This is a genomic window from Streptomyces dioscori (genome assembly GCF_003024195.1).
In the GTDB taxonomy this organism is placed as follows: domain Bacteria; phylum Actinomycetota; class Actinomycetes; order Streptomycetales; family Streptomycetaceae; genus Streptomyces; species Streptomyces dioscori.
The window spans coordinates 1-115,343 of sequence record NZ_KZ679050.1 but is presented as its reverse complement, the minus strand read 5'-3'; the positions used below and the strand labels follow the sequence as shown (position 1 = coordinate 115,343).

Annotated in this window: 55 protein-coding genes, 2 tRNA genes and 1 pseudogene (1 of these 58 running past the window's edge); 35 read left to right on the top strand and 23 right to left on the bottom strand. The window is 71.9% G+C overall.

Annotated features, from left to right (window positions below; all coding sequences use genetic code 11):
* The 11 genes from C6Y14_RS29705 to C6Y14_RS29655 form a co-directional block, all read left to right on the top strand.
* On the top strand, nucleotides 1-1,062 hold the 3' portion of the coding sequence (locus C6Y14_RS29705; protein WP_225891349.1) for an MBL fold metallo-hydrolase. The gene continues 276 nt to the left of window position 1, outside the view; only the last 1,062 of its 1,338 coding nucleotides appear in the window; its start codon lies off the left edge, out of view; its stop codon occupies nucleotides 1,060-1,062.
* Nucleotides 1,063-1,381: 319 nt separating this feature from the next.
* A complete protein-coding gene (locus C6Y14_RS29700) occupies nucleotides 1,382-3,433 on the top strand; it encodes a sensor histidine kinase (protein WP_107019939.1) in 2,052 nt (683 codons plus the stop codon).
* Between the two features lie 95 nt (nucleotides 3,434-3,528).
* The gene (locus C6Y14_RS29695) at nucleotides 3,529-3,963 is read left to right on the top strand and encodes a roadblock/LC7 domain-containing protein (RefSeq protein ID WP_107019938.1); all 435 of its coding nucleotides are present in this window, start codon (nucleotides 3,529-3,531) and stop codon (nucleotides 3,961-3,963) included.
* Between the two features lie 2 nt (nucleotides 3,964-3,965).
* Nucleotides 3,966-4,337 carry a DUF742 domain-containing protein gene (locus tag C6Y14_RS29690; RefSeq protein WP_107019937.1) on the top strand — a complete coding sequence of 124 codons (372 nt, stop codon included), beginning with the start codon at nucleotides 3,966-3,968 and terminating at the stop codon, nucleotides 4,335-4,337.
* On the top strand, nucleotides 4,315-4,914 hold the full coding sequence (locus C6Y14_RS29685; protein ID WP_107019936.1) for a GTP-binding protein: 600 nt from the start codon (nucleotides 4,315-4,317) through the stop codon (nucleotides 4,912-4,914). Before C6Y14_RS29690 ends, C6Y14_RS29685 begins: the two co-directional genes overlap by 23 nt.
* Nucleotides 4,911-5,669, top strand: a complete 759-nt coding sequence (locus tag C6Y14_RS45265; RefSeq protein WP_107019935.1) for a GAF domain-containing protein — start codon at nucleotides 4,911-4,913, stop codon at nucleotides 5,667-5,669. Before C6Y14_RS29685 ends, C6Y14_RS45265 begins: the two co-directional genes overlap by 4 nt.
* A gap of 227 nt (nucleotides 5,670-5,896) precedes the next feature.
* Complete coding sequence (gene tdh / locus C6Y14_RS29675; RefSeq protein ID WP_107019934.1) at nucleotides 5,897-6,925, top strand: L-threonine 3-dehydrogenase; 1,029 nt, start codon at nucleotides 5,897-5,899, stop codon at nucleotides 6,923-6,925.
* Nucleotides 6,926-6,973: 48 nt separating this feature from the next.
* On the top strand, nucleotides 6,974-8,176 hold the full coding sequence (locus C6Y14_RS29670; RefSeq protein ID WP_107019933.1) for a glycine C-acetyltransferase: 1,203 nt from the start codon (nucleotides 6,974-6,976) through the stop codon (nucleotides 8,174-8,176).
* A gap of 31 nt (nucleotides 8,177-8,207) precedes the next feature.
* Nucleotides 8,208-9,134 carry a LysR family transcriptional regulator gene (locus tag C6Y14_RS29665; RefSeq protein ID WP_107019932.1) on the top strand — a complete coding sequence of 309 codons (927 nt, stop codon included), beginning with the start codon at nucleotides 8,208-8,210 and terminating at the stop codon, nucleotides 9,132-9,134.
* 115 nt (nucleotides 9,135-9,249) lie between these two features.
* On the top strand, nucleotides 9,250-9,813 hold the full coding sequence (locus tag C6Y14_RS29660) for a helix-turn-helix domain-containing protein (RefSeq protein WP_107019931.1): 564 nt from the start codon (nucleotides 9,250-9,252) through the stop codon (nucleotides 9,811-9,813).
* Nucleotides 9,810-10,355, top strand: coding sequence for a GNAT family N-acetyltransferase (locus C6Y14_RS29655; RefSeq protein ID WP_107019930.1), 546 nt, complete (start codon nucleotides 9,810-9,812; stop codon nucleotides 10,353-10,355). Before C6Y14_RS29660 ends, C6Y14_RS29655 begins: the two co-directional genes overlap by 4 nt.
* A 13-nt stretch (nucleotides 10,356-10,368) precedes the next feature.
* Here the strand turns inward: C6Y14_RS29655 and C6Y14_RS29650 are convergent, their stop codons facing one another.
* Nucleotides 10,369-11,673, bottom strand: coding sequence for a ricin-type beta-trefoil lectin domain protein (locus C6Y14_RS29650; RefSeq protein WP_107019929.1), 1,305 nt, complete (start codon nucleotides 11,671-11,673; stop codon nucleotides 10,369-10,371).
* Nucleotides 11,674-11,902: 229 nt separating this feature from the next.
* Here C6Y14_RS29650 and C6Y14_RS29645 point away from each other — a divergent pair, with 229 nt between their 5' ends.
* On the top strand, nucleotides 11,903-12,262 hold the full coding sequence (locus C6Y14_RS29645) for an MmcQ/YjbR family DNA-binding protein (RefSeq protein ID WP_107019928.1): 360 nt from the start codon (nucleotides 11,903-11,905) through the stop codon (nucleotides 12,260-12,262).
* 41 nt (nucleotides 12,263-12,303) lie between these two features.
* Here C6Y14_RS29645 and C6Y14_RS29640 read toward each other — a convergent pair whose 3' ends face one another.
* Both C6Y14_RS29640 and C6Y14_RS29635 read right to left on the bottom strand, forming a co-directional pair.
* Complete coding sequence (locus C6Y14_RS29640) at nucleotides 12,304-13,215, bottom strand: transketolase family protein (RefSeq protein WP_107019927.1); 912 nt, start codon at nucleotides 13,213-13,215, stop codon at nucleotides 12,304-12,306.
* Nucleotides 13,216-13,305: 90 nt separating this feature from the next.
* Complete coding sequence (locus C6Y14_RS29635) at nucleotides 13,306-14,037, bottom strand: thiamine pyrophosphate-dependent enzyme (RefSeq protein ID WP_107019926.1); 732 nt, start codon at nucleotides 14,035-14,037, stop codon at nucleotides 13,306-13,308.
* Between the two features lie 151 nt (nucleotides 14,038-14,188).
* Here C6Y14_RS29635 and C6Y14_RS29630 point away from each other — a divergent pair.
* Nucleotides 14,189-14,262, top strand: a tRNA-Pro gene (locus C6Y14_RS29630).
* Here the strand turns inward: C6Y14_RS29630 and C6Y14_RS29625 are convergent.
* The 3 genes from C6Y14_RS29625 to C6Y14_RS29615 form a co-directional block, all read right to left on the bottom strand.
* On the bottom strand, nucleotides 14,244-15,485 hold the full coding sequence (locus tag C6Y14_RS29625; RefSeq protein ID WP_107019925.1) for a M20 family metallopeptidase: 1,242 nt from the start codon (nucleotides 15,483-15,485) through the stop codon (nucleotides 14,244-14,246). The genes C6Y14_RS29630 and C6Y14_RS29625 overlap by 19 nt on opposite strands.
* The gene (locus C6Y14_RS29620; protein WP_107019924.1) at nucleotides 15,482-17,056 is read right to left on the bottom strand and encodes an aldehyde dehydrogenase family protein; all 1,575 of its coding nucleotides are present in this window, start codon (nucleotides 17,054-17,056) and stop codon (nucleotides 15,482-15,484) included. Before C6Y14_RS29620 ends, C6Y14_RS29625 begins: the two co-directional genes overlap by 4 nt.
* Before the next feature lie 69 nt (nucleotides 17,057-17,125).
* Nucleotides 17,126-18,691 (bottom strand): GMC family oxidoreductase, encoded by a 1,566-nt coding sequence (locus C6Y14_RS29615; RefSeq protein ID WP_107019923.1) that lies wholly within the window; start codon nucleotides 18,689-18,691, stop codon nucleotides 17,126-17,128.
* 172 nt (nucleotides 18,692-18,863) lie between these two features.
* Between C6Y14_RS29615 and C6Y14_RS29610 the strand changes: the two genes are divergently transcribed.
* Nucleotides 18,864-19,358, top strand: coding sequence for a GbsR/MarR family transcriptional regulator (locus tag C6Y14_RS29610; RefSeq protein ID WP_107019922.1), 495 nt, complete (start codon nucleotides 18,864-18,866; stop codon nucleotides 19,356-19,358).
* 108 nt (nucleotides 19,359-19,466) lie between these two features.
* On the opposite strand, the gene C6Y14_RS29605 is transcribed toward C6Y14_RS29610, so the two are convergent.
* From C6Y14_RS29605 to C6Y14_RS29585, 5 genes are all read right to left on the bottom strand, one after another.
* Nucleotides 19,467-19,994, bottom strand: a complete 528-nt coding sequence (locus C6Y14_RS29605; RefSeq protein ID WP_107020103.1) for an NUDIX hydrolase family protein — start codon at nucleotides 19,992-19,994, stop codon at nucleotides 19,467-19,469.
* Nucleotides 19,995-20,132: 138 nt separating this feature from the next.
* A complete protein-coding gene (locus C6Y14_RS29600; RefSeq protein ID WP_107019921.1) occupies nucleotides 20,133-21,200 on the bottom strand; it encodes an iron-siderophore ABC transporter substrate-binding protein in 1,068 nt (355 codons plus the stop codon).
* Nucleotides 21,200-23,182, bottom strand: a complete 1,983-nt coding sequence (locus tag C6Y14_RS29595) for an ABC transporter ATP-binding protein (protein WP_107019920.1) — start codon at nucleotides 23,180-23,182, stop codon at nucleotides 21,200-21,202. Before C6Y14_RS29595 ends, C6Y14_RS29600 begins: the two co-directional genes overlap by 1 nt.
* The gene (locus C6Y14_RS29590) at nucleotides 23,179-24,873 is read right to left on the bottom strand and encodes an ABC transporter ATP-binding protein (RefSeq protein ID WP_107019919.1); all 1,695 of its coding nucleotides are present in this window, start codon (nucleotides 24,871-24,873) and stop codon (nucleotides 23,179-23,181) included. Before C6Y14_RS29590 ends, C6Y14_RS29595 begins: the two co-directional genes overlap by 4 nt.
* A 194-nt stretch (nucleotides 24,874-25,067) precedes the next feature.
* Nucleotides 25,068-26,420 (bottom strand): lysine N(6)-hydroxylase/L-ornithine N(5)-oxygenase family protein, encoded by a 1,353-nt coding sequence (locus C6Y14_RS29585; protein ID WP_107019918.1) that lies wholly within the window; start codon nucleotides 26,418-26,420, stop codon nucleotides 25,068-25,070.
* Nucleotides 26,421-26,506: 86 nt separating this feature from the next.
* On the opposite strand from C6Y14_RS29585, the gene C6Y14_RS29580 reads away from it, so the two are divergent.
* Both C6Y14_RS29580 and argB read left to right on the top strand, forming a co-directional pair.
* Complete coding sequence (locus C6Y14_RS29580) at nucleotides 26,507-27,454, top strand: methionyl-tRNA formyltransferase (RefSeq protein ID WP_107019917.1); 948 nt, start codon at nucleotides 26,507-26,509, stop codon at nucleotides 27,452-27,454.
* Between the two features lie 140 nt (nucleotides 27,455-27,594).
* The gene (gene argB / locus C6Y14_RS29575) at nucleotides 27,595-28,530 is read left to right on the top strand and encodes an acetylglutamate kinase (RefSeq protein WP_263973109.1); all 936 of its coding nucleotides are present in this window, start codon (nucleotides 27,595-27,597) and stop codon (nucleotides 28,528-28,530) included.
* Nucleotides 28,531-28,677: 147 nt separating this feature from the next.
* On the opposite strand, the gene C6Y14_RS29570 is transcribed toward argB, so the two are convergent.
* The 4 genes from C6Y14_RS29570 to C6Y14_RS29555 all read right to left on the bottom strand — a co-directional run bounded on the left by C6Y14_RS29570 (nucleotide 28,678) and on the right by C6Y14_RS29555 (nucleotide 32,749).
* Nucleotides 28,678-29,538 carry a glycoside hydrolase family 16 protein gene (locus tag C6Y14_RS29570; protein ID WP_107019916.1) on the bottom strand — a complete coding sequence of 287 codons (861 nt, stop codon included), beginning with the start codon at nucleotides 29,536-29,538 and terminating at the stop codon, nucleotides 28,678-28,680.
* Nucleotides 29,539-29,734: 196 nt separating this feature from the next.
* Nucleotides 29,735-30,595, bottom strand: coding sequence for an ABC transporter ATP-binding protein (locus C6Y14_RS29565; protein WP_225891347.1), 861 nt, complete (start codon nucleotides 30,593-30,595; stop codon nucleotides 29,735-29,737).
* Nucleotides 30,596-30,599: 4 nt separating this feature from the next.
* Nucleotides 30,600-31,679, bottom strand: coding sequence for a FecCD family ABC transporter permease (locus tag C6Y14_RS29560; RefSeq protein ID WP_107020100.1), 1,080 nt, complete (start codon nucleotides 31,677-31,679; stop codon nucleotides 30,600-30,602).
* A 62-nt stretch (nucleotides 31,680-31,741) separates the two neighbouring features.
* Nucleotides 31,742-32,749, bottom strand: coding sequence for a FecCD family ABC transporter permease (locus tag C6Y14_RS29555; protein ID WP_225891346.1), 1,008 nt, complete (start codon nucleotides 32,747-32,749; stop codon nucleotides 31,742-31,744).
* Between the two features lie 203 nt (nucleotides 32,750-32,952).
* Between C6Y14_RS29555 and C6Y14_RS29550 the strand changes: the two genes are divergently transcribed.
* Genes C6Y14_RS29550 through C6Y14_RS29535 form a run of 4 tightly spaced genes read left to right on the top strand, consistent with a single transcriptional unit; the run spans nucleotide 32,953 to nucleotide 54,477 of the window.
* Nucleotides 32,953-52,383, top strand: a complete 19,431-nt coding sequence (locus C6Y14_RS29550; protein ID WP_107020099.1) for a non-ribosomal peptide synthetase — start codon at nucleotides 32,953-32,955, stop codon at nucleotides 52,381-52,383.
* A 57-nt stretch (nucleotides 52,384-52,440) separates the two neighbouring features.
* Nucleotides 52,441-52,665 (top strand): MbtH family protein, encoded by a 225-nt coding sequence (locus C6Y14_RS29545; protein ID WP_107019914.1) that lies wholly within the window; start codon nucleotides 52,441-52,443, stop codon nucleotides 52,663-52,665.
* A gap of 10 nt (nucleotides 52,666-52,675) precedes the next feature.
* Nucleotides 52,676-54,250 (top strand): amidohydrolase, encoded by a 1,575-nt coding sequence (locus tag C6Y14_RS29540; protein WP_107019913.1) that lies wholly within the window; start codon nucleotides 52,676-52,678, stop codon nucleotides 54,248-54,250.
* Nucleotides 54,247-54,477, top strand: coding sequence for a hypothetical protein (locus tag C6Y14_RS29535; RefSeq protein WP_107019912.1), 231 nt, complete (start codon nucleotides 54,247-54,249; stop codon nucleotides 54,475-54,477). Before C6Y14_RS29540 ends, C6Y14_RS29535 begins: the two co-directional genes overlap by 4 nt.
* Nucleotides 54,478-54,534: 57 nt before the next feature.
* Here the strand turns inward: C6Y14_RS29535 and C6Y14_RS29530 are convergent, their stop codons facing one another.
* Nucleotides 54,535-55,194 (bottom strand): isochorismatase family protein, encoded by a 660-nt coding sequence (locus C6Y14_RS29530; protein ID WP_199854901.1) that lies wholly within the window; start codon nucleotides 55,192-55,194, stop codon nucleotides 54,535-54,537.
* A 253-nt stretch (nucleotides 55,195-55,447) separates the two neighbouring features.
* Between C6Y14_RS29530 and C6Y14_RS29525 the strand changes: the two genes are divergently transcribed.
* Genes C6Y14_RS29525 through C6Y14_RS29495 form a run of 7 tightly spaced genes read left to right on the top strand, consistent with a single transcriptional unit; the run spans nucleotide 55,448 to nucleotide 62,480 of the window.
* On the top strand, nucleotides 55,448-56,104 hold the full coding sequence (locus C6Y14_RS29525; RefSeq protein WP_107019911.1) for a helix-turn-helix domain-containing protein: 657 nt from the start codon (nucleotides 55,448-55,450) through the stop codon (nucleotides 56,102-56,104).
* Nucleotides 56,105-56,151: 47 nt separating this feature from the next.
* On the top strand, nucleotides 56,152-57,492 hold the full coding sequence (locus tag C6Y14_RS29520; RefSeq protein ID WP_107020097.1) for a M24 family metallopeptidase: 1,341 nt from the start codon (nucleotides 56,152-56,154) through the stop codon (nucleotides 57,490-57,492).
* On the top strand, nucleotides 57,489-58,496 hold the full coding sequence (locus C6Y14_RS29515; protein WP_107019910.1) for a thiamine pyrophosphate-dependent dehydrogenase E1 component subunit alpha: 1,008 nt from the start codon (nucleotides 57,489-57,491) through the stop codon (nucleotides 58,494-58,496). Before C6Y14_RS29520 ends, C6Y14_RS29515 begins: the two co-directional genes overlap by 4 nt.
* Complete coding sequence (locus C6Y14_RS29510) at nucleotides 58,484-59,464, top strand: alpha-ketoacid dehydrogenase subunit beta (protein ID WP_107019909.1); 981 nt, start codon at nucleotides 58,484-58,486, stop codon at nucleotides 59,462-59,464. Before C6Y14_RS29515 ends, C6Y14_RS29510 begins: the two co-directional genes overlap by 13 nt.
* A 30-nt stretch (nucleotides 59,465-59,494) precedes the next feature.
* Nucleotides 59,495-60,856 carry an amidohydrolase family protein gene (locus tag C6Y14_RS29505; protein ID WP_107019908.1) on the top strand — a complete coding sequence of 454 codons (1,362 nt, stop codon included), beginning with the start codon at nucleotides 59,495-59,497 and terminating at the stop codon, nucleotides 60,854-60,856.
* Nucleotides 60,853-61,794 carry a cupin domain-containing protein gene (locus C6Y14_RS29500; RefSeq protein WP_107019907.1) on the top strand — a complete coding sequence of 314 codons (942 nt, stop codon included), beginning with the start codon at nucleotides 60,853-60,855 and terminating at the stop codon, nucleotides 61,792-61,794. The genes C6Y14_RS29505 and C6Y14_RS29500 overlap by 4 nt, the downstream gene beginning before the upstream one ends.
* The gene (locus C6Y14_RS29495) at nucleotides 61,791-62,480 is read left to right on the top strand and encodes an SDR family NAD(P)-dependent oxidoreductase (protein ID WP_107019906.1); all 690 of its coding nucleotides are present in this window, start codon (nucleotides 61,791-61,793) and stop codon (nucleotides 62,478-62,480) included. Before C6Y14_RS29500 ends, C6Y14_RS29495 begins: the two co-directional genes overlap by 4 nt.
* Nucleotides 62,481-62,585: 105 nt before the next feature.
* Here the strand turns inward: C6Y14_RS29495 and C6Y14_RS29490 are convergent, their stop codons facing one another.
* Both C6Y14_RS29490 and C6Y14_RS29485 read right to left on the bottom strand, forming a co-directional pair.
* Complete coding sequence (locus tag C6Y14_RS29490) at nucleotides 62,586-62,936, bottom strand: DUF3140 domain-containing protein (RefSeq protein WP_107019905.1); 351 nt, start codon at nucleotides 62,934-62,936, stop codon at nucleotides 62,586-62,588.
* Nucleotides 62,937-63,027: 91 nt separating this feature from the next.
* On the bottom strand, nucleotides 63,028-63,834 hold the full coding sequence (locus C6Y14_RS29485; protein ID WP_107019904.1) for an alpha/beta hydrolase: 807 nt from the start codon (nucleotides 63,832-63,834) through the stop codon (nucleotides 63,028-63,030).
* Nucleotides 63,835-64,028: 194 nt separating this feature from the next.
* On the opposite strand from C6Y14_RS29485, the gene C6Y14_RS29480 reads away from it, so the two are divergent.
* Together C6Y14_RS29480 and C6Y14_RS29475 are read left to right on the top strand one after the other, a co-directional pair.
* Nucleotides 64,029-64,811: a sulfite exporter TauE/SafE family protein gene (locus C6Y14_RS29480; RefSeq protein ID WP_107019903.1), complete on the top strand. Its 783-nt coding sequence runs from the start codon at nucleotides 64,029-64,031 to the stop codon at nucleotides 64,809-64,811.
* 254 nt (nucleotides 64,812-65,065) lie between these two features.
* A complete protein-coding gene (locus C6Y14_RS29475; RefSeq protein ID WP_107019902.1) occupies nucleotides 65,066-66,955 on the top strand; it encodes a glycoside hydrolase family 15 protein in 1,890 nt (629 codons plus the stop codon).
* A 151-nt stretch (nucleotides 66,956-67,106) separates the two neighbouring features.
* Here the strand turns inward: C6Y14_RS29475 and C6Y14_RS29470 are convergent, their stop codons facing one another.
* The 3 genes from C6Y14_RS29470 to C6Y14_RS29460 all read right to left on the bottom strand — a co-directional run bounded on the left by C6Y14_RS29470 (nucleotide 67,107) and on the right by C6Y14_RS29460 (nucleotide 70,701).
* Entirely contained in the window at nucleotides 67,107-69,221 is a 2,115-nt protein-coding gene (locus tag C6Y14_RS29470; RefSeq protein ID WP_107019901.1) for an MDR family MFS transporter, read from the bottom strand.
* An 87-nt stretch (nucleotides 69,222-69,308) separates the two neighbouring features.
* Nucleotides 69,309-70,106, bottom strand: a complete 798-nt coding sequence (gene cobF / locus C6Y14_RS29465; protein WP_107019900.1) for a precorrin-6A synthase (deacetylating) — start codon at nucleotides 70,104-70,106, stop codon at nucleotides 69,309-69,311.
* A 58-nt stretch (nucleotides 70,107-70,164) separates the two neighbouring features.
* Nucleotides 70,165-70,701 carry a DUF309 domain-containing protein gene (locus tag C6Y14_RS29460; RefSeq protein WP_107019899.1) on the bottom strand — a complete coding sequence of 179 codons (537 nt, stop codon included), beginning with the start codon at nucleotides 70,699-70,701 and terminating at the stop codon, nucleotides 70,165-70,167.
* Between the two features lie 118 nt (nucleotides 70,702-70,819).
* Between C6Y14_RS29460 and C6Y14_RS29455 the strand changes: the two genes are divergently transcribed.
* Together C6Y14_RS29455 and C6Y14_RS29450 are read left to right on the top strand one after the other, a co-directional pair.
* Nucleotides 70,820-70,893: transfer RNA gene (locus C6Y14_RS29455), tRNA-Pro, on the top strand.
* A 516-nt stretch (nucleotides 70,894-71,409) separates the two neighbouring features.
* A complete protein-coding gene (locus tag C6Y14_RS29450; RefSeq protein WP_107019898.1) occupies nucleotides 71,410-72,252 on the top strand; it encodes a 4'-phosphopantetheinyl transferase family protein in 843 nt (280 codons plus the stop codon).
* Here the strand turns inward: C6Y14_RS29450 and C6Y14_RS29445 are convergent.
* Complete coding sequence (locus C6Y14_RS29445; RefSeq protein WP_107019897.1) at nucleotides 72,206-73,234, bottom strand: LuxR C-terminal-related transcriptional regulator; 1,029 nt, start codon at nucleotides 73,232-73,234, stop codon at nucleotides 72,206-72,208. The genes C6Y14_RS29450 and C6Y14_RS29445 overlap by 47 nt on opposite strands.
* A 606-nt stretch (nucleotides 73,235-73,840) precedes the next feature.
* Nucleotides 73,841-76,501 (bottom strand): AAA family ATPase, encoded by a 2,661-nt coding sequence (locus C6Y14_RS29440; RefSeq protein ID WP_159074334.1) that lies wholly within the window; start codon nucleotides 76,499-76,501, stop codon nucleotides 73,841-73,843.
* A 340-nt stretch (nucleotides 76,502-76,841) separates the two neighbouring features.
* Between C6Y14_RS29440 and C6Y14_RS29435 the strand changes: the two genes are divergently transcribed.
* From C6Y14_RS29435 to C6Y14_RS29420, 4 genes and pseudogenes are all read left to right on the top strand, one after another.
* Nucleotides 76,842-92,978 (top strand): type I polyketide synthase, encoded by a 16,137-nt coding sequence (locus C6Y14_RS29435; RefSeq protein ID WP_107020096.1) that lies wholly within the window; start codon nucleotides 76,842-76,844, stop codon nucleotides 92,976-92,978.
* A gap of 6 nt (nucleotides 92,979-92,984) precedes the next feature.
* Nucleotides 92,985-109,946: a type I polyketide synthase gene (locus C6Y14_RS44650; RefSeq protein WP_107019895.1), complete on the top strand. Its 16,962-nt coding sequence runs from the start codon at nucleotides 92,985-92,987 to the stop codon at nucleotides 109,944-109,946.
* Between the two features lie 269 nt (nucleotides 109,947-110,215).
* Complete coding sequence (locus C6Y14_RS29425) at nucleotides 110,216-111,118, top strand: proline iminopeptidase-family hydrolase (protein ID WP_107019894.1); 903 nt, start codon at nucleotides 110,216-110,218, stop codon at nucleotides 111,116-111,118.
* A gap of 11 nt (nucleotides 111,119-111,129) precedes the next feature.
* A pseudogene (locus C6Y14_RS29420) lies at nucleotides 111,130-115,343 on the top strand (type I polyketide synthase); the annotation flags it as partial.

Below are 115,343 nucleotides of genomic sequence, written 5' to 3'. Positions count from 1 at the left end.
TCGGGGCTGCGGCTGACGTGGATGGGCCACTCCAGTGTGCTCGCGGAGATCGACGGGCACCGGGTGCTCTTCGACCCCGTCTGGGGCGAGAGGTGCTCCCCGTTCGCCTTCGCCGGGCCCAAGCGGCTGCATCCGGTGCCCGTGCCGCTGGCGGCGCTCGGCCCGGTCGACGTGGTCGTCATCTCCCACGACCACTACGACCACCTCGACCTGCCCACGATCAAGGCCCTGGCGGACACGGACACGCTGTTCGCGGTGCCTCTCGGTGTCGGCGCCCATCTGGAGCACTGGGGGGTCCCGGCGGACCGGCTGCGCGAGCTGGACTGGCACGAGACGACGAAGGTCGGCGGGATCTCCCTCACCGCCACCCCCGCCCGGCACTTCTGCGGCCGCGGTCTGCGCAACACGCAGCACACCCTCTGGGCCTCCTGGGTGGTGGCGGGAGACGAGCACCGGATCTACCACAGCGGTGACACCGGCTACTTCGAGGGCTTCAAGGACATCGGCAGCGAGTACGGCCCCTTCGACGCCACGATGATCCAGATCGGTGCTTACAGCGACTTCTGGCCTGACATCCATATGACGCCGGAGGAGGGCATGCGTGCCCACCTCGACCTCCAGGGCGACCGGCCCACCGGCGTGATGATGCCGATCCACTGGGCCACGTTCAATCTGGCGGGGCACCCGTGGGCCGAGCCGGGCGAGGGCACCGTCAGCGCCGCCCACGCGGTAGGCGCCCGGGTCGCGCTGCCCCGCCCGGGCGAGCCCTTCGAACCCACCGCGGAGACCGTTCCGTCCGAGCCCTGGTGGCGGGGCGTGGCCCTGGTGCCGAAGGGCGGCTGGCCCGCCGTCGAGAAGACGGGCACCGGGGAGACGGGCACAGGGAAGTCGGTCCGGGAGGGGACGGTCGTCGACCCGGCTCTCACCGAGACGGCCGTCGGCGAGAAGGCGGTCGTCGAGAAGGCGGTCGGCGACGAGGCAGTCGTCGAGAAGGCGGGCCGTGACACTCCGCGTGACAAGGCGGCGGACACCGGGGACCCGGAATCGGTGCCTGCCGGATGATCTGAGGCCGCCCGACGGCGGTCGGCGAGGGCCGAGGAGCGAACTGCTCCTCGGCCCTCGCTGTTTTTCGTTGACCACTTCTGACCAGGTCTGATCGGTCTGGTGAGGCGCAGGGGTGCGTGTTCGACGAGTTAATCGGTCTGTCGTACGAACGCTCATACCAGAGCGGGACGTCAGTCGTCGGACTTTGTCAACTGCCCACCGCACATGATGCGGTGACGACTACTGTGAGTGGCCGCTGAGCGACAGAGGGCCTATTTCTTCGGCTCTCTCGACCGGGGGACCCCCACAGCCCCGCCACACCAGTACGAGGACGTAGATGTCTCACCTTCGCGCACCGGCCGCACGCGCAGACCGCCGCGAGGGCGGGCGGCACGGGCGACCGGTCGCCCGCACCACCCCCACGCTGCCCGAGACCCACATACGCCCCCAACTGCTCCGCCTCGCGATCCTGCCGCCCCTCGCGGTGGCGCTCAGCGCGAGCGCCGCCGTGCTCTTCACCGTCCGCACGACCGGCGCACGCCCCGGCCTCACCCTGTGGATCGTGCTCTCCGGAGCCCTCGCGGTCGCTGTCGCGGGCATCGTGATCGCCACCGTGGCCGCCGACCGGGCCGCCCGGTCCGTGCGCGACCGCATCGGGACGCTGCGCCGCATCAGCGCCCGGGGCCAGGCCGATCTGCTCAGCCTCGTCGAGGCACTGCGCCGCGGTGACGGGCCGCCCGTCCGCAGGCCGCGTGCTCGGCCCGCCGCGGACGCCGACGACTTCGACCTGCTCGCCGAGGATCTGGCGTCCGCGCACGACGGCGCGATCGGCGCGGTCGTCCAGGCCTCCCAGCTGTCCAGCCACGCGGGCAGCGAGCAGAAGGTCGAGGTCTTCGTCAACCTGGCCCGGCGGCTCCAGTCGCTCGTCCACCGCGAGATCTCGATCCTCGACGAGCTGGAGAACGAGATCGAGGACCCGGACCTGCTCAAGGGCCTCTTCCACGTCGACCACCTCGCCACCCGCATCCGCCGGCACGCCGAGAACCTCGCGGTGCTCGGCGGTGCCGTCTCGCGCCGTCAGTGGAGCAACCCGGTCTCCATGACCGAGGTGCTGCGCTCCGCGACCGCGGAGGTCGAGCAGTACTCACGCGTCAAACTCGTACCGCCCATCGACGGGACCGTGCGCGGGCACGCCGTGGCCGACGTGATCCATCTGCTCGCCGAACTCGTCGAGAACGCCACGGTGTTCTCGGCGCCGCACACCCAGGTGCTGCTGCGGGCCAACGTGGTCACGTCCGGGCTCGCCGTCGAGGTCGAGGACCGCGGGCTCGGGATGCCGCTGGCCGAACAGCACAAGATGAACGCGCTGCTCGCCGACCCGGACCAGGTGAATGTGGCGAGTCTGCTCCAGGACGGCCGCATCGGCCTGTTCGTGGTCTCCCAACTCGCGCGCCGGCACGGGATCGCCGTCCGGCTGCAGACCAACATCTACGGCGGCGTACAGGCCGTGCTGGTGGTGCCGCAGGCGTTGCTGGGGGACGAGGAGGGGGCGCGGAGCGGGGCACGGGTGGTGGCGCCCGCCGGTGTGAACGAGTCCCCTGTCCGTGAGGTTGCGGCACATGGGGGTCCTGCACATGAGGGCTCTGCACATGGGGTCTCAACACATGCGACTCCGGCCCATGAGCGGTCCGCATATGGGACCCCGGCCCATGGGACGCCCACACACGGGACCCCGGCACATGGGATGCCGACACATGGGACCCCAGCACATGGAGGCCCTGCACATGGGACCCCAGCCCACGACGCCTGGACCGCCGTGCCCGTGCAGGCGTCCGCGCATGCCCAGTCGCGGCCGGACGGTACGCCCGGCGGGCTGACCGTCGTGAACGGTGGGGGCGAGGGCGGTCCCGCCCCCCTTCCGGTGCGCGGGGCCGAGTCCAGGGCCAACCCCGCGGAAGCCGTCCCCGGGATCCGGCCCGACGACAGGCAGGCGGTCGCCGAGAACACGGTCGCGCCGCCCACCCCGCGCAACGGTGTGGTGCGCGGCAGCATGAGCAGGCCCCAACTGCCCAGGCGGCGGGCCCAGGAGCACATCGTGCCCGAACTGCGTGGCGGGCCCGCGCCCCGGCAGGAATCAGAGTTCCTGGTGGGACACGATCCCGGCCTGATGGCGGCGTTCCAGCGTGGCATCGGACTCGCCGAGGCCCGGTGCAGGGAGATGGACTCCATGGGCCCGACCCACATGGGCCCGACCCACATGGGCCCGACCCACATGGGTCAGGCCCACGTGGAGCCGCCACCCATGGAGCCGCCACCTATGGAGCCCGCTCCCATTGAGGCCGCTCCCATGGAGTCCGCCCGGCACGACGGGAGCGCACCGGCCGGATGAAGCACGCAGCCCCCGCCCCCATGCGCACCCCCACGCACACCCCCACCCACACTTCCGCTCCCGAAGACCTTCGTATTTCAAGGAGTCGATCCCCCATGGCGAGCGATGCGCCGACCGGCCATGCATCCGATCTCGACTGGCTGATGAGCGGCCTCGTCCAGCGCGTACCGCACACCAGGAGCGCGGTGCTGCTCTCCTGCGACGGCCTCGTGAAGTCGGTGCACGGACTCGATCCCGACAGCGCCGACCACATGGCCGCCCTGGCCTCCGGGCTCTACTCGCTCGGGCGCAGCGCGGGCGTCCGCTTCGGCGACGGCGGCGACGTGCGCCAGGTCGTCGTCGAACTGGACTCCACGCTGCTGTTCGTGTCCACCGCGGGTTCCGGCACCTGTCTGGCCGTGCTGGCCGGGCGCGACGCGGACGCGGCCGTACTCGGTTACGAGATGGCGATGCTGGTCAAGAGCGTCCGCCCGTACCTGATGACCGCGCCGCGGCAGCACAGCGTCGAACCGCCGGCGATGAGGCCTTGAACGTGGCCGCGGCCGGCGACGGGCCCTGGCTCGACGGCGCGGCCGGCCGCCTGGTGCGGCCCTACCAGGTGAGCAACGGCAGGACCCGGCCGAGTACCGCGCTCGACCTCCTGTCCCAGGTGATGGCCACCGGCGTCACCCCCCTCGGTTACCTCGGCCCCGAGCACGCCCAGGCGCTCGAACTGTGCCGGGACCCCGTCTCGGTGGCCGAGGTCGCCGCGCATCTGAAGCTGCCGGCGGCAGTGACCAAGGTGTTGCTGTCCGACCTCGTCGACTGCGGGGCGCTGTCCATGAAGCCCCCGACGTTCCACCACAACCCCACTGACCGGTCTCTTCTGGAGGCAGTGCTCGATGGACTACGACGACAGCTCTGACCCGTTCCCCACCGCGTTGAAGATCCTGGTGGCGGGAGGCTTCGGGGTGGGCAAGACCACCTTCGTCGGCGCGGTGAGCGAGATCGCGCCGCTCAGCACGGAGGAACTGCTGACCACGGTCAGCGCCGCGACCGACAATCTCGACGGCATCGAGAACAAGGTCGAGACGACCGTCGCGATGGACTTCGGGCGCATCACCCTCGACGCGGAACACGTGCTGTATCTGTTCGGCACGCCCGGACAGGAACGGTTCTGGTTCATGTGGGACGAGCTCTCCGAAGGCGCGCTCGGCGCGGTCGTCCTCGCCGACACCCGCCGCCTGGAGGACTGCTTCGCCGCGGTCGACTTCTTCGAACAGCGCGGTCTCGGCTTCATCGTCGCCGTCAACGAGTTCGACGGCGGCTTCCGTTACGACCCGGAGGAGGTACGCGCGGCCATCGACCTCGACCCGGGCGTGCCGGTCGTCCGCTGCGACGCGCGGATCTCCAGTTCAGGAGTGCAGACCCTGCTGACGCTCGTCCGCCATCTGCTCGCCCACGCACCCACACGCGCCCCGAGCCACGGAGCACACACATGAGTTACGACCCGTCGCGCCCGGCCGGTCGGCTGCTGCTCACACCCGAGGACAAGGAGGCACCGGCCCGTACGTGCCGACTGCGGGTGCTGGGCCTGGGGGAGCGCGCGGAACCGGCCCTCGACGCGTTCGCGCGGCGGCTGGCCGAGCTGGCGGGGGCGCCGTACGCGATGGTCAACTTCGTCGGCGAGGAACGGCAGTTCTTCGCGGGCCTGCATGCCCAGCCCCGGCATGCCCAGCCCCCGCACTCCCGGGCCCCGCACGCCCGGCTCCCCGACACCCGGCACGACGCCCTGGACACCGGGATCGACATCAGCACCGGCATCAGCACCAACACCAGCAGCGACCGTGCCGGTGCCGGTGCCGGTGCCGGTGCCGGTGCCAGTGGCAGAGGCAGAGGCGGTGACACGATCCGCGGTGACGCCGACCTCAGCCGGCCGGCCCCGTCCTCCATCGGCCCCGGCCGCCATATGGCCCGCGACTATGGGTTCTGCCCCCATGTGGTGGTCCGCCGCAAGGCGCTGGTCCTGGAGGACGTCCGTGACTACCCCCGCTTCGCGGGCAATCCGGTGGTCGACGAGTACGGCATCCGCTCCTACCTCGGTGCCCCTCTCCTCGACCGTACGGGCATCGCGCTCGGCACGGTGTGCGTCACCGATGTCGAGCCCAGGCCGTGGGGGAGGTCCGGCCTGGACACCATCAAGGCGATGGCGGCGGAGCTGATCGGGCAGATCGAGTTGCGGGAGGGCGGGCTCTGACCGGGAACCGTGCCGCCCTCCGGGAAGGCGGCACGGTTACGGCCGGTGGGCGCCGGAAGATCACTGGAGGATCGGTGGTGTGAAGGAAAGCTGCGGCAGAGGTTAAGAAATCCTCGATGGACCCGGGGTGCCGATGTACGGCAGATTGCTGCTCGAATCCACTCCTCTCCCCGGTGCGGGCGTCCTTCGGCATGCCTGGATCCGGGACCTCACGCACAGGAGCCCCGTTGAAGGCGCTGGTCAAGGAGAAGGCGGAGCCCGGGCTGCGGCTCATGGACGTACCGGAGCCGGTCGTCGGCCCCGGCGATGTGCTGATCAAGGTCCTGCGGACCGGGATCTGCGGCACCGACCTGCACATCCGCAACTGGGACGGCTGGGCCCAGCAGACGATCAAGGCGCCGCTCGTGCTCGGCCACGAGTTCGTCGGCGAGGTCGTGGAGACGGGCCGTGACGTCGGCGAGATCGCGGTGGGCGACCGGGTCAGCGGCGAGGGGCACCTGGTCTGCGGGAAGTGCCGCAACTGCCAGGCCGGCCGGCGCCATCTGTGCCGTGCGACGGTGGGCCTCGGGGTCGGCCGCGACGGCGCGTTCGCCGAGTACGTGGTGCTGCCCGCGTCCAACGTCTGGGTGCACCGCGTCCCCGTCGACCTCGACATCGCCGCGATCTTCGACCCGTTCGGCAACGCCGTGCACACCGCGCTGTCGTTCCCGCTGGTCGGGGAGGACGTACTGATCACCGGGGCGGGCCCCATCGGTCTGATGGCCGCCGCAGTCGCCAAGCACGCGGGCGCCCGGCACGTCGTCGTCACCGACGTCAGCGAGGACCGTCTGGAGCTGGCCCGCAAGATCGGTGTCACCCTCGCGCTGAACGTCGCCGAGTCGGGCATCGCCGAAGGACAGCGCTCCCTCGGCCTGCGCGAGGGCTTCGACGTGGGCCTGGAGATGTCAGGCAACCCGGTCGCGATGCGGGACATGCTCGCCAACATGACGCACGGCGGAAAGATCGCCATGCTCGGGCTGCCGTCCGAGGAGTTCGCCGTCGACTGGTCCCGGATCGTCACCTCCATGATCACGATCAAGGGCATCTACGGCCGCGAGATGTTCGAGACCTGGTACGCGATGTCGGTCCTGCTGGAAGGCGGCCTCGACCTCGCGCCGGTCATCACCGGCCGTTACGGCCACCGCGACTTCGAGGCGGCCTTCGAGGACGCGGCGAGCGGCCGCGGCGGCAAGGTCATCCTCGACTGGACCCTCTGAGGGCTCCGGACCGCTTCCACCGTCTTCCGGACTCTGTAAGGACTGATGATGTTCGACTCCGTACGCGACGACCTCCGCACCACCCTCGACGAGATCCGCGCCGCGGGCCTGCACAAGCCCGAGCGCGTCATCGGCACGCCGCAGTCCGCGACGGTGACCGTCACCTCGGGCGGCCGTGCGGGTGAGGTCCTCAACTTCTGCGCCAACAACTACCTCGGCCTCGCCGACCACCCGGAGGTCGTCGCCGCCGCCCACGAGGCACTCGACCGCTGGGGCTACGGCATGGCGTCCGTGCGCTTCATCTGCGGTACGCAGGAGGTGCACAAGGAGCTGGAGGGGCGGCTGTCCGCGTTCCTCGGCCAGGAGGACACGATTCTCTACTCGTCGTGCTTCGACGCCAACGGCGGTGTCTTCGAGACGCTGCTCGGCGCCGAGGACGCGGTGATCTCCGACGCCCTCAACCACGCGTCGATCATCGACGGCATCCGGCTGTCCAAGGCCCGCAGGTTCCGCTATGCGAACCGCGACCTCGCCGATCTGGAGCAGCAGCTGAAGGAGGCCGCGGGCGCCCGCCGCAGGCTGATCGTCACCGACGGCGTCTTCTCCATGGACGGGTACGTGGCCCCGCTGCGCGAGATCTGCGACCTCGCCGACCGCTACGACGCGATGGTCATGGTCGACGACTCGCACGCCGTCGGCTTCGTCGGGCCCGGTGGCCGGGGCACCCCCGAACTGCACGGCGTGATGGACCGCGTCGACATCATCACGGGCACCCTCGGCAAGGCCCTCGGCGGCGCGTCGGGCGGTTACGTCGCCGCCCGCGCCGAGATCGTCGCGCTGCTGCGCCAGCGGTCGCGCCCGTACCTCTTCTCGAACACCCTGGCCCCGGTGATCGCCGCCGCCTCGCTCAAGGTTCTCGACCTGCTGGAGGCGGCCGACGACCTGCGCGAGCAACTCACCGCCAACACGGCGCTGTTCCGCTCCCGGATGACCGAGGAGGGCTTCGACATCCTTCCCGGCGACCACGCCATCGCCCCGGTGATGATCGGGGACGCGACCGTCGCCGGCCGGATGGCGGAGCTGCTGCTCGAACGCGGTGTGTACGTCATCGGCTTCTCGTACCCGGTGGTCCCGCAGGACAAGGCGCGCATCCGCGTCCAGCTGTCCGCCGCGCACTCCACACAGGACGTGAACCGCGCGGTGGACGCCTTCGTGGCGGCGCGCGCGGAGCTGGCGGAGGACGCCGCCTGAATCTCCTCGAAGTCCTGAGAGAATCTGCCGCATGATCGAAGCGCGGCGGCTGCACATTCTCCGAGCGGTGGCGGACCACCGGACGGTGACGGCGGCTGCCGCCGCGCTCTACCTCACACCCTCCGCGGTGTCGCAGCAGCTGACCGCCCTGGAGCAGGAGACGGGACACCGGCTGGTGGAGCGCGGCGCCCGGGGCGTACGGCTGACTCCGGCCGGTGAGATCCTGCTCGGCCACACCAACGCCGTCCTCGCGCAGCTGGAGCGGGCCGAGGCGGAGCTGGCCGCGTACAGCTCGGGTTCGGCCGGTACGGTCAGCGTCGCCTCCTTCGCGACCGGCATCGGCCTCGTCGTCGCGCCCGCCCTGGCCCGCCTCGCCCGCACGGCGCCCGGCATCCTCCTGCGCGTCCAGGACGCCGAGGGCGACGCCAGCCTGCCGATGGTGCTCGACCGTCAGGTGGATGTCGCGGTCGCCGTCGAGTACCGGGGAGCCCCGGACGCCGACGACCCGCGTCTCGCGCACATCCCGCTGTACGCCGAACCGTTCGACGCCGTCGTGCCCCAGACCCACCGCCTCGCCGACCGTACGGAGGTGCCGCTCGCCGAGCTGGCCAAAGATCCGTGGATCGGCCCCTACCCGGGCAACCCCTGCCACGACGTGGTGGTCCTGGCCTGCGAGCACGCCGGTTTCCAGCCCCGCCTCGAACACTCCTCGGACGACTTCCGGGCGGTGGTCGCGCTGGCGTCGGCGGACGCGGGAGTCGCCCTCGTACCGCGCTCGGCGCTGCAGGGCATGGACCTCGCGGGAGTGGTCGTGCGCCCCGTCGACGGAGTCGCCCCCACCCGCCGGGTCTTCGCCGCGGTACGCCGGGGAGCCGAGGCCCACCCGCTGATCCTGCCGGTGCTGGAAGCGCTGGCGGAGGTGGCGGAAGCGGCACCCGGTGTCCCGCATCTGGGATAGCATCCCGAATGTGAGACGAGACGAAGGCGTGACCCCTGCGGACGCCACCGCAGCCGCCCGCCCGGGCCCCATAACTCCCGCGGCTCCCGTGGATCCCTTGCATCCCACGGACCCCATGGACCCCATGGACGTCAGGCTCGGTGCCCGGCTGGCCGAGCTGCGGGCCGAACGGGGCTGGTCCCTCGGCGAGTTGGCGGAACGCAGCGGGGTGAGCCGCTCGACCCTGTCACGCGCCGAGCGCGCCGAGATCAGCCCCACGGCCTCGCTCCTGAACCGCCTGTGCGCCGTCCACGGCCGCACCATGTCGCAGCTCCTCAGCGAGGTCGAGGCCGAGGCTGCGCCGGTCCCGCTGGTACGCGCCGCCGACCAGGCCGTGTGGGAGGACCGCGCCTCCGGTTTCGTACGCCGCTCGGTGTCACCGCCGCACGCGGGGCTGCGCGGCGAACTCGTCGAGGGCCGGCTCACCGCGGGCGCCGACATCGCCTACGACCGGCCGCCCGTACCCGGCCTCGAACAGCACATCTGGGTGCTCGACGGACGGCTGGACATCACGGCCCAGGACGCCGAGCACCAACTCGCCACCGGGGACTGTCTGCGGTTGCGGGTGTGGGGCCCCACGCGGTTCCGGTGCCCCGGCCCACGGGACGCGCGCTACGCGCTGGCGGTGGTGCTGCCGTGACCGCCAAGGCCGCCGCGACCTGCGTACAGCTGACGGCTGGTCAATTGTTGTCCGCCGCAGACGAGTTGGCGGAGCTGCTGACCGACACGGTCGACGGCGGCGCGTCGATCGGCTTCCTCGCACCGCTCGACCGCGCCACGGCCGCCGACTGGTGGCGAGCGCGGGCGGATGCGCTCACGGACGGCTCCCTCGCCGTGTGGGCCGCGTACCTGGACGGCAGGATCGCGGGCACGGTGAGCCTCGTCCTCCCGGACAAGCCCAACAGCCGCCACCGCGCCGAGGTGGCGAAACTGATGGTGCACCGGGAGGGGCGAGGGCGCGGCCTCGGACGCTCGCTGCTCGCCACGGCCGAACGCGCGGCCGCCGAGGCCGGTTTGACCCTGCTCAACCTGGACACCGAGACCGACAGCCCGGCCGAGTCGCTGTACCGGTCGGCCGGGTGGACCAGGGCGGGCGTCATCCCCGACTACGCGAGGACGCCGGCGGGCGAGTTGCACCCGACCACGATCTACTACAAGTACGTGTCGGCCGCCGGCGCATGAGCCCTGGGGCCCCTCAGGAACGGGTGAAGACCCACTCGTGGTTGTTCTGGCCCTCCGGGGCGCAGGGCCAGATGATCAGGCTGCGCGTGGAGTCGTTGTTGGCGTAGGAGTCCAGGCACTGGTTGTTGCTGGCGGCGTTGCGTATCCAGAACCTGCCGTCGGACTGCTTGTCCAGCCACCACAACTGGTTGTCGTTCGTGGTGCCGTTGCACGGGAACTCCGTGACCTTGGTGGCACCTCCGACGCCCTGGTAGCCGGGCAGGTCCAGGCACATGCTGTCCATGACGTTGCGGATCTGGAAGAGCGGTGCCCCGCCGGGCCCGGCCTTGTCGTAGCGCTTCTCGACGTTCCACAGCTGGTTGTCGTCGGTGTTGCTGTTGCACGTCGCGTGCGTCACCGGCCCGTCCGCCCTGCCACTGCTGAAGCCGGGGACGTCCACGCAGGTGCCGTTGGTGTTGTTCTTGATGAGCACCCTGGTCAAGACGGCCGGCAGCGTGCTCGCGGCCTTCTTCGTCGCGGTCTTCTTCTTCTTTTTGCTCGGTGAGGGGCTGGGCTTCGGGGCGGGTGCGGCGGCCTCCTCCGCGACCGGCGGCGCGGCCACGGCGTCCGCCTTCTTCGTGGCGGCCTTCTTCTTCGGCTCGGACGCGGAGGGCGAGGGAGTCTGCGTCTCGAAGACGCCGGCCGGGCCGCCGGCCTCGTTCAGGACGGTGTCGGAGGCCGCGTTGTCGACGTTCTTCTTCTCCTCGTCCTTGTCCGTCACCGTGATCAGCAGCGGTACGGCGACCAGGAGGGCGCCCGCCAGCGCGGCACCGGCGAGCACCGGCTTACGGGGCCTGCCGACCGCGCTCTGCGTGGAGACGGCCGTGTTCTTGCCGACGGCTGCGATCGCGACGGCCTCGTGCTGCTCCCGGGTGGCCGCGGCGGAGACTGCCTGCGCGCCGCTTCCGTTCGCTGCCTCGCCCTCGGAACTCCCGGCGGCGCCCTGCGCGTTCTCACCGGCTCCGGCTCCGGCTCCGGCCTCGGGTTCTGTTTCGGCTTCCGCCTCGGGCTTGCCGGCCTTGGTGGCCTTGGTGGCCTTGGTGGCAGGGTCGCTCCCGGCCTTCTCGGCGTCAGGGGCGGCGGAGGGGGCGGGGTCGGCGCCGGCCTCCGGCTCGCTCGCGGCGGCCTTTCCCGCGTCGGTGCCCTCGGACGTGGAGGCGGTCTGGGGCTTCCCGGTGCCGGAACCGGCGAGCTGGGCCGCGACGGCCTCGGCGTCGGGAGTGCCGGCTTCCGCTGCGGAGGCGGAGGACTCTCCCGGTGCCTTCTGCTGGTCGGACATGTACTTCCATACCTTTCCTCTGGGCCAACGGGGAAGAGAGGAAACTGTTGTGGGGCGGGGTACGACCCGGGATGCGGGGGGCGCGGGTCGTACGGCTGGGGCCAGAGTAGTTGGTGTGGTGTCGGCAGCTGTCGTCCAGGCGGTGAATTACGGGAGCTGAGGCCCACGTTGTGACGCCCGCGGGCCCAGGTCGGCGGTCTTGTCAGTGCCATTGGTTACGGTGCGTTCCATGCAGGATGCCGATGACGTACGCCGAATCTGTCTCTCTCTGCCGGACACCGTGGAGAAGATCGCCTGGAGCATGCCCACCTTCAGGGTGGCGGGGAAGATGTTTGTGACCCTGCCCGAGGCGGAGACCTCCATGGCCGTGCGCTGTCCGAAGGCGGAGCGCGACGAACTGGTCCTCGCCGAGCCCGAGAAGTTCTGGGTCGCCGATCACGAGGCCGGGTCCGCGTGGGTGCGGGTGCGGCTGGCGGCCGTCGAGGACGCGGACGAGTTGCGTGACATCCTCGCGGACTCCTGGCGGCAGGCGGCACCGACCCGGCTGCTGGACGCCTACCCGGAGTTGGGGGTCGTGGCGGACGGCTGAGGGCGGCGGCCCGGAAACCGGCGGACTCGGTCCGGCTCCGGTCAGGCTCGGACCCGTACCCCCAGGAACCCGTCGATCCGCTCCCGCAGGGACCTCGCGTCCAGCCCGTGTGCGGCCACGTGCTCCTCGACGAGGCCGTAGCGGCGCAGCTCCCGTCGGCCCACGCCGAGGCCGAGCACGCGGTGCGGGAGGTCCACGAGGGCGTCGTTCACGGTGGAGACCGACGTACCGGCCAGATACGGCTCGACCAGGACCACGTCGGGGCTCGCCGCTTCCGTGGCATGGCGCAGCGTGACAGCGTCGAAGGGCCGCACGGTCGCCGCGTACAGCACGGTGACGTCGAGTCCTTCGGTCGCGTCGAGCACCGGGTCGAGCAGCGGACCGACCGCGACGACCACACCGGCCCGCCCTTCGCGAACGGTGTGGAACCGGGTGCCGTCGACGGGGAGAGCCCGGTCGTTCGACTGCGTGGACAGTCGTACGTACACCTTGTCGTCGTCCGCCGCGACGGCGTGCCGCAGCAGCGTCTCGGCCTCGTCCGGATGCCCCGGCACGTGTACGGTCCAGCCGTCCAGGGTGTCGAGGAGGGCGACGTCGCCGGGGGACATGTGGGTGTAGCCGCCCGCGGGCCAGTCGAAGGACGCGGCCGCGCTGACCAGCACCGCGCCCACGTCCTGGTGGCCGAGATCCAGTTTGATCTGCTCGAAGGGCCGCTCCACGAGGAAGCTGGCGAAGGTGTGCACCACGGGCCGCAGACCGGTCAGTGCCAGGCCCGCGCCCGCGCCGACCAGCAGCTGCTCGCGGATGCCGACGTTGATCACCCGGTCCGGATGCCGGCGCCGGGCCTCGGCGAAGTCGGCCAGGCCGATCTCGGCGAGGACGACGGCGACGCGCGGATCCTCGTCGAGCAGCCGAGACACGACGGGGGCGAACCGATCACGCATGGTGTCCATGAAAAACCTCTCGGAACAGCAGAAGGGCAGAAGGGCAGAAGGGGAAAGGGGGGAGGGGGAGGGGGAGGGGCCGTGAGCCGGTCTCCGGTCTCAGCCGTCCTTCGGTTCGACCTGGGCAACGACCACGCGGGGGCGCCCCGGGTGTGATGCCGTGAACGCGGCGTACAGCGCCTCGTGGTCCCGCCCGTCGACGGTCGCGGCGGACCAGCCCGCGGCCTCGAACCGTGCCGCGATCCCGCCGGGCCTGGCCCAGCTGGCGGAGGAGTTGTCGATCACGAGCGTGTGCAGGCGGTCGAGTCCGGCGGGGCCCGCGTAGGCGATGGCCTCGTGGTTGCTGCCCTCGTCCAGTTCGGCGTCCCCGACGAGCACCCACACGTGCGGGTCGTGGAGGCCCTGGGCCCGCAGTCCCAGCGCCGTGCCGACCGCGATCGGCAGCCCGTGCCCGAGCGAACCACTGCCGATCTCCGCGCCCGGCACGAGCACGCGGTCCGGGTGGTGGCCGAGCGGCGAGTCGTACGAGCCGAAGCCCGGAAGCCGGTCCACCGGGACGAATCCCTTGGCGGCGAGCACCGCGTAGTAGGCCATCGGTCCGTGCCCCTTGGACAGCAGGAACCTGTCCCGTCCGGGGTCGTCCGCCCGGTCGGGGCCGACTCGCAGCACCCGGTCGTAGAGGACCCAGAGCGCGTCGAGCGTGGACGTCGCCGCCGGTCCGTGCTTCTCGTCCCCGCTCATCAGCTCCATCAGGCCGGTCAGCGCCTCGTACCGGTCGTACCGGTCCCCGTGGCCGTACTCCTGCCGGTGTTCCGCCGTTGTCGTCGTCATACGGACGATCGTGCAACCTCAAGCAAAGTTGAGGTCAAGGGTTGTCGCATGCGGCTGCGGTGGGACAAAAGGAGTGCGCGACCACCGACCCGAGTGCGGTAGAGTTTCGATGTCCGTTCAGCCAGGGGAAACCCCAGGTCACGACGGGCATCGGGACGTGGCGCAGCTTGGTAGCGCACTTGACTGGGGGTCAAGGGGTCGCAGGTTCAAATCCTGTCGTCCCGACGGAAACGTCGCAGGTAGGGGCCATTTTCGGATGGCCCCTCCTTCGTGTTGCAGGACTTCGCGACTGCTTTCGCGGCCGCGGGGCCGCTGTAGGACCGCTGGGCCGCGAGGGCGACGTCGACGGCCGTCCAGGCCATACCGGTCGCCCCGTCCAGGACGGCCCGGTCCGCCGCCTGGGTGCGGCACGCCGCGGTGAACTCCGGCTGGTGGTTGACCGCGGGGCCGCAGTCCAGGCCGAGCATGGGGTGGATGGTGGGCACGACTTGGGAGACGTTCCCCATGTCGGTGGCGGCGCCCGTGACGCCGGCCGGCAGGTCGGGGAAGCGGCGGCCCAGTGCCGTCGCGTTGGCGACCCACAGGTCCAGCAGGTCCCGGTCCGGCCGCAGGTCGGCGTAGTCGGGGCCGACCGGCGTGGTGGACAGCTCGCAGCCGGTGGCCAGCGCGCCCGCCTCGAAGCAGCGGCGCACCCGCTCGGACAACGGCCGCAGCGTGTCCAGGCTGTCGCTGCGTACGATCCAGCGGCCCCGGCTGGCGTCGGGGACGATGTTCGCGGCGGAACCGGCCCGGGTGACGATGCCGTGGATACGGTCGGAGGCGGTGGTGTGCTGGCGCAGCAGCCCTACGGCGACCTGGGCGACGGTCATGGCGTCCGCCGCGTTGACGCCCAGTTCCGGATAGGCGCCGGCGTGTGCGGCCTTGCCCCGGTAGGCCACATCGAACTGGGTCACGGCCAGGCCGGGCATCGCCGCCATCTCGACCGCCGCCGGGTGGACCATCATGGCCGCGTGCACGCCGTCGAAGGCGCCCTGTTCCAGCATCAGCACCTTGCCACCGCCGCCTTCCTCGGCGGGGGTGCCGAGCACCCGTACGGTCAGGCCGAGTTCGTCCGCCAAGGGGGCGAGTGCGATTCCGGCGCCGACGGCCGCGGCGGCGATGACGTTGTGGCCGCAGGCGTGCCCGATGTCGGGCAGGGCGTCGTACTCCGCGCAGATCGCGATGTGGGTCGGCCCGCTGCCGACCGTCGCCTCCACGGCGGTCGGCAGCCCGCAGTAGCCGTGCTGGACGGCGAACCCCGCGTCGCCGAGGGCGTCGGCGACCCAGCGGCTGGCGCGGTGCTCCTCGAAGGCGAGCTCGGGGTGGGCGTGGATCCGGTGGGAGAGGGCGATCAGGTCGTCCGCCGCGGCACGGACGCGCAGTGCCGCGGCCTCCTTGGCGGTGGTCACCGGCCGGCCGCCGGAGAGGTGGCGGCTGCCGGGACGGTTGCGGCGATGTGTACGGTGGCGGGCCGGGTCGCCGCGTCGTAGGCGGCACGGGCCCCGGTGGCTCCCATACCGCTGTCGCGGGCGGGCTCGTACAGCCGCTCGGGGCCGCCGCCCTGCCACTGGTTGACCCAGACGACACCCACGGGCAGCAGGGCGGCCGCCGCGACGTGGTCGGGATCGTCGGTGTAGACGGTGGCGGCGAGACCGTAGCGGGAGGCGGCCGCGCGGATCAGGCCCTCCTCGAAGCTCGGCACGACGCTGACCGGCGCTACCGGGCCGAACGTCTCCTCGGTCATCACGAGCATGGTGTCGTCGACCCCGGTCAGCACGGTCGCCGGGTAGAAGTAGCCGGGCCGCTCCGGCACGGCTCCGCCCGCGCGGAGGGTCGCTCCCTTCTGGACGGCGTCCTCCACATGGCGGCGTACGGTGTCGCGCTGCTGTTCGTCCACCAGTGGGCCGAGCATCGTGGCGGGGTCGAGACCGTCGCCGACGGCGAAGGTCCCCGCGGCGGCCACGAGCGCCTCGACGAAGTCGTCCGCGATGCGCTCATGGACGTAGATCCGCTCCATGGAGGTGCAGATCTGGCCGGTGTTGATGAACGCGCCGAACGCGACGGCCTGTGCGGTGGCCACCGGATCGACTCCGGCGTCGATCACGACGGGGTCCTTGCCGCCGAGTTCGAGCACACTGCGGCTCAGGCGCCGGCCGGTCGCCGTTCCCACGGCGCGGCCCGCTCCGACCGAGCCGGTGAAGTGGACGAGCCGTACGTCCTCGTGTTCCGTCAGCGCCGCGCCGGTGCGGGCGTCGCCGAGGACCAGGTTCAGTACGCCCGGGGGCAGCCCGGTGGCGGCGGCCAGTTCGAACAGCCGGACCGTGGAGACCGGGGAACGCTCGGAGGGCTTGACCACGACCGTGTTCCCGGCGGCGAGCAGCGGGCCGAGTGCGCCGAGGACCATGACGACGGGGAAGTTCCACGGGGTGATCACGGCGGTGACGCCGAGCGGGTGGCGGACGATGTCGGTCCGCTCTCCCTGAGGACCGGCGTCCGTGACCGGGCGCGTACCCGTACCTGTACCCGAGCTCGTACCCGTACCCGTACCCGTACCTGGGCCCGTATCCGTATGCGCATCCGGCTTCGGGTCCGGACCTGTACCGGTCACCGTTTCGGTGAACGGGTACGTGAGTGCCTGGTCCGCGGCGGCCTTCAGTCCGGCCACGGCCCCCGCGATGAAGGACTGCCCGATGCCGACCGGCTTGCCCATCTCCCGGCACTCCAGTTCGGCCAGTTCCGCGGCGTGCGCGGCGATCGTGTCGGCCCAGGCGTGGATCAGTTCCACGCGCCGGGCCACGGTGAGCGCCGCCCACGCGGGCTGCGCCGCGCCCGCCCCGGCCACGGCGCGGCCGACGTCGTCGGCGTTGCCCGCGCGGAACTGCGCGAAGGCCTCCTCGGTGGCGGGGTTGACCACGGCGACGACGTCCTCGCCGACCGGCTCTGCCCACCGGCCGCCGATGTGGTTCTGGAGGGTTTCCATGAGTGTGGCCGTTTCTGTTCGGTACGTGTACGCGGGGCCCAGGTGTCTACGTGGTGAGGGGGAACCGGATCAGGCGTCGAGCCGGGCGGCCATGAGTTCGCCGGTCATGATGGCGGAGAGATTGGTGTTGGCCCGGGGCACGGAGGGGAAGACCGAGGCGTCCACGACCCGCAGGCCCCGGACCCCCTGCACCCGGCATGCCGGGTCGACGACCGTTTCGGCGGCCCCGGGAGCCCCCATCCGGCAGGTGCTCGTGCCGTGCTGGGCGTCGAGGACCGTGGACAGCAGGTGGTCGTCGAGGTCGCCGTCGTTCGCGAGTGCCTCGAACAGCGGCCGGTTCGCGTCCTCGACCGAACCGCCGAGGACCGCGGCCGTCTCGGCGCGGGCGCTCAGTTCGACGAGGGTGCGCACGCCCTCCCGCATCGGGGCGAGGCCACGCTCGTCGGAGAGCATCCGCTGGGCGACGTACGGGTGCGCCGAAGGGTCCGTGGAGACCAGGGTCAGTTCGCCGCGCGAGTGGGTGCGGTTCAGCCAGACACCGAAACCACCGGAGTGCGACTCGGCGTTCGCCGTGGCCATGGCCAGCACGTTCTGGTTGAGCGAGACGAACATGAGGTCGTCGGAGTGCGTGCCCGAGGCGCTGGACCAGCGCACGCAGACGTTGGTGTGCCGGTCGTGCGGCGACTTGATGGCGGCCTCGGCCCGCAGCGGCAGGGAGAGCACCGTCATGGCGTGGTCCTGCATTCCGAGACCGACCGGCAGATCCTGGCGGACCTCGATGCCCAGCGCCCGCAGCCGGGCGGCGGGGCCGATGCCCGAACGCAGCAGGATCGCCGGGGAGTGGATCACTCCGGCGCTGAGGATCACCTCGTCCGCGTACTCGGTGACGATCGCCCCGTCGATCACCACCCGGACGCCGATCGCGCGGTCGTTCTCGAAGACGACGGAGTCCACGAGCGCGTCGCCGCGGACGGTGAGACCGGGCAGTTCGCGTGCGGGTTCGAGGTAGCCGTCGTTGACGGTGACGCGGCGGGCGTCCCGGGAGTTGATCGGGTAGGGCGAGACGCCGGTGGCGCGGGGGGCGTTGACGTCGGGTGCCCAGCCGAAGCCCGCCGCCAGGGCGGAGTCGGCCAGGGCCCGGTCGACGCCTCCCCAGGCGTCCTTGGGCATCCGGTGGATCGGGGTCGGTCCGCCGCGGCCGTGGTAGGGCCGGTCCCCGAACTCCTCGTCGTCCTCCAGCATCGAGAAGTACGGCAGTACGTCCTCGGGCGCCCAGCCGGTACAGCCGAGCCCGGACCACTCCTCGAAGTCCTCCATCGGCGGCCGGATCGCGATCTGGCCGTTCACGGACGAACTGCCGCCCGTCCCACGGCCGCGCCAGTACGGGACCTGCTGCTGCTTCTCGGTGCGCGAGGAGTTCAGGCCCGTCCACACGAGATGTGCCGACGCCGCGGGGTCCATCAGGGCCACCACGGGATTGGGCGAGCGCCACGCTTCCGGCAGCTGCGCCGAGCGGTGGTCGGGGCCGGCCTCCAGCAGGAGGACCCGCCGGCCGCGGGCGGCGGCGCGGGCGGCGAGCACCGCACCGGCGGAACCCGCGCCGACGACGATCAGATCGCGATCATGTTCTGCCATCTGGACTCCTTGATACGGGAGCGTCTCGCGCCGATACGGGAGCGTCCCGCGCCGGTGACTCCTGCGTGGATGCTGGTAATCTGACGTATCAAGAAAGTTCAGTCAAGAATGAATTTTCATTTTTTTCCGTACGGGAGGATCGGTGTCGCCAGCCGCCGACGAGGGTTCAGCCATGCTCGCGGGGGATTCGGACCGGGAGGGCGAGAGCCCGGCCGGGGTGGACGAGCTGCTGGTCGAGGACTTCGGGCAGCGCATCGGGCGTGCGATGGGGTGGCCGCCGATGGCCGGACGGCTGGGGGGCGTGCTGATGCTCAGCCCGGACCCCATGACGATGACGGAGCTGCAGGAGGCACTGGGGGCCAGCAAGGGCTCGGTGTCGGAGATGACCCGCCTGCTCATCACGAACGGCACCGTCGAACGGGTCAAGGTGCCCGGAGTGCGCCAGGCCGGTTACGTATGGCGCGACGACGCGTGGAGCGGCTGTCTCCAGCATCAACTCGACCAGACCCAGCAGTTGTTCGAACTCGCGCAGGTCGTACGGGAGCGGGGAGCGGACATGCCGGAGACGCAGCAGGCGCGACTGCGCGACATGCACACCTACTACGCCTTCATGGTGCGGGAGTTGCGCCGCCTGCTCGGCGAATACCAGCGGCTGCACGCCGGATAGAGGCGGCCGACACGGCCCGGGGGGTGTACCCGCACCTCCGCACGCCGGCGTCCACTCCCACGGCCTGAGGGGACGCCGGGCTGGCGGACGGCGAACTCCGCACCCTTTTCAGGACAGGGCGCCCATGTGTGCGAGGGCCTGCTTGAGCAGCGCGCCGTGGCCGCCCGGCATCTCGTTGAGGACCATGGGGGACGAAGCCTCCTGCGGGCTGAACCAGACCAGGTCGAGGGCGTCCTGGCGCGGACGGCAGTCGCCGGTCACCGGCACGATGTAGGCGAGCGACACCGCGTGCTGGCGCGGGTCGTGGAACGGCGTGTCCCCCAGCGTCGGGAAGTACTCGGCGACGGTGAAGGGCTGCAGCGAGGCCGGGATCCGGGGCAGCGCGACCGGGCCGAGGTCCTTCTCCAGATGGCGCAGCAGGGCGTCCCTGACCCGTTCGTGGTGCAGCACCCGGCCGGAGACGAGCGCGCGGCTGACCGCTCCGCCCGACCCCATGCGCAGCAGCAGTCCGATGCTGGTCACTTCGCCGCTGTCGTCGACGCGTACCGGCACGGCCTCGACGTACAGGATCGGCATACGGGCGCGCGCCTGCTCCAGCTCGTCGTGGGGCAGCCAGCCGGGCGTGGTTTCGGTCATGTCAGACATTGGTTGATCATACTTTCAGCCTCTGGTGTCGCGAGCGTGTCGCCCGACACAGCGTGATCCGGGGCCACGGATCATCCGTGGCCCCGGACCTTCTGTCCGCTGGGCCCCGCGCCAATCGCGAGGTCACTCTCAAGAGGTCGGTTCGGTCACCTTCGTGGCGGTGTCGCCGTCGACGGCCGCGGCCAGCTGCGGCACCAGGCGCTCCAGCATGTAGGGCAGGCTCAGCACCGAGACGAAGGACACGGAGTTGCCGTAGTCGCTGGTCTCCTCGACGAAGACCTCGCGGCCCTGCTTCACCACGTCCAGGTCGCCGTAGAGGGCGTTCTTGTGGAGCTTTGCCTCGTCCTTCGCCCTGTCCCCGACGATCCAGACGGCGGTGTCGGTGTTCAGCAGGTCGGTGCGCTCCTTGCTGATGTTGGCACCGAACTTGTCACCGATGACCTTGTCGAGGTCGGTCGGCAGTTTGAAACCGAGGTCGGTCAGGACCCGCGAGCGAGAGTCCTGGCTGCCGAAGACGAAGATGCCCTCGTACGGGGTCGCCATCACGCCCGTGGACTCGGCGAACTCCGGATTGTCCTTGGCGGCGGTCGCGAAGTCGGACTCGACGCCCTTCACGAGGTCCTTCGCCGCGGACTCCTGGCCGAGCGCCTTGCCGATGATCTCGGTCTGCTGCTGCCACGGCACACCGAAGTCGTTGTACTCCTTCGGCTGGGCCACGACCGGGGCGAACTTCGAGAGAGTCGTGTACTGGTCCTTCGTGAGGCCGCCGTACACCGCGAGGATCAGATCGGGCTTCAGCGCGGCGATCTTCTCCGTCTGCGGACCCGTGCCGGTGTCCTTCAGCACGGTCGGGGTCTTCCCGCTGCCCAGTTTGTCGGCGGCCCAGGGGCCGATGGCGCCCTTGTAGCCGCCGAGCCACTCGGTGGTCCCGACGGGCACCTTGCCGAGGGCGAGGACTGCGTCCTGGTCGGTCAGCCCGACCGTGACGATCCGCTTCGGCTCGGACTTGACGGTGGTGTCGCCGTATTTGTGGGCCAGGGTCACCGGGAAGGCGCTGTTCGCGGACGCGGACTTGTCCGCGCCCGCCGCGTCCGAGCCGGAGTCGTCGTCGGAGCCGCAGGCCGCCGCGGTGCTGAACAGGAGGAGCGCGGAGGCGAGTGTCGCGACAAGGCGTGCGCCTCTGGAGGAGCCGGGCATCAGTGGTCCTTCACGGTGGTGGTGTCAGGGCTGGTGGTGACGTGGCTGGTGGTGCTGTGAGGGCTGGGGTGGTGCGTGGGGGTCCGGTCGGCCGTGGCGCGGGTGCCCGACCACGCCGCCCAGAGGGAGGCGTAGGGGCCGGCCGCGGCACACAGCTCGTCATGGGTGCCGTTCTCCACGATCCGGCCGCCGTCCATGACGACGATCCGGTCCGCGGTGGCGGCCTGGGTGAGGCGGTGCGCGACGATCAGCGCCGTGCGGCCCTCGACCGCCCGGTCAGCCGCCTGCTCCAGGAGCCGGGCGCCGGTGCTGCCCGCTTCGGCGGTCGCCTCGTCCAGGACGGCCACCGGGGGATCGGCCAGCACCAGCCGCGCCAGGGCGAGTTGCTGTACCTGGGCGGCGGTGAGGCGGTGCCCGCCGTCGCCGACGACCGTGTCCAGGCCCTCGGGCAGCGCCCCGGCCCAGTCGAGGGCGTCCACCGTGGCCAGGGCCGTACGCAGTTCGTCGTCGGTGGCGCCGGGCCGTGCGAGGCGCAGGTCGTCCGCGAGGGGTCCGGCGAAGACGTGCGTCTCCTGGGTGACCAGCGCGACGGGCAGGCCCTGGCGGGGCACGCCGTCGCCGGTCGTCACGCGCACCGAGCCGGACGTCGGACGGTGTACGCCCGCGATGAGTTTGGCCAGGGTGGTCTTCCCGGCGCCGCTCACGCCGACCAGGGCCACGCGCTCGCCCGCCCGGAGGGTGAGGTCCACACCGTGCAGGACGGGGCGGCCCGGCTCGTACGCGTGGTCGATGCCCGTCACGGTGACCGTGCCGTGCGCGGCCGTGACCCGCGACCCGGGCCCGGTGGACGGCCGCGGCCGATCGTCCGGCTGCGGCTGCGCCTGCTGCTGCGGCTCGGGGGAGGGCTGGTCGGCGACTCCGACCAGGCGGGCTAGCGCGGCGGTCGCCGACTGCGCGTCGTCGAGGAGGACGAGCGCCTGGTTGACCGGCGAGAACAGGCTGTGGAAGTAGAGGGCGGCGGCCGTGGCCGTACCGATGGACACCGATCCGCCGCGCACCAGCAGGAACCCCGTGACCAGGACCGCCGCGAGCCCGGCGTACTCCGCCACGTGCAGCCGGTTGTAGAAGTTCAGCACCAGCCGCACGCCGCGCAGGGTCAGCTCGACCGCGGCCGACGAACGCCGGGTCACCCGCGCGGTGTGCTCCTCCTCAAGACGGAACGCCCGTACGGTACTCGCGCCCGCGATGGTGTCCAGCAACTGCTGCTGCTGGGACCCGGTGGCGATCCGCTGCTCGGCGTAGAGCGGCACGGCGTTGCGTACGTACCAGCGGGCGGTGGAGGCCTGGACGGGCACCGCGATGAGGGCCGCGAGGAAGAACCGCCAGTCCAGGGCGGCCATCGCGGCCAGCGTCAGCACGATGGCCAGCAGCGAGCGGGCCAGTTCGGGCAGGGCCGAACGCACGGCCTCGCCCACCACCGAGACGTCCCGGGTGACCCGTGCGGTGAGGTCGCCCGCTCCCGCCTTCTCCACCTGCTCCAGGGGCAGCCGCAGGGCCTTCTCGACGAACCGCTCCCGCAGTTGTGCGAGGACGGTCTCGCCGAGCCGGGCCACGAGTGCCAGGCCCAGCACGGTGGCCGCGCCCTGGGCGAGGGCGACCAGCACCAGCAGGACTACCGGCTGGGTGATGCTCCCCGGCGGGCGGTGCTCGGCGACCAGGTCCACGATGCGGCCCAGCAGCGGCTGGACCAGCAGGCCGACGGCGGTGGCCACGACCATCATGGCGAACCCGCCGAGAGCCAGCCGGCGGTGCGGGCGTACGAGTTCGCGGACGGCGGCGCGGGTACGGGCCTGGGTCGCGGTGGGCAGCAACTCCCGGCCCGGGGTGGGCGGCGAATCCTGGCCCGGGGTGGACAGCAACTGGCCCTCCGCGGTGGTGGGTTCGCCCGTGTGGGCACCCGTGTCGGCAGCGGTGTCACTCATGCCAGAACCGCCGCTCGGTAGGTCTCATGACGGGCTATCAGGTCGGCGTGCGGGGCCGTGTCGGTGACCCGGCCGCCGTCGAGCAGCACCACCCGGTCGGTCACGGCGAGCAGTGCGGGGCTGGTGGTCACCAGGACCGTGGTGCGGCCCTTGCGGACCTCGCGCAGACCGGCCGCGATGCCCGCCTCGGTCACCGCGTCGACCGCCGTGGTCGGATCGTGGACCACCAGGACGGCCCGGTCGGCGGCCAACGCGCGGGCCAGCGCGACCCGTTGGCGCTGTCCGCCGGAGAGCGAGCGACCGCGTTCGCTGACCGCGGTGTCCTCGCCGTCGGGCAGGGTCTGCGCGACCTGGGCCACTCCGGCCGCGGTCATGGCCGGTTCGGAGTCGCCGGACGCGGGGGCGGAGGCCGTCACGTTGTCGCGGACGGTTCCTTCGAAGAGGTCCGCGTCGTGCTCGGCCACCAGCAGGGCCGTACGCATCTCGGCCGGATCCAGGTCCCGCAGGGACACGCCGTCCAGTTCCACCGTGCCCGAGTCGGGATCGGACCGCCGGGCCAGGCAGCGCAGCAGATCGGTCGCGTGGGCGGGGTCGGTGGCGACCACGCCGAGCAGTTCGCCGGGCGCGACGTCCAGGTCCACCTCGCGCAGTCCGCCGTGGCTGACGCCGGTCAGCCGCAGTGCGCCACGCACCTCCGACGGCAGGCTCAGCTCACCGGCGGTGACGCCGTGCGGGGTGGCCAGGACCTCCCCGACCCGGCCGGCCGAGGCGCGGCCCTGGGCGAGTTCGGCGTTGACCCAGGCGAGTGTTTCGAGGGGGCCGACGAGGAAGAGGGCGAGCCCGACCGCCGACACCAACTGGCCGAGGCTGATGCTGCCTTCGGCGGCCAGCCGTCCGCCGACCAGCGCGACGAGGGCGATCAGGCAGCCGGTCAGGGCGAGCACCATGCCGCTCTGGAACGCCTGTGCGCGGGCCGCCTTGAGCGTCGCCGCGAGGGAGTCGCGACTGGTGGTGCGGTAGCGGTCGATGGCCGCCGACTCGCCGCCGATGCCCTTGAGGACCCTGAGGCCCGCCACCAGGTCGGCGGCGACGGCGGAGGCGTGGGCCGCGCGCTCCTGCTCGGCCTCGCTGCGCGTCTCCAGCGGCTTGCTCAGCAGATGTCCGAGCCACAGCAGCACGGGGGTGCCGAGCAGGACCACCAGGCCGAGCAGGACCGACGTACGCAGCAGGACGAAGGCACAGGTGAGGATGCCGGCCAGGGACGCGATCCCGTACATCACGGCCGTGTTGACGCCGCCGACCCGCTTGGCGTCCTCGGTCGCGATGTTGGCGAGCGCTCCGGGCAGCCGGCCGTCCTCGGCGCCGCCGCCCGGGTGCAGTACGCGTCGTACGAGGGAGATGCGCAGGGAGTGTTCGGCCCGGACCGCGGAACGGTCGCCGGCCCAGGCGCCGAAGCGGAAGGACAGGGCCAGCCCGACATAGACCACGGCGAGGACGCCGAGCCACAGGAGGAGGGCGCCGGTGTCGGAGCCGGTGACGGCCCGGTCGATCACCACGCCGATCAGCACCGGGACCAGGGCTTCACCGACCTGGTGTCCGGAGGCGAGCAGTGCGCCGAGACCGACGTCCCGGCGTTGCTCCCTGACCGACTCCCGCAGGACGTCACGTCCTGACGGATATGTAGGACTCACCCGCAACCCCTCCGGGATCGGACGAAGAAAACTTAGGTGAGGCTACTCTAAGTTGCTGACCATGGCATTGCCCAGGGCGGGCACGTGTGCGAGAGCCCCCGCGGGGGCGTGGCGGCACGGGCCCGCCCGCGCGGACGGGGTGGTGCGGGGCCGCGCGGGTGTGGCGTGGTGTCACACCCGCACGGGGCGGGTGCTCAGGCCACCGGAACCGCCGCATCCGCCAAGTCGCCCGCGCGGTGGGCGATCAGGGACTCCAGGATCTCCCCGGACCGTACCGCCGTGGTGGACAGCAGGGTCGAGGTGAGGCCGTGCGTGTGCTCGGTCGCGCCCTGCAGATAGATGCCCGCCGTGACATCCGGAGTCAGCTCTACCCGGTGGTCGCGGCCGACGCGTACGGCGTCCTTGTCGTCCCGCAGGCAGAGTTTCGCGGTTCTGCCCAGCAGGGTGTCGAGGTCTCTGGGGCGGTAGCCGGTCGCGTGGACCAGCAGGTCCGCCGAGATCACCTCCCGTTCCCCGGTGGGGAGGTACTCGACGGTGACCTCCAGATGGTCGTCGAGGGTGCGGACGTCCCGGATGCGGGACACGTTGCGCAGTTGCAGGCGCTCACGGCCCTGGACCTTCTCGCGGTACATCGTCGCGTACAGCGACTCGATGAGGTCCATGTCGACCACCGAGTAGTTGGTGCTGCGGTGGTAGTCGACCAGGGACTGTTTCACCTCCGGCGTGGACCGGAAGTAGACGTCCACGGCCTCCGGGTCGAAGATCCGGTTGGCGAACGGGCTGTCGTCGGCGGGCGTGTACCCGTACTTGGCGAAGATCGCACAGATCTCCGCCTCGGGGAAGGAACGGTGCAGGTAGTCGAGCGCCTCGGCGCCGCTCTGGCCCGCGCCGAGCACCAGGACCCGGCCGACCGAGCCGCCGTCACCGGAGGCGTTCAGCTCCCGTACGCGCGGCACGAGTTCGCTGTTGTGCCAGATGCGGTCCGACAGGGCCGTCTCCGGGGGCAGGTGCGGCTCCAGGCCGACGGCCACCGAGATGTTCCGGGCCCGCCGGGTGACGGTCCGGCCCGGTTCGCCGGGCACCCGGCTGACGACGTCCAGCCAGCGGATCTCCCCGTCGGGGCCGGTCACCGGGTCCACGGAGACGACCTCGTCCGAGTAGTCGACGAGGTGCGCCACCCGGGCGGCGGCCCACTCGAAGTACTCGTGGAACTCGATCCGCAGGGGGAACAGCGTCTTCGCGTTGAGGAAGTCCACCATCCTGCCCCGCTCCCGCAGGAAACACAGGAAGCTGAAGTCGCTGGTCGGGTTGCGCATGGTGACCAGGTCCTTGAGAAAGGACACCTGCATCGTGGCGTCTTCGATGAGCATGCCCCGGTGCCAGCCGAACGACGGCTGGCGCTCCAGGAATCCCGCGCGGATCCGGTTCTCCGGAGCGGCTTGGGCGTTGTGTTCCTCAATCGCAATGGCCAGTGCGAGATTTGACGGCCCAAACCCTATACCGAGCACGTCAAGGACGGCGTCCGGTTCGTCGTGCAGTGCGTTCACCGCAACTTTTCCTTCCCCTAGGCGCCACTGATGTTAAATAAGGTTAGCCTTACCTTGCAATGGTGTGTCCTAGGAGAGGATCGACTATGCGGGTCGTCATGTTCGGCTACCAGACCTGGGGGCATCGCACCCTCCAGGCTCTGTTGGACTCCGACCACGAGGTGGTCCTGGCCGTGACCCACCCCAAGAGCGACCACGTGTACGAGAAGATCTGGGACGACTCGGTGGCCGATCTGGCCGAGAAGCACGGCGTACCGGTGCTGCTGCGCAACCGGCCCGACGACCCCGAACTCCTCGCCGCACTCAAGGACGCGGAGCCGGACCTGATCGTCGCCAACAACTGGCGCACCGTGCTGCCCCCGGAGGTCTTCGACCTGCCGCCCCACGGCACGCTCAACATCCACGACTCGCTGCTCCCGGCCTACGCGGGCTTCTCCCCGCTGATCTGGGCGCTGATCAACGGCGAGCGGGAGGTCGGTGTCACGGCGCACCGGATGAACGCCGAACTCGACGCCGGTGACGTGCTGCTGCAGCGGGCCGTCCCGGTCGGCGCGGCCGACACCGTCGCCGACCTGTTCCACCGCACGGTCGATCTGATCGGCCCGGTCGTCAACGAGTCGCTCGACCTGATCGCCTCGGGTCGCGCGCAGTGGATACCGCAGGACCGCAGCCGGGCCAGCTTCTTCCACAAGCGGTCCCTGGAGGACAGCCGGATCGACTGGACCTGGCCCGCGGAGGCCATCGAGCGGCTGGTACGGGCCCAGTGCGACCCGTACCCGAACGCGTTCACCCACCACCGCGGGCAGCGGATCCGGATCGTCGAGTCCGCGGTCTCGGAGGGCCGTTACGGCGGCACTCCCGGGCGCATCTTCATCCGCGAGGGCGACGGGATCGTCATCGTCGCCGGTACGGAGGCGAGGAACGGACGGCTGCGCGGGCTGGTCGTGAAGCGGGTCCGCACCGAGGACGGGGCGGAGCACGCGGCGACGGACTACTTCCGCACGATGGGCGGCTATCTCACGGGTCGCCCGTGAGCGCCACAGCTGTGAGTGCCACCGCGGCGAGCGGCGCGGCTGTGTCCGACGCGTCGGTGGACGGGGTCGTGGCGGACGGGGTCGTGGCGGACGCGGTGACCGAGGTCGCCGCGTCCGCCGGCGGCCCCGCCGACCGGCTCGTGGCGCTCGAATCCCTGCGTGGGCACACGGTCGTCGTCAAGTACGGCGGTCACGCGATGACCGACGACACGCTCCGGCGGGCCTTCGCGCAGGACGTCCTCGCCCTGTACCGGGCGGGCGTCCGGCCGGTCGTGGTGCACGGTGGCGGCCCGCAGATCGCCGCCCACCTGGACCGGCTCGGGCTCAGGTCCGACTTCCTCGACGGGCTGAGGGTCACCACACCCGAGACCATGGAGGTCGTACGGATGGTGCTGTCCGGCAAGGTCCAGAAGGACCTGGTCGGGCTGCTGAACGAGCACGGGCCGCACGCGGTGGGCCTCAGCGGCGAGGACGGGCACACCCTCACCGCCGTCAAGCGGTATGCCCGAGTGGGCGGTGAGAGCGTCGACATCGGCCTGGTCGGGGATGTGGCACGGGTGAACACCGCAGTCGTACGGCTGCTGCTGGAGGGCGGCCACATCCCGGTGGTCTCCTCCGTTGGCCGGGGCGAGGACGGGCAGGTCTACAACGTCAACGCGGACACGGCAGCCGGGGCGTTGGCCGCCGCGCTGGGGACACGGGTCCTCGTCGTCCTCACCGATGTGCCGGGACTGTACGCCGACTGGCCCGCGAGCGAGCGGATCGTCGACCGGATCGGGGCGGGGGAGTTGGAGCGGGCGCTGCCGGGGCTGGCAGGCGGGATGGGGCCGAAGATGGAGGCGTGTCTGCGGGCCGTGCGGGGCGGGGTGGGCGTGGCCCGGGTGCTCGACGGCCGCGCACCGCACGCCCTGCTCGACGGACTGGTCGGCGGCGCCGGGTCCGGCACGACGATCGTGCCGGACCCGAAGGCCGACGTGGCCGACGTGGCCGACGTGGCCGACGTGGCCGCCGTGTCCTCGGTGCCCTCCGTGGCCTCTGTGCCCTCTGCGGCGCGCCCAGCGGCTCCGGTGGCCTGACACGTACGCGCTGGCCTGACACACGCGTGGTGGTCCGGCACGCACATGGTGCCCGGCCGGGAGAGGCATTCCCGGCCGGGCACCACGTGTTCGGGTCTTGAACGCGTTCCGGCGGCCACGCTTCAGAGGGTGTCGCCGGCGCCTCCGTCAGCCGTCGCTGGTCGTCACCTTCACCTCGTCGACGACCAGTTGCTGCGGGAAGCTGGTCGAACCGTCGGGATCGCCGGGCCAGTAGCCGCCCACCGCGAGATTGAGGATCAGGAAGAACGGCTTGTCGAAGACCCAGGTGTTGCCGTTCAGGTCGGCCGGGGTGCGGGTCTGGTAGACGGTGCCGTCCACGGACCAGGTGATCTTGTTCGGCGACCAGTCGACCGCGAAGGTGTGGAAGGCGTCCGCGAACGCTTCGCCGTTGGGCAGCGAGTAGCCCGCGCCTATGCCGCCGGAGCCGGAGTAACCGGGGCCGTGCAGGGTGCCGTGCACGGTTCCTGGCTCGAAGCCGACGTTCTCCATGATGTCGATCTCGCCCGAGTTGGGCCAGCCGACCTGTCCGATGTCCTGGCCGAGCATCCAGAACGCGGGCCAGATGCCCTGACCGCGCGGGATCTTCATCCGGGCCTCGACGTGCCCGTACGTCGCGGTGAACTTGCCGGAGGTGTTGAGCCGCGACGAGGTGTACTCGCACGAGCCGTACCAGCACTGGTAGTTGTTCGGGTTCTCGCGGCGGGCCTCGATGACCAGGTGGCCCTGGCCGTCGAGCTTCGCGTTGTTGTTGCCCGCCGTGTAGTACTGGCGTTCGTGGTTGTTGACGTTGTCGCCGGTCTCGACCTGCCACTTGCCCTGGTCGACACCGGAGCCGGCGGCCCCGTCGAAGGTGTCGGAGAACGTCACGGCCTGGGCCGCCCGCGGAGTGGGGTCCGCGTGGGCGGCGGGGGCGACGGACGCGGCCGCGACGAGGGCGGCGGGCAGTGCGGCGAGAAGGCATTTGCGGAGCAGACGTGGGGAAGCCACGACTCTCCCTTCCGTAGGGCGTCCCTGTGCGGGGGCGCGCCCACTGAGGTGGGGGGAAATGCTTCGCCTCTCGTTCTAAGAAGTGAACGAGATCACTGTCAAGGCATAGGTACGGACCTTCCGTCCCTCCGGCCTCATCTGCCTCTTACGGTCACCGTTCGGTCATACGACACACACAAGTCCCGCCCGCGAGCCGCTAGTCGGCCGCCTGCACCGCCGCCGCCTCCAGGGACGGGCCTCCGTGGTGGCGGCCCATCGGGATGACCAGCGGGGTGTGGCTGACCGGGTCCATCGTGATGCGGCAGGTCAGGTCGAAGACGTGCTCGACCGTCTCGGCGGTGATGACCTCCGTCGGGCTGCCCTCGGCGACGATCTTCCCGGACTTCATGGCGACGACGTGATCGGCGTACCGGCAGGCCTGGTTGAGGTCGTGGAGCACCATCACGACCGTGCGGTTCTCCCGGCGGTTGAGGTCGGTGACCAGGTCCAGGACGTCGATCTGGTGCGCCAGGTCGAGGTACGTCGTCGGCTCGTCCAGGAGCAGCACGGGCGTGCCCTGGGCGACCGCCATGGCGATCCAGGCGCGCTGCCGCTGACCGCCGGAGAGTTCGTCGACGGGCCGGTCGGCGAGGTCCGTCATGTTGGTCGCGGCCAGCGCCCGGTGCACGGCCTGCTCGTCCGTCTTCGACCACTGCCGCCACCAGGTCTGATGCGGTGAACGGCCGCGGTTGACCAGGTCGATGACGGTCAGCCCCTCGGGCGCGACCGGGCTCTGCGGCAGGATGCCGAGCCGCTGCGCCAGCTCCCTGCTCGGGATGGACTGCAGCGCCCTGCCGTCGAGGTGGACGGCCCCCTCCTTGGGCGCGAGCAGCCGGGCGAGCGCCCGCAACAGGGTGGATTTGCCGCACGCGTTGGCGCCGACGATGGCCGTGATCCGGCCGGGCGGGACCGCCAGGTCGAGGCCGTCCACGACGAGGCGGTTGTCGTACGCCAGCCGCAGGCCGCTCGCCCGCAGGTCGGGGTCGGGGTCGGGGGTCGACAGGGGTTCAGCCGACATGGAATCAACCTCCTGAGCCCGCGCGGTTGGCGCGGACGAGCAGCCAGAGCAGGACCGGCGCGCCGAGCACACCGGTGACGATGCCGACCGGCAGTTCCGTGCCGGAGATGAGCGTACGGGCGATGAGGTCGCCGCCCAGGACCACCAGTGCCCCGGTCAGTCCCGAGGCGACGGTGGGCGGCCAGGCCGTGCCGGCCAGCCGTTGTGCGATCTGGGGGGCGGCGAGCGCCACGAACGCCACGGGCCCCGCGGAGGCGGTGGCGAAGGCGATCAGGCCGACCCCGGTGAGCAGGATGGCGAGGCGTACGGGCTGTACGCGCGTACCGAGGCCGGTGGCCACGTCGTCACCGAGCTGGAGCGTGCGCAGCAGCCGGCCGAGCAGCAGGGCCGTCGGCAGCAGCACGGCCAGTGCGACGGCGAGCGGGCCGACCTGCCCCCAGGTGCGGCCGTTGAGGTTGCCGACCAGCCAGCCCAGTGCGGCCTGCGCCTGGAAGCGTCCGCCCTTGGCCACGAGATAGTCGGTGGCGCTCGTGCAGATCCAGGCCACGCCGATACCGACCAGGATGATCCGGTAGCCGGTGGTGCCGCGCCGCCAGGCCAGCGCGTAGACGGTCAGGGCGGTGACCAGGGCGCCGAGCAGGCCGAGCGCCTGGGTGCCCAGGCCGCCGTCCCAGCCGAGCACGATGCCCGCGACGACCGCGGTGCCCGCGCCCTGGGTGAGGCCGATCATGTCGGGGCTGGCCAGCGGGTTGCGGGTCATGGTCTGGAAGAGCGCGCCGGAGACCCCGAAGGCGATCCCGGCGAGCAGCCCCACCAGGGCGCGGGGCAGCCGCAGTTCCTCCACGACGAGGACGGTGCCGGGGTCGCCGGAGCCCACCAGGGCCCGTACGACGTCGGTGAAGCCGATCGGGTAGTCGCCGGTCGTCAGGCCCCAGCAGAACAGGACGAAGGTGCCCGCGGCGAGCACCACGGACAGCGCCACGAGCCGGGGGCGGAACACACCGGAGACGGGCGGGAACACCAGCCGGTACGTGCGATGGTGGGCTGACCCGGCCGAACGGGGCGCGGCGGACGCGGACTTCAGCTCAGAACGGGCGGACTTGAGGTCGGAACGGGTCGTGAGGTCGGATTTCGGTTGCGGCACGGTCACACCTCCGCCAGGTTGCGCCGACGGACCATGGCGATGAAGAACGGACCGCCGATGAAGGCGACCAGCACCCCCGCCTGGATCTCGGTGGGCCGTGCCACGAGGCGTCCGAGGATGTCCGCGGCGAGCAGCAGGATGGGGGCGAGGACCGCCGACAGGGGCAGCAGCCAGCGCTGGTCGGGGCCGATGCCCGCCGCCTGGGCGAGCACCCGGGCCACATGGGGGACCACCAGGCCGAGGAAGACGACGGGCCCGATGACCGCGACCGCCGCCCCCGTCAGCAGGGTTATCGCCGCGACGCCCGCCAGCCGGACCAGGCCGAGGCGCCGGCCGAGCGAGGCCGCCACGTCGTCGCCGAGGGCCAGGCTGTTGAGGGCCGGGGCGCAGGCCAGCGCGAGTGCCGCGCCGATGACGAGGAAGGGCAGGACCCGCCACACCATGCCGTTGTCCGCCTCCGCGAGCGAACCCGCGGACCAGAAACGGTACTTGTTGAGCGCGTCCACGTCCGTGAGCACGATGGCCTGCGTGAACGACCACAGCATCGAGGTGACGGCGATGCCCGCGAGGGCCAGCTTCACCGGGGTCATCCCGGACCGCCCGAGGCCGCCGAGGAGATAGACCGCCACCGTGGCGATCAGCGCTCCGCCGAACGCGAACCACACATAGCCGTACAGCGAGTTGATGCCGAGCACGCCGACGGCGAGCACGATGGCGAAGGCGGCGCCCGCGCTGACCCCCAGGACCCCGGGGTCGGCGAGCGGGTTGCGGGTCAGCGCCTGCATCAGCGCTCCGGCCAGCCCGAGGGCCGCGCCCGCCGTGAGCCCGAGCGCGGTGCGCGGGATGCGCGCCGACCAGACGACGTTGTCCACGAACCGGCTCGGTGCGTCGCCGAACAGGGCCGAGATCACCTGGTCCGGCGGGATGTTGGCCGCGCCGAGCGCCAGTGACAGCAGACAGAGGACGGCCAGGACGGTACCCAGCAGTGTCACGAGAAGGACAGGGCGCACTCTCTTGCCCGTCACCTTGCGGTCTCCAACGGCCAGCTCCCTTAGGTTAGGCAGGCCTTAATCGTAGTGGGGATCACGTGGTCCGCCGAGACGGGGCCTTTTGGTTAGGTAATCCTTACCTTAGTATGACCTGCGGTCCTCCGGCTGAGCCGGTTCCGCACACTCTGGAGGCACGGTCAGCTGTGTCCGGTTTCGAATCGCGTGTGTCCGGTGTCGACGAGGTTGACGCGACGGCGTACTGGCGTCGACGGCTCGACCCCCTCCCTCAGGAGGCGGTCCTCCCCGTCGACTTCCCGTATCCGCTCAAGCCCGGCGGCGCGCCGCGCACGATCAGTCGCACCCTGGACGCGACGGCCGACGAGGTCACCCTCCTGTCCGCGTTCGTGGCGCTGCTGCACCGCTACGGCGGCGCGCGCGACCTCACCGTCGGGTACGGGGGCCTGCCGGTCAGGGTGGCTGTCGACGGCGGAACCGAGTTCGCCGAACTGGTCCGGCGCGTCCGTGCGGCGTGCGAGGAGGCCGAGACCCACCGCGTCGAACCGGGCGCGCTCGTCGCCCAGTTGCGGCCGGAGCCCACCCGGGGCGGCGGGCTGCTGTTCAACACGGCGTTCGGGACGGACACGGCGTTCGGGACGGACAAGGCTTCCGGAACGGCAGAGGGGGGTGACGCGGACTTCACCGGCGTTTACGAGGGTCTGCTCGACCTCGCGCTCGAAGTCCGCGCCGGTGACGTCCGGATCACGTACCGCCCGGACCTGTTCCGGGACGGGACCGCCCTGCGGACCGCGGGCCACTACGCCACCCTGCTGGCCGACGCGATCGCCCGCCCGTACACCCCGGTCGGCGAACTGGACCTGCTGGACGCCGAGGAACGGCACCGAGTCCTGGAGGAGTGGAACGACACCGACCACGACATACCCCTGCGGACCTGGCCGGAGATGTTCGCCGACCGGGTACGGGAGCGGCCCGACGAGATCGCGCTGGTCTTCGAGAACACCCGGCTCACCTACGCGGAACTGGACGAACGGGCCAACCGGCTGGCCCATGCCCTCGTCGCGCGCGGCGCCGGACCCGAGCGCGTGGTGGCCCTCGCTGTACCCCGCTCGGCCGAACTGATCGTCGCCGAGGTCGCCGTACTGAAGTCCGGCGCCGCCTATCTGCCGGTCGACACCGACTACCCGGCCGACCGCATCTCGTACATGCTGGCCGACGCCCGGCCCGCCTGCCTGCTCACCACCGCCGAGGTCGCGGCGGACATCCCGCCGTGCGACGGCATGGACGTCCTGGTGCTGGACGCCCTGGACACCGTAAGGGAATTGACGGAGCGTCAATCGAGCGACCCGGCCCGTTCCCTCTCCGTCGGGAACGCCGCCTACGTCATCTACACCTCCGGTTCCACCGGCCGGCCCAAGGGTGTGGTGCTCTCCCACGCGGGCGTCGCCAAGCTGGTCGCCACGCAGAGCGAGCGGTTCGGCATCGGACCGCACAGCCGCGTCCTGCAGTTCGCCTCGCCGAGCTTCGACGTGGCGTTCTGGGACCTGTGCCTCGGACTGCTCTCCGGCGGCCGACTCGTCGTCGTACCGGCCGAGTTGAGGGTGCCCGGCGCCCCGCTCGCCGACTACGCCCACGCCAACGGCATCACCTTCATGATCCTCCCGCCGGCCCTCCTCGCCGCGATGCCCGAGGACGTCGAACTGCCGCCCGCCACCCTGCTCGCGGGCACCGAACGGGTCTCGCCCGAACTCGTCGGCCGGTACGCGCGCGGCCGGATGATGTTCAACGCGTACGGCCCCACCGAGGCGACCACCAACTCCACCCTCGGCCTGTGCGACCCCGACACCCCCGCCGGCACGATCGTGCCCATCGGCGTCCCCGACCCCGGCACCCGCGCCTACGTGCTCGACGCCCGGCTCCGGCCCGTACCGGCCGGTGTCCCGGGAGAGCTCTACCTCGGCGGGGCCGGTCTCGCCCGCGGCTACCTCGGGCGCCCCGACCTGACGGCCGAGCGGTTCGTCGCCGACCCCTTCGGGCCGCCCGGCGAACGGCTGTACCGCACCGGTGACCTGGTGCGCTGGAAGGCCGACGGCCGGCTGGAGTTCCTGGGCCGCGCCGACGCGCAGGTGAAGATCCGCGGCTTCCGGATCGAACCCGGCGAGATCGAGTCCGTGCTGCGCGCCCACCCGGCCGTCGAGCAGGCAGCCGTCCTGGTCCGCGAGGACCGCCCCGGCGACCGCAGGCTCGCCGCCTACGTGGTGCCCTCGCTGGACGCCGACCGCGACTTCGGCGAACAGGTCCAGGAGTGGAAGGACCTGCACGAACTGCTGTACTCGGCGGCGGGATCCGAGGGCACACGGGACGGCTCGGCGGGACGGGGCGCCGGCGTGGCCGCGGGCTTCCGGGAGAACTTCGCCGGCTGGAACAGCATGTACGACGGACTGCCCATCCCCGTCGCGGAGATGCGCGAGTGGCGCGAGGCGACCCTCGCGCGTATCGAGGAGCTTTCACCGCGCCGCGTGCTGGAGATCGGCGTCGGCAGCGGCCTGATCCTCTCCAGGATCGCCCCCGGCTGCGAGGAGTACTGGGGCACCGACCTCTCCGAGGAGGCGGTACGGGCCCTGCGCGCCCAGGTCGACGCGGTGCCGGAACTGGCCGACCGGGTGCGCCTGAGCGCCCAACCCGCGCACGACACGTCCGGGCTGCCCCGGGCCCACTTCGACACGATCGTCCTCAACTCCGTCGCCCAGTACTTCCCCGGCGCCGACTACCTCACCGACGTCATCGGTGCCGCCGCCGAGCTGCTGGCCCCCGGGGGACGGCTGTTCGTCGGTGACGTACGCAACGCCCGGCTGCTACGCGTCCTGCGCGCCGCGGTGGAGACGCGCCGCGCGGCCGACCCGGGGGACAAGCAGGCACTGCGGGCCGCAGTGGAACGCTCGCTCGCCTGGGAGGGCGAACTCCTCCTGGACCCGGACTACTTCGCGACCCTCTGCAACTTCGACGCCGACATCCGACTCAAGCGAGGCCACCACCACAACGAGCTCACGCGGTACCGCTACGACGTAGTACTGACGCCGACGCGGGCCCCTGAGAGCCGCGGGGAACTACGCGACCGAGCTGAAGGCGAGGGTGCCGTTTCGACCGGCTTGGTCGTGGGTGCCGGAACCACCCCGTCCACTCCGCCGAGGGGTGACGATGGGCCCGCCCTTCAGGGGCGCGGGGAACTGCGCGACCGAGCTGAGAGCGACGGTGCCGTTTCGACCGGCTTGGTCGTGGGTGCCGGAACCGCCTCGTCCGCTCCGCCGAGGGGTGACGATGGGCCCGCCCTTCAGGGGCGCGGGGAACTGCGCTACCGAGCTGAGAGCGACGGTGCCCTTTCCACCGGCCCGGTCGTGGGTGCCGGAACCGCGTCGTCCACTCCGCCTACGGGTGACGAGATCACCTGGGCCGACGTGGCCGGCGGTGACGGCGACGCCCTCGACGCCCTGCTCGCCGCCCGCGTGGCGACGCCCGCGGAACACACACCCCCCTTCCGCGTCACCGGTCTGCCCAACGCCCGCCTCGCCGAGGACCTCGCCGCACTGTCCGCGCTCGACGACAGCAGCCGCGCCGCGTCCCCCGCCGACGCGCCGGACCCGGAGGACCTGCACGCCCTCGCCGCCGGGCACGGTCTGAAGGCCGTCGTCACCTGGAACGGGATCGCCGACGACGGCAGCCTCGACGTGGTCTTCGGCCACGGCGACAGCCTGCCCGCGACCCCGGACGGGCGGTACCGCCCGTCCGGAACCGCCCCGCACGCCAACCGCCCGGCCCCCTTCCGTGATGTGAACTCCCTGATGAAGGCGCTTCGTTCGTACGCGTCCGAGCAGCTGCCGGAGTACATGGTCCCGTCCGCCGTCGTCCCCCTGGACCGCCTCCCGGTCACCCCCAGCGGCAAGCTCGACGGCGCCGCGCTCCCGGTCCCGGACTACGGGGCCCTCAGCTCCGGCCGCCCGCCGCGCGACGCCCGCGAGGAAGTGCTGTGCGCGGCCTACGCCGAGGTGCTCGGCCTGCGGTCGGCGACCATCGACGACGACTTCTTCGCCCTCGGCGGCGACAGCATCACCGCCATCCAGCTGCTCATCCACGCCCGCAGGGCCGGACTGCGGCTCACCTCCCGCGATGTCTTCCGGCACCGGACGGTGGCGGCCCTCGCCGAGGCCGCAGGCCTGCGCGCCGACGTGCGCGCCGACGCGGCGACCGGCACGGGTGCCGCGGCCGAGGAGCCCCCGCTCGTACGGCTCACCGAAACCGAACTCGCGGAGATCCAGGGCGAGAACCCCGTAGCCGTGCAGGAGCTGCTGCCCCTGAGCCCCCTCCAGGAGGGTTTCTACTTCCACGCCCTCGTCGACGGCGCCGACCGCGACGCCTACGTGGTCCAGCAGGCCCTCGAACTGTCCGGCCCAGTCGACGCGGAGGCACTGCGCAAGGCCGCCCAGCACGTCCTGGACCGGCACGCCCCGCTGCGCGCCTGCTTCCGTCCGCTCGCCGACGGACGTCCCGTACAGATCATCGCCGAGGGCCTGGAACTGCCCTGGCACGAGGTGGACCTGTCGGCGCAGCCGCGCACAGCAGAAGCAGATACCGAAGCAGATACCGAAGCACAAGCCGACGCCGTCGCCGCCGAGGAGCGCGCCCGCCGCTTCGACCTCGCCCGCCCGCCCCTGCTGCGCTGCGCCTTCGTCAGGCTCGGCGAGGACCGCGCCCGGCTTCTGCTGACGTTCCATCACAGTGTCGCGGACGGCTGGTCGTTGCCCGTCCTGCACCGCGAACTGCTCGCCTCCTACGGCGAGAACCCGGTCCCGCTCCCCGAGGCCGCCCCGTACCGCACCTACCTGCGCACACTCGCCGCAGCCGACCGGGACGCCGCGCGCGGGACGTGGCGTGACGCGCTCGCCGGGATCGAGGAGCCCACGCGACTGGTCGAGACGCCCGCCGACGGCACGCCGATCACGCCCGCACAGGTCCGTGTGGAGCTGTCCGAGCAGGTCACGGCCCGTCTGTCGGCCCGCGCCCGGGAGCTGGGCGTCACCCTGGGAACGGTCGTCCAGAGCGCCTGGGGTCTGCTGATCGGACGGCTGACCGCCCGCCAGGACGTGGTGTTCGGCACCACCGTCTCCGGGCGCGACGCCGAGGTCGAGGGCATCGAGTCCATGGTCGGGCTGTTCATCAACACCCTGCCCACCCGCTTCCGCTGGGAGCCCTCGGACACCCTCGCCGGCCTCCTCGGCCGCCTCCAGGACGAGCAGGCCGCGCTCCTCGACCACCAGCACCTCGGCCTCGCCGAGATCCAGCGGGTCGCCGGGCTCGCGGGCAGCGGTGAACTGTTCGACACGCTCGTCGTCTTCGAGAACTATCCGGCCGCCACCGGCCTCGCCGACCCCTCCGGCCGCATCCGGGTCACGGGCCACGAGTTCCACGACGCCGTCCACTACCCGCTCGCCCTGATCGTGAAGCCGGGCCGCCGCCTGGACCTGCGCCTGAAGCACCACGCCCAGCGGCTCGACGCCGACGCCGTACGCCGTATCGCCGACCGCCTCACCCGGATCCTGCACGCCCTGGCGGCGGACCCCGGGCAGCCGGCCGCCGCCCTGGAACTGCTGTCGGCGGCGGAGCTGTCACAGGCCCACCCGGCCGGCGAACACCACGAAGTCCCCGGGACGACCCTCGCCGCCGCCTTCGAGGCGCAGGCCGCCCGCACCCCGGCCGCCACGGCGGTCGTGTGCGAGGACGAGACCCTGACGTACGCGGAACTCGACGCCCGAGCCGCGGAGTTGGCGCGCACACTCCGCACGGAGGGTGCCCGGCCCGGCACCGTCGTCGCGGTCGCCGTCCCCCGCTCCGCCGACCTCATGGTCGCCCTGCTCGGCGTGCTCAAGTCCGGGGCCGCCTACCTTCCGGTCGACGTGGACTACCCCGCGGACCGGGTGACCCACATGCTCACCGACTCCGGAGCGTCGACGGTCGTCACCACGTCCGGCACCGCCCACCGACTGCCCGAGGTCCCTGGCCTCACCCACCTCCTGGTGGACGCCCCGGCCGGTGAGCAGCCGCAAGCCACCGAGCAGCCGCAAGCCACCGAGCGGCCGGAAGCCGCCACCGCAGTCGAGGCAGGCCCGGACGACCCCGCCTACCTGATCTACACCTCCGGCTCCACCGGCCTGCCCAAGGGTGTCGTCGTCACCCATCGCGCGATCGTCAACCGGCTGGCCTGGATGCAGGGCCAGTACGGACTGGCCGCCGACGACCGGGTGCTGCAGAAGACCCCCGCCAGCTTCGACGTCAGCGTCTGGGAGTTCTTCTGGGCGCTGTGCGAGGGCGCCACGGTCGTACTCGCCCGCCCGGACGGCCACCGCGACCCCGCGTACCTCGCCGAGCTGATCCGTGAACAGGGCGTCACGACCCTGCACTTCGTACCGTCGATGCTCGAAGCGTTCCTGCAGTCCGAGGAGATCACCGCGGATCCCGCGTGGGCCACCTCCCTGCGGCGCGTCTTCAGCAGCGGCGAGGCACTGCCCGGCGCCGCGTCGGCCCGCTGGTCGGCCCTCACGGGAGTGCCGCTGCACAACCTGTACGGCCCCACCGAGGCCGCCGTCGACGTCACCCACCACACGTACGACGGCGCGCCCGGCACCACCGTGCCCATCGGCCGACCCGTATGGAACACCGGTCTGCGCGTCCTCGACACCTGCCTGCGCCCGACGCCCGAGGGCGTCCCGGGAGAGCTCTATCTGACGGGCGTCCAGCTCGCCCGCGGCTACCACGCGCGCCCCGGCCTGACCGCCGAGCGGTTCGTCGCCGACCCGTACGGCGGACCCGGCGAACGCATGTACCGCACCGGCGACCTCGTACGGCGCCGCGCCGAGGGAGTCGTGGAGTACCTGGGCCGCACCGACCGCCAGGTCAAGATCCGTGGGAATCGCGTCGAACTGGGCGAGATCGAGGCCGCGTTGGCCCGGCAGGCGTCCGTCGCCCAGGCCGCCGTCACCGTCACCGCCACCGGGAGCGGCGGCAGCGCGCTCGTCGCGTACGTGGTCCCGGCCCGCGACGCACACCCCGAGCCCGCCGAACTCCAGGCGGCCCTCGCCGATTCCCTGCCCGCCCCCATGGTCCCCGGCGCGTATGTCGTCCTGGACGCCCTCCCGCTCACCCCCAGCGGCAAGCTCGACCGCGCCGCGCTGCCCGCCCCGCAGGCGGAACGAGCCGAGGTGCGCGCACCCCGCGACGAGCGGGAGGCCGCGCTGACCGGGATCTTCGCCGCGGTGCTGAAGCTCGACGAGGTCGGCATCGACGACGACTTCTTCATGCTCGGCGGCGACAGCATCACCTCCATCGGTGTCTCCAGCCGCGCCCGCAGGGCGGGCCTGGACCTCAACCCCCGTGACGTGTTCGAGCACCGCACCCCGCTCGCTCTGGCCGCGGCGGCCACCCCGGTCGCCGAGACGCGCGCCCCGCGCTCCGACTTCGCCCTCACCGCCGAGGAGACCGAGCGCGTCCACCGGCTCAGCCCCGGCCCGGTGGACGACATCTGGCCGCTCGCCCCGCTCCAGGAAGGCCTGTTCTTCCACTCCACGTACGACGCCGGCACCCTGGACGTCTACACGGTCCACGAGTCGTTCGACATCGCCGTCCCGCTCGACACGGACCGCCTGCGCACCGCCGTACGAGTCCTGCTGGACCGCACCCCGAGCCTGCGCGCCGGGTTCACCAGCGAAGGACTGCGCCAGCCGGTGCAGTTCATCGTCCGCGACCCCGAGATCCCCCTCGAAGAGGTCGACCTCTCCGGTCTGCCGACCGCCGAACAGGACGCCCGGCTGCGGGAGTTGACGGACGCCGAACGCTCGCGCCGCTTCGACCTGACCCGCCCCCTGCTCTTCCGCATCCTGGTCGTCCGGCTCGGCGAGGAGCGCGGGGACCGCCTGGTCGTCGGCCGCCACCTCCTCCTGTGGGACGGCTGGTCCGCCTGGCTCTTCCTCGACCAGCTCTTCGCCCTGTACGAGTCGGACGGCGACCCGAGTGCTCTGGCCGCCCCCGGCTCGTACCGCGACTATCTGACCTGGCTTGAGGTCCAGGACACGGCCGTCGCCACCGCCGCCTGGCGCACCGCGCTGGCCGGGCTCGACGAGCCCACCCTGCTCGCCGCCGCCGACCAGGGCCTGGAGCCGGACATCCCGGAGAGCCTCGACGCCTTCGTCCCGGCCGAGGTGGGGACACGGCTGCGGGACATCGGCCGCCGCCACGGACTGACCCTCAACACCGTGCTCAACGCCGCCTGGGGGCTGACCCTGGCGAGTGCGACCGGCCGCGGTGACGTCGTCTTCGGCACCACCGTCGCGGGCCGGCCGAGCGAGGTGCCGGAGATCGAGAACGTCATCGGCATGTTCCTCAACACCGTCCCCGCCCGGATCGCCTACGACCCGGCCGAACCCGTGCTCGCCCTGCTGCGCCGCGTCCAGGACGAGCGGCTGGCCGTCATGCCGTACGAGTATCTGGGCCTCGGCGTGCTGCAGGCCGAGACCGGACACCGGCGGCTGTTCGACACCCTCTTCGTGCTGCGCAACAGCGACACCGAGGAGCGCCTCGCCGAACTGAGCGAGCGGCACGGGGCCACCGCCGTCGCCAACGTCGACGCCACGCACTATCCCGTCAACCTGGTCGTCACGCCGGGCCGCAGGATCCAGGTCACCCTGACCCACCGGGCCGACGTCATCGCCCGCCCCCAGGCGCAGGATCTGCTCGACCGGTTCACCCTGCTCCTGGCCCGGCTCACCGACGACCTCGAAGCCCCCGTCGGCCGACTCGACGCACAACTGCCCTCCGAGCAGCGGCAACTGGCACGCGAACGGGTCGAGGGGCGGGTGCCCGACCCCGAGGACACCATCGCCGACCTGCTGGCGGCCCAGGCCCTGGCCACACCCGACACCACCGCCCTCGTCTTCGGCGACCGGACCCTCACGTACGCCCAGCTCGACGCCCGGATCAACCGCATGGCCCGACTGCTGATCGACCGGGGCGCCGCGCCCGAGCGGATCGTCGCGCTCGGCCTGCCCCGCTCCCTCGACATGGTCGTCGCGCTCTTCGCCGTGCTGCGCACGGGCGCCGCGTACCTGCCCCTGGAACTGGACTACCCGGACGACCGGCTCGTCACGATGCTCCAGGACGCCCGGCCCACGCTGCTCCTGTCCAACGCCGCCGTCTCGGAGCGGCTGGCGGCGGCCGACACTCCCCGCGCTCTGCTCGACGACCCGGCGGTGACCGCCGAACTGGCGGCCCATCCGGCTGACCTGGAGCGGCGGCACTTCAGCCTGGAGCACCCGGCGTACGTCATCTACACCTCCGGGTCCACCGGCCGGCCCAAGGGTGTCGTCACGCCCTACCGCGGGCTGACCAACATGCAGCTCAACCACCAGCGGGAGATCTTCGAACCGGCGATCGCCTCGGCGGGCGGGCGCGGACTGCGGATCGCCCACACGGTGTCGTTCGCCTTCGACATGTCCTGGGAGGAGCTGCTGTGGCTCGTCGAGGGGCATGAGGTGCACATCTGCGACGAGGAGCTGCGGCGCGACGCCGAGGCCCTGGTCGCGTACTGCGAGACCCATCGCGTCGACGTCATCAACGTGACGCCCACCTACGCCCATCTCCTCATCGAACAGGGCCTGTTGGAGGGCCACCGCCCGCCGCTCGTGCTGCTCGGCGGCGAGGCGGTCTCCGAGACCGTGTGGAACCGGCTCCGCGACACCGAGGGCACCTACGGCTACAACCTCTACGGGCCGACCGAGTACACCATCAACACCCTCGGCGGCGGCACCCTCGACAGCGCCACCCCGACCGTCGGACGTCCGATCCGCGGAACCCGCGCCCACATCCTGGACGCCTGGCTGCGCCCGGTGCCCGAGGGCGTGCCCGGTGAGCTGTACATCGCGGGCATCGGTCTGGCCCGCGGCTATCTGGAACGGCCGGGGCTGACCGCCGAGCGGTTCGTCGCCGACCCCTTCGGCGAGCCCGGCGAGCGCATGTACCGCACCGGTGACCTCGTACGCCGCAATCCCGACGGCAACCTCGACTTCCTCGGCCGCACCGACGACCAGGTCAAGATCCGCGGCTACCGCGTGGAGCTGGGCGAGATCGAGACCGCGCTCTCCCGGCACCCCCAGGTCGCGCACGCCGCCGTGGTCGTCCGCGACGAACGGCTCGTCGGCTATGTCGTCCCGGCCCCCCTCACCGGCGACGACCGCGACGGCGCCGAACGCGAGCAGGTCGGCGAGTGGCAGGAGATCTACTCCGACGAGTACGAGGAGATCAGCACCGCCGTCTTCACCGAGGAGTACGCCGGCTGGGACTCCTCGTACGACGGACAGCCCATCCCCTTCGAGGAGATGCACGAGTGGCGCGAAGCCACCGTCGCCCGGATCCGCTCGCTGCGACCGCGCCGCGTCCTGGAGATCGGCGTCGGCTCCGGTCTGCTGCTGTCGAAGCTCGCACCGGAGGCCGAGGCCTACTGGGCGACCGACTTCGCGGCCCCCGTCATCCGCAAGATCGGCGAGGAGCTGGCGCAGGACCCGGAGCTGGCCGCACGCGTCACCCTGCGTGCCCAGCCCGCCGACGACCTGACCGGCCTGCCCGCCGACGGGTACTTCGACACGATCGTCATCAACTCCGTCATCCAGTACTTCCCGAGCATCGACTACCTGACCTCGGTCATCGAGGGAGCCATGCGGCTCCTGGCGCCGGGCGGCGCGCTGTTCGTCGGGGACGTCCGCAACCTGCGCCTCGCCCGGACCTTCCAGACGGAGATCCAACAGGCCAGGACAGAGGGGATCACGGGGGAGGGGCTTGAGCGCGCTGTCGAACGCGGGCTGCGCCTGGAGAAGGAACTCCTCGTCGACCCCGACTACTTCACCTCCCTCGGTCACCGCGTCGACCTGCGCACCAAGCGCGCCCGCCACCACAACGAGCTGACCCGCCACCGCTACGACGCCGTCCTGTACGCAGGTGAGGCCGACCTCGCCCTGGAGCGCGTGCCGTCGGTCGGCTACACCGAGGACCTCGACCTGACGGACCTCGTCCGTGCGGTCACCCCGCTGCGGTTCACCGGCGTGCCCGACGCCCGCGTGGGTGCCGCCGGGGGAGTGGACCCCGAGACACTGCACGACCTCGGCGCGCGGCTGGGCTGCCACGTCCTGACGACCTGGTCCCGCGAACCCGGCACGTACGACGCCGTGTTCGTCCCCGACACCGACTCCGGCGGCGATACCGGTACGTCTGCCGACGGTCCCGGGCGTACCGCCGGGCTCTACCTCCCCGGCGGCGGCGAGGCCCCGTACGCCAACGAACCCACCGCGGCACGCGGTGCGAACAGCCTGGTCCGGCGGCTGCGCGACGACCTCAAGCAGCAGCTGCCCGAGTACATGGTCCCGGCCGCGTTCGTGACCCTGGACCGGCTGCCCATGAACGACAACGGAAAACTGGACATCCGCGCCCTGCCCGACGCCGAGCCCGCGGTCGCCCTCGGCACCGGCCGCGGACCGCGCACCCCGCAGGAAGAGGTGCTCTGCCGCCTCTTCGCCGAGGTGCTCGGCCTGCCCGAGGTCGGCGCGGAGGACGGTTTCTTCGACCTGGGCGGCCACTCGCTGCTCGCCACCCGGCTGATCAGCCGGGCCCGTACCGAACTGGGCGCCGAGCTGGCGATCCGCGACCTCTTCGAGGCGCCGACACCCGAACTGCTCGCCGCACGGGCCGACTCCGGGCGCCCCGCCCGCCCGGCCGTCGCCCCCGCCGTACGCCCCGACCGCATCCCGCTCTCGCCGGCCCAGCGCCGGCTGTGGCTGATCGAACGCATCACCGGCAGCGGTGTGGCGTACAACTTCCCGCTGGTCTTCCGGCTGCGCGGCGAACTCGACCCCGACGCGCTGCGGTCCGCGCTGAGCGATGTGGCGGGGAGGCATGAAGCCCTCCGCACGGTGTTCCACGAGCAGGACGGGGAGCCGTACCAGGTCGTCGTCCCGGCCGCAGAGGCCGCACCCGGCTTCACCGTGACGGACTGCGCCGAGCGGGAGCTGGACGGGCTGATCGAGTCGGCGCAGCGCCGCCCCTTCGATCTGGCCCGCGAACTCCCGCTGCGCTGCGATGTGTTCAGGGTTGGGCCGGCCGACCACGTGGTGGCCGTCGTGCTGCACCACATCACCACCGACGAGTGGTCCGACCGGCCGTTCCTGGCCGACCTGAACACCGCGTACGCGGCGCGGGTCGCGGGTGAGGAGCCCGGCTGGGCCGCGCTGCCCGTGCAGTACGCCGACTACACGCTGTGGCAGGAACAGCTGCTCGCCCAGGTCGGCGACGAACAACTGGGCTACTGGACCGAGGCGTTGCGCGATCTTCCCGAGGAGCTGGCGCTGCCCCTGGACCGGCGGCGGCCCGCCGAGCCCACCGGACTCGGCGGCAAGGTCCGCCACGAGGTGCCCGCCGAGGTCGGCCGCACCCTGCGCGCGCTGTCCGGCGAGACCGGCACCAGCATGTTCATGCTTCTCCAGGCGGCCACGGCGACCCTGCTGCACCGGCTGGGCGCGGGCGACGACATTCCGCTCGGCGCGCCCATCGCGGGCCGCACGGACAGCGGCCTCGACGAACTGGTCGGCTTCTTCGTCAACACGCTGGTCCTTCGCACGGACCTGTCCGGCGACGACCTGACGTTCCGTCAATTGATTGGCAGGGTGCGTGAGTCGGCGCTCGCCGCCTTCGAGTACCAGGATCTGCCCTTCGACCGGGTGGTGGAGGCCGTCAATCCGCCGCGGGTGGCGGGCCGCAATCCGCTGTTCCAGGTGATGCTGGGCTACCACTACCGCCCCGACGGCGATCCCGACCTGCTGGGCCTGTCCACCGAGTGGTCCGACATGGACACCGGCCGGGCCAAGTTCGATCTGCACTTCACCTTCGTGGACGAGTCGGGCCGGCTGGTCCTGCTGCTCGACCACGCGTCCGACCTGTGTGACGGGACGACCGCGGACCGCCTCGCCGGACGCCTGGTCCGGCTGCTGGAACAGGTCGCCCACGCACCGGACCTGCCGGTACGTGACGTGGAGGTGCTGACGTCGGACGAGCGGGCGCTCGTCCTCACGGACTGGAACGACACGGCCCAGGTCACCGTCCCCACCACCCTCCCCGAGCTGTTCCGCGCCCAGGCCGCCCGCACGCCCGACGCGCTCGCGCTGGTCTCCGGCGAACAGCAGCTGACGTACGCCGAGCTGGACGCACGCGTGGAACACACCGCGCGGGTGCTGGCCGGACTGGGCGTGGGCCCCGAGCGCACGGTGGCCGTCGCGCTCCCGCGCTCGGCGGACCTCGTCGTCGCCCTCCTCGCGGTGCACCGCGCGGGCGGCGCCTATCTGCCGCTGGACGCCGACTACCCGCAGGAGCGCCTCACGTTCATGCTGGAGGACGCCCGCCCGGTGTGCGTGATCCGCGACAGCCTGCCCGAGGGGGCAGAGGGCGCGCTCCCTGACACGTACGACCCGTCGAGTCCCGCCTACGTCATCTACACCTCCGGTTCCACCGGGCGTCCGAAGGGCGTGGTCGTACCGCAGTCGGGCATCGTCAACCGCCTGCTGTGGATGCAGGACGCCTACGGGCTGACCGGTGCGGACCGGGTGCTCCAGAAGACCCCTTCCAGCTTCGACGTGTCCGTGTGGGAGTTCTTCTGGCCGCTGATCACGGGGGCCGCTCTGGTGGTCGCCAGGCCGGACGGGCACAAGGACCCCCGCTACCTCGCCGAGCTGATCCAGCGGCAGGACGTCACCGTCGCGCACTTCGTGCCCTCGATGCTCCAGCTGTTCCTGGAGGAACCGGCTGCCGCCGACTGCACGGGCCTGCGCCGCGTGATGTGCAGCGGCGAGGCCCTGCCCGTCCCGCTCGCGCACCGCTTCCACCGGACACTCGCCTCCACCGAACTGCACAACCTGTACGGGCCGACCGAGGCGTCCGTCGACGTCACCGCCGTCCAGGTGCACCCGGGCGCCACCTCGGTGCCCATCGGACGGCCGGTGTGGAACACCCGCGTGTACGTCCTGGACGCCGCGCTGCGGCCGGTCCCGCCGGGCGTGGCGGGGGAGCTGTACCTCGCAGGTGACCAGCTGGCCCGTGGCTATCTCGACCGCGCCGGTCTGACCGCCGAGCGGTTCGTCGCCGATCCGTACGGCGGCCCCGGCGAGCGCATGTACCGCACGGGCGACCTCGCCCGCTGGACGTCCGACGGCACGGTCGCCTACCTCGGCCGCACCGACGACCAGGTCAAGATCCGCGGCTTCCGCATCGAACTCGGCGAGATCGAGTCCGTACTCGCGCGGCACGACACCGTCGCCCAGGCCGTGGTCGTCCCGCACGGCCAGCGGCTCGTGGCGTACGTCGTCCCGGCCGCGGGGCGTGGCACAGACCTTGCCGTTGATGTCTCCGCAGCTCTGCGCCGGCACGCCGCCGCCGAGCTGCCCGAGCACATGGTCCCCGCGGCCTTCATGACCCTGGACGCCCTGCCGCTGACCCCCAACGGCAAGCTCGACCGCAGGGCGCTGCCCGCGCCCGACTTCGCCGCCGGAACCACCGAGTCCCTGCCCCGAACCCCGCGTGAGGAGATCCTCTGCGGTCTGTTCGCCGACGTCCTGGGCCTTGGCCGGGTCGGTGTGCACGACGACTTCTTCGCCCTCGGCGGCCACTCCCTCGTGGCCATGCGGCTCGCCGCCCGCGTCCGGGCGGTGCTGGGCGCCGAGGCGTCGCTGCGCACGGTCTTCGACGCCCCGACGCCCGCCCGCCTCGCCGAGGCACTCCGCGACGGGGCGAGCGACGGGGCGAGCGACGGAGCCCGCGCCGACCTGCCCGTCCTCGCCCCGGCGGACCGGCCGGACCGGCTGCCGCTCTCCTTCGCCCAGCAGCGGCTGTGGGTCCTGTACCGGGTGGAGGGCTCCAGTCCCACGTACAACATCCCGCTGGTCTGGCGGCTCTCCGGGGCGCTCGACGCCGACGCGCTGCGGCTCGCGGTCGACGACCTGGTGGCCCGCCACGAGCCGCTGCGCACCGTCTTCCCCGAGGAGGACGGGCGCGCGTACCAGCTGATCCTGGAGCCCGAGCGGGCCGGGATCGCCGTGCGGACCGCCTCCGCGGCCGGTGAGGAGGAGCTGGCGGAGCGGCTGGCGGCGGCCGTCGGGTACGGCTTCGAGCTGGACCGGGAAGCGCCCCTGCGCGTGCACCTCTTCCGCACCGGCGAGGACGAGCACGTCCTGCTGCTCCTGCTCCACCACATCGCGGGCGACGAGTGGTCGGACCGCCCCCTCACCCGCGACCTGGCCGCCGCCTACGCGGCACGCGCGGCGGGCCGTACGCCCGACTGGGCACCCCTGCCCGTCCAGTACGCCGACTACAGCCTGTGGCAGCGTGCGGTGCTCGGCGACGAGAAGGACCCGCAGAGCCTGGCGTCCCGCCAACTCGGCTTCTGGAAGCAGGCGTTGGAGGGGCTGCCCGAGGAGCTGTCGCTGCCCGTCGACCGGCCGCGCCCGCTGGAGGCCAGCTACCGCGGTGGCGCGGTCGGCATGGCCCTGGACCCGGAGCTGGCGGCGGGACTGCGCGAACTGGCCCGGTCCGGCAACGTCAGCATGTTCATGATCGTTCAGGCGGCCGTGGCAGCCCTGCTGACGAGGCTGGGCGCCGGTACGGACATCCCGCTCGGCAGCCCGATCGCCGGACGCTCCGAGGAGGCGCTGGAGGACCTGGTCGGGTTCTTCCTCAACACCCTGGTGCTGCGCACCGACACCTCCGGCGACCCGGCGTTCCGCGAACTGCTCGCCCGCGTCCGGGAGGCCGACCTGGCCGCCTTCGACCACCAGGACGTGCCGTTCGAGCGGGTGGTGGACGTGCTCAGCCCCGCGCGCTCGCTGTCCAGGCACCCGCTGTTCCAGGTCATGGTCGTGTACCTCGCGGCGGGAGGGGAGGGTGACTTCCTCACCGGCCTCGACGCCCGACGGGAGGAAGCCGGCGCGACCGGCGCCAAGTTCGACCTCTCCTTCGACTTCGTGGAGCGCGGCGGCGGTCATGACGTGGAGGGCGGCGGCGGTGTCGACGGCGTACTGGAATACAGCACCGACCTGTTCGACCACACGACCGCTCAGGCGATCGCCGAACGGCTCGTGCGGCTGCTGCGGGCCGTGGTCGCCGCCCCCGACACCCCGGTCAGCCGGATCGACATCCTCGGCGACGCGGAACGCCGGCGCATCCTCACCGAGTGGAACGACCGCCCCCTGCTCGCCGGACCGACCACCGTACCGGCCCTCTTCGAACGGCAGGCCGCGCTCTCACCGGACGCACCGGCCGTCGCGTCCGACGGCATCAAGCTGACGTTCGCCCAGCTCAACGCGAAGGCGAACCGCCTCGCCCGGCTCCTCGTCGCCCAGGGCGCCGGCCCGGAACGGCTCGTCGCACTGGCCCTGCCCCGCACCGCCCGCACCCTGCTGGCCATCCTCGCCGTGCACAAGGCGGGCGCCGCCTACCTGCCGCTCGACCCGGACGCCCCGACCGCCCACCTGACCGACACACTTGCCGACGCCCGCCCGGTCCTGACGCTCACCACACGACAGCTTGCACCGCTGCTCCCGGCGGACGGGCCGCCGGTACTGGAACTCGACGCCGAGGCGACCGCCGAACTCCTCGCCGCCCAGCCCGCGACCGACCTCACGGACACGGACCGCGTCGCGGCGCTGACCCCGCGCAGTCCGGCGTACGTCATCTACACCTCCGGCTCCACCGGCCGCCCCAAGGGTGTCGTCGTCACCCACGAGACCGTCGGCAACCTCTTCCACAGCCACTGCGAGACGCTGTACGAGCCCGCGAAGGCGCTCACCGGCCGACGGCATCTGCGCGCCGGACACGCCTGGGCGTTCTCCTTCGACGCCTCCTGGCAGCCGCAGCTGTGGCTCCTCGACGGTCACTGCGTCCACGTGGTCTCCGACGAGACCCGCCGCGACCCGGACCTGCTGGCCGCGGCCGTCGTCGAGCACGGCTTCGACTTCCTGGAGGTCACCCCGTCGTTCTTCGCGCAGATGGCCGAGACCGGACTCGTACGCGAGGACGGCAGCAGCCCCCTCGCGGTCGTCGGCGTCGGCGGCGAGGCCGTGCCGGGCGCCCTGTGGGAACGGCTCGGACGCCTGAACGGCACCGAGGCCTTCAACCTGTACGGGCCCACCGAGTCCACCGTCGACGCCCTCGTGGCCCGGGTGCGCGACAGCGACCGACCGCTCGTCGGCCGCCCTGTCGCGGGCACCAGCGCGTACGTCCTCGACGACCGTCTGCAGCCCGTACCGCCCGGTGTGACGGGCGAGCTGTACCTGGCCGGTGGCGGCCTCGCCCGCGGCTATCTCGGCCGGCCCGCCCTGACGGCCGAACGCTTCGTCGCCAACCCCTTCGGAGGCGACCCCGGCTCCCGTCTCTACCGCACCGGCGACCTCGCCCGCTGGACCGCCGACGGACACCTCGACTACCTGGGCCGCGCCGACGACCAGGTCAAGATCCGCGGCTTCCGCATCGAACCCGGCGAGATCGAGTCGGTGCTCACCGCCCATCCGGGCGTCACCCAAGCCGTGGTGACGGTCCGTCAGGAAGAAGCGCGCAAACTGCTCGTGGCGTACGTGGTCCCGGTCGCCGGGGTCCTGCCCGACCCCGGACGGCTGCGCGCCCATGTCGGCGGACACCTGCCCGACCACATGGTCCCGGCAGCCGTGGTCCTCCTGGACCGGCTGCCGAAGCTCGCCAACGGCAAGCTCGACCGGGCCGCCCTGCCCGCCCCGGACTTCTCCGCGCTCTCCACCGGGCGGGCGCCCGAGACCGAGCTGGAGAAGACCCTGTGCACGGTGTTCGCCGAGGTGCTCGGCCTGGCCGAGGTCGGCGTCGACGACGACTTCTTCACCCTCGGCGGCGACAGCATCATGGCGATGCAACTCGTCAGCAGGGCCCGCGCGGCCGACGTACGGATCACTCCGCGCCTGGTGCTCCGGCACCGTACGGTCGCCGGTCTCGCCGAGGTCGCGACCGCCACCGGAACCGCCGACGCCCGTCCCGCCGACGACGGCACCGGCACCGTGCCGCTCACCCCGGTCATGCACTGGCTGCGCGAACTCGGCGGCCCGTTCCAGGGCTACCACCAGTCGGCCCTGGTCCGCACACCCGCCACCCTGGACCGCCCGAAGCTCACGGCAGTCCTGCGAGCACTGTCCGACCGCCACGCGATGCTGCGCGGCACGCTGGTGCGTACCGCGCCCCTCAAGGGGCGCGGGGAACTGCGCGACCAGCCCCCACTGACCGTCAGCCGACCTACGACCGCGGGTGGGGGAGACGGTGACGCCGGCACCTGGAGCATCGCCGTCCCGCCGGCGGACTCCGTGGACCCCGCGTCCTGGATCGAGCGCGTCGACGTCGCGGGCCTGGACGCCGAAGCGCTGCGGACGGCGGTAGCGGAAGGCGCCCACACCGCCCGCGCGAACCTCGACCCCGACGCCGGCGCCATGGTGAAGGCGGTCTGGTTCGACGCCGGCGACGAGCCCGGCAGGCTGCTCCTGATGGCCCACCACCTCGTGACCGACGGCGTCTCCTGGCGCATCCTCCTGCCGGACATGGAGACCGCCTGGCGAGCGGTCGAGGCAGGACGCCCCGCCGGACTGGCGCCCGTCGACACCTCCTTCCGCACGTGGGCGCGCACGCTCGAAGAACTGGCCCAGGACCCGGCCAGGGAGTCGGAACTGCCGTTCTGGACAGGCGTGTTGGAGGGTGCCGCACCCCTGCCGCTGAAGAGCCCGCTGGACCCGGCCCGCGACACGACCGGCACCGTACGGCGGCTGGAGCTGCGGCTGCCCGCCGAGCACACGGCCCCGCTGCTGTCCGCGGTGCCCTCCGCCTTCGCCGCGAACGTCAACGACGTACTGCTCACCGGCCTCGGACTCGCCGTGGCCGACTGGCGGCGCCGGCACGACGGCGGCGCCGGGGGGCCGGTCCTCGTCGACCTGGAGAGCCACGGCCGCGACGAGGACGTGGCGGAGGACGTCGACCTGTCCCGTACGGTCGGCTGGTTCACCAGCATCTTCCCCGTCCTTCTGGACCCCGGCCCCGTCGACCTGGACGCGGCCCTGGAGGGCGGCCCGGCCGTCGAGGAGGCGCTCGACCGGACCCGCCGGCACCTCGCCTCGCTGCCCGCGAACGGCGTCGGCTACGGCATGCTCCGCCACCTCAACCCCCGTACGGCACCGGTGCTCGCCGGCTTCGAGGCGCCGCCGATCGAGTTCAACTACCTCGGCCGCTTCGGCATCCCCGAGGCGACGGACTGGTCGTACGCCCCCGAGGAGGACGTCTCGGACATCGGTCCCGAGCCCGGTATGCGGGAAGGGCACGCGCTGGGCATCAACGTGGTGACCGAGGACCGCGCCGACGGCCCTGTCCTGGCCGCCCACTGGTCCTGGCCGGAGGCGGTCCTGGACGAGGAGGCGGTCCGCGACCTGGCGGAGAGCTGGTTCCGGGCGCTCAGGGCGCTGGTCGCCCGCGCGGCGGACCGCGCAACAGGGATGGCCCGTGACTAGTTCCGTCCCCGCCATCCCCATCAACCCCAGCAAGAGCAATCGAGTCGGAGGACCCTCATGAGCACCAACCCGTTCGAGAATCCCGAAGGCACCTACTCCGTGCTCGTCAACGACGAGGGCCAGTACAGCCTGTGGCCCGACTTCGTCGACGTGCCGGCCGGCTGGACCGTCGCCCACGGCCCCGCTCCCCGGCAGGAGTGCCTGGACCACATCGAGGTCAACTGGACGGACATGCGCCCCAGGAGCCTCGTGGAGCGGACGGCGGCGGACCAGGCCCGCTGAGGTCCCGGCCGTGCTCTCCACGAGACTCACCAACGCCCGCATCCTCACCATGGACCCGGACCGTCCCGTCGCCCGCGAACTGGGCATCTGGCGGGACCGGATCGTGGGCCTGGACGAGGAGGTGGCCGACCTGCCCGCCCGCAGGGTGGTCGACCTCCAGGGCGCCACCGTGCTGCCCGGATTCATCGACAGCCATGTCCATCTGGCCTGGACCGGCTTCAAGGCCGGCACACCGAGCATCGCGCCGTGCCGGTCCGTCGAGGACGTACTGGCAGCGGTGGCCGAGGCGGTGGCACGCACACCGGAAGGGGGCTGGACCGACCTCGCGGGCTACGACCAGCGGGGCCTCGGCCGCCATCTGACCGCGACCGAACTCGACGCGGTCAGCGCCGGGCGCAAGGTGTTCCTGATGCACGACTCCGGACACGGCTGCATGGTCAACACCGCCGTTCTGGACCTGCTCCCCGCCGCACTCGCCGACGGGGACGGCTTTCTCGCGGAGGGAGCCATGGGAACCGCGCGGGCCCTGCGACTGCCCTACTCCCAGCAGGAGTTGGCCGACGCGATCGGGCACGCGGCCCGCGGCTGCCTGGCCGAGGGCATCACCGGATGCGCCGAGGCGGGCATCGGCGGCGCCCTGTTCGGGCACAGCCCCGTCGAGCTGGGCGCGTACCAACTGGCCCCGGAGCAGGGCAAACTGCCGCTGCGCGTACAGCTCATGGTCTCCGCGGACCGGCTGCGGCCCGTCGCCGCGCACCGGGACGACGGCATCCCCCGCGCCCTCGACCTCGGTCTGCGTACGGGGTTCGGCGGCGACCGGCTCTCCGTCGGCGCCCTGAAGATCTACACCGACGGCGGCATGATGGCCCGCACCGCCGCCCTCAGTCGCCCCTACGACGGGCTCGACCACGCGGGCCAGTTGCAGGAAGACGCCGGGTCGCTCGCGGACACGATCGTCGACGGACATCTCGCGGGCTGGCAGCTGGCCGTCCACGCCATCGGCGACCGGGCGGCCGACGTGGCACTCGACGCGCTGGAGCGGGCGCAGCGCCTGCGGCCGAGGCCGGGCGCCCGGCACCGCATCGAGCACGCGGGCCTCATCCGGCCCGACCAGCTGGACCGCCTCGCGGCGCTGGGTGTGGCGGCCGTGGTCCAGCCGAACTTCCTGCGGTACTTCGGCGACGACTACGCGGCCGTCATGGGCGAGGAGCGGGCACCCTGGCTGTACCGTGGACGGGGATTCCTCGACCACGGCATCACCCTGGTCGGCAGTTCGGACCGGCCCGTCGCGGACGGATCGCCGCTCAGGGCGATCCAGTTCATGGTCGAGCGGGCCTCCGCGTCGGGGCAGGTCATCGGCCCGGACGAGGGCATCACCGTCGACGAGGCACTGCGCGCCTACACCGTGGCCGGCGCCTTCGCCTGCCACTGGGAGGACCGCGCGGGCAGCCTCACGCCGGGCAGGAGCGCGGATCTGGTCGTCCTGGGCGACGACCCCACATGTGTCGAGGTCCCGCGCATCGGTGACATCGACGTGGTCGCGACATTCGTCGACGGCCAGGAGAGCGAAGGAGGCGCACTGTGAGTACACGCACCGACGGCGTGGAGACGTACGCCCACCTGTGGCAGGCACCCGCGTACCCGCGCAGGTGGGTGCTCTGGGACACCGCGGGGGACGTCCTCGTCTTCGACCGGGACACCAATGGTCTGGTCGACATCGACGAGGGGCCGCTGCGGGGCGAGGTCCTGCGCAGGATGCGCGAGGCGGGCGTACCGGAGAGCGACGAGTATCCGGGACGCCCCTGCGCGTGAGCCACTTGCTGCCGCGTTCGGACGGATGACGTGCCGTCACCTTTGGCCCGGAGCCCGTCACATGCTCCGTGCCGCCCTGCCGTGCAGCAGGTGACGGATCAGCTGGTCGGTGGTGCAGACGACACCGGTCCGCGCGATCCACCGCAGGGCCATGGAGTGGTCCTCGGCGGAGAAGTCGGCCACCGCGTCGGCCACCACGAACGGCTGGATGTCGTGCATGAACGCGTCCGCGGCCGTGAGCAGGATGCCGAGATGCGCCCGCACCCCGCAGAGGATCAGCTGATCGCGGCCCTCGGCGCGCAGCAGCCTGCCGAGATGGCTGCGGAGGAAGGCGTTGTGGCGGACGTTGACCATCAGGTGTTCGCCCGCCCGGGGCCTGAGCGGTGTCACGACCGCCGCGTCCCCGTCGGGCACCGGGCCGATGCCGGGTCCCCAGATGTCGCGCATCAGACCGCGCTGGCCGGGACGTTGCTCGGCCGGTTCGGCGCTGAAGACGATCGGCATGCCGAGGGTGCCCGCCAGTTCGCGCAGGGTGGCGATGTTGTCGATCAGTTCCACGACGGGTGAGCAGTCCGGCGGGAAGGCCTGGACGAAGTGGTTCTGCATGTCGTGGACGAGCAGCGCGGCCCGCGCCGGATCGATCGTCCAGGCCGGACCGGACGCGGGAACCGCGGAACGGTCGGGCATGGCATAGGAGTTGATGACGGGCAGGACCATGGGCGGACTCCTCCCTGGTGGCGTGGACACCCGAGCCCTCTTAGGGGAAGTTAGCTTAGCCTAAGCTAACTTGATGAGGAGTGGGGTGTCGGACACGCGATTGCGCCGTGGAACCACCCTCGCTCGGCTCATCGGGGAACCCGACGGCGACGGGGAGCGCCGTACTGTTCAATGGAGGTGAACATGGCCGCAACCGGGGGATCACCGCAGTCTGACGCCCCCGTGCGAGCCGTCGCTGCGAGAGGAGCCGCCCGTGTCCCCTGTCGTGGTGCCGCCGGTCGGCGCACGCATCCGCCGGGCGCGTACGGCACAGGGAATGAGCCTGCGCGCGCTCGCCCGGGAGGTCGGGGTGTCCGCGAGCCTCGTCTCGCAGATAGAGACCGGCAAGAGCCAGCCGTCGGTGAGCACCCTCTACGCGATCACCACCGCGCTCGCCATCCCGGTGGAGTCGCTCTTCGACACCGAGGACGAGCCCACCCCGGCCCCTGCCCCCGCCCCGGTGGGCGCACCGCCCGGCGAAGGCACCGTCCTGCACGCGCTCGCCGCCTTCGCCGCCGACCCCCGCCGCAGGATCGGCCCGCTGGTCAGCGGTGGTGAGCGGGAGGTGCTGGAGCTGGACTCGGGCGTCGTGTGGGAACGTCTCGGCCGGGTTCCCGGAACGGACGTCGACTTCCTGCTCGTGACCTACCGCCCCGGCGGAGCCTCCTCAGGCACGGGCGCTCTGATGCGGCACGCAGGGACCGAGTACGGCTACCTGACCTCCGGCGAACTGGTCCTCACCCTCGGCTTCGACGAGTACGTGATCCGGCCCGGTGACGCGGTCAGCTTCGAGTCGGCGACCCCGCACCGCTATCGCAACGACGGCGACGAACCGGCCGTGGGTGTCTGGTTCGTGTTCAGTATGCCTTGACACTTTCCCCGGACGGTCGTTCACTCCCGATGAGGGTGGTGGTCGTCATGGCAATCCGCACCTACGGACCGAACGCCGTCGACTGGGAACAGCGCATCGACCTCGACCGGCTCCGCACGGAACGCCTTCAGAGGCTCCACACGGCCCTGAACCAGAGCGAGTTGGGCGCCCTGCTGAGCTTCGACTTCGCCAACATCCGCTACATGTCGTCCACCCACATCGGCACCTGGGCGATGGACAAGCTGATCCGCTTCGCGCTCCTCGTCCGCGGCGGCGAACCGGTCGTCTGGGACTTCGGCTCCGCCGCCCGCCACCACCAGCTGTACAACCCGTGGCTCGACCACGGCGACGGCAAGGAGGGCGGCCCGCCCACCGGCGCCCGCGCGGGCATCTCCACCCTGCGCGGCGCCTTCCATCCGGACGCCGGGATCGGCGCCGACGTCGCGGCGAAGGTGGCCGCCGAACTGCGCGAACACGGCCTCGCGGGCGAACCGCTCGGCGTCGACCTCGCCGAGATGCCCGTCCTGCACGCCCTCAAGGAGCAGGGCATCGACGTCGTCGACGGCCAGCAGGTCTTCCTGGAGGCCCGCAGGGTCAAGACACCCGACGAGATCTCCCTGCTCACCCAGGCCTGCTCGATGGTCGACGCCGCCTACGAGGAGCTGTACGGCCACCTACGGCCGGGCGTGCGCGAGAACGAGTGCGTCGGACTGGTCAGCAAGGTCCTGTACGACCTGGGCAGCGAATACGTCGAAGGAGTCAACGCGATCTCCGGTGAACGCTGTTCACCGCATCCGCACGTCTACAGCGACCGGCTGATCCGCCCCGGCGACCCCGCCTTCTTCGACATCCTGCACAGCCACCTCGGCTACCGCACCTGCTACTACCGCACGTTCGCCGTCGGCAGCGCCTCACCCGCACAACGCGACGCGTACGTCCGCTGCCGTGCCTACATGGACGAGGCGATCGCGCTGGTCCGCCCCGGTGCCACGACCGCCGACATCGTCGAAGTCTGGCCGCGGGCCGAGGAGTTCGGCTTCCCCGACGAGACCGCGGCGTTCGCCCTGCAGTACGGGCACGGGGTGGGCCTGTCCATCTGGGAGAAGCCCGTCTTCAGCCGCCTGGTCTCGCTCGACCACCCCGAAGTCCTCGAAGAGGGCATGGTGTTCGCGCTGGAGACGTACTGGCCGGCGGCGGACGGCTGGTCGGCGGCCCGGATCGAGGAAGAGGTCGTCGTCACCGCCGACGGGTGCGAGGTGATCACCAAGTTCCCGGCGGAGGAACTTCTCGTCGCGGGCCGCAAGTACTGGACCGTCGGCGGCGAGCTGAACACCCGCCGCGAGTCCCAGTCCCATCTGAACACCCGCGAGGGCAGGGGCGGACGATGACCACCGCCCCACGGACCGCGGACGGCCCGGACACCGCCGAACTCCTCGCCCTCTACGAGGAGATGGCCGTCATCCGGCGCACGGAGAAGGCCGCCCACGACCTGTTCCTGTCCGGCCTCGTGAAAGGCACCACCCACCTCGCCGCCGGACACGAGGCCGTCGCGGTCGGCGCGAGCGCCGCCCTGCGCGACGACGACTACGTGTTCGCCACCTACCGCGGCCACCACCACGCCCTGGCCCGCGGCGCGACCCCCGAGGAATGCCTCGCCGAACTGATGAGCCGCGCGAGCGGCCTGTGCGGGGCCAAGGGCGGCTCGATGCACCTCACCAAGGCGTCGGGCCACATGCTCGGCTCGTACGCGATCGTCGGCGCCCACCTCCCCATGGCCGTCGGCGCCGCCTGGTCGGCCCGGCTGAGAGGGACCGGGCAGATCGCCGTGGCCTTCTTCGGCGACGGGGCCACCAACATCGGCGCCTTCCACGAGGCCCTCAACCTGGCCGCCGTATGGAAGCTGCCCGTGCTGTTCGTCTGCGAGAACAACCTCTACATGGAGTACACCCCGATCGCCGACGTGACCGCCGTGGCCCACCCCGCGGCCGACCGGGCGCCCGCCTACGGCATCCCCGGAGAGATCGTCGACGGCAACGACGTGGTCGCCGTACGGGAGGCGGTGGCCCGGCTGGCGGGCCGGGCCCGGGCGGGGGACGGGCCCGGCCTCCTGGAGGCGCAGACCTACCGGCACTACGGCCACAGCCGCGCGGACCCCGCCACCTACCGCCCGGCCGAGGAGGTGGAGCGCTGGCTCAAGCACGACCCGCTCGACGTGGCCCGCGGCAGGCTCGCCGAACTCGGGGTGCCGGCCGAGCGGGTCGCCGAAGCCGACGAGCGCGCAGCAGCCGTCGTACAGGCGGCGGTCGAGGCGGCGAAGAACGCGCCCGCGCCCGATCCCCGGGAGGCGCTGACCGACGTATGGGCCGACGGAGGCGCGCGATGGCGGACGTGATCACCTACCGGCAGGCCGTCGCCGAGGGCATCGCGCGGGAGATGCGGCGCGATCCGGCGGTGGTGTGCCTGGGGGAGGACATCGGCGCGGCGGGCGGGGTGTTCAAGACGACGGCCGGACTGCACGAGGAGTTCGGCTCCGGGCGGGTGTGGGACACACCCATCTCCGAACAGGCCATCGTCGGGGCGGCGATGGGCGCCGCGATGACCGGCATGCGACCCGTCGCGGAGATCATGTTCTCGGACTTCCTCGCCTGCTGCTGGGACTACCTCGCCAACGAGATCCCCAAAGTCCGCTACATGACGGGTGGTCAGGTGACCGTGCCGCTGGTGGTGCGCACGGCCAACGGCGGCGGCCTCGGCTTCGGCGCACAGCACTCCCAGGCCACCGAGAACTGGGCACTGACCGTCCCCGGACTGAAGATCGCGGCCCCGGCGACGCCCGCCGACGTGATCGGCCTGATGGCCGCCGCCGTCCGCAGCGACGACCCCGTGGTCTTCTTCGAGCACAAGGGACTCCTCGCCACCAAGGGGCCGCCCGCGCCGCCGGACCACGTCGTCGAACTGGGACAGGCGGCCGTCCTGCGCGAGGGCGACGACGTCACACTCGTGGCCCTCGCCTCGATGGTGCCCCTGGCCCTCACCGCCGCCGAGCGGCTGGCCGAGGAGGGCATCGACGCCGAAGTCATCGACCTGCGCTGCCTCGTACCGCTCGACGCGATGACCGTGCTCGGCTCCCTCGCGAAGACCTCACGGCTCGTGACCGTCGAGGAGAACCCCTACCAGGGCGGCTGGGGCGGCACGCTCGTGTCGATCGTCGCGGACGAGGGCTTCGGCCTCCTCGACGCACCCGTCCGCAGGGTCGCCGCCGCATGCGTGCCGCTGCCGTTCGCGGACGTGCTCGAAGCGGAGGTCATCCCGACCGTCGACAAGGTCGTGGCGACGGTCCGCGACCTCACCACGTACTGAAGCAGGCAATAGAGAGAGGCGAGTTGGGCCATGACCAACCGAATGCTGCTGCGCTCGGGCCACGTACTCTCGATGGACCCCGCCATCGGGGACCTGCCCGGCGGTGACGTCCTGATCGAGGACGGCAGGATCGCCGCGGTCGCACCCGGCATCGACGCGGACGCCGAAGTGCTCGACATGACGGGCCGCATCGTCCTGCCCGGCTTCGTCGACACCCACCGGCACACCTGGGAAGCCCCCATCCGCGGCTGTGCGCCGGACGCCACCCTCGACGACTACTTCGTCGAGGTCCTGGACACCTACGCGCCCGTCTACGGCCCCGAGGACGTGTACGCGGGCAACCTGGCGGGCTCGCTGGAGTGTCTGAACGCCGGCATCACCACCCTCGTCGACTGGTCCCACATCAACAACACACCCGAACACCCCGACGCGGCGGTCCAGGCCCTCACCGAGACCGGCATCCGCGCCCAGTACGCGTACGGCAGCGCCAACACCTCGCTCGCCGACTACTGGTACGAGAGCAAGATCGCGATACCCGGCGACGACGTACGGAGGGTGCGCGAACGCCATTTCTCCTCCGACGAGGGCCTGTTGACGATGGGCCTCGCCACCCGCGGCCCCGGCTTCTGCATCAACGACGTCGTCGAGGCCGAATGGCGCCTCGCCCGAGAACTGGGCATCCCCCTCACCGTGCACGCCGGCATGGGACGGCTCGCGGGCCGCTTCGGCATGGTCAAGCAGCTCCACGGACTCGGTCTCCTGGGCCCCGACACCACCTACGTCCACTGCTGCTACTTCAGCGAGGAGGAATGGCGGATGGTCGCCGACAGCGGCGGCACCGTCTCCGTGGCCCCGCAGGTCGAGACACAGATGGGGCACGGCTGGCCGCCCGTGATGAAGGCGATCGAGTACGGTCTGCGGCCCTCCCTGTCCATCGACGTCGTCACCACCGTGCCCGGCGACATGTTCACCCAGATCCGTGCGGCCTTCGGCGCCGAGCGGGCCCGCGTGAACGCCGCGTGCTGGCAGGCCGACAGCCCCATCCCCGACACCATGTTGACGGCACGTCAGATGCTGGAGATCGCGACCGTCAACGGCGCGCACGTCGCCGGACTCGAAGACCGGACCGGTTCGCTGACCCCGGGCAAGCGCGCCGACGTCGTGGCGATCGACGCGACGGCGCTCAACGTCGCGCCGCTCATCGACCCGGTGGCCGCCGTCACGCTGAGCGCGGACGTCTCCAACGTCGAGACCGTCATCGTCGACGGCGTCGTCCACAAGCGCGACGGCAAACTCCTCGCCGATGTCGGGCGGGCACGGCGCCTGGTCGAGGAGTCCCGCGACCGCCTCGCCGCGGCGGCCGAGGCACGTGGGAAGCGGCAGCAGGCATGACACACCACGTGGTCCGTCGGGCGGCGGACGCCGCATTCGCCGTCCCGACTCAACTGCCCTACCCCAGCCGGGGGTTCACGCGGTGGTCGATGGTGGGGGAGGAGGACGGCTCCGTACACACGGGCTTCGGAGTGTGTGAACTGACCCCGCACGGGACGGCCGGGGCCCACGTCCACTCGTACGAGGAGTCCTTCCACCTGCTCTCGGGGACCGTGGTCCTTGATACGCCCGAGGGCTCGTACCTCCTCGAAGAAGGTGACTACGGGCTGCTGCCGACCGGCGTCCCGCACGCCTGGCGCGGCGGCGGGGACACCGTCGCGCGCTGGGCGGACATGCTCGCGCCGGTACCGAGGGCACGCTACGGACACGACACCCAGGCGGTGCCCGACCTGCCCGTCCGTGAGCCGGTCCGGATCGACGTACGCGATCCGCGCACCCGCTCCTTCGGCCACTTCGAGTCCGTGCAGATGGACCCGGGAAAACAGTCCCAGGACCTCCTGTCGGTGTCGGCGAGCATGCGTACCGCGCTGCTCGTCTACAGCGGGATCACCGTGAAGATGATGGTGGACGCGGACCTGGGCGCGGTCGCCTCGACGATGTTCATGGTCCAGTACGCGGCCGACGGCGTCGCGGGCGCGCACGACCATCCCTTCGAGGAGACGTACTTGATCGTCGAGGGAGCCGTGGACGCCACCTTCGACGGGGAGCGCTACCGGCTGGGAGTGGGCGACGCCGCCTGGGCGGGCGCCGGTTGCGTCCACGGCTTCAGCAACGCCGGTACGGGGCCGGTGCGCTGGCTGGAGACACAGGCACCGCAGCCGCCGTCACGCCACTCCTACCGGTTCGCGCGCGACTGGGACCACCTGCGGGATGTACTGGGCGTACTGGGTGTACCGGAGGTACTGGGGGTGCCGGAGACGAGGGAGGCGGAGTCGTGAGTGCTGTTGTCGTCGTCGGGGGCACGGCCGGTATCGGTCTCGCGATCGCCCGCGCCCGCGCGGAACGCGGTGACGTCGTCGTCCTCACCGGACGCGACCCCCACCGGGCCGACACGCGGGCCAAGGAGATCGGCGCGCACGGGCTCGCCCTGGACCTCGCCAGGCCGCAGGAGATCGCGTCCGCGCTGGCCGGGGTCGAGCACGTCGACCATCTGGTGCTCGCCGGTATCTCGCGCGACCGGAACACCGTCACCGAGTACGACGTCGAGGCCGCGCTGCACCTCGTGACCCTCAAACTCGTCGGCTACACCGAGGTCGTCCACACGCTGCTGCCGCGCATGACCGAGGGGAGCGCCGTCGTGGTCTTCGGCGGGCAGGCCAAGGAACGGCCCTACCCCGGCGCCACGACGGTCGCGACGGTGAACGCGGGCGTCACCGGCCTCGTGCGCACACTCGCCCTGGAACTCGCCCCGATCCGCGTCAACGCCGTCCACCCGGGGATCGTCGGCGACAGCCCGTTCTGGGCGGACAAACCGGCCGGGGTGCTGGAGGACTACCGCGCGCAGACGCCCACGGGCCGGCTCGCACGCATGCGGGACGTCGTGGACGCGGTGGACTTCCTGCTCCGCAACACGGCGGTCAACGGCGTAGACCTCGCGGTGGACGGGGGATGGACCCTGCGCTGAAGCGGTGGATCCTGCGCTGAGGCGGGTGGAGCTTGCGCTGGGGCGGGTGGAGCTTGCGCTGAAGCGTGCTATTCCCGCGCTGACGGAACGCGCCGGCCGCACCGCTCACAGCTGTGGGCGGTGCGGGTCGTGGCCCAGGGTCATCAGCCGATGGCGGCGACGGGTCTCCTCTGCCTCGGACGCCTGCCCCGACCCGCGCTCCGGGCCGGTCTCGGCGGTGACGGTGTCCACGACCTCGTACATCACGTCGAGGTCGTCCTCGGTGAGATCGATGCGCCGTTTCTGCAGGATGGCCAGCACATGCTCACCGGTCGGCGCACCCGCGTGCTCGGGTGGCGCCACGGACTCCTCGGACGCGTCGTTCACCCGCAGCCAGGCGGCCAGCTCCTGTGAGGTCATGTTCACCACGCGGTGGAACTCGGCCCACAGCGCGTCGAGTTCGAGGGCGTCGGCCATCGGGTGTCCCTTTCGTTCGGAGGCTTCTCTGTCGGAGGCTTCTCGTTCGTAGGCTCTTCGTGTGTTGCCTGCCTGCCCGGCGGGAGGGATTTCACGCGAGCACGTCGTCCACGAAACGGGTGACATCGGCCAGGACCGTGTCCTTGACCGTCTCGTTGAACACCTCGTGCTGGGCGCCCGGGTACACGCGCTCGTCCCACTCGCTGCCGCGCAGCTCCTCGATGCCGGCCCGGCTGGCGGCCAGGGGTACGATCCGGTCGTCGTCCCCGTGCAGCCACAGCAGTGGGAGAGCCCCCACGTCACCGCTCTTGGAAATGGTGTCCAGGGTGCGGACGAAGGCCTCCAGCGTGGGCCGCTTGAACGGCCCGTGCCAGACCAGGGGGTCCGCCGCGTACGCCCGTCCGACCGCCGGATCGCGCGAGAGCGCCGTCGGGTCGATGGGGACCTCGGGCAGCGGATCGAGCGCGAGCAGCTGATGGAGCGGCCCCCAGCTCCCGATGACCGGCCCGGACAGGACGAGCGCGGCCAGCCCGTCCCCGTACCGCTGGGCGTACCGCGCCGCGACGAGGCCGCCCATCGAGTGGCCGATGAGGACGACCGGCACATCCGGGTACGTGTCCCGGGCCAGCAGCTCCACGGCGTGGACGTCGCCCACCACGTCCTCGAAGTCCTCGATCAGCACGCGCTCGCCGCCGGACTTCCCGTGCCCCAGGTGGTCGGGGCCGAACACCGCGGCGCCATGCCCGTGCAGCACGTCGGCGACGTACTCGTATCGGCCGATGTGCTCGCCGTACCCATGGATCAGCAGCGCCACGTACCGCGGCCGTTCCCGTGGCCACTCGCGTGCCGTGATGCTGCTCCGGGTGCCCGTGAGGGTGTGTTCGCGGGAGTCGGCCATGGGTCCTCCATCGACGGCGGCGAAGGTACGGGGACGATCAGGGACGGACGGGATGATCGGGGGCGATCTTTCCAGGGGGCGAGGAGGCGGTCCAGAGCGCGCGGCCGGTGGCGGCGGCAGGGGACACCTGTCGGGGTCACCTGTCGAGACGCCCCTGACAGGGCCGGATAGGTGGGCATAGCATCGGTTCCCGCATGAACACGATGACGCTCTGGAACATCACTCCCTGGGAGTTCGCCGCCCTGGCCGGCGCGGCTCTGCTCGTCGGCTTCTCCAAGACGGCCGTGAGCGGGGCCAACACCGTCAGCCTCGCCATCTTCGCGGCGGTCCTGCCGGCCAGGGCGTCCACGGGGGTGCTGCTGCCCATCCTGATCGTCGGGGACGTGCTCGCCGTACTCACCTACCGGCGGCACGCGCACTGGCCGACGCTGTGGAAACTGTTCCCGGCGGTCGCCGCGGGCGTGGTCGTCGGCACGGTGTTCCTGGTGTGGGCCGACGACGCGATGGTCCGTACGTCGATCGGCGCGATCCTGCTGTTCATGGCCGGCGTCACCGTGTGGCGCCGCCGGAAGGCCGAGACCACGGAAACGGACGAGGAGCCCGACTCGGTGGCCACGCGGACCGGCCGGATGAAGGCCCGCTCCTACGGGGTGATGGGCGGCTTCACCACGATGGTCGCCAACGCGGGCGGCCCGGTGATGTCGATGTATCTCCTCTCCGCGGGCTTCCGCAAGCTCGGCTTCCTGGGCACCTCGGCCTTCTTCTTCCTGATCGTCAACGTCTCCAAGGTCCCCTTCAGCGTCGGCCTCGGCCTGATCGACGGCCACAGCCTGCTCCTGGACGCGGCGCTCGTGGCGTTCGTCCTCCCGGGTGCCCTGATCGGCAAGTGGGCGGTGGACCGCATCAACCAGCGCCTGTTCGAACGCCTGGTGATCGGAGCGACGATTCTGGGCGGCCTGCAACTGCTGCTGCGCTGAGCAGCGCCGTGCGGTGGCGCCCCGGAGGGGCGCAGGGCCGTGACATTCTGCGGCTCCGCCGCGTGGGCGCCTGATCGGCCGCTCGTCGACTGCGGGCCGGTGGGGGCGGGCCGCGCAGTTCCCCGCGCCCCTTCAGGGCGACGAAGAACTGGGGCGCAGCCCCGTTCTTCAGGGGCGCGGGGAACTGCGCGACCAGTCACATCGGACCCGCAGAAAACCGACAATCCCCCCAGTGGAACGTCTACCCTGAGCCCATGTCCGAGGCATCCGCTCACCAGGACCCACCGACATCAGGCCACGGCCAAGACCACGGCCACTACCTGCCGATCGCCGACCACGGCCTCATCGGCGACCTCCGCAGCGTCGCCCTGGTAGGCATCAACGGCACCATCGACTGGTACTGCTGCCCCTCCTTCGACGCCCCCAGCGTCTTCGCCTCGATCCTCGACGCGGACAAGGGCGGCTCCTTCGAACTGGCCGCCGCCGTCCCGGCCAGGACCAAGCAGTTCTACTTCCCGGACACGAACGTCCTGCTCACCCGCTTCTTCACCGAGGACGGCGTCGGCGAGATCCAGGACTTCATGCCGGTCGAAGGCGACGGGGACGGCCACGGGGACGGTGACAGCGACGGCGGCGGAACCGAGGCGGACCGGCACCGGCTGATCCGCCGCGTGCTGTGCGTACGCGGCTCGGTCCCCTTCCACGCGCGCGTGGCACCCCGCTTCGACTACGCGGCGCAGCCGCACACCGCCCGCCTCCACGACGACATGGTGGTCTTCGAGTCGAAGAACCTGTCGCTCGCCCTGACCTCCACCGAGCCGCTCGCCTGCGACGGGCTCGACGCGACGGCGGACTTCAAACTCCACGAGGGCGAGTCGGCGGTGTTCGCCCTCGACCAGGTCAGCGGCGACATACAGCCCCGCTGCTGCCCGCGCGCCGAGGCGGAGGAGCTGTTCGGCGCCACCGTGGCGTTCTGGCGGAACTGGCTGACCGCCTCCCAGTACCGCGGCCGGTGGCGCGAGATGGTGCACCGCTCCGCGCTGACCCTCAAGCTGCTCACCTACGCGCCGACCGGCGCGATCGTGGCCGCCGCGACGACCAGCCTGCCCGAGCAGATCGGCGGCGAACGGAACTGGGACTACCGGTACGTGTGGGTGCGCGACGCGGCGTTCTGCGTGTACGCCCTCCTGCGCCTGGGGTTCACCAGCGAGGCCAAGTCGTTCATGGCGTTCACGGCCCGGCACATCAGCCCGGGGGACGGCCGCCCCGCGGGCCCGCTGCAGATCATGTACGGCATCGACGGGCGCACCGACCTGCACGAGGAGGAGCTCGGCCACCTGGAGGGGTACCAGGGCTCCGCCCCCGTCCGGATCGGCAACGCGGCCGCCGACCAGCTCCAGCTCGACATCTACGGCGCCCTCATCGACTCGGTCTACCTCTACGACAAGTGGGCCCAGCCGATCTCCAGCGACCAGTGGGACGACATCTGCGCACTGGTCGAGTGGGTCTGCGACCACTGGGACCAGCCCGACGAAGGTGTCTGGGAGACCCGCGGCGGCCGTAAGAACTTCCTCTACTCCCGGCTCATGTGCTGGGTGGCGATCGAGCGGGCGATCAGACTGGCCAACCGCCGGGGCCTGCCCGCGGACCTCCCGCGCTGGCGTGGCGCCCGGGACACGATCTACCGGCGGATCATGGACCGCTGCTGGTCACCGGCGCGCAAGGCCTTCGTCCAGCACGAGGACGACGACGTGCTGGACGCCGCGGTGCTGATGATGCCGCTGGCCAAGTTCATCTCGCCGACCGACCCGAAGTGGCTCTCCACGCTCGACGCGCTCACCGAGGACCTGGTCTCCGACTCGCTGGTCTACCGCTACGACCCGAAGGTGAGCCCCGACGGGCTGCGCGGCGAGGAGGGCACCTTCTCGATCTGCTCCTTCTGGTACGTCGAGGCGCTGACCCGGGCCGGCCGGCTCGACGAGGCACGCCTGGCCTTCGAGAAGATGCTCACCTATGCCAACCATCTCGGCCTGTACGCCGAGGAGATCGGCCACACCGGCGAACAACAGGGCAACTTTCCCCAGGCCTTCACCCACCTGGCCCTGATCAGCGCGGCCTTCAACTTGGACAAAGCCCTGGGGTGAGCCCCGTAGGGGGTGAGCCCCGTAAGGGGCGCGGGGAACTGCGCGGCCAGCCACGACGCACCTGCAGTGGGCATGCGCGGTGAAGGGGCAGGTCCGGCCCGGTTCTCGACTGCGGCTGAGTGGGGGCGGGCCGCGCAGTTCCCCGCGCCCCTTACGGGGCCGGGACCGACGCCCCGTCCGTCAGGTCCTCCACCAGCAGCCGCTTCGCGATGCTGTCGACGGCGACCCGAAGCTCCGCCCCCGAGGGACGGCCGAGGTCCTGCTCGACGCGGTCGGAGAGCCAGCGCCCCCACGCCGCGCCGATGACCCGCGCTTCGCGCGCCCCCGCCTCGGTGTGGGAGAAGAGGTTGCCCTCACGCGTCAGGTACCCCTCGTCCACCATCCGCTGGAAGACCGGCACCAGCACCTCCGGCGGCACCCGCCGACGCGCGGCGATCAGCGACAGGTTCGCATGACCGACCATCCGGGTGAACATCTCGACCTGCATCACGGCCCAGGCCCCCGCGAGGTCCAGCCGGGTGTCCGCCGCGACGACGATCCGGCGCATGGTGTCGGTCCCGGTACCGCCGAGGATCTTCCCGACCGTGGCTTCCAGCCGTTGCCGGTTGTCGGCCGCCGACGGCGTCGCGAACCCCTCGCCCATGTCGGTCGACCCCATCCGCGCGCTGTCGCGCAGCTGCACCTGCTTGAGGAACAGGGAGACCAGGAAACCGAGCGCCGCCACGGGCACGGTCCACAGGAAGACGGTCTGCAGCGTCTCCGCGTACGCCTTGACGAGCGGCGCGGCGGTCGCCGACGGCAGATCGTGCAGCCCCTCCGGGCTGGTCGCCGCCTTGGCGAGCGTCCCGGGATCGGTCCCGCTCGTCCGGGCCGCCTCGGCGACCCCGTCCGCCAGGTTCGGCTTCAGCGTGTTGGCGTAGATCGTGCCGAAGACCGCGGTCCCGAAGGAACTGCCGAGCGTACGGAAGAAGGTGACGCCGGACGTCGCGGTGCCGAGGTCGGTGTATTCGACGGTGTTCTGCACGGCGATGGTGAGGACCTGCATGCACAGCCCGATCCCCGCCCCGAGCACGAACATGTACAGCGAGGAGAGCCAGGTGCTGGTGCCGCTGTTCATCAGGGAGAGCAGATAGAGCCCGACGCCCATCACCAGCGAGCCGACGATGGGGAAGACCCGGTAGTGGCCGGTCTTGCTGATCACGTTGCCGCTGAAGACCGACGCGATGAGTAGCCCGACGACCATGGGCAGCGTACGTACGCCGGAGATCGTCGCGGAGTCGCCGTCCACGTACTGCAGATACGTCGGCAGGAACGTCATCGCGCCGAGCATCGCGAAGCCCACGATGAAGCTGAGGATCGAGCAGACCGTGAAGACCGGGTTGCCGAACAGGCGCATCGGCAGCATGGGTTCGGCGGCGCGGGTCTCCACCCAGCAGAAGCCGGCGAGGGCGACGACACCGCCCGCGAAGAGGCCGATGATGGTGGGCGAGCCCCAGGCGTACTCGTTGCCGCCCCAGCTCGTCGCCAGGATCAGGGCGCTGGCGCCGATCGCCACCAGGGCGATGCCCAGATAGTCGATGACCGGCCGGGAGGGCGACTTCACCACCGGGATGGTGCGGGCCGCGGCCACCACGACGAGGATCGCGATGGGCACGTTGACGTAGAACGCCCAGCGCCAGGTGAGGTGGTCCGTGAAGAGGCCGCCGAGCAGCGGTCCGATCACGGTGGCGACACCGAACACCGCGCCGATCGCACCCTGGTACTTGCCGCGCTCGCGCAGTGGGATGACGTCGGCGATCAGGGCCATCGCGGTGACCATCAGACCGCCCGCGCCGATGCCCTGCATGGCCCGCCAGGAGATCAGCAGGAGCATGTTCGAGGAGAGGCCGCACAGGAACGAGCCGGTGATGAAGATGATCGCCGACGCCTGGAAGACGAGCTTGCGGCCGAACAGGTCACCGAACTTGCCGACGAGCACCGTGGCGACGGTCTCCGCCAGCAGATAGCTGGTGACCACCCACGACATGTGCTCCGCGCCGCCGAGGTCCGACACGATCGTGGGCAGGGCGGTCCCCACGATCGTCTGGTCCAGCGCGGCCAGCAGCATGCCGAGCATGATCGTCACGAAGACGACGTTGCGGCGCCGCTTGTCCAGCACGGGCGGCTGCGTGGCGGGCGCTTCGGCGGCGGGCGGTCCGGCGGGGGCTCCGGCGGTGTCGATGGTCGTCACACCGGTCAGCTTCACACCGGCCCGTGGGGTGTGCATGCGGGGCGGTCCGCACGGGGTGCCGACGTGTGCGGGGCGGTCCGCGCCCGGTGCGGGGCGCTGTCGTGGGACGGCGGGGGCCCTGGATCAGCCCGGCCCGGAAGCGCCCTCGTCCCGGGGGCGCCTGCGCAGCAGATACGTGTCCATGATCCAGCCCTTGTGCTCGCGGGCCTGCGCGCGGACCTCGATGATGTGCGGCGCCGTCTCGGCGAGGGGCCCCGAGACGAGAATCTCGTCCGGGGTGCCCAGATAGGCGCCCCAGTAGATGTCGATGTCCTCGCCCGTGTCGGCGTACCGCTGGAACGTCTGGTGGGCGTCCAGCATGACGACCACGTCGTCGACGCCCTCGGGCAGGCCCTCGGCGAGCCGGCGGCCCGTGGTGATCTGTACGGGACGCGCCACCCGGTTGAGGCCGGTGCGGTGACGGGCGGCGAGGGACGAGACGCTGCTGATGCCCGGCACGACGTCGTACTCGAAGGCCACGGCACCCCGCTCCAGGACCTCCTCCAGGACGCCCAGCGTGCTGTCGTACAGCGAGGGGTCGCCCCAGACGAGGAACGCCCCGGTCCCGTCCTCGCCCAGTTCCCCGGCGATCAGCCGTTCGAAGACGCCGGCCCGGGCGCTGCGCCAGTCCCCGACGGCGGGGGAGTAGCCGGCGCCCTCCGCCGTACGGTCGCGCTCGGGGTCACGCGCCTCCACCGTCCGGTACGTCCCCTGCGGCAGATGCGTGCCGAGAATGTCGCGGCGCAGCCGCACGAGGTCCGCCTTCACCTCGCCCTTGTCCAGGATGAAGAACACCTCGGTGTCCCTCAGCGCCTTGACCGCCTGGAGGGTCAGTTGGTCGGGGTCGCCCGCGCCGATGCCGATGACATGAATCTTTCGCACATCCCGAGTCTGCCGTACGGCGGCACCGCCCCGGTCGGCACGCCCGCCCGCAGGTGTCCTACGAGTCGCCGCCGCGCAACCGCGGCGCCCACGCCGACGCGTCCACGGCGGCTTCGTCCCGCTCCACGACATCTGCCAACTCACGTGCCCAGGAGGCGAGTTCGGTCAGCCCGATACCGTACGGACGCGGGCTGCCGGCAGCCGTGCCCCACTCCTCGACCGCGCCGGCCCCCCGCCGCAGCAGCCGTGCTCCGCCCGTCACGTTCCCCCGGGCCGCGTGCGTGAGCCCGACCGCGAGCTGGGCGAGCCCCCGCCACAGGGCGCGCTCCTCGTCGGGGCCCGACTTCCAGGCGTCCTCGAAGACCTCGTGCGCGTGGAACGGCTTTCCCGCCGCCAGCAGAGCCTGGGCCTCGGTGACGGTGTCCTCGGGGGCGCGCACCACCCCCTCGGGCTGCCGCTCCACGCCGTCCACCCCGTACGGCAGGGGCCGCCCGAGCCCGTCCCGGGGCCGGGCGTTGCGTGCCCGGCCCTCCGTGTCCCGGTCCCGCCGGTCGCCGGAGGAGTCGCCAGAAGTGTCACCAGAGGTGTTGCTCATGCACCGATTGTCTCCCCCTTCTCGCCCCGCTCGCCCTACTCGCCGTCTTCGAGGCACCCCTCCGTGTGCGGTAAGGTTCTGTTCGCGCGATCACGCGGTTCACCGCGGCGATACGCATCGGGACGTGGCGCAGCTTGGTAGCGCACTTGACTGGGGGTCAAGGGGTCGCAGGTTCAAATCCTGTCGTCCCGACGATGCGAAGGGTCTTCGCAGGCGAGAGCCTGCGGGGCCCTTTTCGCGTATCCGCATTCCGGATCGAACCGTCGATTGCACCGTCGAGTGCGCTGTTCACGGCCGGGATGTCCGTGTTCCTGGCCACAACTTGCACGGCATTAAGTGCGGTGTTGTGCCGCCCTCGTGGCCGAACGGGCCCGTGCTTCACTGATCAGTGCTCCGATGCTCCGCAGATCGATTCAATGGTTGAGCGATTTCCGGGGAGACGGGGAGACGGGGAGACGGCAGGAACGGCAGTGGGCGCTGGTTCGTGGAATCGGCAATTCGACCGGTCGCGGAGGATCCTCTTCTTGTGCCGCAGGGGTGTCGACTGGTCTCATAAGGGCTTTGACGTACGTGCGGGCTTCGTAGCGTGGGCGGTGTCCTCGTTGTCCGGAGAGGGCGCCCTGTCGTGAGGCGGGAGACGGCGTTGGGCAGGCACTCGCGTTCGGTACGGGGCGGCTGTACGGGCTGGGTGTGTTCCTGGGACGCGTTATGACGCTTCCGGGGGACTCGACCGTGGGTCCCCCGCTCCGTGAACCCGTCGAGGTCCTGGACCGGGACGACGGCTGGGAGCGGGTCGTCCAGGATCTCCGGCAGTGCGGGACCGCCCTGGTGCACACACGGCTGGCCGACTGGTGCCCCCAGCCGGAGGACGTTCCGGAGATGCGCCGCCTGCTGGGCCGGGACTGGTCCCGCCATCTCGACCTCGCCCGCCCCGAGACCCGGGTCCGGCACGTCGCCGGACGCCTGCTGCTGAAGCACGCGGCGGGCGTGATGCCGTGCGGTGACCCCGAGAACCTGGAACTCGGCTACGGGCCGGCCGGACGCCCGTATCTGCGCGGCTGCGACCAGGTGGACATCAGTCTGAGTCACGCCGAGGACCGGCTGCTGGTGGGACTCACCACCACCGGTCTGATCGGCGTGGACTCGGAGCGCGCCGACCGGGAGCTGTCAGGACCGGGTGTGAGCAGGCACGTGTGCACGCCGTACGAGCTGATCTCGCTCGCCAATCTGCCGGAGGCGGAGCGCAATCCGACGCTGGTGCGGCTGCGAACACTCAAGGAGGCCTACGGCAAGGCCATCGGGGCCGAGCGGCGACTCCGGTTCACGGAGTTCGGGTTCGGCCCCGACGGCAAGCCCATGGAGGTGCACAGGCCCGACGGAACGCCCGGCACCGGTGCCGAGTGGGCGTTCCGTACCTTCCTGCTGCCCAACGGCCACTGCGTGGGCGCCGCCGTGTACGACGCGGGTTTCGACGGTACGCGGGCGGCTCTCGCCCGCGAGGGGGCTAGTTCTCCGAAGTGGGCTGGACCAGCCCGGACAGCGTGGCGTTGACCCCGGCCTGGAAGCGGCTGGTGGCCTTCAGCTCCTCGGTGATCTCGGCGATGTGCCGACGACAGGTGCGGACGGACATACCGAGCCGCCGCGCCACCATCTCGTCCTTGTAGCCGTTGGCCATGAGCCGCAGGATCGATGCCTTGACCTCGTCGGCGAGCGGCTCGGGGGCGCTGGTGCCGGGCTCGAAGGGGAGAGCGCCCTGCCACATGTGATCGAACACCGAGCACATGAAGGCGACCAGATTGGGCTCTCTTATGATCACCGCGCCGCGCCCCGGGTCGGGCAGGTTCTGCTCGGGCAGGAAGGCGACTTCGCGGTCGTAGATGATCAGTCTGTCGATGAGTTCGTCGGTGGTGCGTATCTCGGCGCCTTTGGCGGTGACTTCGGAGACATAGGCGCTGGTGACCAGATCGCTGCGTGCCGTGTGCTGGTAGAGGGTGCGCATTCGGACACCCCGGTCCAGCGCGGCGACATTTGAATTCCGGACGGTGTCGAGGACTTCGGGTGGGCGGGCTCCTCCAGGTTGAACAGTCAACATTTCGGCGCGCGCGCGGAGCAGATGCTCGTCGAGGAGCGCGCGAATGGTGTCGACGTCCGTGATGAGGTCGAAGGCTTCCATCTGATTGCGCTGGCGGCGACCCTCGAAATAGGTCGGCATCAGGGAAAGCATCCGGCTGCGGACTTCGCTGACCGCCTGTTGCAGTTCGCGTATCTGCCACTCGGAGGAGCCCAGCAGCTCCGCGGCGGCGGCGTCCGGACTCACGGGGGCCAGCCGGTCAGGGGCGCCGGGCAGCGGCCGCAGCAGCCGCAGATGGCGCAGTACACCCTCGATCCGGGACACTTCCGTGCTGGACACCTGTAATTCATCGGCTATTTCTTCTCGCACGAACTGACCGCGCCGAATTGCATGTCGATAGGCGTTGGCGCTTGAGTGGTCCAGTTCGGCGAACTCCGGCGTGGAGCCGTTGATTCCTCCCATGCAGTCCTTCTCCCCCGTGCTGACTTCAGTTGTTGCCATGCAACTTTACGCCAGCGGAGCTGACTTGGGGGGAGCGCCGGAGTCGGGCATCCTGGATCTCGTCACTCGAAGGGGGGGTGGGAAGCGATGACGACGCACGACGCTTCTCTGCTGCAGAAACCAAATCGTCACCAATGGGGGATGCATGGGGCTCTTCGTGATGAGAAGCATCATTTCGGGCGAACTGTCGGCGGGATCCGCTCCCGCGGCAGTGGGTCCGGAGAGGCGGAGCGTGGGCGCGGAGGATAGCGTCCGCGGCCCGTCCGACGACAACGGCTGGCCGCGCGCACGTAGTTGACGTAAGTGACAGTGGCCCCTCCCCTTCGCGGGGAGGGGCCACTGCCGTGTCCGGCCGGGGTGGGCGGACGCGGCGTGGGCGGCGTCCGGAACCAGGGCGCCGCCCCGCACGTGAAACGTTCCTCGACTATTGCGACAGTAATTAGTGACCGGGTGCAAAAAGCCTGCGCGCTGGGCCGACATGAATGACGAACTCGATTGTCACCCGTGCCAAGGCAAAGAATCGGTGGAAAACCGCGGCCGGCCTCCCGCCCCGGGTGGACGCGGTTCTCAGGACCCCTGTGCGGAAGCCAGTTGGAGATCCACGGGAAGATCCTGCCGCCGGGTGATCTTGAGTTTCCGGTAGACCTTGGTGAGATGCTGCTCCACCGTGCTCACGGTGATGTAGAGCCGCAGCGAGATCTCACGATTCGTATAGCCCTGTGCCGCGAGCGCGGCGACCCGCTGCTCCGAGCCGCTGAGCTTCGAGTCGACCGCGGTGGTCGCCGGGATCAGGGTCCGCTCACGCGTGAGGTCCCGGGACGCCCTGCCGGGAATCGTCTCCTCGCACAGCGGCCTGGCCCCGCAGATGTGCGCGAGGTTCCAGGCGCGCCGGGTCATCGTGTTGGCCCGGGTGGCCTCGCCGACCGACTGCAGGGCCCTGCCGAGGTCGCCGAGCGCCTGGGCCAGTTCGACCCGGTCCCCGGACCGCCGCAGCTCCTCGACGGCCTGACCGAGCAGCGCGGGGCGCTCCTCCTGGGGCACGGTCCTCGCATGCGTGCGCAAAGAGATTCCGCGTACCCACGGATGGCGGGCGTCGGGAGAGGCGAGCTGGCGCTGTATGAGCCGCTCCGCCTGCTGCACCTCACCGAGCCGCAGCAGAGCCTCGGCCGCGTCCGTGCGCCAGGGCAGCACGACGGGCCGGTCCAGATGCCAGCGCTTCAGCAGCCGGCCGGCCTCGATGAAGTCGCCCAGAGCCAGATGGAACTGATCGGTGGCCAGGTGGTACAGCCCCCGGGCACGCAGATGGCCGGGCCCGTGGATGCTGTCGAACAGCTGGTCGTCGGCGGGCCGGTTCAGCCGGTCCGCCGCGGCGGCGAACTGCCCGGTCCTGGTGTGCGCCCGGATGAGCACCGCGGTCGGCGCCGAGGCGAAGGCGCCCGACGTCGGTTCCGGCAGGACGTCCAGGGCGGCGGCGGCCTGCAGTTCGGCCCCCCGCAGATCACCGAGCCGCAGCAGCACCTCCGCGTGGAGGGTGGTGAACAGGGCCTGCCACCCCGGAGCCGCACGGCGCTCGGCCTCCTCGGCCAGGCTCTGGCTCCAGTGGGCGGCCCGCTCGGGCTGCGCGGAATGGGCGAGGGCACGGACCGCCTGTTGGAGCGCGTGCAGGGTCGTGTCGGTGAGGACCGACTGCTCCAGCACCCGCTCCGCCGCCGTCCCCGCGCTGCGGTCCGCGGCGTCCGGCACGTCCCAGTACGAGGTGAGCACCCGGCTGCCCGGCAGCTCCGGGAGCTGCAGACTCGTGTCACCCGTCCTGTTCGCCGACTCGGCGATCCGGTCGTTGATCCCGGCGGCCTCGGCCACCCGGCCCTGGCAGGCCAGCACATGGGCGACCGACCCCAGCTGCGGGCCGGTCGGCGCGCCGCCCTCCGCGATGTCGAGAGAGGAGGAGAGGAGGCCCTCGGCCCTCCTCGGATCGAAACGCCACAGCACCGTGGACAGCCGGGTGGTGATGTCGATCCGGATCCGCTCGTCGGAGCACGCCTCGTACGCCAGTCGCAGCGCCGCCGCCGCCTGCCTCGGCTCGTCCCGGGCGAGCAGCCGCTCGGCGTGATCGCGCAGCATGTCCGTCGCCCACGGCGTCTCGGACCAGGGGATGTCGGCCTGCGCCGAGGCGAGCAGATGCCCTGTCACGGCCGTCGAGTGCGGCTCCGTGTCGTGCAGCAGCCGGGCGACCCTGCGGTGCAGCCCGGCCTGTTCCGCCGAGGTGAAGTCGTCGAGGACGGCCGCACGGGCCGCCGGATGCCGGAAACCGCATCCGTCGAGGATGCCGGCGGAGGTGAGCGCCGCTATGCCGCGCGCCGCCGCCGAGACACTGATGCCGAGCAGTTCCGCGGACCGCTCGGGGGTCCCGAGACCCCCCAGGACGGTGAAGGCGGCGGCCACCTCGCGGGCGGCGCGACCGCTACGGCGCAGACAGGTGTCCACGGCGTGCGCGAACAGCCCCCCGGTCACCGGCCGCAGCGCTCGCGGCTCGGCGGTGTCGGGCCACGCGGCGCGGCAGTCCTCCAGCAGGGCGCGCACCAGCAGCGGATTGCCGCCGCTGATGTTGTGCAGATCCTCCACCAGGCCGTGCTGCCGGGACAGTTCCGGATCGGCGTCGAGCATCTTGGCGACACCCAGCCGGCTGAGTCTGCGCAGCCTCACGTACCGGGAGGCGGGACTGCGCAGCAGTTCGGACTGCAGTGACGAGTCGGCGCTCCCGTGCTGCGGTGTGGCGGCCGCCACGAGAAGGATGCGCGCGGAGCGCACATGACGGATGAAGTACCGCAGGTACTGCAGTGACAGCTCGTCGGCGTGGTGCAGATCGTCGATGGAGCACACGACCGGGCCGGCCGCGGCGAAGCCGTGCAGCCACGTGCAGAACTCCCGCATCGACTCGGGGCGTGGCGGCCCCGCGTCCGGGTCGGGCAGCTGAGGCCGCCCGTCGGCCGGAACGTCGTCCAGCAGTTGACGCAGCAGCCCCATCGGCTGGCCGCTCTCCGATTCCGTGCCCTCCGCGTGCAGGACGACGGCCCGATCGGCGGCGCGTTCGGCGACGGCGGCGAGCAGCGAGCTCTTGCCGCAGCCCGCCGCGCCCTCGATGAGCACGGTCCGGGTCCGCCCGGACAACGCCTCGGCACGCGCCGAGTCCAGCACAGCCAGTTCCTTGGTGCGATCTATCAGCCTCACAGCGGCCCCGTTCCGTGTGAACTGTATGAACAAATGTTCCTCTTGCCCGGCGTGAGTCTATGGACGGGGCAGGGCCGGGAAGCGGCGAGTCCGCTGGCCGAAAGTTGCACTGCATGAAGTCGCGGCCCCGGTGCCATGGAGATCTTCGCCGCCGGACCCGCGACCGCGGGGCGCGCGCGGGGAACAGGGGTCCGCGCGGAAGGCCGGGGCGGCGCAGGGGTAGGGGCGGGTAAGGGTGGTGAGCCCCTGCGGCTGCTCGCTAGCGTCCATTTTGATTGCCGTTCGAGTGCGGATCCATTGTGGACGCCAAAGCTGGTCGATTAAGCGCGGGGTGGCCGAGATGAGCACAGAGGAAAAACTCCTCGACTATCTCAAGCGGACGACTACGGATTTGCGCGAAGCGCGACGCCGTATCACCGAGTTCGAGGAGCGGGAGCGCGAACCCGTGGCGATCGTGGGGATGGCGTGCCGCTTTCCAGGCGGCGTCGCCTCGCCCGAGGAACTGTGGGATCTGGTCGCGGCGGAACGGGACGGACTCTCCGGCCTGCCCCGGGACCGCGGCTGGGACGTGGCGAACCTCTTCGATCCCGAACCGGGCCGCCCGGGCAAGAGCTACGTCGACCGGGGCGGCTTCCTGCACGAGGCGGGGGACTTCGACCCGGCCTTCTTCGGCATCGGGCCGAACGAGGCGCTGACGATGGACCCCCAGCAGCGGCTGCTCCTGGAGATCTCGTGGGAGGCGTTCGAACGGGCGGGCATCGACCCGTCCGTCTACCGCGGAAGCCGCACCGGCGTCTTCGCCGGCGTCAACTACCACGACTACGCGTTCAACAGCAGTACCGGAGCGATCGCGTCGGGACGCATCTCCTACACCCTGGGCCTGGAGGGGCCGGCGGTGACGGTGGACACGGCGTGCTCGTCGTCTCTGGTGGCGCTGCACTGGGCGATGCGCTCCCTGCGGTCGGGGGAGTGCTCCCTGGCGCTGGCCGGTGGCGTCACCGTGATGGCTACCCCCGAGACGTTCATCGAGTTCAGCCGCCAGCGCGGACTCGCCCCCGACGGCCGCGTCAAGGCGTTCGCGTCCGCGGCGGACGGCACCGGGTGGGGCGAGGGCGCCGGGATGCTGCTGGTCGAGCGGCTCTCGGACGCACGCTCCAACGGCCACCCTGTCCTGGCGGTGGTACGCGGCTCGGCGGTGAACCAGGACGGCGCCTCCAACGGGCTGACCGCGCCGAACGGCCCGTCGCAGCGGCGGGTGATCGAACAGGCCCTGGCCGGCGCCGGACTGAGCACCCACGACGTGGACCTCGTGGAGGCGCACGGCACCGGAACCGTGCTGGGCGACCCGATCGAGGCCCAGGCGCTGCTGGCCACCTACGGCCGGGACCGCGCCGCGGAACGGCCCCTGTGGCTGGGCTCCGTCAAGTCGAACATCGGGCACGCGCAGGCCGCCGCGGGCGTCGCGGGGATCATCAAGACCGTCCAGGCGCTGCGCCACGGTGTGATGCCCAGGACACTGCACGTGGACGAGCCGACACCCCATGTGGACTGGTCACCGGGCGGAGTCCGGCTGCTCACCGAGAAGCGGGAGTGGCCGCCGACGGACCGTCCGCGCCGGGCGGGCGTCTCCTCGTTCGGGATCAGCGGCACCAACGCCCACGTCATCCTTGAGCAGGCACCGGCCCCGGACACCGGTGAGCCGACGGCCGTCCCGGACACCGGTGGACCGCTCTTTGCCCCCCGTGCCGGTGAGCGGTTGCCGCACCGGCCCCCTGCCGTCGCCCTGACGCTCTCGGCGCGCGACGACACCGCGCTGCGCGGCCAGGCCGCCCGACTGCGCACCCATCTGCGTACGCACCCCGAACCGGACGTCCACGACGTGGCGTACTCGCTGGCGACCGGCCGTGCCGCGCTGGAGCACCGGAGCGTGGTCGTCGGACGGAACCGCGCCGAACTGCTCGCCGGACTGGACGAGCTGGCCGACCCGGCCGGTGAACCGCTCGACGGGCGGGGGCGCGTACTGCGCGGCGTCGCCGCGACGGGGGAGCCGACCGCGTTCCTGTTCAGCGGCCAGGGCTCGCAGCGGGCCGGCATGGGACAGGAACTGCACGCCGCGTTCCCCGTGTTCGCGGACGCCTTCGACGCCGTCTGCGCCGAGTTCGTCCCCTACCTCGACCGGCCGCTGGCGCAGGTCGTCCGGTCCGGATCCGGGCTGCTGGACCGCACGTCCTACACCCAGGCCGGTCTCTTCGCGGTCGAGGTGGCACTGTTCCGCCTCCTGGAAGCGGCAGGCGTCGTTCCCGACCACGTCGCGGGCCACTCGATCGGCGAACTGGCCGCCGCCCACGTGGCCGGAGTGTTCTCCCTGGCGGACGCGGCCAGGCTCGTCGCCGCCCGCGGACGGCTGATGCAGGCGCTCCCGGCGGGCGGCGCGATGGCCGCCGTCCAGGCCGCCGAGGACGAGGTCGCCGCACAACTCGGCGCCGACACCGGCATCGCGGCGGTCAACGGACCCGACTCGGTGGTCGTCTCCGGCTCCGAAGAAGCGGTGCACCGCATCACCGGGCATTTCGAGGAACTCGGACGGAAAACCAGCCGACTGCGGGTGTCGCACGCTTTCCACTCGCCCCTCATGGAACCGATGCTCGCCGAATTCCAGGAGATCGCGGCGGGGCTCTCCTATTTCCCTCCGACGATCCCCGTCATTTCGAACGTCACCGGCCGGGCGGCCGAAGAACTGGACTCGCCGGAATACTGGACCCGCCATATCCGCCGGACCGTCCGATTCCAGGACGGTATACGGACGCTGCGTGCGGCGGGTGTCGGCCGCTTCGTCGAACTGGGCCCGGACGGCGTCCTCACCGCCCTGACCCGCGCCTGCCTCGACGCCGCCGGGGACACCGCGCTCACCGTCCCGACCCTGCGCCGGGACAGGCCCGAGGCCACCGAACTGCTCACCGCAATCGGCCATCTGCACGTGCACGGCCTCGCCGTCGACTGGCAGCCTCTGCTGGGCACCGCCTCCCGCGTCGACCTGCCGACCTACGCGTTCCAGCGCCGCCGCTACTGGCTGGAGAGCACCGGCACCACCGGGGACGTCACCTCCGTGGGCCTCCAGCCCGTCGAACACCCGCTGCTGGGAGCCGCGGTGACCCTGCCGGACGGGGGCGGAGCCGTCCTCACGGGACGTGTGTCCCCGGGCACCCAGCCGTGGCTCGCCGACCACAAGGTCGCAGGAGCCGTGCTGTTCCCCGGGACCGCGTTCGTCGAACTGGCCGTCCGGGCGGGCGACCGCGTCGGCTGCGGAACGGTCGAGGAACTGACCCTCCACGCACCGCTCGTCCTGCCCGACCACGACGGCGTCACCGTCCAGGTCGTGGTGGAGGGCGCGGACGACACCGGCCGGCGCCCGGTCGGGATCTACTCCCGGTCGGGCGGCACGGCAGGCGACGAGGTGTGGGTCCGGCACGCCGGCGGCACGCTCACCCCCGGCACGGCCGCACCGGCCTTCGACCTCACCGCCTGGCCGCCGCCCGGCGCGACCGCCGTCCCGGTGGACGACGCGTACGAACGGCTCGCCGCGACCGGCTACGGCTACGGGCGCCTGTTCCAGGGGCTGCGCGCCGTGTGGCGGCGCGGCGACGACCTCTTCGCCGAAGCAGCCCTGCCCGAGGACGCCTGGGACGACGCCGCCCGCTTCGGTCTGCATCCGGCGCTGCTGGACGCCGTCCTGCACACGAGCGCGGTCTCCGGGGACGCGGGCGACGACCTCGTCCTGCCCTTCGCGTGGAACGGGGTGCGGCTGTTCGCGGCGGGGGCGCCGGTGGTCCGCGCCCGGCTGAGCCCGGCAGGACCGGACGGTGTGGCGCTGCGGATCGCCGACGGCGCGGGGCGGCCCGTCGCGTCGGTCGACTCCCTGGTGTCCCGCCCCGTGTCGCCCGAGCGGCTCGCGGTCACCGCGCCGGCCCCCACGGACTTCCTGTACCGGCTGGAGTGGTCTCCCGCGGCGGCGCTCCCCACGGCTCCCGGCGATCCGAGCCGGCCCGGCGGTCCGAGCTGGGCCGCGTGGGACGAGGTCGGTGACTCGGTTCCCGACGTCGTCGTCCTGCCGGTCCTGGCCGGCGGGGTCCGATCGGGAGGGACACGGGCTTCTGGGACACGGGCCGACGAGATACGGACCTCCAGGACACGGGCCGACGGGATACGGGCTTCCGGGACACGAGCCGGCGAGATACGAGCCGTCACCCACGAAGTGCTCGCGGCGCTGCAGACGTGGACGGCGGGCGAGCGGTACGCGGCATCCCGGCTGCTGATCGTCACCTCGGGCGCGGTGTCGGTGGCCGGCGAGGACGTCACCGATCCCGCGGCGGCCGCCGCGTGGGGCCTGGTCCGCTCGGCGCAGTCCGAGGATCCCGACCGGATCGTCCTGGTCGACACCGACACCCCCGACGACCTCGCGGGCCTCGTCGCGCCGGCACCGGGCGAACCCCAGACCGCCGTACGCGCCGGGACGGCCCACGTGCCCCGGCTGGCGAAGGTGCCGGGCCCGGCCGTACCCGACCCCGACGAGCCGTTCGGCACGGGCACCGTCCTGATCACCGGCGGGACCGGCGGACTGGGAGCCCTGCTGGCCCGGCACCTGGTGACGGCCCACGGGGTACGGAACCTGCTGCTGACGAGCCGGCGCGGCGAGGACGCGCCGGGCACCGGACAGCTCATGGCCGAACTCGCCGCACTGGGCGCGCACGCCGAGGTGGCCGCCTGCGACGTCGGCGACCGGCCCGCCCTGGCCGCGCTGCTGGCCGGGCGCACCCTGACCGCGGTCGTCCACGCGGCCGGCATCCTGGACGACGGCGTGGTCGCGTCCCTGACCCCGGAACGCCTCGACGCGGTGCTGGCACCCAAGGCCCTGGGCGCCCGGTATCTGCACGAACTCACCCGCGACATGGACCTGTCGGCGTTCGTCGTGTTCTCCTCCGCCGCGGGCGTGCTCGGCTCGCCCGGGCAGGGCAACTACGCGGCGGCGAACGCGTACCTGGACGGCCTGGTCCAGCACCGGCACGCACAGGGGCTGGTCGGCAGGTCCCTGGCATGGGGGCTGTGGGCCACGGGCACCGGTATGGCCGGCGGGCTGGACCACGGCGATGTCCGCCGAATGGCACGCTCCGGGGTGCGCGCCCTCACCGTCGAGCAGGGCCTGGCGCTGTTCGACGCCGCCATCGCCCGGCCGGAACCACTTCTGGTCCCGATCGCGCTGGACGCCGCCGTACAGGCCGACGCCTCCGGTGAACTGCCGCACGTCCTAAGGGGGTTGGGTGGCGGTCGCGCACGCCGCCGTGCCGCGTCCGGACCGGCCGCCGCCGGGGTGCTGCGCGAACGTCTCGCGCCACTGCCCGAGGACGACCGCCGCGCGGCGGTCCTGGAGATCGTCCGCGCCCAGGCGGCGGCGGTGCTCGGATTCGACGACCAGGACGCGGTCGACAGCGAGCGCGCCTTCCGCGAACTCGGCTTCGACTCCCTGTCCGCCGTGGAGCTGCGTGGACGCCTGAACCAGGTGACCGGCCTCCGGCTGCCCGCCACCCTGGTGTTCGACCACCCGACGCCGACCGTGCTGGCCCGGTACCTGACGGACGAGATCTCCGGCCTCGGCGAGACGGCGGGCGCCGCGCCGGTCGCGGTACGCACCCCCGTGGACGACGACCCCGTCGCGATCGTGGGAATGGCCTGCCGCTACCCGGGCGGCGTCACCACACCGGACCAGTTGTGGGACCTGGTGGCGGACGGGACCGACGGCATCACACCCTTCCCCGCCGACCGGGGCTGGAACGTCCGGCGCCTCTACGACCCCGAGGGCGCCCGCCCCGGCACCAGTTACGTCGACCAGGGCGGCTTCCTGCACGACGCCGCCGACTTCGATCCCGGGTTCTTCGGGATCAGCCCGAACGAGGCCCGCTGGATGGACCCGCAGCAGCGGCTGCTGCTGGAGGTCTCCTGGGAGGCCGTCGAACGCGCCGGGATGGACCCCACGACCCTGAGGGGCAGCCGGACCGGCGTGTTCGCCGGGATGATGTACCACGACTACGCGAACAACAGCAACACGGGCTCGGTCGCCTCCGGCCGCATCTCCTACACGTTCGGCCTGGAGGGCCCGGCGGTCACCGTCGACACGGCGTGCTCGTCGTCGCTGGTCGCCCTGCACCTCGCGGTACAGGCCCTCCGCTCGGGCGAATGCTCCCTGGCGCTGGCGGGCGGAGTCGCGGTGATGGCGGCCCCCGACGTCTTCGTGGAGTTCAGCGAGCAGCGCGGACTCGCCCGCGACGGGCGGGCGAAATCCTTCGCCGCCTCGGCCGACGGAACGTCCTGGGCCGAAGGCGCGGGCATGCTCCTCGTCGAGCGCCTGTCGGACGCACGCGCCAACGGCCACCGGGTCCTGGCCGTCGTGCGGGGCACCGCGGTCAACCAGGACGGCGCGTCCAACGGCCTCACCGCACCGAACGGACCGTCCCAACGCCGGGTGATCCGGCAGGCGTTGGCGAACGCCGGACTGACGGCGGCGGACGTGGACGCGGTGGAGGCGCACGGCACCGGTACCACGCTGGGCGACCCGATCGAGGCCCAGGCGCTGCTGGCCACGTACGGCCAGGACCGTCCCGAAGGGCGCCCGCTGTGGCTCGGGTCCATCAAGTCGAACATCGGGCACACCCAGGCCGCCGCCGGAGTCGCCGCGATCATCAAGATGGTCAAGGCCATGGACCACGGTGTCCTGCCCCGGACCCTGCACATCGACGAGCCGACCCCGGAGGTGGACTGGACGTCGGGCGAGGTGGAACTGCTGACCGAGGCCCGGGAGTGGGAGGAGTACGGCCGCCCGCGCCGCGCCGGGGTCTCCTCGTTCGGAGTCAGCGGCACCAACGCCCACGTCATCGTCGAGGCGGCACCGGAACCCGCCCCCGCCCCCGCCGACGCCGGGGAACCGGCGCCGAATCCGCCCCCGGTCCTCTCGTGGGTGATCTCCGGACGGGACGAGCCCGGACTGCTCGGGCAGGCGGAGCGGCTGCGCGCGCACGTGCTGTCCCGGCCGGACCTCGACCCGGCGGGCGTGAGCCACGCGCTGACCACGACGAGAGCGCTCCTGGAACACCGCGCGGTCGTGGTCGGCCGCGACCGCGACGAACTGCTGTCGGGCCTGGACTCGCTGATCGAGAACACCCCTGGGGCGGGCACGGCACGCGGAGCCGCGGCTTCCGGCCGTACGGCGTTCCTGTTTTCGGGGCAGGGGTCGCAACGGGTCGGTATGGGGCGGGAGTTGTACGAGTCGTTCCCGGTGTTCGCGGCGGCGCTGGACGAGGTGTGTGCCGCTCTGGACCCCCATCTGGACCGGCCTCTGCGTGAGGTGATGTGGTCGGAGTCGGAGTCGGAGTCGGAGCCGGAGCCGGAGCTGTTGGACCGGACTGTGTTCGCGCAGGCGGGGTTGTTCGCGGTCGAGGTGGCGTTGTTCCGGCTGCTCGAAGCGTGGGGTGTACGCCCTGACTTGGTGGCGGGGCATTCGATCGGTGAGTTGGCGGCGGCGCATGTGGCCGGGGTGTTCTCGCTCGGTGACGCGGCCAGGTTGGTGGCTGCGCGCGGGCGGTTGATGCAGGCGCTGCCCCCGGGTGGGGCGATGGCTGCCATCCAGGCGAGTGAGGACGAGGTCGCTCCGCTGCTGGACGGCACGGAGGCGGGCGACGCGGAGGTGGCGATCGCGGCGGTCAACGGCCCGACGTCGGTCGTGGTGTCCGGTGCGGACGGACAAGTCGCCCTGGTGGAGGCCCACTTCAGCGAGCTGGGCCGCAAGACGAGCCGCTTGCGTGTCTCGCACGCGTTCCATTCCCCGCTCATGGACCCGATGCTGGACGCCTTCCGTGAGGTGGCCGAGAGCGTCACGTACAGCACGCCCGTCATTCCGGTCATCTCGAACGTGACGGGTGGGTCGGCTCCGGAAGACCTCGGCTCGGCCGGCTACTGGGTGCGGCACGTGCGGCAGACGGTGCGCTTCCACGAGGGGGTCCGGACGCTGCGGGCCGCGGGTGTGAACCGGTTCCTGGAACTGGGGCCGGACGGTGTGCTGACCGCGATGACCCAAGCCGCCCTGGAGGAAGCGGGCGGCGACGTCACCGCGACGGCGGTCCTGCGGCCCGGCCGACCCGAGAGCGTCACCCTGGTCGCCGCGGTCGGGCAGCTCCATGTGCGCGGAGTACCTGTGTCCTGGCGGGCGGTGCACGGCGAGAACCCGCCCGCCGCGGCGGAGTTGCCCACCTACGCGTTCCAGCGACAGCGGTACTGGGTGGAGGGGGCGGCCGAGTCGGGTGACCTGTCCGGCGCGGGACTGCTGCCCGCCGATCACCCCCTGCTGAGTGCCGTCCTCACACTGCCGGACTCGGGCGGCGCGGTGCTCACCGGCAGACTGTCGGTCGGCACCCGGCCCTGGCTGGCCGACCACCGCGTGCTGGGCGGGATCCTGTTCCCGGGCAGCGGGCTCGTCGAGCTCGCGATCCGCGCCGGGGACCACCTGGGGTGCGGGGCGCTGGAGGAACTCACGCTCCAGGCTCCCCTGGTCCTGCCCGAGCACGGCGGTGTCACCGTGCAGGTCGTGTTGGACGAGGAGGACGAGGCGGGTCGTCGGCCGGTCGGGATCCATTCGCGGCCGAGCGAGGGCCCGCCCGACGGGCCCTGGACCCGGCACGCCACCGGCGTACTGACAACCGACGGGCCCGCCTCCGCCCCAGCGCCCGCCGTCGACTTCGGTCTGACGGCGTGGCCGCCGGAGGGCGCCTCGGAGCTGGCGCTGGACGGCCCGTACGAACGGCTGGCCGCCGCGGGCTACGACTACGGGCCGCTGTTCCAGGGGTTGCGGGCGGTGTGGCGGCGCGGTGACGAACTCTTCGCCGAGGTCGCCCTGCCCGAGGACGGCTGGGGTGAAGCAGGCCGATTCGGTGTGCATCCCGCACTCCTGGACGCGGTCCTGCACACGGCCCTGGTGGCCGGGGACGGGACGGGCCGCGGTGGGACGGGCCGGGACGAGACGAACCAGGGCGGGACGGGCCGGGGCGAGATGGTGCTTCCGTTCGCGTGGAACGGAGTGCGGCTGTTCGCCTCCGGCGCTCGGTTCGTCCGGGCGCGGCTGGCACCGGCCGGAGCCGACGGGGTCTCCCTGCGGCTCGCCGGCGAGGACGGGCAGCCGGTGCTGTCCGTCGACGCACTGCTGTCGCGGCCGGTTTCGCCGGAGCAGCTGGCGGTCTCCGCGCCGACATCGCACGACTCCCTGTACCGCCTGGACTGGCCCTTGGCGACACCGGTGGCGACCCCGGTGAAGGAGAATGGCGGGCCTTCCTGGGAACTCTGGGAGCCGAGCTCCGACACCCTCGACGTGTCCGAGGCCGCTGGGGCAGCCGATGTGCCCCACCCGGTCGACGTACCGGAAGTCGTCGTTCTGCCCGTCACGGACGGCGACCTCGTCGACGGGGTGAACCGCGCGCTCACCGCCCTGCAGACATGGCAGACGCACGAGCGGTACGCGTCCTCGCGGCTCCTGTTCGTCACCTCGGGCGCTGTGGCACTCGACGGCGAAGACGTGCCGAGCCTGACCGGCGCGGCGATATGGGGGCTGGTCCGGTCCGCCCAGTCGGAGGACCCGGGCCGCTTCCTGCTCGCCGACGTGGACGAATCCGGTGACCTCGCGGGTGTGGTCGCCGAAGCCGTCGCCGCCGACGAACCCCAAGTGGTGATCCGGGCCGGGGCCGGACACGTACCACGCATGACACGGGCGGCCGTCCCGGCCGACTTGGGCCAGTCGGGCGAGTCGGGTGACTCCGGCGACGCGGCACCGGCGTTCGGCACGGGGACCGTCCTGATCACCGGCGGCACCGGCGGGCTGGGCGCCCTGGTGGCCCGCCACCTGGTGACGGCCCACGGGGTACGGAGCCTGCTGCTGACCAGCCGCAGGGGCAGGCAGGCACCGGGCGCGGCGGAGCTGTGCACGGAGCTGAGCGGACTGGGCGCCGAGGTCGAGGTGGTGGCCTGCGACGTGGCCGACCGTGCCGCGGTGGCCGCGTTGCTGGACGATCGGAACCTGTCCGCCGTGATCCACGCGGCCGGGCTCCTGGACGACGGAGTGATCACGTCCCTGACTCCTGAGCGGATGCGTTCGGTGCTCGCCCCCAAGGCCCTGGGCGCCCGGCACCTGCACGAACTGACCCGCGACCTGGATCTGTCGGCGTTCGTGGTGTTCTCCTCCGCGGCCGGTGTGATGGGCGCGCCGGGGCAGGCGAACTACGCGGCGGCGAACGCGTACCTGGACGGCTTGATCGCCCACCGGCGGGCGCACGGCCTGCCGGGACAGTCGCTGGCTTGGGGCCTGTGGGCCACCGGCACGGGCATGTCCGGCCGCCTGGACGACGGCGACGCCCAGCGGATGGGCCGCTCCGGGGTGCGCGCGCTGACCGTCGACCAGGGACTCGGGCTCTTCGACGCCGCCCTGCGGACCGCCGATGCGCTGCTCATCCCGATTGGCCTGGAGACCGGGGCCCTGGCCGCCGCGGGCGACGCACTCCCGCACGTGCTGCGCGCCCTGGCGGGACGCTCGCGCCGCACCGCCGGGGCAGGGGGAGGGGGAGGGGGCTCGGCGGCGGCCCTGCGGGCCCGTCTCGCCGCGCTACCAGGCGCCGAGCGCGTACCGATGATGCTGGACACCGTCCGGGTCCAGGCCGCTTCGGTGCTCGGATACGACGACCCGGGCCGCGTCGAGCCGGAACGGGCCTTCCGCGACCTCGGCTTCGACTCGCTGTCGGCCGTGGAGCAGCGCAACCGGCTCAATCAGGTGACGGGGCTGCGGCTGCCGGCGACGTTGGTGTTCGACCACCCGACGCCGCTGGCCCTGGCTCGGCACCTGGTGGACGAGATCATGGGCTTCGCGTCCGCCGGCACCGTCGGGAAGCCCACCGTCGTGCGAGCCCCGGTCGACGACGAGCCGATCGCGATCGTGGGCATGGCGTGCCGCTATCCCGGCGGCGTCGTCTCCCCGGAAGACCTCTGGGACCTGGTCGCGCGCGGAGCCGACGGGGTGGCGGGCTTCCCCGCCGATCGCGGCTGGCACACCGACCGGCTCTACGACCCCGAAGGGGCGCGGCCCCACACCAGTTATGTGAACGAGGGCGGATTCCTCTACGACGCGGCCGGGTTCGATCCTGCGTTCTTCGGGATCAGTCCCAACGAGGCCTGGCTGATGGATCCGCAGCAGCGGTTGCTGTTGGAGGTGTCCTGGGAGGCGCTGGAGCGGGCGGGGATCGATCCGTCGTCGCTGCGGGGCAGTCCGACGGGTGTCTTCGCCGGGATGATGTATCACGACTACGCCCACAACAGCAGTACGGGTTCGGTCGCGTCCGGACGCATCTCGTACACGCTGGGTCTTGAGGGTCCGGCGGTCACCGTCGACACGGCGTGCTCGTCGTCGCTGGTCGCACTGCACTGGGCCATACAGGCGTTGCGGTCGGGGGAGTGCTCACTGGCGTTGGCCGGCGGCGTGACGGTGATGGCGACGCCGGAGACGTTCATCGAGTTCAGCCGTCAGCGGGGGCTGGCCCCGGACGGGCGCGCGAAGTCCTTTGCCGCCGCGGCGGACGGCACCTCGTGGGGTGAGGGTGCGGGGATGCTGCTGGTGGAGCGGTTGTCGGACGCGCGGGCCAACGGTCATCCGGTGCTGGCGGTGGTGCGGGGTACGGCGGTCAACCAGGACGGGGCTTCCAACGGGCTGACCGCGCCGAACGGGCCCTCCCAACGCCGCGTGATTCGACAGGCGTTGGCGAATGCCGGGCTGGCGGCGGCGGACGTGGACGCGGTTGAGGCGCACGGTACGGGGACGACGCTGGGCGATCCGATCGAGGCGCAGGCCTTGTTGGCGACGTATGGCCAGGATCGTCCGGAGGGCGGTCCGTTGTGGCTCGGCTCGATCAAGTCGAACATCGGGCACACGCAGGCCGCCGCCGGCGTGGCGGGGATCATCAAGATGGTCAAGGCCATGGACCACGGTGTGCTGCCCCGGACACTGCACGTGGATGCTCCGACGCCGGAGGTGGACTGGGCGTCGGGTGATGTGGAGTTGTTGACCGAGGCGCGGGAGTGGCCGCAGGCCGATGGCCGTCCGCGGCGGGCGGGGATCTCCTCGTTCGGGATCAGCGGCACCAACGCCCACGTCATCGTCGAAGCGGCACCGCCGCCCGTCGAAGTCGAAGCCGAGGCCGAGCGCGACGAGTCGTCCACGGACGGACTCCCGCTCGTTCCCTGGGTGCTCTCCGCGAGGTCCGGCGACGGATTGCGGGGGCAGGCGGAGAAACTGCGGTCGTATCTCACGGCTTACCCGGAGCTGGACGCTGCCGATGTGGCGTTCTCCCTGGCCACGTCGCGCCCTGCCATGGACCACCGTGCGGTGGTGATCGGCCGGGACCGCGTCGAACTGCTCGCCGGACTGTGCGAGTTGGCCGAGGATGCCCCTGTCCCTGTCCCTGTTTCTGGACTCGGAGTGGTGCGGGGAACGGCGAAATCCGGCCGGACAGCGTTCCTGTTCTCGGGGCAGGGGGCGCAACGGGTCGGTATGGGCCGGGGGTTGTACGAGTCGTTCCCGGTGTTCGCGGCGGCGCTGGACGAAGTGTGTGCCGCCCTTGACCACCACCTCGATCAACCTCTGCGTGAGGTGATGTGGTCGGAGCCGGAGCCGGAGCCGGAGCCGGAGCCGGAGCCGGAGCCGGAGCCGGAGTCGGATTTGCTGGATCGGACGGTGTTCGCGCAGGCGGGGTTGTTCGCGGTCGAGGTGGCGTTGTTCCGGCTGCTGGACGCGTGGGGCGTACAGCCTGACTTCCTGGCGGGTCATTCGATCGGTGAGCTTGCCGCCGCGCATGTGGCCGGGGTGTTCTCGCTCGGTGATGCGGCCAGGTTGGTGGCTGCGCGCGGGCGGTTGATGCAGGCCCTGCCCTCGGGTGGGGCGATGGCCGCGATCCAGGCGAGCGAGGACGAAGTAGCCCCGCTGCTGGAAACCACGGCCGCAGCGATCGCGGCGGTCAACGGCCCGACGTCGGTGGTGGTGTCCGGTGCGGAGGCTCAAGTCGCGCGTATTGCGGACCACTTCGCCGCGCTGGGTCGTAAGACGAGTCGCCTGCGTGTCTCGCACGCCTTCCACTCCCCGCTCATGGACCCGATGCTGGACGCCTTCCGCGAGGTGGCCGAGGGCATCACCTACAGCGAGCCCGCCCTGCCGATCGTCTCCACGCTGACAGGCCATGCCGTCAAAGCAGCGGAGGTCGCGGACCCTGACTACTGGGTGCGGCACGTCCGCGAGGCGGTCCGGTTCGCCGACGGAGTCCAGGCGCTGCGGGACCAGGGGGTCACCCGGTTCGTGGAGGTGGGCCCGGACGGAGTTCTGACCGCGATGACGCGGGCGCTGGTGGACGACGCCGGGGCCGACGTGTTGGTGGTGCCGACGCTGCGTGGGGAGCACGGTGAGTCCGCGACGTTGTTGACGGCGGTCGGGTCGATGCACGCCGGTGGTGTCGCGGTCGACTGGGGCGCGTTGTTCGACGGGCGTGGTGTCCGGCGCGTTGATCTCCCCACCTACGCGTTCCAACGGCAGAAGTACTGGCTGGTCGATTCGCGGATCGGCGGAGACGCCCTCTCGATGGGACTCGGGTCGGCCGAGCATCCGCTCCTGGGCGCGGTCGTCTCGTCGCCCGAGTCGGGCGGCGTCGTCCTGACGGGCCGTTTGTCGGTCCACGCGCACCCCTGGCTGGCCCACCACACGGTGGGCGGAGTCACCCTGTTCCCGGGCACGGGCTTCGTGGAGCTGGCGATCCGCGCCGGGGACCAGCTGGACTGCGGCCGGCTTGAGGAACTGACGCTGGAGGCACCGCTCGTCCTGCCGGCCGACGGCCATGTCTCGGTCCAGGTGATCGTCGGGGCTGCAGGGGGCACCGGTGTCATCGGCGCTGACGGCGTGACCGGTGCGCCCGGGCCGCGGCCGGTGTCGGTGTACTCCCGCACGGACAGCGACGCCCCGTGGACGCGCCACGCACTGGGCACCCTCTCCGCCGACGGTGACACGGACACGGCTTTCGACCTGCGGCGGTGGCCGCCCATGGACGCCGTACCGGTCGAACTGGACGGTCTCTACGACGGGTTGGCGGAGGCGGGCCTGGAGTACGGTCCGGTCTTCCGGGGGTTGCGGGCGGCATGGCGGCACGGCGAAGAGGTGTTCGCGGAGGTCGCGCTTCCCGATGCGGAGTCGGTGGACGGTTTCGGGCTGCATCCGGCACTCCTGGATGCCGCTCTGCACGCCTTGGCGGTCGACGGAGTGGCTGGTGAGCGTGGTGTGGCCCTGCCGTTCTCCTGGTCGGGTGTGGAGCTGTTCGCCTCCGGTGCCACGGCGCTGCGGGTGCACATGGCCCCCGCGAAAGCCGGCGCGCGGTCGTTTCGCGTGACCGACATGTCCGGGCGACCGGTGGCGTCCGTCGAGTCACTGGCGCTGCGGGAGATCACTCCGGAACACCTCTCGTCCGCCGCCGGATCCCGCCGGTTCCACGAAGCGTTGTTCAAGGTGGAGTGGGCGCCGACCACATGGACGCGGGCCGACGATCCGGGGACTGACGATCCGGGGGCCGACGAACCGGCCTGGGCGCGGTGGGACACGCTGAAACCCGATGACGTGGTCCCGGACATCGTGGTGCTCCCGGTGGCCGGCGGCCCGAACACCACCGCCGCTCGCGGGGCCCATGAGACCACCCACGAGACCACCCACGAGGTGCTCGCCGTCGTACGGGCCTGGCTGGCCGAGGACCGTTACGCGGCGTCGCAACTGCTGATCGTGACCTCGGGCGCGGTGTCCGTGGCCGACGAGGATGTCAGCGACCTCGCGGGTGCGGCGGTGTGGGGTCTGGTGCGGTCGGCGCAGTCGGAGAATCCCGGCCGGTTCGTGCTGGCCGACCTCGACGCGGATACCGGCCTTGCCGAGGTGGTGGTGGCAGCCGCTGTCGGTGAGCCGCAGATGGCGCTCCGCGGAGGCGTCGTGCACGCCCCTCGGTTGGGCCGTGTGTCCTTGGAGGCGCCGGAGGAGACGGAGGAGCCGGCCTCGTTGGTCTCCGGCGAGGGCGCTGTTCTGGTGACGGGTGCGTTCGGTGCGCTGGGGAGCCTGGTGGCGCGGCACCTTGTTGTCGGGCACGGGATTCGTCGTCTGGTGTTGGTGGGTCGTCGTGGTGTGGAGGCGCCGGGAGCCCGGGAGTTGTGCGCGGAGCTTACTGAACTGGGCGCCGAGGTCGAGGCCGTGGCCTGTGATGTGTCGGACCGGGATGCGGTCGCGGCGCTGGTGTCGGGTCGTGAGTTGTCGGGTGTGGTGCATGTCGCGGGGGTGTTGGACGACGGGGTGCTCTCGTCGTTGACGGCTGAGCGGGTGGATGCGGTGTTGCGTCCGAAGGTGGACGCGGCCTGGTATCTGCACGAACTGACGCGGGACATGGGTCTGTCGGCGTTCGTGCTGTTCTCGTCGGCCGCGGGCGTACTCGGATCTCCCGGTCAAGGCAACTACGCGGCTGCCAATGCCTTTTTGGACGCGTTGGCCGTTCACCGGCGGGCGAACGGCCTGCCCGCCCAGTCACTCGCCTGGGGCCCCTGGGCCACAGACGGCGGAGGCATGGCTGCCCGGCTGGACGACGCCGACGCCAAACGGATCGCCCGGTCCGGGGCGGAGGGACTCTCCGCGGACCAGGGCCTCGCCCTGTTCGACACCGCGAGCAGGCTGGCAGACGCGGCCCTGTTGCCCGTACGGCTCGATCTCACGGCCCTTGCCACCGCGGGCGCAGACCTGCCCCCCCTGTTCAGGGGCCTCGTGGGCAGGACGTCCCGGCGAACCGTCGATGCCGGAGCCGGCTCCGCCGCGGCGCTGGTACGACGGCTGGACGGTGTGCCGCCGGACGAACGCGACGAGCTGCTGCTGGACGTGGTCCGCAGCCATGCCGCCGCCGTCCTCGGACACGGCGACCACCGTGCGATCGAGCCGGAACGGGCCTTCAGCGAGCTCGGCTTCGACTCCCTCAGCGCGGTCGAACTGCGCAACAGCCTCAACTCGGCGACCGGGCTGCGTCTGTCGCCGACCCTGGTGTTCGACTACCCCAACGCCCGCGTCCTGGCTGCTCACATGGCGGCGGAGCTGGTGCCCGACTCGGCCGGGAACGACGCCGGTGAGGAGACGGTTCGGCGGATCCTGCGGAGCATCCCCCTGAACCGGCTGCGCGAGGCGGGCCTGCTGGACAGCCTCCTCGAACTCGCCGGCGCACACGAGCGGGAAGCCGCTCCGGCCGACGGCCCCACCGACGAACTCTCCATCGACGTGATGGACGCGGAAAGCCTGATCACCCTGGCGCTCGAAGGCGCCGGTCTCGATGACACGACGCGGGAAGAGTGAACGACGATGCCCAATTCCGACGAGAAACTCCTCCAGGCACTCAGGACATCACTCAAGGAGACCGAACGGCTGCGCGCGCAGCATCGCCGGCTCACCTCGGACCTGCGCGAACCGATCGCCATCGTCGCGATGGCCTGCCGCTACCCGGGAGGGGTCCAGTCACCGGAAGACCTCTGGAACCTGGTCAGCGAGGGGGCGGAAGGGCTCTCCGGCTTCCCCGTCGATCGTGGCTGGGACCTGGCCGGGCTGTTCGACCCCGAGCCCGGACGTCCGGGCAAGAGCTACGTGGACCGGGGCGGGTTTCTGCATGATGCCGCCGGGTTCGACCCGGCGTTCTTCGGAATCAGCCCGAACGAGGCCTGGCTGATGGACCCTCAGCAGCGGTTGCTGCTTGAGGTGTCGTGGGAGGCGTTGGAGCGGGCGGGGATCGATCCGTTGTCGCTGCGGGGCAGTTCGACGGGTGTCTTCGCCGGGATGATGTATCACGACTACGCCTACAACAGCAGTACGGGTTCGGTCGCGTCGGGGCGCATCTCGTACACGCTGGGTCTTGAGGGTCCGGCGGTCACCGTCGACACGGCCTGCTCCTCCTCGCTGGTCGCACTGCACCTCGCTGTCCAGGCGCTCCGTTCCGGCGAATGCTCCCTCGCGCTGGTCGGTGGTGTCGCGGTGATGGCGACCCCCGATGTCTTCGTCGAGTTCAGCCGTCAGCGGGGGCTGGCCCCGGACGGGCGCGCGAAGTCGTTCGCGGCCGGGGCCGACGGCACCTCGTGGGGCGAGGGTGCGGGGATGCTGCTGGTGGAACGCCTGTCGGACGCGCGCGCCAACGGTCACCCGGTGCTGGCGGTCGTCCGAGGGTCCGCGGTGAACCAGGACGGGGCTTCCAATGGGCTGACCGCGCCGAACGGGCCCTCCCAACGCCGAGTGATACAGCAGGCGTTGGCCAACGCGCGCGTTTCGTCCGACCAGGTGGACGCGGTGGAGGCGCACGGTACGGGGACGACGCTGGGCGATCCGATCGAGGCGCAGGCCCTGCTGGCCACGTACGGGCAGGATCGTCCGGAGGGCAGTCCACTGTGGCTCGGCTCGATCAAGTCGAACATCGGGCACACCCAGGCCGCCGCCGGCGTGGCCGGGATCATCAAGATGGTCAAGGCCATGGAGCACGGCGTCCTGCCCCGGACCCTGCACGTGGACGAGCCCACCCCGCACGTGGACTGGTCGGCGGGGCGGGTGGAGCTGCTGACCGAGGCGCGGGAGTGGCCGCAGGCCGATGGCCGTCCGCGGCGGGCGGGAGTCTCCTCGTTCGGCATCAGCGGCACCAACGCCCATGTGATCGTCGAAGCGGCACCGCCCGCCGAGGCGGAATCACGTGTGGAGCCCGGCGTACCGCTGGAGGTCGTCCCGTGGCCGATCTCCGCACGCGGTGGAGCAGGGATACGCGCCCAGGCGGGCCGGCTGGCCGCGTTCGTCCGGACCGAAGGGCACCACCTCACGCCGCAGGACATCGGTTACTCCCTGGCGACTTCGCGCGCGCACCTGGAACACCGTGCCGTGGTGACCGGCCGGGACCGCGCCGAACTGCTGTCCAGGCTGGACGAGTTGGCCGCGGGTGTCACTGGTCGCGGAGCGGTGCGGGGAACGACGGTCCCTGGCCGTACGGCGTTCCTGTTCTCGGGGCAGGGCGCGCAACGGGTCGGTATGGGGCGGGCGTTGTACAAGTCGTTCCCGGTGTTCGCGGCGGCGCTGGACGAGGTGTGTGCCGCTCTGGACCCCCATCTGGACCGGCCTCTGCGTGAGGTGATGTGGTCGGAGCCGGAGCCGGAGCCGGAGCCGGATCTGCTGGATCGGACGGTGTTCGCGCAGGCGGGGTTGTTCGCGGTCGAGGTGGCGTTGTTCCGGCTGCTGGACGCGTGGGGCGTACAGCCTGACTTCGTGGCGGGTCATTCGATCGGTGAGCTTGCCGCCGCGCATGTGGCGGGGGTGTTCTCACTCGGCGACGCGGCCAAACTGGTGGCGGCGCGCGGGCGGTTGATGCAGGCGTTGCCCCCGGGCGGGACGATGGCCGCCGTCCAGGCCACCGAGGACGAGGTCGCACCGCTGCTGGGCGGCGCGGAGGTGGCGATCGCGGCGGTCAACGGCCCGGCGTCGGTCGTGGTGTCCGGTGCGGACGACCAAGTCGCCATCGTCGTTACCCACTTCAGCGCGCTGGGCCGTAAGACGAGCCGCTTGCGTGTCTCGCACGCGTTCCATTCCCCGCTCATGGACCCGATGCTGGACGCCTTCCGTGAGGTGGCCGAGAGCATCACGTACAACGCGCCCGTCATCCCGTTCATCTCCAATGTGACGGGCGGATCGGCTCCGGACGACCTTGCCTCGGCCGGCTACTGGGTGCGGCATGTACGCGAAGCGGTCCGGTTCGCCGATGGTGTCCGGGCGCTGCGCGACGCGGGCGTCACTCGCTTCCTGGAGGTGGGTCCCGACGGAGTCCTGACCGCGATGGCGCAGGCGTGCCTGGAGGACTCTGACGACACGGTGGCCGTGCCCGCCATGGTCGCCGAGCGGCCCGAGACCGCCACGTTGCTCGCCGCGTTCGGCACGCTGCACGCCGGCGGGGTGCCGGTGGACTGGGAGGCACTGTTCGACCACCGCGGCGCCGTACGGGTGGACCTGCCCACCTACGCCTTCCAGCGCGACCGGTTCTGGCTGCTCGATGCCTCGGCCACCGGCGACGCGGCCTCACTGGGCCTCGGGCCGGTCGACCATCCGCTGCTCGGCGCGGTCACGGACCTGCCCGGGGCCGGTGTGCTGGTGCTGACCGGCCGGCTGTCGGCCGACTCCCATCCCTGGCTCAGTGACCACCGCATGAGGGGCGGCGTCGTCGTGCCGGGGACCGCGCTGCTGGAGCTGGCGATCCACGCCGGTGACCACGCTGGGTGCCCCGTGGTCGAGGAGCTGACGCTGCAGGCGCCGCTGGTGCTGCCCGAGTACGGCGGTGTTGCCGTGCAGGTCGTGGTGGAGGCCCCCGACGAGACCGGCCGCCGGGTGATCGGCGTCTACTCCCAGGCCGATGCCACCGACCAGGTGTGGGTCCGCCACGCCACCGGCGTCCTCGGCGACGCGGCCGTGGAACCGTCGGCCGACCTGGAGGCCTGGCCGCCGCCGGGCGCGACCGCCGTGCCGGTCGACGGCGCCTACGAGGAACTCGCGGCTGCCGGCTACGACTACGGACCGCTGTTCCAAGGACTGCGGGCGGTGTGGCGGCGCGGCGACGAACTGTTCGCGGAGACAGCTCTGCCGCAGGACGAGGAGCATGCGCTTGAGGAGGCGGCCGCGTTCGGCATGCATCCCGCGCTGCTCGACGCCGTTCTGCACACCGCTCTGGTGACCCGGGACGACCGTGCCGGGAACGAGATGGTCCTCCCGTTCGCATGGAACGGTGTGCGACTGTTCGCCTCGGGGGCTTCGGCCGTGCGGGCGCGGCTCACGCCGACGGAATCGGGCGGAACGGCGCTGCGGCTGACCGACGAGGCGGGCAGTCCGGTCCTGACCGTGGACTCCTTGGTGTCGCGCCCGTGGTCGGCCGGACAGCTCACCGCTGTCGTGCCGACGTCTCACGACTCGCTGTACCGGGTGGGGTGGACCCCGGTCCCGGCCTCGGTTCCGGTCCCGACCGCTTCCGGCACGGGTACCGAGGTGTCCTGGGCGCTGTGGGACGACGCGTCCGACGCGTCCGAGGTGCCTGACGTCGTGGTGCTGCCGGTCACCGGCGGGGACGTCGGTGAGGTGCGTGCCGCTGTGCACCGTACGGTCGGGGTCATACAGGCCTGGCTGGCCGAGAGCAGGTTCGCCGGGTCCCGGCTGGCGGTGGTGACCAGTGGTGCGGTCGCGCTGGACGGCGAGGATGTCATGGACCTCGCGGGTGCGGCGGTGTGGGGTCTGGTGCGGTCGGCCCAGTCGGAAGAGCCGGGTCGCATTCTCCTGGTGGACACGCACACGCACACGCACACGGACACGCCCGTTGACTTGGCCCGCCTGATCGGTGACGTGACAGCGTTGGGCGAGCCCCAGGCAGTGATCCGTGACGGCGCCGTTCATGTTCCGCGACTGGCCAGGGTCTCCTCTTCGGAGGACCTGGCGGACCGGACCGGCGAGGCCACCACGACGCCCGTTTTCAGCGGTGACACCGAGGCTGTCCTGGTGACGGGTGCGTTCGGTGCGCTGGGGAGCCTGGTGGCGCGGCACCTTGTTGTCGGGCACGGGGTTCGTCGTCTGGTGTTGGTGGGTCGTCGGGGTGTGGAGGCGCCGGGAGCCCGGGAGTTGTGCGCGGAGCTGACGGAGCTGGGCGCCGAGGTCGAGGCGGTGGCCTGTGATGTGTCGGACCGGGACGCGGTCGCGGCGCTCGTCGCGGGCCGTGCGTTGTCCGGTGTGGTGCATGTCGCCGGGGTGCTGGATGACGGGGTGATGTCGTCGTTGACTCCGGAGCGGGTGGATGCGGTGTTGCGTCCGAAGGTGGACGCGGCCTGGTATCTGCACGAACTGACGCGGGACATGGGTCTGTCGGCGTTCGTGCTGTTCTCGTCGGCCGCGGGCGTACTCGGCTCTCCCGGTCAAGGCAACTACGCGGCTGCCAATGCCTTTTTGGACGCGTTGGCCGTTCACCGGCGGGCGAACGGCCTGCCCGCCCAGTCACTCGCCTGGGGCCCCTGGGCCACGGACACCGAGGGCATGGCCGGTGGGCTTGCCGGTTCCGATGCGCAGCGGATGGCCCGGTCCGGGGTGAACGGGCTCTCCGCCGGACAGGGCCTCGCCCTGTTCGACGCCGCCGTCCGCATGGCCGAGCCGCTGCTCGTCCCGATCGGGCTGGCCACGAACGAGCTCGCCGGCGCCGGTGACGAACTGCCGTACGTACTGCGCGGCTTGGTGTCCGGACGCCGACGCAGGACAGCTGCCACGGGTACGCACGAGGCGGGGGCGGTAGCGGCGTTGCGGCGGCGGCTCACCGCCCTGCCCGAGGCCGAGCGCCGACCGGTTCTCCTGGAGACCGTACGCGTACAGACCGCGCACGTCCTGGGGTTCGCCGGTCCGCAGGACGTCGACGGCGGGCGCGCGTTCCGTGACCTCGGTATCGATTCGCTGTCCGCCGTCGAACTGCGCAACCGGTTGAACCGGGCGACGGGCCTGCGGCTGCCGGCGACGCTGGTCTTCGACCACCCGACGCCGCTGGTGCTGTCCGACCACCTGCTCGGCGAGATCCTCGGCTCGGAGCCGTCCACCGGGACCGCCCTCGCCCTGCGGACAGCGGTCGACGACGAGCCGATCGCGATCGTGGGCATGGCGTGCCGCTATCCCGGCGGCGTCGTCTCGCCGGACGACCTGTGGCGACTGGTCGCGGACGGCGTCGACGGCGTCTCCGGTCTCCCCACCGGGCGGGGCTGGGACCTGGCCGGGCTGTTCGACCCCGAGCCGGGGCGTCCGGGTAAGAGTTACGTGGACCGGGGCGGGTTTCTGCATGATGCCGCCGGGTTCGATCCCGGGTTCTTCGGGATCAGTCCGAACGAGGCGTGGCTGATGGACCCTCAGCAGCGGTTGCTGCTTGAGGTGTCGTGGGAGGCGCTGGAGCGGGCGGGGATCGACCCGTTGTCGCTGCGGGGCAGTTCGACGGGCGTTTTCGCCGGGATGATGTATCACGACTACGCCCACAACAGCAGTACGGGTTCGGTCGCGTCCGGACGCATCTCGTACACGCTCGGTCTTGAGGGCCCGGCGGTCACCGTCGACACGGCCTGCTCCTCCTCGCTGGTGGCACTGCATCTCGCGGTTCAGGCGCTGCGGTCGGGGGAGTGCTCACTGGCGTTGGCCGGTGGAGTCGCGGTGATGGCGACGCCGGAGACGTTCATCGAGTTCAGCCGTCAGCGGGGGTTGGCCCCGGACGGGCGCGCGAAGTCCTTTGCTGCCGCGGCGGACGGCACCTCGTGGGGTGAGGGTGCGGGGATGTTGCTGGTGGAGCGCCTGTCGGATGCCCGCGCCCATGGTCATCCGGTGCTGGCGATCGTCCGAGGATCCGCGGTGAACCAGGACGGAGCTTCCAACGGGCTGACAGCGCCCAACGGGCCCTCCCAACGACGCGTCATCCGGCAGGCGTTGGCCACAGCCGGCCTCGGTACCGGCGATGTGGACGCCGTGGAGGCGCACGGCACCGGAACGACACTCGGTGACCCGATCGAGGCGCAGGCCTTGTTGGCGACGTACGGGCAGGATCGCCCGGCGGGCAGTCCGCTGTGGCTCGGCTCGATCAAGTCGAACATCGGGCACACCCAGGCCGCCGCAGGTGTGGCGGGGATCATCAAGATGGTCGAGGCCATGGACCATGGTGTCCTGCCGCGCACCCTGCACGTCGACGAACCGACGCCGGAGGTGGACTGGTCGGCGGGGCGGGTGGAGTTGCTGACCGAGGCACGGGAGTGGCCCCAGGCCGATGGCCGTCCGCGCCGCGCGGGGATCTCCTCGTTCGGGATCAGCGGCACCAACGCCCACGTCATCATCGAGGCGGCACCCGCCCCCGTACCCGCGTCCGCACCCGAAGCCGCCAGTACTGATCCCCGGAAGCGCTCAGCGGTCACCCCCGTGGAGTGGGTCCTCTCGGGGAAGTCGGCCGACGCGCTCCGGGCTCAGGCGGAGAAGCTGCGCGCCTACGTGGAAACCCGGCCGGAACTGCGGCCCCTCGATGTCGGGTTGTCGCTGGCGACCTCGCGCACGGCATGGGAGCACCGTGCCGTGGTGGTGGCCGACGACCTGGCCTCCGGACTCCGCGGGTTGGCCGCGATCGCGCTGGACGAGCCGCGTTCCGATGTCGTGCAAGGTGCGGTCTCTGCGGGGCGTACGGCGTTCCTGTTCTCGGGGCAGGGTGCGCAACGGGTCGGTATGGGCCGGGAGTTGTACGAGGCCTTCCCGGTGTTCGCGGCGGCGCTGGACGAGGTGTGTGCCGCCCTTGACCCTCATCTCGATCGGCCGCTGCGTGAGGTGATGTGGTCGGAGTCCGAGTCCGAGTCGGATTCGGAGCCGGAGCCGGAGCCGGAGCCGGAGCCGGAGCCGGATCTGTTGGACCGGACAGTGTTCGCGCAGGCGGGGTTGTTCGCCGTCGAGGTGGCGTTGTTCCGGCTGCTCGAAGCGTGGGGTGTACGGCCTGACTTCCTGGCGGGGCACTCGATCGGTGAGTTGGCGGCGGCGCATGTCGCCGGAGTGTTCTCGCTCGGTGACGCGGCCAGGCTGGTGGCGGCGCGAGGCCGATTGATGCAGGCCCTGCCCCCGGGTGGGGCGATGGCTGCCATCCAGGCCACGGAGGACGAAGTAGCCCCACTGCTGGATGACGCGGAGGCGGCGATCGCTGCGGTCAACGGTACGGCCTCGGTCGTGGTGTCCGGTGTTGACGCCCAAGTCACCGCGATTACGGCCCACTTCACTGAACTGGGCCGTAGGACGAGCCGCCTGCGGGTCTCGCACGCCTTCCACTCCCCGCTCATGGACCCGATGCTGGACGACTTCCGCGAAGTCGCCGAGAGCATCACCTACGGCACACCCACCCTCCCGGTCGTCTCCAACCTGACGGGCGGACCGGGTGAAGGCCTCGACTCGGCCGGCTACTGGGTCCGGCATGTCCGCGAGGCGGTGCGGTTCGCCGACGGTGTCGCGCACCTTCGCTCTGCCGGCGTGACCCGCTTCCTTGAACTGGGCCCCGACGGAGTCCTGTCCGCCCTGGTCCGCGCACAGGCTACGGACGACACCGTGGAGGTAGTCGTGCCGGTACTGCGCCGGGACAGGTCCGAGGAGCGGGAACTGCGGGCGGCCGTCGGTCTGATCCATGCGCACGGCGTCCCGGTGGACTGGCAGGCCGTGTTCGACGGACGGGGCGCCCGCCGGGTCGAGTTGCCCACGTACGCCTTCCAGAGGCAGGACTACTGGCTCGACACCCCCACGGGCGCGGGTGATGTGTCGGGGCTCGGTCAGACCGCCGCCGAGCACCCGTTCCTCCGCGCCGCCGTGGTGTCCCCGGAGAACGACGGCGTGGTGCTGACCGGGAGGGTGTCGACCGGTACCCGGCCGTGGCTGGCCGACCACGAGGTGTTCGGCGCCCTCCTGCTGCCGGGCACCGCCTTCGTGGAGCTGGCCGTACGGGCCGGGGACCAGGTCGGCTGCGACGTACTCCAGCAGCTCACCCTCGAAGCGCCGCTCGTGCTGCCCGCGCACGGCGGTGTCGACGTCCAGGTCACGGTCGGTGCGCGGGACGACGACGGCGTCGTCACGCGCCGCGTCAGCGTCTACGCCCGCGCCGACGGCGCCTCGCCCGACCTCCCATGGACGCGGCACGCGAGCGGACTCCTTTCCGCGGACGGTCCCGCTGACGGCCCTGCGGCCGACTCCGCGGACGGTTCCTCAGGTGGCGCTTCAGGTGGCGCTTCGGGTGGCGCTTCGGGTGGCGCTTCGGGCGGCGCTTCGGGCGGTGCGGCGTTCGGGGACGACCTCGCGGTGTGGCCCCCCGAGAACGCGGCCGTCCTGGACCTGACGGGCGTCTACGAGACCCTTGCCGACCGCGGGTTCGGCTACGGACCGGCGTTCCAGGGGCTGCGTGCCGCGTGGCGGCGCGGTGACGAACTGTTCGCCGAGGTCGCGCTGCCCGAGCACGACCGGGCCGAGGCCGCCGAGTACGGCATCCACCCGGCCCTGCTGGACGCCGCGCTGCACGCCATCCTCCTCCACGGCGATGGCAGCGATGGCAGCGAAGGAGGCGATGGTGGCGATGGCGGCGAGATTCCCGGGGTCGTCCTGCCGTTCGAATGGAGCGGGGTACGGCTGCACGCCGCCGGAGCACCGGTGGCACGCGTCCGCATCCGCCGCGCCGGCGCCACCGGGGTGAGCCTGCTGGTGACCGACGAGACCGGACAGGCTGTCCTGTCGGTGGACTCCCTGGTCTCGCGGCCGGTGACGCCCGGCCAACTCCCCGTCCCGGACGGCCAGGCCGGCCAGGACAGCTCGCTGTTCACCGTCGCCTGGTCGCCCCACGCACCCCTGTCTGCCGGGCCGACCGGCGAACTCTCGTCATCACCGGCCGTGGCGGTGCTCGGAACCGACCGCTGCGGCCTGCCCGAGGACGTCCCGGCGTACCCGGACCTGGCCGCACTCGCGCAGGCGCCGGTTCCGGACGTCGTCGTATGGGCCTGCCCGTCGGTCGTTGACGACGTCCCGGCCGGTCTGCGTGCGGTCGCGCACGAGACGCTGCGCATCGTCCAGGAGTGGCTGGCCGACGAACGGCTGGACGCCGCACGGCTGGTGGTGGTCACCCGCGGTGCGGCCGTCACCGCCGACGGCGAGCGGCCGGCCGATCTCGCGGCCGCGGCCGTGCGTGGCCTGATCCGCACCGCCCGGACGGAACACCCCGACCGCTTCATCCTCGTAGACCTGGAGCCCGAGCCCGAGCCCGAGCCCGAGCCCGAGCCCGGTCCCGGTCCCGATCGGGACCACGACCCGGGCCTGGACAGCGACGCGGGCCACCCGCTGCCCGCCCTCGCGCTGCCCGCCCTCGCGGTCTGCGGCGAGCCCGAACTCGCCGTGCGCGGCACCGAGGTGCGCGTCCCCCGGCTGGTCAGGGCAGCCGACGGTACGGGCAGGGCAGCCGGCGGTACGGACACCCTGTCGTTCGACCCGGCCGGGACCGTACTGATCACCGGCGGTACGGGCGGTCTCGGTTCGCTGGTGGCCCGGCACCTGGTGCGCGAACACGGCGTACGGCACCTGCTGCTGACCAGTCGCCGGGGGATCGAGGCACCCGGCGCCCAAGAGCTGCGTACGGAGCTGGCCGGACTCGGTGCCGAGGTCGCGGTCGCCGCCTGTGACGTCGGTGACCGGGACGCCGTCGCCGCTCTCCTCGCCGGGATTCCCGGGATTCCCGGGATCACCGGGATCACCGGGATCACCGGGATCGCCGGGGCCGAGCACCCGCTGACGGGCATCGTGCACACGGCAGGGGTGCTGGACGACGGAGTGCTGACCTCCCTCACGCCCGACCGGCTGGACACCGTCCTCGCCCCGAAGGCCCAAGCGGCCTGGCACCTGCACGAGTTGACCAGGGACATGGACCTGTCTGCGTTCGTGCTGTTCTCCTCCGTCGCGGGCACCCTGGGCGGCGCAGGACAGGCCGGCTACGCGATGGCGAACGCCTTCCAGGACGCCCTCGCCGCCCACCGCCACGCGCTCGGCCTCCCCTCGGTCTCCCTGGCGTGGGGCCCGTGGGCCGGGGCGGAGGGCATGGCGGGCGCTCTCTCCGACGCCGACATCGAGCGGCTGCGGCGCTCCGGGATGCCGCCCCTCACGGTCACCGAGGGGCTCGCGCTGTTCGACCGGGCGCTGGCCGCCGGCCCGGCGGAACTCGTACCCGTCCGGCTCGACCTCGGTGTGCTGCGGTCGTTCGCGGCCTCCGGCGCCGTCCCGGCCGTCCTGCACGGCCTGGTCAAGCCGCCCGCCCGCCGGGCGGCCCGGTCCGGTGGCGCGGCGTCGCTGCGGCGCCGGCTGGACGCGCTGCCCGCGGCGGAACGCGACCGCGCGCTGCTCGACCTGGTGCGCACACACGTCGCCGCGGTCCTCGGCCACGACGACGCCCGTTCCGTCGAACCCGCGCGGGCGTTCACCGAGCTCGGGTTCAGCTCCCTGTCGGCGGTGGAACTGCGTAACCTTCTCGGCGCCGCCACCGGCCTGCGGCTGCCTGCCACCCTTGTCTTCGACCACCCCAGTTCCGACGCGGTGGCCCGGCACATCATGGGCGAACTCCTCGGCGCGGGCGAGACCGCGGCCCCGGTCAGGGCCCAGGCGCGCGTCGACGAACCGATCGCGATCGTGGGCATGGCCTGCCGGTACCCCGGCGGGGTCGCGTCCCCCGACGATCTGTGGCGGCTCGTCGCCGACGGCGTCGACGCGGTGGCGGAGTTCCCCCGCGACCGGGGCTGGGACGTCGACGGCCTCTACGACCCCGAACCCGGAAAGCCGGGCAAGTGCATCGCGCGTGAGGGCGGCTTCCTGTACGACGCGGCCGATTTCGACGCCGAGTTCTTCGGGATCTCCCCGCGGGAGGCGCTGGAGACCGACCCGCAGCACCGGCTGCTGTTGGAGACCTCGTGGGAGGCGTTCGAGAGCGCCGGGATCGCCCCGGGCTCCCTGCGCGGCAGCGCGACCGGAGTGTTCGCCGGCGTGATGTACCACGACTACGGAGGCGGGGCCAGCGGCGGCAGTGTCGCCTCCGGGCGGGTCTCCTACACGCTCGGTCTCGAAGGGCCGGCGGTCACGGTGGACACGGCGTGCTCGTCGTCCCTGGTGGCGCTGCACCTGGCCGCGCAGGCGCTGCGGACCGGCGAGTGCACCCTCGCTCTCGCGGGCGGCGTGACGGTGATGGCGACCTCTGGGACGTTCGTGGAGTTCAGCCGTCAGCGCGGTCTCGCGGCGGACGGCCGGAGCAAGTCGTTCGCCGCGTCGGCCGACGGCACCGGCTGGGGCGAGGGTGTCGGCATGCTTCTGGTGGAGCGGCTGTCGGACGCCCGCGCCAACGGTCACCCCGTGCTGGCGATTGTCCGTGGTACCGCGACCAACCAGGACGGCGCCTCGAACGGGCTGACCGCGCCCAACGGCCCCTCGCAGCGCCGTGTGATCCGGCAGGCGCTCGCCAACGCGGGCCTGGGCACGGCGGACGTGGACGCGGTGGAGGCGCACGGCACGGGCACGACGCTGGGTGACCCCATCGAGGCGCAGGCCCTGCTGGCCACGTACGGGCAGGACCGTCCGCAGGACAGCCCGCTGTGGCTGGGGTCCATCAAGTCGAACATGGGCCACACCCAGGCGGCGGCCGGTGTCGCGGGCATCATCAAAATGGTGCAGGCGATGCGGTACGGGGTGATGCCCAGGACGCTGCACGTGGACGCGCCGACCCCGCACGTCGACTGGTCGGCGGGGCGGGTGGAGCTGCTGACGGAGGCCCGGGACTGGCCGCGCAACGGCCGTCCCCGCCGGTCGGCGGTCTCCTCCTTCGGGATAAGCGGCACCAACGCCCACGTGATCCTGGAGCAACCCTCCGCGCCGGACGGGACGCACGGCACCGGCGGGCCCGCCGACCGGCCCCGGACCGGCCCCGTCCCCTGGGTGGTGACGGCCCGGAGCGCCGACGCCGTACGAGCCCAGGCGGAGCGGCTGGCCGCCTTCGTCCGGGCCGACGAGAGCGTCGACATCGCCGATGTGGGGCTGTCGCTGGCCACGTCGAGGACGGCGTTCGACCATCGCGCGGTCGTGCTCGCGGCGGACCGGGCGAGCGCGCTGGACGGACTGGACGCACTGGCCACCGGTGGTGCGCACCCCGGCGTGCTGCAGGGCTCCGGCCGCGCCGCCGCGCCCGTGTTCGTGTTCCCCGGGCAGGGTTCGCAGTGGGTGGGTATGGCGGTTGAGCTCCTGGATTCTTCGCCGGTGTTCGCGGCGCGTGTGGAGGAGTGCGGGCGTGCGTTGCGCCCGTTCGTGGAGTGGGATCTGGTGGAGGTGTTGCGTGGTGACGGTGGGCCGTTGGAGCGGGTGGATGTCGTTCAGCCGGTCCTGTGGGCGGTGATGGTGTCGCTGGCCGAGGTGTGGCGTGGCTTCGGGGTGGAGCCCGCCGCTGTCGTCGGTCATTCGCAGGGTGAGATCGCGGCCGCCTGTGTGGCGGGTGCGCTGAGCTTGGACGACGGGGCGCGGGTGGTGGCCGTCCGGAGCCGGATCATCGCGGAGGACCTCGCCGGTCAGGGCGGCATGCTCTCGGTGGCCCTGTCCCCGGAGCGGGCCGCCGAGGTGCTCGCCGGAGGGGAGGGGCGCGCCGGATGGGAAGGGCGCGTCGAACTGGCCGTGGTCAACGGCCCCACGTCCGTCGTCCTGTCCGGTGAGGTGGACGCGCTGGCGGACCTCAGGGCGACGCTGGAGGAGCAGGGCGTCCGGGTACGGCTGATCCCCGTCGACTACGCCTCCCACTCGATGTTCGTCGAGGGGCTGCGCGACCGGATCCTCGCCGAACTGGACGGACTGTCGCCCCGCCCGTCACGGGTGGTGTTCTACTCGACCGTGACGGGCGCGCCGCTCGACACCGCCACCCTCGACGCCGAGTACTGGTACACGAACCTGCGGCGGACCGTCCGCTTCGAACAGGCCACGCGCGCCCTGCTGGCCGACGGCTTCACCGCGTTCGTCGAGTCCAGCCCCCACCCCGGCCTGCTGGTGGGCTTGGGGGAGACCATGGAGTCGGCGGGTGTGAGCGGAGTGACGGCCGGTTCGCTGCGCCGCGGCGAGGGCGGTGCGGAACGGCTCCTGACCTCACTCGCCGAGGTGTTCACCGGCGGTGTGGACGTCGGCTGGAAGGCCGCCTTCGACGGACACGGGGCGGGACGCACCGAACTGCCCACCTACGCCTTCCAGCGCCGCCGCTACTGGACCGACCAGAGCGCGGGCGCGGGCGATGTCACCTCCCTGGGCCTGGACGCGCCCGGCCATCCGCTGCTCGGCGCGGTCGTCCCGTCCGTGGTCGCGGGCGCGGACGGCGTGACGCTCACCGGCCGGCTGTCGGTGGGCTCCCAGCCCTGGCTCGGCGACCACGCCGTGTCCGGCGTGACACTGTTCCCCGGCACGGGCTTCGTGGAACTGGCCGTACGGGCCGGGGACCAGGTCGGCTGCGGCCGCGTCGAGGAACTGACACTGGAGGCGCCGCTGGTGCTTCCCGCCGAGGGCGGCGTGTCCGTACAGGTGGTCGTCGGCGCCCCCGGCGGCCCGGACGGCGGACGGCCCGTGACGATCCACACCCGCGCGGACACGGACGGGCCGTGGATCCGGCACGCGCTCGGCACCCTGGCCCCGGCCGGCGCGGTCACGGACCCCGGGCTCGAACAGTGGCCCCCTCCCGGCGCCACCGGGATCGACGTCAGCGGCCTGTACGACGCACTGGCCGACGTCGGTCTGGAGTACGGGCCGGTGTTCCGTGGGTTGGGGGCGGCGTGGCGGCGTGGTGAGGAGGTGTTCGCGGAGGTCGCTCTTCCTGAGCGGGTGGAGGGGGACGGGTTCGGGTTGCATCCGGCGTTGCTGGACGCGGGTCTGCATGCGGTGGCGTTGAGTGGTGCGGTCGGTGACGGGGTGGTGCTGCCGTTCGCGTGGTCGGGGGTGGAGCTGTTCGCCTCCGGCGCCACGGCGCTGCGCGTCCGGGTGACCCCGACCGGCGCCGGCGTGGTGTCGATCCAGGCGGCGGACACGGCCGGGAACCCGATCGTGGCGGTCGAGTCGCTGGCCCTGCGGGAGATGTCCCCGGCCCAGCTGTCCGCCGCGGCCGGCTCCCCGTTCCACGAGTCGCTGTTCCGGCTGGAGTGGACGCCGCTCCCGGCCGCCCGTGCGGGGCGCACCCCGGACTGGATCGCGTGGGACGACCTGCGGGCCGAATCCCCCGTACCCGAACTCGTGGTGCTGCCCGTGACCGGGACGGCGGGCGCCGCACCGGCACGCAGGGCCGTACACCAGGTGCTGGGTGCCGTGCGGTCGTGGCTCGCCGCCGACCGGTTCGCCGGCGCCCGCCTCGTGGTCGTCACCTCGGGCGCGGTGTCCGTGGACGACGAGGACGTCACCGACCTCGCGGGCTCGGCCGTCTGGGGACTGGTGCGCTCGGCGCAGTCGGAGGACCCCGGCCGGATCGTCCTCGCCGACCTGCCGGATCCCGCCGACGTCACGAGCGTGCTCACGGCCCTGGTGTCGTCGGAGTCCGACGAGTCGCAGGTCGCCCTGCGCGACGGCGTGCTCCGGGCGGCCCGCCTGGCGAAGGTGCCCGCAGAGCCCGCCGAACTCGCGGAGCCCGCAGAACCCGCAGAACCCGCAGAACCCGCAGAACCCGCAGTGCCCGCCGAACTCGCGGTGTCGGATGAGGAGTTCGCCGAGCTCGCCGGGTTCGCCGGGTTCGCGGGCGAGGGCCCCGTCCTGGTGACCGGTGCGCTCGGGGCGCTCGGCGTCGTCGTGACGCGGCACCTGGTCGCCGAACGCGGCGTACGGAACCTGCTCCTGGTGGGCAGGCGCGGAGCCGGAACACCCGGCGCGGCCGAACTGTGCGAGGAACTGTCTGAACTCGGAGCACGCGTGGAGGTGGCCGCCTGCGACGTGGGCGACCGCGACGCCCTCGCGGAACTCCTCACCGGACGGAACCTGAGCGCCGTCGTGCACGCGGCAGGGGTGCTGGACGACGGAACCATCTCCTCCCTCACCCCCGAGAGCGTGGACACCGTCTTCCGCCCGAAGGCCGACGCCGCCTGGTATCTGCACGAACTGACCCGGCACATGGACCTGTCGGCGTTCGTCCTGTTCTCCTCGGCGGCCGGTGTGCTGGGCACTCCGGGACAGGGCAACTACGCGGCGGCGAACGCGTTCCTGGACGCCCTGGCCGCACACCGCCGCGCCCACGGCCTGCCCGCCCAGTCCCTGGCCTGGGGACTGTGGGGCGCGAGCGACAGCGGCATGGCGGGCCGGCTCGACGACAACGACCGCCAACGCGTGGGCCGTTCGGGCGTCGAAGCGCTCTCCGCCGCACAGGGACTCGGGCTCCTCGACACCGCCGGACGTCTCGACGCGGCGGCGCTCGTCCCGATCCGCCTGAACCTCAGGGCCCTGGCCGCCGCCGGTGACGACCTGCCGCCGCTGCTGCGGGACCTGGTACCGCGCTCCCGGCGCACCGCCACGGCGGGCCGGGCGGACTCGGGAGCGCTCCGCGCGCGACTCGCCGGCCTCTCCGAGGACGAGCGGGCCCGGGAACTGCGGACGCTGGTGCTGACCTGCGCCGCCGGGGTCCTCGGCCACAGCGGCCCCGAGGCCGTCGACCCCGACCGGGACTTCCTGGAAGCGGGCTTCGACTCCCTCACGGCGATGGAACTGCGCAACGGCCTCAACGCCGCGACCGGGCTGCGCCTGCCCGCGATGGCCGTGTTCGACTCCAAGAACCCCGCCGAGCTGGCCCGCCATGTCCACCTACGGCTGGCGGCCGACCTCGAAGGACCGGGTACGGCCACGGACGGCGAACCCGCCGCCGACACCGACGGCGACACCCTCAGCGACCTGTTCCGCGCGGCCGTACGAGCGGGGAACGTCACCCAGGGGTTCGTCCTCCTCGGCGCGGTCGCCGACATCCGGCCGAGGTTCACCGGGAGCGCCGACCTGCCGAGCCCGCCGCGGCCGGTGGTCCTCGCGGACGGACCCGCACGCCCGCGCCTGATCTGCGTCTCCACGCCCATGGCGGTCGGCGGCGTCCACCAGCACGCCCGGCTCGTCTCCCACCTGCACGGCACCTGGCACGTCACCGCGCTGCCGCTGCCCGGTTTCGCGGCGGGGGAGAGCCTGCCCGACTCGCTCGACGCCGTCACCGAGGTGATCGCCGACAGCGTGGCACGGGCCGCGGAAGGAGAGCCGTACGTCCTGCTCGGCTACTCCTCCGGCGGCCTCGTCGCGCACGCGGTCGCGAACCGCCTGGAGGCGGCGGACGCCGGCCCGGAAGGGATCGTCCTGCTGGACAGCTTCCAGGTCCGCGACGAGGCCATGACCGTCGGACAGGAGTCGCTCGCCCTGAACCTGCTGGAGATGGAGCCGACGTTCGGCCGCTTCGGCAGCGCCAGGCTCTCCGCGATGGGCCTGTACGCCAACCTCCTGCTCGACTTCACCCCCGGCGAACTCCACGCACCTGTCCTGTTCGTCCAGGCCGCCGAGTCGTTCATCACCGGACCCGACGGACCCGACGAGGGATCCGGCGAGGGATCCGGCGGCGACCGGTGGCTGGCCACGCCCTGGAACGCCACCCAGACCCTCAGGACGGCACCGGGGAACCACTTCTCGCTCGTACAGGAGGACGCGGAGACCACCGCGCGGATCGTCGACGAGTGGATCGGCTCGATGAGGTGAACGCCGGCTCCGCCCGCCGCTGAGAACCCCGGCTCCGCCCGCGGCCGAGAATCCCGGCTCCGCCCCCTGCACGGAGGACTCCGGGGGCGCCCCGGGCATGCGGAGCACCCCGGTTCCGCCCCCGGATATAGGGGGTGGCCGGGGCATCTCAGGGGAGTTCCCGGAGCTTTTCCGTAACTAGTGTCGTGATGACCGCCGCGGCCCGCCGAACGGCCGCCGCGGGCAATGGACGGCGTGCGTCGTGAGACCAGTCGAACGGGGTGATTGAGGTGTCGTTGGCTCCCCATGCCAAGGGAAGCGTGCCATTCGGCGCGTACGAGACCTGGTATCGCGTCACGGGCGACCTGCGCGCCGGCGGACCACCCCTGGTGGTCGTCCACGGCGGACCGGGCAGCACCCACGACTACCTGCGCTCTCTCGCCTCGCTCGCCGAGCTGGGACGGCCGGTCGTGCACTACGACCAGATCGGCAACGGCGGCTCCACCCACCTTCCCGGACGGGGCCCGGAATTCTGGACCGTGGACCTGTTCCTCGACGAACTCGACAACCTGCTGAACAGGCTCGGAATCGCCGAGGACTACGTACTGTTCGGCCAGTCCTGGGGCGGCATACTCTCCGCGAAACACGCCTCGGCGAAACCACCGGGGCTACGGGCACTGGTCATCGCCAATTCCCCCGCCTCCTATGTCCTGTGGCGCCAGGAAATGAAAGTCCTGCGCGAACTGCTGCCGCCCGGGGTCGACGAGACGCTGGCCCGCCACGAGGCCGCGGGGGACACCGACAGCGAGCAGTACCTCCAGGCCATGACGGTCTTCTACAACAGGCACGTGTGCCGGCTCCGGCCGTGGCCACGCGATTTCGTGGCGACCCTCATGGAGATCCAGAACGACCCCACCGTCTACCGCACCATGAACGGCCCGAGCGAGTTCCACGTCACCGGGACCCTGCGGGACTGGTCGGTGGAGGACTGCGTCGCCGACATCGAGGTGCCCACGCTCCTCATCTCGGGCCGGCACGACGAGGCGACGCCCGCGACCGTGCGGCCGTTCGCCGAACTGATCCCCGACGTCCGGTGGGAGGTCTTCGAGGAGTCGAGCCACCTGCCCCACCTGGAAGAGCCCGAACACTTCACACGGGTGATGACCGACTTCCTCAACGAGTTCGGAGGCTGAAGGTGGACGCGTCCGCCGAGGAGATCATCGAGGCGCTCCGCGACTCGCTGCTGGAGAACGAACGGCTCCGGCAGAGCAACGGACGGCTGACGGCCGCCGCCACCGAGCCGGTGGCGATCGTGGGCATGGCCTGCCGCTACCCCGGCGGCGTCACGTCCCCCGACGACCTGTGGCGGCTCGTCGCCGAGGGCACGGACGCCGTGTCGGGCTTCCCCGCCGACCGCGGCTGGGACACCGGGCGCCTCTACGACCCCGAGCCCGGCACACCCGGCAGGAGCTATGTGCGCGAGGGCGGATTCCTGCTCGACGCGGCCGGGTTCGACGCCGCCTTCTTCGGGATCTCACCGCGTGAGGCCCTCGCCATGGACCCCCAGCAGAGGTTGCTGCTGGAGACCTCGTGGGAGGCGCTGGAGCGCGCCGGCATCGACCCCGCCGCACTGCGCGGTGGCCGCACGGGCGTGTTCGCCGGCGTGATGTACCACGACTACGGCACCAGTTCCAGCAACGGAAGCATCGTCTCGGGCCGGGTCGCCTACACACTGGGTCTTGAGGGCCCGGCGGTCACCGTCGACACCGCCTGCTCGTCCTCGCTGGTGGCCCTGCACCTGGCGATGCGCTCGCTCAGGTCGCAGGAGTGCTCACTGGCACTGGCCGGTGGGGTGACGGTCATGGCGACCCCGGAGACCTTCGTCGACTTCAGCGAACAGCGCGGGCTCGCCCCCGACGGGCGCGTCAAGGCGTTCTCGGCCGCCGCCGACGGTACGGGCTGGGGCGAGGGCGCCGGGATGCTGCTCCTGGAACGGCTGTCGGACGCGCGGGCCAACGGTCATCCGGTGCTGGCGGTGGTCCGCGGTTCCGCCGTCAACCAGGACGGCGCTTCCAACGGCCTGACCGCCCCGAACGGCCCGTCCCAACAACGGGTGATCCGGCAGGCGTTGGCCGGCGCAGGCCTCGGTACCGGTGACGTGGACGCGGTGGAGGCGCACGGTACGGGGACGACGTTGGGTGATCCGATCGAGGCGCAGGCGCTGCTTGCGACGTATGGCCAGGACCGTCCGGAGGGGCGTCCGTTGTGGCTGGGGTCGGTGAAGTCGAACATGGGGCATGCGCAGGCGGCGGCTGGTGTGGCCGGGGTGATCAAGATGGTGCAGGCGATGCGCCATGGGGTGTTGCCGCGTACGTTGCATGTGGACGCGCCGTCTGCGCAGGTGGACTGGTCGGCGGGGCGGGTGGAGTTGCTGACGGAGTCCCGTGAGTGGCCGGAGACCGCTGGTCGTCCGCGGCGGGCGGGGATCTCCTCGTTCGGGATCAGCGGGACGAACGCCCACGTCATCATCGAGCAGGGTCCGGCGGACGTGCGGGACATCCCCGGCGACCAGGGCGAGCGGCCGGCCGACTCGGGCACGGTGCCGTGGGTGCTGTCCGCGCGGAGCCGGGACGGGCTGCCCACTCAGGCGGCCAGGCTACGGGACTTCCTGACGGCCCGTCCGCTGCTGCGCCCCGCCGACATCGGGTACTCGCTGGCCACGTCGCGCGCGCTCTTCGAACACCGCGCGGTGGTGGTCGGCCGGAACCGGGACGACCTGATGGCAGGCCTGCGCACGCTGGCCGACGGGGCCCACGGCACCGCCCCCGGCCGTGGCGTCGTCCACGGCGTCGCGGGCACCGGCCGGACCGCCTTCCTGTTCTCGGGGCAGGGTGCGCAACGGGTGGGTATGGGGCGGGGGTTGTACGAGTCGTTCCCGGTGTTCGCGGCGGCGTTGGACGAGGTGTGTGCCGCTCTGGATTCCCATCTGGACCGGCCTCTGCGTGAGGTGATGTGGTCGGAGTCGGGGTCGGGGTCGGATCTGCTGGATCGGACGGTGTTCGCGCAGGCGGGGTTGTTCGCCGTCGAGGTGGCGCTCTTCCGCCTGTTGGAGACGTGGGGTGTGCGGCCTGACTTCGTGGCGGGGCATTCGATCGGTGAGTTGGCGGCGGCGCATGTGGCCGGGGTGTTCTCGCTGGGCGACGCGGCCAGGTTGGTGGCTGCTCGGGGCCGGTTGATGCAGGCGTTGCCCTCGGGTGGGGCGATGGCCGCGATCCAGGCGAGCGAGGAAGAGGTCGCCCCGCTGCTGGACGACGCGGAGCTGGCGGTCGCGGCGGTGAACGGCCCTGATTCGGTCGTTGTCTCCGGTGTGGAGGCCGAAGTCGCGCGTATCAGCGGGTACTTCACGGGGTTGGGTCGCAGGACGACTCGTCTGAAGGTGTCCCACGCGTTCCACTCGCCGTTGATGGACCCCATGCTGGAGGCTTTCCGTGAGGTCGCCGAGAGCATCACGTACAACGCGCCCGTCATCCCCGTCGTCTCCCATCTCGGGGGCTCGGTGGTCGACGCGGAGGCACTGGGTTCGGCGGACCACTGGGTACGGCACGTGCGTGAGGCGGTTCGATTCGCCGACTGCGTACGGCACTTGGAGTCCGAAGGTGTCACCCGGTACGTGGAGTTGGGGCCCGACGGCGTACTGACCGCGATGGCGCGGCAGTGCGTACGGACCGACATCGACGCAGGCGTCCTGGTGGCGACGCAGCGGAAGGACCGGCCGGAGCCCGAAGCGCTTCTCCTTGCCGTCGGGCAGCTGCACGCGGCAGGGGTGTCCGTCGACTGGCGGGCCGTGTTCGCGGACCGGGACACGCGACCGGTCGAACTGCCCACCTACGCGTTCCGGCACGAGGCGTTCTGGCTCGACTCCACCGCCCAGGACTCCGATGTCTCCTCCGTGGGGCTCGACCCGGCGGACCACCCGCTCCTCGGCGCCGTGGTGACGACACCTGACTCCGGGGGCGTGGTGCTGACGGGCAGGCTGTCGACGGCCACCCGGCCGTGGCTGGCCCATCACGAAGTGCTGGGTACCGTACTGCTGCCGGGCAGCGCCTTCGTCGAACTGGCGATCCGGGCCGGCGACGAGGTCGGCTGCGACGTGCTGCGCGAGCTGACACTCGGGGCGCCCCTGGTGCTGCCGGAGCACTGCGGTGTCGCGGTACGGGTCGTGGTCGGCGCGGCCGACGCGGCCGGCGACCGCCGGGTGAGCGTCCACTCCCGGCGCGAGGACGCCCCGTCCGGCGAGGACTGGACGCGGCACGCCGACGGCACGGTCGGCACCGGCTCCCCGGCCCCTTCCCCCGCGCCCGACCTCGGTACCTGGCCGCCCGCGGACGTCACCCCGGTGGATCTGACCGAGGCCTACGAACGTCTCCGCGACGAGGGTTACGCCTACGGACCTGTCTTCCAGGGCCTGCGGTCGGCGTGGCGGCGCGGGGACGACCTGTACACCGAGGCCGTCCTGCCCGACGAGGCGCGGGCCGACGCTGCTCTGTTCGGTCTCCACCCGGCTCTGCTCGACGCCGGCATGCATGCCGAACTGCTCGACACGGACCGGCGGGGCGGCAGGACACTGCTCCCCTTCGAGTGGACCGGCGTGACCCTGCATGCCTCAGGCGCGTCCACGATCCGCGTACACACCAGGCTGGGCCGGGACGACGGGCCGACGAGCATGACGGTGACCGACGAGAGCGGACAGCCCGTCCTCACCGTCGAGTCGCTGGCCTCCCGGCCGATGTCGTCCGACCGGACAGGTCACGCGGGCGGCGCGCTGAGCGACGTACTGCTGCGGACGGAGTGGACCCCACGTCCGGTGAACCGGTCCGCCACCGCCCGCTGGGCGGTACTGGGCACCGAGCGGGCCGGACTTCCGGCCGACGTGCCCGCGTACGAGAACCTGACCGCACTGGGAGCGGCGGACATCCCCGACGTGGTGCTGTGGTCGCTTCCCATCGGCACCGGCACCGGCACCGGCACCGGGGACGTTCCGGCGGCCGTCCACACGCTGACCCACCAGGCACTGGATGTCGTCCAGGGATGGCTGGCCGACGAGAGGTTCGCCGCGTCCCGCCTGGCGGTGGTCACCCAGGGGCCCACGCTGACCCAGGCACCGGTCCAGGGGCTGCTGCGTGCGGCCCAGGCCGAGAACCCCGGCCGCTTCGTCCTCGCCGATGTGGACGGCCGGGACGACTCACTCGACATCCTGCCCGCGGCGATCCTGTCGGGCGAACCCGAAGTGGCCTTGCGTGAGGGCCAGTTGCGAGTGCCCCGGCTCGCCGAGACCGACCCCGTGGTGTCGTCGGTGTGGGGTGGGTTGGGTTCGGGGTGGGTGTTGGTGACGGGTGGTACGGGTGGGTTGGGTGCGTT

Excerpts from the sequence above, each read along its gene's own strand:
- C6Y14_RS29650 (WP_107019929.1), bottom strand. The coding sequence starts at position 11,673 with ATGTCCGACCAGCAGAAGGCACCGGGAGAGTCCTCCGCCTCCGCAGCG.
- C6Y14_RS29470 (WP_107019901.1), bottom strand. The coding sequence starts at position 69,221 with ATGCACACCCCACGGGCCGGTGTGAAGCTGACCGGTGTGACGACCATC.
- C6Y14_RS29665 (WP_107019932.1), top strand. The coding sequence starts at position 8,208 with ATGATCGAAGCGCGGCGGCTGCACATTCTCCGAGCGGTGGCGGACCAC.
- C6Y14_RS29490 (WP_107019905.1), bottom strand. The coding sequence starts at position 62,936 with ATGGCCGACGCCCTCGAACTCGACGCGCTGTGGGCCGAGTTCCACCGC.
- C6Y14_RS29500 (WP_107019907.1), top strand. The coding sequence starts at position 60,853 with ATGACACACCACGTGGTCCGTCGGGCGGCGGACGCCGCATTCGCCGTC.
- C6Y14_RS29660 (WP_107019931.1), top strand. The coding sequence starts at position 9,250 with ATGGACCCCATGGACGTCAGGCTCGGTGCCCGGCTGGCCGAGCTGCGG.
- C6Y14_RS29520 (WP_107020097.1), top strand. The coding sequence starts at position 56,152 with ATGGCAATCCGCACCTACGGACCGAACGCCGTCGACTGGGAACAGCGC.
- C6Y14_RS29610 (WP_107019922.1), top strand. The coding sequence starts at position 18,864 with ATGCTCGCGGGGGATTCGGACCGGGAGGGCGAGAGCCCGGCCGGGGTG.
- C6Y14_RS29645 (WP_107019928.1), top strand. The coding sequence starts at position 11,903 with ATGCAGGATGCCGATGACGTACGCCGAATCTGTCTCTCTCTGCCGGAC.
- C6Y14_RS29510 (WP_107019909.1), top strand. The coding sequence starts at position 58,484 with ATGGCGGACGTGATCACCTACCGGCAGGCCGTCGCCGAGGGCATCGCG.
- C6Y14_RS45265 (WP_107019935.1), top strand. The coding sequence starts at position 4,911 with ATGAGTTACGACCCGTCGCGCCCGGCCGGTCGGCTGCTGCTCACACCC.
- C6Y14_RS29635 (WP_107019926.1), bottom strand. The coding sequence starts at position 14,037 with ATGACGACGACAACGGCGGAACACCGGCAGGAGTACGGCCACGGGGAC.
- C6Y14_RS29685 (WP_107019936.1), top strand. The coding sequence starts at position 4,315 with ATGGACTACGACGACAGCTCTGACCCGTTCCCCACCGCGTTGAAGATC.
- C6Y14_RS29605 (WP_107020103.1), bottom strand. The coding sequence starts at position 19,994 with ATGACCGAAACCACGCCCGGCTGGCTGCCCCACGACGAGCTGGAGCAG.
- C6Y14_RS44650 (WP_107019895.1), top strand. The coding sequence starts at position 92,985 with ATGCCCAATTCCGACGAGAAACTCCTCCAGGCACTCAGGACATCACTC.
- C6Y14_RS29580 (WP_107019917.1), top strand. The coding sequence starts at position 26,507 with ATGCGGGTCGTCATGTTCGGCTACCAGACCTGGGGGCATCGCACCCTC.
- C6Y14_RS29615 (WP_107019923.1), bottom strand. The coding sequence starts at position 18,691 with ATGGCAGAACATGATCGCGATCTGATCGTCGTCGGCGCGGGTTCCGCC.
- C6Y14_RS29695 (WP_107019938.1), top strand. The coding sequence starts at position 3,529 with ATGGCGAGCGATGCGCCGACCGGCCATGCATCCGATCTCGACTGGCTG.
- C6Y14_RS29565 (WP_225891347.1), bottom strand. The coding sequence starts at position 30,595 with ATGTCGGCTGAACCCCTGTCGACCCCCGACCCCGACCCCGACCTGCGG.
- C6Y14_RS29595 (WP_107019920.1), bottom strand. The coding sequence starts at position 23,182 with ATGAGTGACACCGCTGCCGACACGGGTGCCCACACGGGCGAACCCACC.
- C6Y14_RS29620 (WP_107019924.1), bottom strand. The coding sequence starts at position 17,056 with ATGGAAACCCTCCAGAACCACATCGGCGGCCGGTGGGCAGAGCCGGTC.
- C6Y14_RS29515 (WP_107019910.1), top strand. The coding sequence starts at position 57,489 with ATGACCACCGCCCCACGGACCGCGGACGGCCCGGACACCGCCGAACTC.
- C6Y14_RS29545 (WP_107019914.1), top strand. The coding sequence starts at position 52,441 with ATGAGCACCAACCCGTTCGAGAATCCCGAAGGCACCTACTCCGTGCTC.
- C6Y14_RS29460 (WP_107019899.1), bottom strand. The coding sequence starts at position 70,701 with ATGAGCAACACCTCTGGTGACACTTCTGGCGACTCCTCCGGCGACCGG.
- C6Y14_RS29530 (WP_199854901.1), bottom strand. The coding sequence starts at position 55,194 with ATGGTCCTGCCCGTCATCAACTCCTATGCCATGCCCGACCGTTCCGCG.
- C6Y14_RS29450 (WP_107019898.1), top strand. The coding sequence starts at position 71,410 with ATGACGCTTCCGGGGGACTCGACCGTGGGTCCCCCGCTCCGTGAACCC.
- C6Y14_RS29505 (WP_107019908.1), top strand. The coding sequence starts at position 59,495 with ATGACCAACCGAATGCTGCTGCGCTCGGGCCACGTACTCTCGATGGAC.
- C6Y14_RS29475 (WP_107019902.1), top strand. The coding sequence starts at position 65,066 with ATGTCCGAGGCATCCGCTCACCAGGACCCACCGACATCAGGCCACGGC.
- C6Y14_RS29480 (WP_107019903.1), top strand. The coding sequence starts at position 64,029 with ATGAACACGATGACGCTCTGGAACATCACTCCCTGGGAGTTCGCCGCC.
- C6Y14_RS29640 (WP_107019927.1), bottom strand. The coding sequence starts at position 13,215 with ATGGACACCATGCGTGATCGGTTCGCCCCCGTCGTGTCTCGGCTGCTC.
- C6Y14_RS29485 (WP_107019904.1), bottom strand. The coding sequence starts at position 63,834 with ATGGCCGACTCCCGCGAACACACCCTCACGGGCACCCGGAGCAGCATC.
- C6Y14_RS29445 (WP_107019897.1), bottom strand. The coding sequence starts at position 73,234 with ATGGGAGGAATCAACGGCTCCACGCCGGAGTTCGCCGAACTGGACCAC.
- C6Y14_RS29600 (WP_107019921.1), bottom strand. The coding sequence starts at position 21,200 with ATGCCCGGCTCCTCCAGAGGCGCACGCCTTGTCGCGACACTCGCCTCC.
- C6Y14_RS29670 (WP_107019933.1), top strand. The coding sequence starts at position 6,974 with ATGTTCGACTCCGTACGCGACGACCTCCGCACCACCCTCGACGAGATC.
- C6Y14_RS29700 (WP_107019939.1), top strand. The coding sequence starts at position 1,382 with ATGTCTCACCTTCGCGCACCGGCCGCACGCGCAGACCGCCGCGAGGGC.
- C6Y14_RS29435 (WP_107020096.1), top strand. The coding sequence starts at position 76,842 with ATGAGCACAGAGGAAAAACTCCTCGACTATCTCAAGCGGACGACTACG.